We start from the raw sequence: 112963 nt of genomic DNA on the forward strand, positions 1-112963 counted from the left end.
CCTCGGCAAGATCGAACACGAAAGGCTTCTCGACCAGGAGCGGAACGCCGCTGCGGATCAGCTGGAGCGTCGGGGCGAAGTGGTGCTCGTTCGGCAGCGCGACAGTGACGAGGTCCGGCTGGGCGGCGTCCAGCATCGCAGCGATGTCGGTGTAGCCCGTGGTGCCCGCCTCTGCTGCCTGCCGTCGTAAGCGCTCGTCAGTCCTCCCGACGATCGCGACGACGGTCGTGTCGGACCGCTCGGTGAACACCCGGATGTGCTGCCGCCCCCACCCGCCGGGACCGACGACCGCGACGCGCAGGGGCGCGCCGCTTCCGGAGTCGGAGAGTGCCGCCCCCGCTCCTTCGTCGGCGACACTGTTGACGACACCCGGGCTCTCGGTCATGACCTTCCCCCGTCGTCGGGCAGCGCGTTCCTGCAGTGAAACGTCACGCGGCGTGCGAGTCAATCGTCTGCCGGTGGCACCTCGGCGCCACCGCGCGCCCACGGCAGCATCGACACCAGCAGGTTCTCGACGTCCTGGTTCCCTGAACGGCTTCGGGGACTCCTCCTGGCTCGGCCGGACGAGCCAGCCGGTCGAGCAGGCACCCGCCTGAGTCCAGCTTCGTGGTGGGCGAGGTCATCAACGTCAACGGCGGAGCACACGTGCCCTGACCGCTGCGCCCAGGTGGACCCGTTCACTGCGGGAGCCTCGCGTGACCACGTCAACAGAACCGCTCGAATCGGGTCGGGTCGATGGATGTGCGATCGCGGACGTGCAGATCAGGCGTTCGGGCTTGTCTGTCGGGACTCGCCGAATCGCCTTCGACTCCCGCCACCGCGGCCCGACCCGACGTGGCCTCCCAACTGAATCACTGCAGTTCAAAGACCATTTCGACACGTAGGTCGTCCGACGTACGCGACGGCTCAGCTGAGCGCTGCGCAGAGCGGCGCCAGGGCGGACTCATCGCCGAGGCGGAAGTACTCGTCGAACGGGTGATGCGCAGACAGCTTCACCGGCTCGTCGGTGGCGGAGTCGATGAGCGAGGTCCCGGCGTCGGTGAGGATCGTCCCTCCGCCGGGGAGCCAGGCCCGCGTGCCCAAGCCGCTGACCGCCGTGGTCCCCGACGCGACGTCCCCGGGGGTCCCGAGGTTGTGAACCACTGTGTCGTGCTGGCTCCACAAGGCGATGAGGCCGGTGTCTGGATTGGTGAACGTGCCGTCGAGGTACTCACGGAAGTGCCGTTGCAGCAAGTTGCCCTCGGCGTCGTAGAGCCGCTTCCCTACGACCGAGCGAGCCTGCGTCACCAGCAACTCGGTGCCGTCGCAGACGATGCCAGACGGCTCGTCGATGATGTCCGGGTCACTGAACGCGAGGCTGCAGGAGATGTGGCTCCCGGTGCGGAAGCAACTGGCATTGAAGGATTCTGGCGGCGGCGGGTTCAGTGTGCCCGGGTCAACAGATTCTTTGGCCGCGGCGGGTGCGGCGAGCGACAACGTGACGAGGAGAGCGCCGACAACCACCACGACGAGCCTCCGGAACCGACGGCCGGGATGGACGCGACGGACCGTTGCACCGTGGAAATCGGAACTAGAAACGTGATCGGCGCGCATGCGGGGACTCCGTCCGGGAGGGATCTGATGGATCCGCGCGCGATCTCAGCCTCGCGCGTCTGTGCGCCTGGGCGGTCGCTCAGCCGATGTGCCCCGGGGCGCTGCCACTTCCAGGTATAGCCCTGCCGGGCTTGGCTGTCACCGGCGATGCACCGAGTGGAGCTGTCGCGAATGCCCGACGCACGCCTGGGTTCCGACCTACGCAAAAGCCGCGCGGAACTCGACTGGGGTCCGCGTGGCTCGGGCCCGGGATATCCGGGCCCGAACCCACGCGTCAGGAGTGGAGAAGGACTCCAATTCGCAGGCGCCGGCTGGTTGCGGCGACAGCATCCCTCACGCCAGCACGCCACCGATTGCCATCACCCCGTCGGGGTCGTAGGCCCGGATCGCCCGACGCAGCCGCGCGATCGTCACCTCGTCGTACGCGTCCACGTACTCCTCGGGCGTGAAGGTGAAGTTGGGCAGCCGGTACCCGCCGGTCCACGGACGCATCGCCTCCAGGATCGCGGCCGCGTGGTCCTGCACTCCGGGGATCATGGCGATGCCGACGACCAGGAGCGAGTACGCCACGTCGCGCGAGGCGAAGGCGCTGGGGTGCTCGCCGCCCCGCGAGATCGCCCCGCCCAGCTGGCGCACCTCGACCAGCACCTGCGGTGACGGCGCCCCCGGTCCGGTCAGCGCGAGCAGCGCGTCGACCGCCGCCTGGGGGAAGTCCGTGAGCACGGCCGCCGCCTCGTGGGCCGGCACCGGGTCCAGCGGGTCCGTGTGCACGGAGTCGATCGCCGTGTAGGGCTTGTGGGACACGTCGTCGAGGAGCACGGGCGCTGCCGCGCGGATCGGGGCGAAGCGGCGCTCGCCCTCGTCGGCGTCGCCGGTCCACACGTAGCGCACCGAGAGCGTGAGCCGGCCGGCGAGCTGCGGGGGAACTCCCGGCATGTCGGGAAGCTGGAACAGCGCGAACGACGTGGTGCCGAGCTCGGGAAGGTCGTCGGACCAGGCCCGCCACTGGTCGATGACGGTCGCGGCGTCCGTGCCGTCGAACCACAGCGAGCCGCCGTAGAACATCGGCTGGTGCACCAGGTTGAACTCGATCGCCGTGACGATGCCGAGCATGCCCTTCCCGCCGCGCAGGGCGAAGAACAGGTCGGGGTGCTCGGTGGGGGTGGTCCGGCGCAGGACGCCGTCGCCGGTGACGACCTCGATGGCGCGCACCAGGTCGATCGCGAGCCCGTAGGTCCGCGCCATCGGCCCGAGGCCGCCGCCGGTGGTGTAGCCGACGATGCCGACGTCGGTGATCGATCCGGACAGCGGTGCCAGCCCGTAGGGGGCGGCAGCCTCGACGACGCGCAGCCACTTCACGCCGGCCCCGACCCGGGCCCAGCCCTCGGGGTGGACGACGACCTCGTCCAGGCGGGAGGTCGTGACGACCAGCTCCGTGAGGAGGTCGGCCATCGGGCCGTGGCCGGTGGCCTGGGGGGTCACGCGCAGGCCGTGCTCCGCGGCGAAGCGCACCGCCTCGACGACGTCCTGGTCCGTCTCCGCGGCGAGGACGGCTGCGGGCCGCACGGGGATCGCGACATTCCATGGCGTGACGAGTGCGTCGTACTCCTCGTCGTCGGGGGTGGCGACGGTGCCCTGCGTGCGTGCGCTCAGCTCGGTGAACGGCACGGGGGCGGTGAGTCTGGCGGCGTTGTGGGCGAAGTTCATGACAGCCTCCGGGGCTTCGTTGTTGGTGGTGTGGCACCACCGTGGACCCGGAGCCTTGAGCCGACCTTGCCGCCGACTTGAGCCCGAAACTCAAGCCGGGTGGGGCGACAGGAACAGCCCGTGGGGGTCGGCCGCCGCCCGGATGTCGACCAGTCGCTGCCACGAGCTAGCCGGCCAGCCGCGCTGCTCGTCCACGTCCGGGTCGGCCATGAGCAGGTACTCCGACCCGGTCGCCCACGGCTGGAGCGCCCGCGTGACGCGCAGGGCGTCGCGGCGCACGGCGGACCAGCCCGCGCCCTGGTCCATCCCCACGCAGAGGACCAGGAACGAGCCGTCCATGCGGTCCAGGGCCCCCGCGCGCGGGGCCGGGCGCGACAGCGCGCCGTCGAGCTGGCGCAGCTCGACGAAGAGCAGGCCCGAGCCCGACCCTTCGCCCGCGGTGGCGACCAGCGCCTCCACCGCGCCCTCGGGCAGACCGCCGACCAGCACGCTGTTCGCGTACACCGCCGTCGGCGCGACGGGGTCGATCTGGAGGTGCGCGACGGACGCCGCGGAGCGCTGCTCCACCGTGTCGATCTCCGGGCGCAGCGCCCGCAGCGGGCCGAGCATCCGCATCGCCGCCTCGCTGTCCGCCAGCACGACGGCGTCGATCATCACGAACCGGCGACCTCGGACGTCGGCCGGCAGCCACGGTTCGTCGGGCGCCTGCAGGAGCCGGGCGACGCTCGTCGCGGCCTCCGGCGCCTCCGCGGCCCACGCACCCCACTCCGTCAGCACACGCTGGGCGTGGGTCATGTCCCAGGCGAGCATCCCGGCGTACACGGTGCTCACCGGGAGCAGGTCGAACTCGAGCGCGGTGACCACGCCGAAGCCGCCGCCCCCGCCGCGCGCCGCCCACAGCAGGTCGCTGTCGACGTCGTCGGTCGCGCGCACGAACGTGCCGTCAGCGAGCACCAGCTCGACGGCGGTGAGCGCGCTGCACTGCAGTCCGTACCGCCGGGCGTACCAGCTCAGCCCGCCCCCGAGGGACGACCCGACCACGCCGACGCTCGGGCCGGAGGTGTGCAGGGCCGCGAGGTTCACGCGGCCGGCTCGCTCCACGACGTCTCCCCAGAGCACGCCGGCACCGACCCTCGCGGTGCGTCGCGCGGCGTCGATGCGCAGCTCGGTCATGGCCGAGGTCCGCAGCAGGACGGCGTCGTCGAGATGACCCGAGAGGGGAGGGGCGCCGTGACCGGTGCCCTGCGGCGCGACCTTGAGCCCCGCCGACGCGGCCGCGCGCAGCACCGTGGACACCTCCGGGGGGAAGGCCGGATACGCGACGGCGGCAGGGTAGGACTCAGCCTGGAGGTTCCACGGCAGGCGCGACTCGTCGTACGCGGGATCGCCGGGGAGGTGGACCGCGCCGCCGCACAGGCCGCGCAGCACCTCCGCCCGGGACGGGGCGAGTGGCGCTGGCTCGGGGACCATGGGGCTCCTCACGATCGGGGCTCTCCAGCGTGCCAAGAGTGACTTGAGATGGACTTGAGCCGGGTCATGGCGCGGACGCCTGGGTGGTCTCGAGGACGGCCCGCACCGTCCCGGGCGTCAGGAACAGCCGTTGGGCGACCCCATTGACGTCGAGCCCGGTCGCGGCCAGCTCCATCACCCGCCGCTGCCGGCTCGTGATCCGGGTGGGTGCGCCGTTGGCATCCGCGACGATCTCTCCCCACTGGGCGAGTGCCGACGCCGCCTCGCGAACGACGGTGCCGGCACCGCAGGCCAGGGCGGTGGTGTACGCGGCCCGCAGGAGGTCCACGGATTCCGCGCGGGCGATCCCCTCGGAGCGGCCGAGGGCGAGCTGGGCGCGGGCCTCCTCCAGGACGGCGGACGTCCCCGTCAGGACCTCGACGGCCTCGCGCAGGTCTGCCATCCCGTCGGCGCCACGGAGCTCACCGAGCAGCCGCAAGGACGGCCCGAGCGACGTGGGCGCGCCCCAGAGTCGCTGGAGGTCGACCTCCTCCTGCGCCAGCGCGACCGCCTCCTCCGTGCGCCCGAGCCCGGCGAGTGCCCGCGCCTGCAGTCCACGCCACGGAGCCCACGCGGGGTTGGCCACGGGGGACCAGGCGACCGGGCCGGTGAGCTCGGCCAGGGCGTCGGAGGGTCGACCCAGCTCCAAGAGCAGTCGCGCGGCCGAGTCCCGCAACAGCCTGCCGCCGTCGCCGACCCACGGCAGCGCGCGACTCTCGTCCAGGCTCGAGGCGGCCGCGTCGAGGTCGCCCAGGTCGGTGAGGACGCCGAGCGTGAAGGCGGCCGCGTACGTCGCGGTGGCCCCGGAGATGCCCCAGACGCGCTGCTGCTCGACGGCGTCGGCGAGCGACTGCAGCGCGTCGTCGAGCTGGCCGCGACGCCACTGGGTGAAGCCCCGCCAGATGTTCACGGAGAGGGCGGCGAACAGTCCGCCCGTCGCGTGCGCCCGCGCCAGAGCGCGGTCCCAGAAGTCGCCGAGCTCGTCGTCGGCAACCAGCCGGACGGTGGCGGCCACGATCCAGAGCAGACCGCTGTCGATCGCCTGGAGTCGATCTCCCTCCAGGGCGAAGCGAGCCAGTCGCACCGCACCTTCTCGATCCCGGCCGTCGCGCAGCAGCTCGTACGACAGCGTCGCGGCGAGCATGCGTGCCCCGTCGCCGTCCCCCGACACGACGGGCGTCGGACCCGCCCGGTAGGAGTCGGCCGGCAGTCCGTGCATGTAGCCGGCGATGCGCTGCAGCGCGATCAGGCCCTGCCGCTCGTCTTTGAGCTCGTCGGGGAGCGCGGCCGCCGCAGCGCTCGCGAACGTCGTGGCCACGCCCGGAGGGGAGACGAAGACGTGGGTCCGGGCGATGTCGATCGCCAGGCTGGCGCGCTCGCGGGGATCGTCCAGGGCGTCGTACGCGTCGCCGAGGTGGGCCACGCCGGACGGCCCGTCGACGTGGGTCTCGACGCGCCCGAGCTCGACGAGCACGCGAGGGCGATCGGGCCCGGACACCGGCTCCTCGAGGGCCCGCCGCAGGAGCCCCGCGGCCGCGTCCGAGGCGCCACGGGAGATCGCCGTGCCGGCCGCGGCGCGCAGCAGCTGCACCGTGGCGGCGCTGCCTCGGCGTGGCGCCCGCAGCAGGTGGACGGCGACCTGCTCCGGGGTGGCGCCCTGCGCCAGCAGCACCTGGGCGGCCCGGTCGTGGTGCAGCGCCCGCTCACCGACGGGGAGGTCGTCGTAGACCGCGTCGCGGACCAGCGGGTGGACGAACGTCAGGTGCCGATCGTCGGTGAGGATCTCGCTGCGGCTCAGGATGTCGAGAGCAGTGGCCATCTCGGCCTCGGGCTGCTGGGCGAGTGCTGCCACGGTGGGCAGGTCCGCGGCGTCGCCGAGCACCGCGACCGCGCGCGCGGCGGCCGTGACCGTGGACGGCATCCGGCGCAGGCGCAGCGTCACCAGCGACGAGACGGCGCGGGAACCGACCGCGCGCACGGTGTCGACGTGGGAGACGTCGGGCCGGACACCTTCGTCGGCCAGGGCGCGCAGCAACTGTCGTAGGAGCAGCGGGTTGCCCGAGGTCATGCGGTGGCAGGCGTCGACGAACGCGTCAGCACCTTCGCCGAGCCTCTCCTGGACAAGCTGCGCGGCCGCCCCCGCGGACAGGGGTGCGGGCCGGAGGACGGTGACCGACGGGTCCAGGGCGAGGTCGGCGAGGAGCGCGTCGTCGGGATGCTGCTCGCCGGTCCGCAGCGCGAGGACGACGAGGACCGGGAGGCCCTCGAGCCGCTTGACCAGGTACGCGAGGTAGCGCAGCGACGCGCTGTCGCACCACTGGATGTCGTCGACGCAGATCACCAGCGGCCCATTGGCGGCGAGGTTCACGGTGAGCCAGTAGAGGCCGTGCAGCACCGCAAAGCTGCCGCTGTCCGTGGCGTCGATGCCGGCCACGTCCTCGAAGACCGCCGTCGCGACGGAGGCGGCGCCGGCGAGGAGCGTGTCGCGGGCGGCGGGGTCGCTGGTGCACGGTTCGAACAGCTGACGCACGGCGCCGAAGCCGAACGAGCGCTCGAGCTGGCTGCCGCGGGCGGACAGGACGCGCACCTGCGCCGAGGTCGCCAGCCGCACGGCCTCGACGAGCAGTCGCGACTTGCCGATGCCGGCCTGACCCTCCACTAGGACGCAGCCGGCACCGCCGTCGACGAGCTCGCCGACCATCCGCCGCAGCGCCGTCACCTCTCGTTCGCGGTCGACGAGGTCGGTCGGTGCGACCGGCACGGCGGGGGCCTTCTCCACCGGCAGGTCCACGTGCACGTGCACCGGCCGGGCCGGTCCGTCGAGGGCGGGTGACTGGGCGAGCACCTCCGCCTCCAGCGCCCGGAGTACAGGCCCCGGGTCGACGCCGAGCTCCTCGGCGAGCGTGTCGCGTGCCCGTCGCAACGCCGCCAGAGCGCCCGCCTGCCGCTGGGCCCGGTAGAGGGCGAGCGCCAGCAGGCGCCAGCGCTCCTCGCGAAGCGGGTCCTCGGCGACGAGCGCCTCGAGCTCGCCGATGACTACGGCGGCGTCACCGAGCTGGAGCCGGGTCTCCAGGCGGCGCTCGCGGGCCACGGCGTGCAGCTCGGTGAGCCGCAGTGCCTCGGCCTCGGCCCACGGCTCGCCGAGGTAGTCGGCGTACGCGGGGCCGCGCCACAGCCGCAGGGCGTCGTCCAGGGTGCACACGGCCTCGGCCGGCGCGAGGCCCGCCGAGGAGTCCACCGCCTGCTCGAAGCACCACGCGTCGACCGCGTCGGGCTCGAGCCGCAGGACGTACCCGGCCGCCTCCCGGGCGAGAACGCCGTCGCGGGTGCGGGCCGCCGCCTCGGGCTGGAGGGCTCGCCGCAGGTGGCTGACGTAAGCCTGGAGGGCGCCGGCCGGGTTCGCCGGAGCGTTGTCCCCCCAGACGTAGCCGGCGAGACGGTCGTCCGGAACGACCTGGTCGCGGGCGATGACCAGAGCCGCGAGGACGGCGCGCTGACGTCGCCCGCCGAGGTCGACCACCGCGCCATCGCGCGTGGCCGACAGCTCGCCGAGCACCCGGAGTCGCACGGTCGTCCCGAGGTCCGCCACGCTGCCCACTCTGCTCCTGAGAACGGGACCCGATTGCCCGAAAGGGCTGGTCCGGCGCGTGACACAAGCCATCCGCAGGACCGGCTCAAGGGTCCCGCGGCACGGTCGGACTCGGCAACCCCGCCACCCGAACGAGGAGACCAGACGATGAACCGCACGATGAGGGCCGCCGCAGTGCTCGGAACCCTGCTCACGCTCGCCACAGCAAGCCCGGCCATGGCCGCTCCGCGGCCAGCCATCGACCTGCGCGGAGCCGACGTCGGCTCGTACGCGCTCGACGCCGACGGGACCGCCCACGTGAGTGGCACGGTCACCGGCAGGCCGTTCGGCGGGACCTACACCGCCGAGCTCGCCGGCGCGGACGGGAGCCTCCCGGCGCCCGGCGAGTGCGAGCCGGCGACCGCAGCCGTCCACGTGACCGGAACGAGGCACCGCACCCTGGACCTCGCGGCGACGGGCGAGGTCTGCGGCAGGTGGGTCGACGCGACCTACGTCGTGACGCACGACTTCGTCGGGCAGTACGTCGTGACCGACGCGTCCGCCCGGAGGCTCCGCGGGACCGACGGCTGGATCTCGGTGATCCTCGCCACCGAGGGCCGGGCGAACGTGGAGGCGATCGACACGTGAGGTGACCGGGCCGGCTGTCCGTGAATCTGGTGCTCAGTCTGGTCGCTCCTGGCACAGGCCTCGACGCGACCGAGGCTCAGGCTTGGGGCGACCGGTGGACGCCGTCTGGGCCCCGGTCGAGCCGGCCTTCTCTGACGGCGAACGCCAGCGCGGAGGCGAGGCGCGCCTTGATGGAATCGGTCCGACGCCGGCCTCCGAACATCTGGAGAGCCGCGAGCATGATGTCTTCGTCGTCCATCCCACCCGATTCCTCGGCGGAGATTCGCATGGCGTTCGCGATCTCGTTCATCGAGATCTCCTCGAGCGGCCGGATCTCCCCAGGTGTTGGCACGCGGGCGAACGGCCACTCGGTCGGGTTTACGCCGCTCGGCCAGTAGAAGCCGTCGCCGTGTGCTGGCCTGTGCTCTGACGGCACGACGTGAAGGATGGCGCGCTTGCGATCGTCGTTCACGCGGCTCAGCTGGAACGCCCCCGCGACCAGCTTGGCCAAGCGATCCGGCTGGATGGGGCCTTCCGCCTCGATCGCAGCCTGCGCGGCACGCGCCACTTGGCTCGTGGCACTCCGATAAGGAAGGTCGTCCAGCACCGAGCGGTCACCCAGTCTTCCGGGCGCCCATTCCGCATAGTCACGGACGAGAGGGTGGCGCGTGTGAAGGGGACGCAACGAGGTGGCCGACTGAGCTCGAACAAGCCCGGGCGTCTCGATGTGATCGCGGACGAACTGCGGCGGTGAGGCCTCTGCGCTCGGCGCTGCCGACGCCGCTAGGAGCGCACGCGCTCTTTCGTCCCGTGCGGCAACCATCGACTCCCTCAAGCGATTGAGCGTGCCTTCGCGGTCCTGCATCCACTCCGGGAGCCAGACGCGCTCGACGCCTGGCCAGCGCATCATCGCTTTCAGCACGTCGACGGGTAGTCCATCCCGGTCGGCGACGGTTCTCCGCGCACGCCAGTTGGGTCCGTCCAGGAGGATCGCGAGCAGCGGCTGGTCCGGGTGGTCGGCGTCCGCCACGGAGATGTCAACGCGGAAGTCGGAGAGGCCGACGTCAGTGCGCACGGCGAAGCCGGCGAGACGCAGCTCGTTCGCAATGTCGTCGCGGTGTCGGTCGATGACGGACTGACGGTGGCCGACATCCTGGACGGCGTCGACGCCACGGGCCGCGAGCTCGAGGTAGGCCTTCAGGTGCTTGGTGCCCACCTGCGTCGTCTCTTCGGCACGGAGCTGGCCGGGATCGAAACTGGAGTACAGGACGACCTGACGACGAGCCCGTGTCACCGCGACGTTGAGACGACGCTCACCGCCGGGCTTGGACAGCGGACCGAAGTTGAGCGGGACGACACCCTTGTCGTTGGCGCTGAACGCGACGGAGAACAGGACGCAGTCGCGCTCGTCGCCCTGGACGTTCTCAAGGTTCTTCACGAAGAGTCCGTCGGGCGCGTCGAGAGCGTGCGCGATCCGGTCGTCGCCGCTGTCGCGCAGCAGGTTCTCGATGAGGTCGCGCTGCTGGGCGTTGAAGGTGATGACGCCGACAGAGGGGACGAGGTCGGGGGACGCCCAGAACCGTTGCCGCACATCGTCGACGATTGCTTCGGCCTCGACCCGGTTGGTCCGCAGCGAACGACCGCGGCCGCCGCGCTCGAAGGCGCCGTTCACACGGACCAACGAGATTCCGTAGCCGTCGGGATGATCGCGGGTGTCGCGTGGCAACGGGGCGGGGAACGAGGACAAACGGTTCTCGTAGTAGCGCTGGTTGCTGAACGCGATGAGCGACTCGTCCTGGCTGCGGTAGTGCCACGAGAGCCACTTGCTGGGCACGCGCGCCTGGACGCACTCGGTGAGGATCGACTCTTCGTCGACGACGTTCTCCGGCAGGTAGTCCTCGTCATCGTCCGCGCTGGCGCTCGCCTCGGCGAACTGTGTCGGCGGCATCTGCTTGCTGTCGCCGACCACGACGACGGATCGTGCGCGTCCCATCGCGCCAACGGCGTCCGCCACCCGGATCTGCGACGCCTCGTCGAACACGACGATGTCGAACAGGTCAGCGCGTGCGGGAAAGAAGCGAGCGACGGACTCGGGGCTCATCAGGGTGCACGGCATGATCTGCGTGATCAGCTCGCCGAAGTTGTCGAGCAGTGCGCGCACGCTCATCCCACCTCGCTGTCGCTCGAGCTGGCGTCGCAGTCCACCCATCTGCCCGGTCGCGGCACCGGCGCTGAACCGGCGCGCTTCGAGGATGGCCTGGGGGAGCGCGCGCGGGAGCTCGTTCCGGACGGCCCGCGATGCGGTCGTGAATCGGTCGATCGTCCGGTTGTGGCTCGAGATGTCGAAGTCACCGAGTGCTGTCGCCTCGGTTCGCTCTTCGAGGGACGCGAGGGCAATGCCACGGTCGAACGCGATCACCGCATCATCGGGCGTCAGGGCTCCGTCGAGCAGCGCTTCTCGTGCAGAGTTGAGGCTGTGCGCGCGGAGCGGCTCGACGGCGCGGATCAGGTCGAGCCAACGCTGCAGCACCGTGGGCGTCTCCACGTGGCGCTCAGCTCGGGTCTGCCACCACGTCGGCAGGAAGCCCGACGCGTCCCCCCAGGCCGCGGCCAGACTCTCGTCGATGGCACCGGTGCGGGCAAGTGCTGACCATGCCGCGGCGACCGCACTGAGCTCGGCGTTCAGGGCGCCGGGCTGCGAAGGCGCATAGTACGCGCGAAGCGCGTCTCGCCACGGGGTGCCGTCTGCAGCCAGAACGTCGCCGGTCCACGTCAGCCAGCCGATCTCGTCGCGCACGCGCGCGGCCTGCTTGTGGACTGCGGGGTTCCAGGTGGCATCGACAAGTGGGATCGGAACCTGCCGGGCGGCGTCTCGGGCAGACGACACGCGGGCGAAGGTGTTCGCCATGTCGGCCGTGAGTGTCGAGAGCGTCTGCACGTCAATAGCGGCCGCCGGGACGAGGAGCAGGTCAGCGAACTGCGCGAGCACGGCCCGACGTCGCTTCTTGCGTCCGAAGAACCCGGAGGCATCGGCGGCGAGGGAGGCCTGGTGCAGCGCGGCAACATCGCGATCCATCACCTCCGCACTTACCGACTGTCGCCAGGCGCTCGCGTCTGCGGTCAAGGCGTCGAGCTCGTGGTGAAGAGCGGTGAGATGGCTGCGCCACGCCGGTGAGTGCAGGGCATCGATGGCATCGATCGGATGGCGCGGAGCGCTGGCGAGCCGTGCCCAGATCTCGGCGTCCTTCGGTGATCTGACGCTCTGCAGCAGGTCGACGACGGACGCGCCAGACGCCTCGATCCGCGCGAGTGCGACATCCAGCTGTCGTCCGGCAGTCGACACGGACTCGGTATCCACTGGCGTCGCGCGCTCGTCAAGGAAGCGCCACGGGTGCTGCGGTCGTGGGCGGGCGAGGTCGGCAAACTCCGGAACTCGACGGAGCGCGGAGCGGATCTCGTCCACCTGCTCGGCCGTTCCCGACGCGACGAGTGCCGGTGGCACGTACATCGGGGGCACCGTGTGGTCCGACGCGAGGTCGAAGGCTCGCGCCGAGTAGAGCGAGTGGCCGACTCCGTTGGTCTCGTGCAGGCGCTCCGCATAGATGCTGAGCCGGCGCCGGGACGCATCGACTGTCTCGATGCCGGACTTCATGGCGTCTGCGTCGGCGCGCACCTGCAGCTCGAGGGCTGCGCGGATCTGGCCTCGCACGGCCGCGGGCCGGGCGCCCTTGTCGTGCAGGTCGAGCGACAGCTCGGCCAGACCGACTTCGGACAGCCGCTTCTTCACGACGTCTAGTGCGGCGCGCTTCTCGGCCACGAACAGGACGCGACGCCCGGACGCGACTGAGCGAGCCAGCAGGTTGGTGATCGTCTGCGACTTGCCGGTACCGGGAGGTCCCTCGAGGACGAAGGTCTGGCCTTCTACTGCGTCATGCACGGCTTCGAGCTGGGAACTGTCGGCCGGTACCGGCACGAGCGTGCCGAGCTCGTCAAGGTCGACTGCCGTGCCGGACTCGACGGGGTCGGCGAACGGCTCGAGCGGCGAGTGGATCAGATGGTGCACGAGCGGGTTCGTCGACAGCGTCCGCCAGTGCTCGTCGAGATCCTTCCACAATGGGAACTTCGCGAACTGCAGGATGGCGAGATCCACCGTCTCGTCCACGCGGAACGGCAGACCTGCGCGGACGACCGCTTCGCGCAGTGCCCCGAACGCGGCAGCGAGGTCGACACCTGAAGCGTCTTCGGCCGGGTTCTCCAGAGCTGGAACTTCGAGCCCGAAACTCACTCGGAGCTTCTCGAGCAGGCAGTAGTTCGGCGTCGACGCCCCCGACTCGTCGATGGTCAATCGGTACGTCTCACCGCGGCTCGTCGTTGACAACGTCACCGGCACCAGGATGAGCGGAGAGCGCAGATCGCGTTCAGCGAACCGCCACCGGAGCATTCCGAAGGCCAGGTAGAGGTTGTTCGACCCCGTCTCCTCGACGATCGTCTTGGCCTTGTATGCGAGGTAGCGCAGCTTGGTCTTGTAGCTCGCCGAGGTGATGTCGACAAAAGCGGCCTTCTTGTCCGCGAGCATTACCTCGCGGTCACGTTCGGGCAGGTCGCGTCCGAAGCGGATCCCACGCGCGGCGTCGACGGAGCTGACCGCGTCCGACGCGACGAGGGTGATTGGCGTGCTGGCGTTGACCTGGTCCTCGAGGCGATGGATCGCCGTGCCGGGAACCTCGACGTGAAACCCGGAGCGGTCGGTGTAGTTGATGAGCTTGTTCCGCAAGCTCAGGTCGAGCAGTGCGTTCTTCCAACGGGCAACGCGTGGCGGCTCCGTGTCGCGCTCGCCTGCCGGGCGATCGGAGGAACCGCTGCCGTGATATGGCGCGATCACCGGCCCAGCGCCCGCCTCGTAGACAGAGACCACGACCTGCCCGTCCGGACCGGTCGAGCGGCTGGGCAGCGGGTAGATCTTGGCCAGCCGTGCCTGCCGAACGTCGGTCACGCCCAGGACGTTGGCTAGACCGTCCTCAAGGCGTCGCCGCGGAGCCCGGGTCGCATCATCGAACGGGGCGCCGTCGGCGCCGCCGGCAAGCATCGTCGTCTCCACCAGGGCGATGTGCCCGAGATCGACGAGATTGACGATCTCGTCGGCATCCACTGACGTCACCGCCGGCAGGCTCGAGTCCACCCGCCAGTAGCCGAGGAAGACGTGTCCTCTGAGCAGCCAGAGTGTCGAGTTGATGCCCGCCTGCTCCAGCGCAGCCGCGAGGGTCACAGTCGTGTCGAGGCAGGTGCCGAGACGCCCCACGAGCACCTCGTGCGGCGTCCGGACCTTCTGCCCCCTGACGCCCCAGCTCGCCGGTGGCTCCGCGTAGCGGATGTCCCGGGCCGACATGGCCTCGTACACCGACTGGACGATCGCGTCGACCCGCTCTGGGCTCTCGCTCTGGTATCCGTTCAACGAAGAGTCGCCGGTGAGTGCGCGCAGGCGATCAGACGTCTCAACGAGGAGCGGTGCGACGGCGGCGGAATTGGGCTGGACGTGCGCCGCGAGCATCTCCATCGCGAGCTGCACTGGCTCGGCCATCCACTGCGAAGCGGCGAGCACCTTCACGTCCGACGAGACCGTAGAGAGCGCCGCGCCGGCAGAGTCACGCAGCGTCGCGACGACGCGCCCGGGCTGCTGCTCCTCGACCGCGAGCATGCGCCCGGGGTCGAGCACGAGATCGATCGTGCGCAGCGTGGTCGTCTGACCGTCTGCGAGGTCCAGGAGCAGCACCTTCGGACCACCGAGAGAGCCACCCGCGCACACCACGTCGATCTCCAACGTGGCGCCGCGCACATCGGGTCCTGCGTGCGCAACAGCAACCTCGTCGATCACCAGGACTCGGCAGTGCGCCATCGCATAGCTCAGGACGGGGAGGGCGCCAACGGTGATCCGCGGGCCGGCCGCGCTGCCGGCCGCCGGAAGTTGGGGGGCGGCACCGACCGCTGCTGCCTCCGACTCGGGCTCGTCAACCGAGACATCGGCCTGCAGCGCCGGGGCCGGAGCCGGGAGGAGCCCGGACTTCAGCAGCGCGACTTCCCCTGCTTGCGAATCGGCGCCGACCTCCCGAAGGAGCAACTCGGCCGAGTCGAGCGCCCGGAACGCACTCGCAGCGCTGAAGTGCTGGTTGTGGGCCCACTGGTTGCGGATCTGGCGCAACTCGCTCGCGTAGTTCTGCGCTTGGCGGGACACCGACCTGCTGAACGGGTAGCCGAGATCCCCAAGGCGCTCCGTCATGGCGCGCAGCAGCAACGAGAGGTCCCGCTCGGAGTACACGCCACCACGTTTGCCGGCCAGCGCGTCCTTGCGCCGGAGCACTTCGGTCCACGGCAACTCGGCGGGCAACACGTCGGCGAAGGTGCGGTCGACGAACGGCGTGAGCCCATCGATCAGCAGCGCGAGTGCGTCGCCGACCTGGGAGTGGTGGTCGACGTCGTCCAACTCACGTACCTCGTCTCGTTCGGCGGCCGGATCCCATGATGATGCCTACCACTGACGGCACCACGAGGGGCCTTCATTCGTCATCGGTCCCGATCCCTGAAGACCTGAGAACGACGGCGCTGGTGCAGCGGCGATCGTGCATATCCCCTGACATCGTTCGTTGACCTCGGCCACGGAATGGCTCGGGATCTTCCCCGAGGAGGTTCGGCTCGTTCACAGTTAGCCTCGGTGCCGTGGATCCACCGGCCGGGCACAACGACACCGACGTCCTCGCCAACCTCCGCCGATACCCCGACCTCGAGGCCCCCAACCTGCACGCGGTCGACGCCAGCGACCGGCTGATCCTCGACGAGGCCGCGCCGGCGCTGGCGGAGGCCAAGGGCGAGGACGTCGTCGTCATCGGCGACCACCACGGCGCGCTGACCCTCGGCGCGATCGCGCGGCACGGGCTCACCGGCATCCGCACGCACCAGGACCGGCTGCTCGGCGAGCAGGCGCTGCACGCGAACGCCGAGCGGCTCGGCCTCGACGGGTTCGCTTCGGAAGGGCTGACCCCGGAGCTCGTCGCGGGGGCCAAGCTCGTGCTGCTCCAGCTCCCGCGGTCGCTCGACGCGCTCGACGAGATCGCGGCCCTGATCGCCGACCACGCCGACCCGAAAGTGAGCATCTATGCGGGCGGCCGGGTCAAGCACATGACGCCGGCGATGAACGACGTCCTCGGGCGCCACTTCGCCAGCGTGCAGGCGCACCTCGCGAGGCAGAAGTCGCGCGTGCTCATGGCGACAGAGCCGAAGGCCGAGCGGCCCGAGAATCGCTGGCCCGAGCGCCAGGTGCACCCGGACCTCGGCATCACCGTCTGCGCCCACGGCGGCGCGTTCGCCGGGACGGGGATCGACATCGGCACCCGCGCCTTGCTCCAACACCTCGACGCGATGCCGTCTGAAGCGAAGAACGCCGTCGACCTCGGCTGCGGCACCGGGGTTCTCGCTGTGCTCCTGGCTCAGGCGAACGAAGCTCTGACCGTCACGGCGACCGACGAGTCGGCGGCCGCGGTGGCCTCCGCCCGGGCGACGGTCGCGGCGAACGGTCTACAACAGAGAGTCGCCGTGGTGCGCGCGGACGGCGCAGGCCCAATGGACGACGCGAGCGTCGACCTCGTCCTGCTCAACCCGCCGTTCCACGTCGGCGCCGCGGTGCACGACGGGGTGGCGAGGACGCTGTTCGCCGAGGCCGCGCGTGTCCTCAAGCCCGGTGGCGAGCTGTGGGCCGTGTGGAACTCGCACCTGCGCTACCGGCCGGCGCTGGAGCGCATCGTCGGACCGACCCGGCAGGCCGGCCGCGACCCGAAGTTCACCGTCACGGTGTCCACACGCACAGGGGAGAAACCGGACGTACGCTCGACGGGATGATGCGTCCCACAGCGTCCACGGTCGGCGAGCTCCGCGCCTCCGGCCACGTCCACACCACCGTCCGCGAAGAGATCCGCGCCAACCTTCTCGCTGCCCTCCGGGACGGCCGGGATCCGTGGCCCGGCATCCACGGGTTCGACGACACCGTCATCCCGCAGCTCGAGCGGGCCCTGATCGCCGGCCACGACATCGTGCTGCTCGGCGAGCGCGGCCAGGGCAAGACCCGGATCCTCCGCACCCTCCAGGGCTTGCTCGACGAGTGGTCCCCGGCCATCGAGGGGTCCGAGCTCGGGGAGCACCCGTATGAGCCGATCACCGCCGCGAGCAAGCGCAAGGCAATCGCACACGGTGAGGACCTTCCCATCACGTGGCGCCACAAGAGCGAGCGGTACGTCGAGAAGCTCGCGACCCCGGACACGAGCGTCGCGGACCTCATCGGCGACGTGGACCCCATGAAGGTCGCCGAGGGCCGCGCGCTCGGGGACCCGGAGACGATCCACTTCGGCCTGGTCCCGCGCGGGCACCGGGGCATCGTCGCCATCAACGAGCTGCCCGACCTCGCCGAGCGCATCCAGGTCGCGATGCTCAACGTGATGGAGGAGCGGGACATCCAGATCCGCGGCTACGTGCTGCGCCTGCCGCTCGACGTGCTCGTCGTCGCCACCGCGAACCCCGAGGACTACACCAACCGCGGGCGGATCATCACGCCGCTGAAGGACCGGTTCGGCGCCGAGATCCGCACGCACTACCCGACCGAGCTCGCCGACGAGGTCGCGGTCATCCGCCAGGAGGCCGTCCTCCACGCGGACGTCCCCGACCACCTCATCGAGATCCTGGCCCGCTTCACCAAGACGCTGCGGGAGTCGAGCGCAGTCGACCAGCGCAGCGGGGTGAGCGCCCGGTTCGCCATCGCGGGCGCGGAGACCGTCGCCGCGTCGGCGCTGCACCGGGCCGCGCGGCAGGGCGAGGAGCACGCGGTCGCCCGGCCGGTCGACCTCGAGACCGCCGTCGACGTGCTCGCGGGGAAGATCGAGTTCGAGTCGGGGGAGGAGGGGCGCGAGGACGAGATCCTCGACCACCTGCTCCGCACCGCGACGGCGGAGACGGTCCGGGCGCACCTGCGGGGCGTCGACTTCGGCATCCTCGTGGACGCGATCCAGGGCGGGGCGATGGTGACCACGGGCGAGCAGGTCACGGCCCGCGACGTGCTGGCCGGCCTGCCGTCGCTGGGGGAGTCCGAGCTCTACGACGAGATCTGCACCCGCCTGGGCGCGACGAACGACGGCGAGCGGGCCGCCGCGATCGAGCTTGCGCTGGAGGGCCTGTACCTCGCGCGCCGGATCAGCAAGGAGTCCGGGGGCGGCGAGACGATCTATGGCTAGAGCCAATCGCCGGCTGACGCGACGAGCGCGGTACGTCCCATACGTCGACGGGCCGGACCCGCTGGCGCCGCCGGTCGACCTGGCCGAGGCCTTGGACGCGATCGGCGCGGACGTCATGGCGGGCTACTCGCCCGAGCGGGCGATGCGCGAGTTCCTGCGGCGCGGCGGTCGGGACCAGGCGGGCCTGGACGAGCTGGCGCGACGGGTCGCCGAGCGGCGCAGAGAGCTGACATCGGAGAACAACCTCGACGGCACGCTGCAGGAGGTCAAGGAGCTGCTCGACCGGGCGGTCCTGGCCGAGCGCAAGCAGCTGGCGCGCGACGTCGACATGGACGAGGGCGACCGCGCCCTGGCGCAGATGCAGCTCGACAACCTGCCGTCGTCGCCCGCGGCGGCCGTCAACGAGCTCAACGGCTACGACTGGCGCAGCGCCGAGGCGCGGCAGGAGTTCGAGAAGATCAAGGACCTGCTGGGTCGGGAGATCCTCGACCAGCGCTTCGCCGGCATGAAGCAGGCGCTGGAGAACGCGACGGACGAGGACCGGGCCGCGCTGAGCGAGATGCTGGCCGACCTCAACGGGCTGCTCGACGCGCGCAAGCAGCACCACGACACGCAGGAGCAGTTCGACGACTTCATGGCCAAGCACGGCGAGTACTTCCCGGAGAACCCGCAGAACCTCGACGAGCTCCTCGACGCCCTCGCGCAGCGGGCGGCCGCCGCCCAGCGGATGCGCAACTCGATGAGCAGAGAGCAGCGCGAGGAGCTCGATGCGCTCGCCCAGCAGGCGTTCGGCTCGTCGGAGCTCATGGACCAGCTCGGCCAGATGGACGACGCTCTCAGAGCGCTGCGACCTGGCGAGGACTGGGGCAGCTCGGAGCGACTGGACGGGGAGAACGGGCTCGGGCTCGGCGACGGCACCGGCGTCTTCCAGGACCTCGCCGACCTCGACGCGCTGGCCGACCAGCTCGCACAGTCCTACCAGGGCTCCCAGCTGGACGACCTCGACCTCGAGAAGCTCGCGCGCCAGCTCGGGTCCGACGCGGCCGTCGACGCCCGCACCCTGCAGCGGCTGGAGAGGGCGCTGAGCGAGTCCGGCACGATCCGGCGCGGCTCGGACGGCCAGCTCCGGCTGACGCCCAAGGCGATGCGCCAGCTGGGCAAGGCGGTCCTCAAGGCGGTCGCCGACACGATGTCCGGGCGCACGGGCGGGCACGACGTCCGCCGCTCCGGCGCCGCCGGCGAACCCTCGGGATCGACGCGCGAGTGGGCGTTCGGCGACACGGAGCCGTGGGACGTGAGCCGGACGATCACCAACGCGCTGGCCCGCGGGTCCCGCAGGATCGAGGTCGGCGACGTCGAGATCCAGGAGACCGAGGCGCGCACGCAGGCGTGCGTCGCGCTGCTGGTCGACACCTCGTTCTCGATGGCGATGGAGGGTCGCTGGGTGCCGATGAAGCGCACCGCGCTGGCCCTCCACACGCTGGTCACCACCCGGTTCCGGGGCGACGACCTGCAGCTGATCGGCTTCGGTCGCAGCGCCCAGGTCATGCAGATCGAGGAGCTGGTGGGGCTCGACGAGAAGTGGGAGAAGGGCACGAACCTGCACCACGCCCTGCTGCTGGCCAACCGGCACTTCCGCAAGCACCCGAACGCCCAGCCGGTGCTGCTCATCGTCACCGACGGCGAGCCGACGTCCCACCTGGAGTCCGACGGCGAGGTCTTCTTCGACTACCCGCCCCACCCGGTGACGATCGCCCTCGCGGTGCGCGAGCTCGACGGGTCGACGCGCCTGGGTGCGCGGACGACCTTCTTCCGCCTCGGCGACGACCCGGGGCTCGCGCGGTTCGTCGACGCCATGGCCAAGCGGGCGGGCGGGACGGTCGTCACGCCCGAGGCCGACGACGACCTGGGCGCCGCCGTCATCGGCTCGTACCTGAGCTCGCGCCGCAGCGGCGCCTTCGGTGGCTGGGGTCGCGACGACGAGTGGTGACCGGCTCTCAGATCGATATCGTTATCAAGCGATCGGCGCCGCTGCCGGCCGCGTGAGGGAGATGACGATGTCGCCGGACCAGCTCACGTTCGACAACCCGGTCGAGCGCCACTCGCACATCAAGCCGCACGCCTCGTGGCAGCCGCTGCCGGGCCTCGACGCGGAGCTCGACCCGAAGGCCGACCACGGCGAGACCAGCTATCGCGGTACGGGTCGCCTGCCCGGCCGCAAGGCGCTCATCACGGGCGGCGACTCGGGCATCGGCGCGGCGGTAGCGATCGCGTTCGCGCGCGAGGGTGCGGACGTGGCCCTCAGCTACCTGCCGGAGGAGCAGGTCGACGCCGAGGCCATCGCGGCGCTGGTGCGCGCGGAGGGCCGGACGGCGGTCCTGCTCCCCGGCGACATCCGGGACCGCGAGGTCTGCCGGTCCCTGGTCGCCGATGCGGTGGAGGGCCTGGGTGGGCTCGACATCCTGGTCAACAACGCGGCGCACCAGGTGTACCACCAGACGTTCGACGAGCTGGACGAGGCCGACCTGGACCGCACGATCCAGACGAACCTCTACGCGATGTTCTGGATCACGCGGGACGCCCTGCCGCACCTCGGCCCGGGGTCGACCATCATCAACAGCACCTCGGTGCAGGGGTACAACCCGTCGCCGATGATCATCAACTACGCGTCCACCAAGTTCGGCATCATCGGCTTCACCAAGGCGCTCGCCGCCGACCTGGCGCCCCGCGGCATCCGCGTGAACGCCGTCGCGCCCGGGCCGGTGTGGACGCCGCTGCAGGTCTCGGACGGGCAGCCCACCGAGAAGCTGAACGGCTTCGGGGACTCGTCCTGGCTCGGTCGGACGAGCCAGCCGGTCGAGCAGGCGCCGGCCTACGTGTTCCTCGCCTCGCCCGAGTCGAGCTTCGTGGTGGGCGAGGTCATCAACGTCAACGGCGGGGCGAACGTGCCCTGACGTGCAGGTGTGCGGCCCGCTCGCTCAGAAGAACGGCCAGGGGAACGCCGGCATGTCGCCGCGAGGACCGGGGAACGTGGCCCTGCGCAGCAGCCGGTCGCAGCGGGTGGCCAGGGCGTCGAGCTCCTCGTCGCTGAGGAGCTGGGCCAGGCGCTGACCGAGGTCGCCGTCCAGGTGCATCCGCACGCGTTCCACGCCGGACACCTCGTCGGGAGTCAGCGTCTCGCCCCGCCAGCCCCACAGGACCGTCCGGAGCTTGTGCTCGTCGTGGAAGCTGACGCCGTGGTCGACGCCATAGCGATGGCCGTGTGACGTCGGGAGGATGTGGCCGCCCTTGCGGTCGGCGTTGTTCACGACGACGTCGAAGACGGCCATCCGGCGCAGCGCGGGGGAGTCCTCGTGGATCAGGGTCAGCGGCTGGTCGTCGTCGTCGATGCCCTGGAAGACCGCCCGCCAGCCCTCCGGCGGCACGGCCTGCGCCGGCACGATGTCGACTGGGTCCTGCTCGGCGTCGGGCTCCTGCCAGACCTGCACCATGCCCGGCCCCATCGGTCCGTCGCGCAGGAAGGTCAGCGGCACGATGTCCCAGCCGAACGCCTCCGAGACCAGGTAGGCGGCCACCTCGCGGTTCGCCAGCGTGCCGTCGGGGAAGTCCCACAGCGGCCGCTCGCCGGCGACGGGCTTGTACACGACCTGGACGTCGCCGATCGTCGCCAGGAACGTCGCGTTCGACGCAACCGTGATGCGCCCGACGAGCTCGAGCTCACCGGCGCCGAGGTCGGTCATGACTCCTCAGGCGCGCCGCACACGTGGCTGTCGTCGTCCATCGGCCTGCCGCACCGCGGGCACAGGGGGCGGCCCGACCGGACGACCTGGCGGGTGCGCTGGACGAACGCCCGGGCGGTCCCGACGGGCATCCGGACCAGGAGCATCTCGCTCGCGTCCTCCGGCTCGGCCGGCTCCTCGTCCTCGGCGGTCTCCTCCAGCGGGAACGCCTCGACGATGACCTGCGCGGTCGAAGGATCCCAGCCCAGCCGCATGAGTCCGGCGCGGAACTGCTCCTCGACGGGCTGGTCGAGCGGGTCGTTGTCGACGAGCTCGGCGGGTGTGTCGGCCGGGACGCTGAACCGGTTCCCTTCGTCGGCCATCAGAGCGTCGAGGATCTCGTCGATCTTCTCCGCGAGCACCGCGGACTGCTCCTTCTCGAGCCCGACGCTCGTACTGCGGGCGCCATCGCGGACCTGCAGGTAGAAGCTCCGCGAACCGGGGCTTCCCACGGTGCCGACGACGACGCGGTCGGGCCAGTCGAACAGGTGAACAAGGGCCGGCATGTCGCTCACTTTACGAGTGCGCCGGTGCAGCCGCTCCGGGACCGGCCCCGCCCCCGACCGGTGCGTCGCCGACCGGAGCAGCGGCGCGCAGCCAGGACAGGTCGCCCGAGTCGGTGTTGGTCGCCACCACCTCGGGGCGGGTGGAGCCGTACCGGACGATCGAGACAGAGCCGGGGTTGACCGTGATGCGCTGGAAGAGGTCGAGCTCCATACCCAGCGCGTCGGCGAGGACGGACTTGATGATGTCGCCGTGCGTGACCGCGACCCACACCGCGCCGGCGCCGTGCTCGTGCTCGAGTGCCGCGTCGTGCCTGCGGATCGCCGCCACCGACCGCGCCTGCATGCCGGCCATCGACTCGCCTCCCGGGAACACCACCTCGGACGGCTTCGTCTGCACGACCGACCACAGCGGCTCCTGGGCGAGCTCCTTGAGCGGACGGCCCTGCCACTGCCCGTAGTCGCACTCGACGATGCCCGACTCGAGCTGCACCGTCGGGGAGCCGTCCTGCCGCTCCGCGATGATCCGCGCCGTCTGCCGGCACCGCGCCAGTGGGCTCGAGATCACCGCGTTCAACGGCACCGCTGCGAGCCGCTCCGCTGCGCGTTCGGCCTGGCTGCGCCCGACCTTGTCGAGATCGACCCCCGGGGCGCGTCCGGTCAGGATCCCCGCGACGTTCGCCGTGCTGCGGCCGTGCCGGACGAGGATGACTGTGGCCATGAGGGGAGCCTAGGCACCCGCAGGTGATTGGAGGCCGTCAGGATCACTTGCCGAGTCGTCGCCGATAGGACAACCCCGTACCGGGTACCCGGAGCGTCATGTTCGATCCGCCCTTGCTGCTCTGCACCCGCCACCCGCGGCCGCCCAGGCTGGCACCGAGACCGCGTCGCGACAGGGTGAGGCGGAACGGTCCGAGACCGAACGACTTCCGGATGAGCACGTGACGCCTTTCGCTGAGGAAGACAAACGGGGTACCGACAGCTCCGCTACATGCGGCTCAGGATGTCGGCCTTCTTGCTCGAGAACTCGTCGTCGGTCAGGATCCCCGCGTCGCGGAGGGCTGCCAGCTTGGTGATCTGCTCGAACAGGTCGTCGGGTCCTGGGCCGGACTCGATGGCGTCGACGGTGATCTCCGCGGCCACCTGTGCGGGGGCGCTGGCCACGGCGGGCCGAACCTGCTCGTAGCTGATCTCCCGGCGGATGGTGTTCGTCGCCTGGTGACGCAGGGCGTCGATGTGGATCGACCGGTGCTCGAGCGCGAGCCGTGCGTCGCGGGCGGTCGCGTTGATCACGCGCTGCGCCTCGTTGCCGTCGCGGATGTCGTCCATCGTCACCGCCCCGCGTGAGGCTCCGCTCTGGACGTGCACGGTGACCGTGTACACACCCCGGGCCTTCTGAGTCATCGACTGCCGGACGTCCACGTCGATCACGTCGGCGACGGGGACCTGCTGGGCGTCGGTCCGCAGGGTGCCCTTGGAGAGGTGGAGGTAGTAGATGTCGAGTCGGTACTGGCCGGTCGTCAAGCCACCGACGCCCTTGCCGACCGCGGACCAGAGCGTTCCGTCCGGAACGGCGAACTCGTTGGACGTGAGCCGTCCGGCGGCGCTCTTCAGCAGCGACGTCTTGGCCGGCGCCTGGATGTGCTCGGTCCAGGCGGAGCCGTCCCAGTAGCGGGAGTGGCCGCCGTCGACCGGGTACCAGCCCGCAGGGGCCTGTTGGGCGTTCGTGGTCATAGCTGGGTTCTCCGATTCCGAGAATTCCGCGCACGACGAGCGACGCGGAGTGGTCGGGGAGCCGCCGAGTGTGCAGGCCGGCTCTGGTGGCGAACGGCAGCTGGAGCCGCACTCGCCTTATGTCAGAAACGGTACCGATGTGGACGTTGCGCGACGAGGGACCTTCGTCCTCGATCGCGCCAGGAGAGAGGCACGCCGCATCCTCAGAGGCCCCTCACACAGGGGCGAGGAGCCAGTCGAGCACCTGGTCGGCGGACCAGCCGTCAGGGTGCAGCTCGACCAGGCGGCTCGCGCCGGTGAGGTCGGCGCCGAGGGTGACCAGGGGCTCTTCGGTCCGACCGTCCGGCCGGGTCTGGCCGAGGCCGACGTCGGCCGACAGCGCGTTGCACAGGCACGCTCGACCGGCGGTCTCGTCGGCAGACCCACCCTTGCGCACGTACATCTCGACCGGCTCGGCCGGGCACCGGAACCCCACCCGGGCGTCGTCCCGGAGATAGGGCGACCGCAGGAAGCCCAGGTCGCACAGGCGTGGCCGCGCGTCGCGCACAGACGGGTCCGAGAGCGATCCGTCGAGCTGGCCAACCTTGAACGGGAAGCCGGTCGGAGAGGCGTCCCCGTCGGTGAGGACCTCGAGCTCACCCGCCTTCAACAGGGTCAGGAGTCGGGCCCGCAGCTCGGGGGTGAGCCCCGAGTCGGTGCTCAGCGCGAAGACCGTCCCCACCTGGACGCCGGTCGCGCCGGCGGCCACCGCGGCCCGCACGGCCTCGGGCGAGCCGAGCGAGCCGGCGAGCCAGAAGGGCAGCCCCACGGCCGCGACCTTGACGATGTCCGCCTGGTCCCGGGCGCCGAACACCGGTTGACCGCGCTCGTCCCGCACCGGTCGGCCCCGCGGCGGCGCGTTGTGACCTCCGGCCCGCGGCCCCTCGATGACGAACCCGTCGGGTCGGATGGCGGGGTCGCGCGTGAGGTAGGCGGCGAGGACCTCGCTGGACACGATCGCCAGGAACAGCGGCCGTTCCAGCGGCGGCAGATCGGGTCCGAGCAGGTCCGGCGGGTCGATGTCGACCCCGTGGTCGCCGCCCGGGTCGCCGGCGACGTCGACGGGCAGCCGGGTCGGGCGGTGGGCCGCGAGGTCGTCGAGCAGGTGCGGGAGGTGGCGCGGGATCCCGGCGCCGACCAGCACGGCGTCGACGCCGGCGAGCATCGCCCCGTACGCCGCTGCGGGGAGAGCCAGCTGGATCTTCTCCAGGTAGTTGATGCCGACGAAGCCGTCGTGGCCGGACTTCGCCAGCCAGACCTCGACGAAGTTGCCGAGGACGGTCAGCTCCTGGACCGCCCGACCGGGGCGCAGGCTGAGCCGCGAGACCGGGGTGTACGGCACGCCCGGTGCCCGTCCGCCGGGCCGCAGGTACCGCGCGAGCACGCGCTCGACGATGGACCGCACCGGGAACGCCGCCATCGCACGACGCACCGAGCCGTCGAGGTCGCCGTCCTCGAGCCGGCGCGCCAGGACCAGGTCCAGGGCAGTCCCCGAGACGACGCCGAGCTGTCCGCGCCGGGCGACGGCGGACGCCAGGCGCCACGACGAGACGGCCACGCCCATCCCGCCCTGGATGATCGTCGGCAGCGCTCGTCGCGAGATCGTCACCGGCTACAGCCCCATGGCATGCACGCCGCCGTCGACGTGGACGATCTCGCCGGTGGTCGCGGGGAACCAGTCCGAGAGCAGAGCGACGACGGCGCGCGCGGTCGGGTCGGGGTCGCTGACGTCCCAGCCGAGCGGCGCCCGGTCGTTCCAGCCGCCCTCGATCGACTCGAAACCGGGGATCGACTTGGCCGCGGTCGACCGGACAGGACCCGCGGCGACGAGGTTGACCCGGATCCCCTCGGGCCCCAGGTCCCGCGCCAGGTACCGCGCGGTCGACTTCAGCGCCGCCTTGGCGACGCCCATCCAGTCGTAGACCGGCCAGGCGACGCTCGCGTCGAACGTCAGCCCGACCACCGAGGTGCCCCGGTGCATCAACGGCTGCGTCGCGACCGTGAGGGCCTTGAGCGAGTAGGCCGAGACCTCCAGCGCGGTCGCGACATCGGGCCACTGCCCGTCAAGGAAGTGCCCGCCGAGCACGGACTGCGGGGCGAAGCCGATCGAGTGCACCACCCCGTCCAGGCGGTCCGCGTGCTCGCCGACGAGCCCCGGCAGGGCCGCCAGGTCGGCGGCGGACGTGACGTCGAGACGGACCACCGGCGCCGGGGAGGGCAGCCGCCGTGCGACGACCTCGGTCAGCCGCTGCTGGCGACCGAACGAGGTGAGGACCACCTGCGCGCCCTGCTCCTGGGCCAGCCGGGCGACGTGGAAGGCGAGCGAGCCCTCCGTGAGAACCCCCGTCACCAGGATCGTCCTGCCGTCGAGCAGAGGCATCGGCGTCTCCCGCGTGTCGGTGCCGTGCTTCGACTAGCCGGCGCCGACGACGCTAGCTGGCGATGGACGACCCTCCTGGGCCGTTCGGCACCTTGACAAGAAGGAGCGGCTCGACGGTGCGGCCTGCCTCAGTGCTCGTCCTTGATCACGAAGAACGAGCCCCGGATCGTGCCGGCCAGCTTCGACTTCTGTCGCGCGAACTTGAAGCGCGACGCGAGCTCCTCGGGGACCTCCATGCCGTCGGACAGCTTGAACCCGACCGCGCGCTTCCCGCCGTCGGCAAGCGTGTACATGACGTTGATGGACAGACCCGACTCGTAGAACACGTACGCCATCCTGATCCCGTCGACCACAAACTCCGTGGCCTCGAGAGGGCTGGACGAGATCACGAGGTCGCGCTCGTCCTTGAGGATCCCGTGCACCCAGTCCACCGTCTCCGTCGCCTCGCTCGCGGGCTCGACGGTGAAGACGTGGTCGTACTTGTTCTTGAAGTAGCGCGCCTCGTTGGCCCGCAGGCCGGCCGCTGCATCCGCCACCGGCGAGGACTCCAGCCCGACGGTGGACACATCTGTGAAGTCGACGACGTACGACACGGGAACCCTCCAAGCGCGGAACCGACACGGGGAGACTATCGATGGACCTGCCCGGACTCCATGCGTCCGGGCGCAGCCGACCCACTCGCCGGTCTGGCCTTGACAGCAGTGACATCGGAGTGGAAGTCCTGGAGTCCGGCCTTCTGTCCATCACCGGTGGACGGGTCAGGTGACGGAAATGACGAGCACGGGCTGGGATGGGCCGCGTGGCCTGGTCCGTGGCGGGGGGATATCTCATGGCTGCCCTGATCATCCACACCCTTTCTGCGGCGCCGAACAGCGTCTCGCCCGACGGCGGCGCGGAGATCCGGCACATCCTCACCTCCCCGGGTGGGGACCTCACCCACGCCGTCTGCCTGGCGGGGAGCACATCGGGCACTCACCACCTGCCAGAGCTGGACGAAGGGTATTTCGTGCTCTCTGGCAGGGGCGAGATCTGGCGTGCCGTGAACGGACGGGATGCCGTGACGGCGCTCCGTCCTGGGCGGTGGGTCTCGATGCCCGCCGGCATGCGCTTCCAGTACCGGGCCAACGTCGGCAGCTCGCTGGTGTTCCTCGTCGTCGTGCTGCCGAGCTGGCACGAGGACCTGTTCCACGTCGTCGCGGGAGGGAGATGGAGTCCGGGCAACACCGTCGTCGAACCTCCGACGGAGCAGTCGGCGCTGGACGAGACCTGGCTGGCGAATGACCTGACCTACGCCCCGCAGTACCTCGCTCCGGACAGGTCGGAGATCCGGCTTCTCGGCTCGTTCGACCGAGGCGGCCTCGCTCACTGCACGCTGCACCCGGGTGGCGTCTCGTCCCCTGTGCGCCACCAGACGGTCCACGAGATCTGGTTTGTCACCTCGGGATACGGCGAGCTGTGGCGATCGAGTCCGGACGGCGAGGAATCCGTAGTTGAGCTCTGGCCCGGCGTCGGGATCGACATCACCAGGGGCACGGCGTTCCAGTTCAGGTCAACGGGAGCCGAACCCCTGGGCATCGCCATCCTGACGATCCCACGGTGGCCCGGTCCGTCGGAGGCGTCGCCCGTTCGGAACGGCCGATGGAAGGTCGCGGACGGCGCCTAGCGATCGCGGGGTTCGGGGTGGGATGTCCAGCATCGTCGCAGGATCCAGCCTCTGGGCAAAGGTCCTTGACGCCTCCCGGCGCGGCTTCTATCGTTTCGCCACCACCGCAGTTGGTCACGTGTTCAACTCGCGGCACCCACCCCCAGGAGCGCAACGATGCGTGCCTCACGAGACCTCGTCGAGCGGCCGGCCCGAGCATGACGGCGACTCCCGTTCTCGACGAGACCACCCCCACCGTCCGCGTCCGGGCGCGCTGGATCGTCGCGTTCTCGCTGGCGGTCGTGGGTGTGGCCGCCGGCTGGTTCGGTCCGATCCAGATCCTGCTGCCCGCCCAGGCGGCGCGGCTGGAGGACCTGGGCCTCGGCGGCAAGGAGGCGATCCTCGCGATCGTGACTGCGAGCGGTGCGGTCGCCTCGATGATCGCGAACCCGCTGTGGGGCGGGATCTCCGACCGCACGCGGTCCCGCTGGGGGCGTCGGCGCCCCACGATCGTCGCCGGCACGGCCGTCGGCGTCGCCGGGCTGGTGATCCTCGGCTCCGGCGACACGCTGCCCGTCATGATCGGCGGCTGGATCGTGCTGCAGATCGGGCTCAACGGACCGTTCGCCGCGCTGGCAGCGACGATCGCCGACCGGGTGCCGCCCGACCAGCGAGGGCTGGTGGGCGCGCTGTTCGGCATCGCGCAGACCGTCGGCGTCGTGCTGGGCACCGCGGTCGCTGTCGTCGCGGGGGAGGGCAAGCTCGGCTACTACGCGCTGGCGGTCGCGGTGCCGGCGCTGATCGTCTCGTTCCTGCTGGTGCACCACGAGCCGTCGACCCGCACGGAGCAGCAGGCGGCAGTCCGACCCGCCCGCGCGTTCTGGCGCGGGCTGCGTCCCACGCGGCTGTTCGTCCGGGCGTGGACGATCCGGTTCCTGCTCAACTTCGCGAACGCCCTCGTGCTGCTGTACGTGTACTTCTACATCTCGGACGACGTGGGCGAGGCTGACCCGGGCAGCTGGGTGCTCGTCGTCACGCTGGTGGTGGTGCTCGTGGCCGCGGGCACGGCGGGCTTCGGCGGCACGCTGTCGGACCGCTGGGGCCGCCGCGTCCCGTTCATCGTCGGCGCCACCGTGGTGCTCGCCGCCGGCTCGGTGCTGATGGCCTTCTTCCCGACCCTGCCCGTGGTGATCGGTGCCGCCGCGCTCGTCGGGGTCGGGTGGGGCCTGTACATCAGCGTCGACCTCGCGGTGCTGACCGCGGGCATGCCGAGCGGTGAGACGCACGGCGCCATGCTCGGGATCGGCAACATCGCGAGCGCGCTGCCTCAGGCGCTCGCCCCGGTCGTCGCCGCCCCCGTCGTGCTCTACCTCGGCGGCTACACCGGCCTGTACCTCGTCGCGGCCGTCGTGTGCGTCGCCGCGCTGCTCTGCGTGCCAGGACTCCGCGGCATCCGATGACCATCACCTCGACGAAGGCAGGACCCGCATGACCAGCCACCCGATCCTGCCCGCCGGCTTCCGCTTCGGGGTCGCCACCGCCGCGACCCAGGTCGAGGGCGCCGCCGACGAGGACGGCAAGGGCCCCAGCATCTGGGACACCTTCGCGGCACGGCCCGGGACGGTCGTCGACGGCGACACCCCGGCGGTCGCGATCGACCACTACCACCGCTACCTCGAGGACGTCGGGCACGTCGCCGACCTCGGGGTGCAGGACTACCGGTTCTCGATCGCGTGGCCGCGCATCGTCCCCACGGGGACGGGGGAGACCAACGCGAGGGGTCTCGACTTCTACGACCGGCTCGTCGACGCGCTGCTGGCCCGCGGTGTCCGTCCGGTGCCGACGCTCTTCCACTGGGACCTGCCCCAGCCGCTGCAGGACGAGGGCGGCTGGATGTCGCGCAGCACCGCGTACGCGTTCGCCGACTACGTCGACGTCGTCGTCGGCCGGCTGGGCGATCGCGTGGCGGACTGGTTCACGCTCAACGAGATGAGCGTCCACACCCTGTACGGGTACGGGCTCGCCGACCACGCGCCCGGTCTCGGGCTGGGCCTCGGCGCGCTGCCGGCGGCGCACCACCAGCTGCTCGGGCACGGGCTCGCGGTGCAGCGGCTCCGGGCCGCCGGGGCCACGCAGATCGGGGTGGTGAACCAGCACTTCCCCGTCATCCCGGCATCCGACGACCCCGCGGACCAGGCCGCCGCCGAGGCCTTCTCGGTCCTCACCAACTGGACGTTCGCGGACCCGATCCTGCGGGGCGAGTACCCGGCCGACGAGGTCGCCGGCGGGATCCTGCTGGGCACGGGCATGTCCGAGCAGCAGCTGGGCGAGGACCTGGCCGTGATCTCGGCGCCGCTGGACGTGTACGGCGTCAACTACTACGAGCCGACGATGATCGAGGCGCCGCGCGCGGGGCAGGACTACGCGGGGGTGCTCGAGGTCGACATCCCCGAGGGGCTGCCGTTCGCGCCCGTGCCGATCGAGGGCGTCGAGCGGACGGACTTCGGCTGGTCGATCGTGCCGTCGGCCCTCACCGACATCCTCGGCATCCTCGACGACCGCTACCCGAACCTGCCGCCGGTCATCGTCACCGAGTCGGGGGCGTCGTTCCACGACGTGCGGACCGAGGACGGCGCCGTGCACGACGACCGCCGGATCCGGTTCCTCGACGCCCACCTGCGGGCCGTCGGCGACGCCATCGCCCGAGGGGTCGACGTCCGCGGCTACTACGTGTGGTCGGCGCTGGACAACTTCGAGTGGGCCGCGGGGTACCGCGAGCGGTTCGGGCTCGTCCACGTCGACTTCGACACCCTCGAGCGCACCCGCAAGGACTCCTGGCACTGGTACCGCGAGGTGATCGCGGCGCAGGCGCGCTGACGTCGCCGGCGGTCAGTGCTGGCCGCGCGCCTTCATCCACGCGGGCCGCCCGTCGGGGTCCACGACGGCGTGGTATGGGGGAGTCGCGAGCAGCCGCTTCCAGAGCGGCAGCTCCTCGACCGAGTGCGCGCGCAGACGCCCGGGCGGGCGCGGTCCCGACCGCCCGCCGGCGTACCAGGCGTCGAGGGCGGCCGCGCCGGCTCGGACGGCCTCGACCGCCTCGCCGGGATCGATCAGCCCGTCGTCGTCGTCGCGGTCGAGGTGCTCGCGCCACAGCTCGAGCCGCAGCTCGCGGGCGAAGCCTCTCGCCCCGTCGCCCAGGCCCCCGGGGTCGCGTGGCTCCCGTCCGTCGAGGCGTCGGTCGAGGACGGCCGCCGTGAGCTCGGAGTCGTGCGTCCAGGACCGACGGTTGAGGTTGTCGCTGCCCACCGTGGCCCACACGTCGTCGATCACGCAGACCTTCGCGTGCACGTAGACGGGTCCGCCCTCGCGGTTCTCGACGTCGAGGACCTGGACACGGTCACCGCCGGCCGCGCGCACGATCTGCAGGGCCCGGGCGTGGCCCAGCCGCACGGGCGGCAGGGCCAGCCGGTCGTCCTGGTCCGGGTAGCGGGGAACGACCGCGACGAGGTGCAGCCCGGGCTCGCGACGCAGCGCGGCGGCGAACACCTGCGCGACGTCGGCCGACCACAGGTACTGGTCCTCGACGTAGACGAGGCGACGCGCGCGCCGCAGCGCCTTGGCGTACCCGCGGGCGGCGCTGCGCTCGCCGTCGGGGGCGAAGGGGTAACCCGGACGACGCTGGGGGTAGGTGCGCAGGAGCTGGACCGCGCAGGTTCCCGCCTCGGGCGGTGGTGGCTCTGCCGACGGGAGCACGCTGGGCTGCCGGTCCTCCCGGCGCACCAGGTCGGGCACCGCCTGCCACGGCAGCCTGGAGAGAGCTGCGGGGTCCTCCCACCGCTCGCGGAAGACGTCCTCGACGTCGCGGACGGCAGGGCCGCGGATCTCCACCTGGACGTCGTGCCACGGCGGCCGCGGTCCGTACTGGTGGGCGAACGGCTGGTTCTGGGCGTCGCCGCGGTGGTCGGCGTCGTCCCGCCGCCCGTGGGCCAGGTCGATCCCGCCGAGGAGGGCCACGTCGTCCGCCGCCCGCCCGGGGTGCCGGATGACCACGAACTTCTGGTGGTGGCTGCCGACGGAGCGCACGCGCTGGTCCAGCAGCACCTCGCCGCCGACGTCGTTGACCCGCTCGGAGAGGGTGCGGTTCTCCTCGTTCGAGAACCGCATCCGGTCCAGGTGCGAGCGCCAGATCAGTCCCTTGACCAGCGCGCCGCGGAGCACGGCGTCCGAGAGCGCCTCGGCGACGGTCGGCCCGTCGTCCGTCAGCCGCTCGTCGGGGTCCCCGCGCCAGTCGCTGAACAGCACCAGGTCGCCGTCGCCCGTCCGGGCCAGCTCCTCGGCGAGGACGGCGAAGTACGCGGAGCCGTGCACGAGCGGTCGCACCGCGTTGCCCTCGGTCCACGGCCGGATCCGCGTCGCGTCGTTGCCGCGCTGCTCGCCGGTGAGGAGCCACCCCAGCTCGGTCCGCCCGCCGGCGATGGCCGGCAGGCGGACCCCGGACCGCGCCCGACGCGCGCGTGACCTGGGACGGAGCGCGGGGAGCGCGAAGCGGTGCACGGGACCAAACTCGCACAGGTGGCCGGTCGCGGCCACGGGCGGGCTCGGGCCCGAGCGTCGCTACTTGATCGCGCCCTGCGTCACGCCGGCCATCACCCAGCGCTGGGTGAACAGGTACACGATGATCGCGGGCGTCATGGCCATGAGGTAGGACGCGAACGCGACGTTGTAGTTGCTGCTGAACTGCGTCTGGAAGATGTTCTGCAGCACCGGGAGGGTCTGCAGCGTGGAGTCGGCCGTGATGAGCGACGGCATCATGAAGTCGTTCCACGAGGCGAGGAACGCGAAGATCGCCACGGTCGCGCTCATCGGCGCCATCATCGGGAACACGATGTGCCGGAACACCATCCAGGTCGTGGCGCCGTCCAGCCGGGCGCTCTCCTCGAGCTCCTCGGGCAGCCCCCGGATGAAGGCCGTGAACAGCAGGACGCTGAACGACAGCTGGAACATCACGTGCAGCAGCGCGACGCCGACCGGGTTGGCCAGCCCCACCATCCCCGTGAGCTTGACCTGGGACAGGGCCAGGACGGGGAACGGCAGGAACATCGCGGCGAGCAGGTAGAAGAAGGACCAGCGGAAGAACTTGTGGTCCCAGTTGCGCGCGATGGCGTAGGCCGCGAACGCCGCGAGCATGACCGTGCCGACGACCGTGACCGCGGTGACGAACACCGAGATGGCGAACCCGCGGGGGAAGTTGGTGAGGTTCCACGCCTGGACGAACCCGTCGACGCTGAACGGGGCCGGCAGGGAGAACACCTTCCCGTCGACCGACTGCTCGGTGGTCTTGAAGGCCATGGAGAGCGTCGCGTAGAGGGGCACGAAGATCGCGAGCGTGCAGGCGACGAGCACGAGGGTGGTGCCCCAGCTCGGGCGGTCCTCGCCGCCGCGGCCGAGGAAGCGCCGTCGGGGACGGACCGGCACCTGTCCGGGGGTCGTGGTGACCAGCGTCTGGGCAGTCATCAGAATGCACTCCTTCCGCGGTTGAGGCGCAGCTGGATCACGGCGAGGACCACGGCGATGAGGAAGAAGATCGTCGCGTTGGCCATCTGGTACGCGTAGTCGCCGCCGGTGAAGCCGGTGAAGATCGTCATGGCGACGCTGCGGGTCGCCGTCCCCGGACCGCCGTTGGTCAGGCCGACGATGATGTCGTAGGCGTTCAGGAAGTTCTTGAAGCCGATGACCAGGTTGATGACCACGTACCCGGCGACGAGCGGCATGGTGATGGAGAACAGGCGCCTGGTCGAGGACGCGCCGTCCATCGACGCCGCCTCGTAGACCTCGCCGGGGATCGACAGGATCCCCGCGATATAGATGAGCAGGGCGCTGGGGGTCGCCTGCCACGCCGTGACGATCACGATCGTCACCCACGCCAGGCTCGGGTTGGCCAGCAGGCTCTGCTCGAGGGCCGAGATGCCGAGCGCCTGCCCGAGCTGCGGCACCGAGTTGGAGAACAGGAAGTTGAAGACGTAGGCGATGACGATGCCCGAGATGACCATGGGCAGCACGAAGACCGCACGGAGCGCGACCTTCGCCCGGATCTTGGCGGTCAGGCCGACCGCGAGCAGGAACGCGACGATGTTGACCAGCAGCACCGTGACCAGGGCGAACCCGATGGTGAACAGGTACGACGCGCGGATCGCCGGGTCCGAGAACAGCGCGACGTAGTTGGTCAGGCCGATGAACTGGAACTCACCGAAGCCGACCGAGTCGGTGAAGCTGAAGGTGATGCCCATGATCGCCGGCAGGGTGATGCACAGGGAGAAGAGGACGAGCGTCGGCAGCAGGAAGAGGTAGAACGTCGGAGCGATCCGTGGACGGCTCTCCCGGAGCGGCGGCGGTGCCGTGACGTCGAGGCGGTCCGGTCGGGTGGCGGCTGCTGTGGCCATGAGAAGTCTCCGTTCGTGGGTGTGAGTCGGAGGTCGTCAGGAACGGAAAGCCAGGCGCCGCCAGTCGGCGTCGAGGGTCTGCAGGACCGGCTCCGGGGCGGCCCCGGAGGCGAGGGACTGCGTGTAGTTCTGCAGCGGGATGGACTGCGGGACCAGCTGGGAGGCGCCGAGGTAGAAGGCGGCGCGCTCGTAGTACTCCTGCAGCTCCACCAGCGTCTCGTTGGTCACCGGCGCCGCGTCCTTGGTCACGCCGAAGCCCAGCGCGTGGGCGTTGTAGGCGTCGATGACGTCGGGCTGCATGAGGAAGGAGAGGAACTCCCGCGCCGCCTCCTTCTTCTTCGAGCCCTCGGGGATCCACAGGGCGAGGTCGATGTTGACCCGGACCTTGCGGTCCGCAGGGTCGTCCGTCATCGGCAGGGGGAAGGCGCCGACGTCGAGGTCCGGGTTGGACTTCGCGATCTCCCCGATGGCCCACGGCCCCTGCAGGTACATGGCGGCCTCGCCGTTCGCGAACGCGAGGTTCCCGTCCCCGTACCCCCTGCTCGCCGCGTTGTCCTGCGAGAACGGGACCAGCTTCTGCATCTGCTGGACCGGCGCGAGGAACTGCTTCTCGAACGACACCGGCGAGTCGGGTCCGACGTTGGTGCCCTGCCGCTTGATCTGGTTGAAGAACTTCGTGGTGTCGACCGTGCCGCCGACCGCGTAGTCGAAGTGGCCCTGCGCGATCGTCCACGGGTCCTTGAACGTGCTGTAGATCGGGGTGACGCCCGCGGCGCTGAGTGCGTCGCACACGGCCATGAGCTCGGTCCAGGTGGTCGGGACCGTCAGGCCGTTCTGCGCGAAGATCTCCCGGTTGTAGAGCACCGCGGCCGCCATCAGCGAGTACGGGATGACGCTGGTGCGGTCCGGGTAGGTGGCCGTGACGTCGATGAGCGGCTGGAGCTCGTCGAGGATGCGGCCGGCCTCGGGCATGTCGCCGAGGTCGCTGAGCGCCCCGCGCTCGACGTAGCGCGAGATCTCGAAGTTGTAGTTGAGGCAGCCGATGTCGGGTGGGGACTCCCGCACGAACGTGCCGGCCAGGTTCGACGCGGCGTCGTGGCGCACGCGCACTCGGTCCTGGGTCTGGTGGAACTGGTCGATGAGGTCGTCGAAGTAGCCGATGACCTCGGGCTTCGACTGGTAGAAGACGATCTCGGTGGGCCCGGAGCCGCCTGAGCCGGGGGCGCACGACGCGAGCGCGAGGCCGGCGCCCGCGACCCCGATGCCGCGGAGGAAGTCGCGCCGGTTCAGCTCTGCCGACATGAGGGGAGTCCTGGACGTCATGCCTTCGCCTCCATTGGTCGAAGTCATCGGGCGGCACGGTTGCCGCCGCCGTCGGGCAGGTGCGGGGGAGCGCCTGTCCGTACTCGTCAGTCGTCGTGCTCGGGGTCCTGCTGCAACCAGACGGTCGTCTCGGCGGGCACCTCTGGCCCGGCGAGCGGAGAGCTCGACACGATCACCGAGCCGGCCGGCATCGGCACCGGCGTGCTCCCGAAGTTGGTGAACGACGTCCAACCGCCGGGCCGCGTGAAGGCGACGACCGTCGGGGGCACGGGGGTGAGCCACTCCAGAATCTCCCCGGTCTGCAGTCGCCGCCGCTCGGCGAGCGCGCGCCGGTAGAAGGTGAGGGTCGAGCCCTCGTCGTCCTCCTGGGTCTCGACGGAGAAGCGGCCGAAGCCGGCGGGGACGGGCAGGTGCGCGAGCTGGTCGCCGAAGCCGAGCGTGGGACCGTGCGACTCCCACGGCAGCGGCACCCGGCAGCCGTCGCGGCCCTTCTGCACGCCGCCGGAGCGCACGAACGTCGGGTCCTGGAGGACGTCGGCGGGGAGGTCGGCCACCTCGGGGAGCCCCAGCTCCTCGCCCTGGTAGAGGTACGCGGAGCCGGGGAGGGCCAGGGTGAGCAGGGTCGCCGCACGTGCCCGGCGCCGACCGCGATCGAGGTCGGGGAGCGGCTCGGCGCCGTCGTGGGTGAGCCACGCGTGGAGGTCGGTGCCCTCGGGCAGGGCGTACCGGGTGGCGTGGCGCACGACGTCGTGGTTGGACAGGACCCAGGTGGAGGACGTCCCGGACTCGCGGGCCAGCGCGAGGTTCTTGTCGATGATGGAGGCGAACGTCGCCGCGTCCCACCCGGCCTCGAGCAGGTCGAAGTTGAACGCCTGGCCCAACCCGTCGGGGGAGGCGTAGCGGGAGCGCCGGTGTGCAGGGACCCACGCCTCGGCGACCGCCGTGCGGGGTGGGTCGTACTCGTTGAACAGCCTGCGCCACTCGCGGTAGATGTCGTGGACCTCGTCGCGGTCCTGGAGCGGGTGAGCGCCACCCCACGTGTCGGCGTCGAGGGCCGACTGGCTGGCCAGCGGTTCCGTCAGGTCCTTGGCCAGCGCGTGCGCGACGTCGATGCGGAAGCCGTCGACCCCCCGGTCGGCCCAGAACGTCAGTGTGGTGAGGAACTCCTGGCGGACCTCGTCGTCGGCCCAGTTGAGGTCGGGCTGCTCGGGGGCGAACAGGTGCAGGTACCAGTCGCCGTCGCCGACCGGCTCCCAGGCCGGGCCTCCGAAGATCGAGGTCCAGTCGCTGGGCGGAAGCTCGCGGTGCTCGCCGCGGCCCGGTCGGAAGATGTAGCGCTCGCGCAGCCGCGAACCCGGCGCGGACGCGAGCGCCTCCCGGAACCATGCGTGCCGGTTGGAGGTGTGGTTGGGGACGATGTCGACGATGAGCCGGATCCCGGCACCGTGCAGCGCGGCGCGGAGGGCGTCGAACTCGTCGAGCGTGCCGATCCGCGGGTCGACGTCCCGGTAGTCGTCGACGTCGTAGCCGCCGTCGGCCAGCGCCGAGGGGTAGAAGGGGCTCAGCCACACGGCGTCGACACCGAGCTCGCGCAGGTACTCGACCTTGCCCGTGATGCCGCGCAGGTCACCGATGCCGTCGCCGTTCGAGTCCGCGAAGCTGCGGGGGTAGATCTGGTAGACGACCGCCTGCCGCCACCACGCCGCGTCCTGCGCGGTCTCCCCGAGCTGTGGCATCGCGGTCACGCCATCCCCTTGATGTAGGACCTAAATTTAAGTCGCGGCATTAGAGTGACGCCGTCGGCGGAGGAGGTCAAGTGGTAGCCCGGATCCCGGTGTCGTCCAGGCACCTGCGTGACGTCAGCGCGCGACTGGTCCTCGACCACCTGTGGGACGTCGACGAGGTCACCGGGTCGGCGCTGATCGAGGCGACGGGGCTGTCGCGGGCGACCGTGCACAACGTGTGCGACGAGCTCATCGAGCAGGGCTGGGTCACCGAGCTGGAGAGCGTGCGCGCCGCGGGCGACCATCGCCAGGGACGCCCCGCGCGCCGCTACGCCTTCGACGCGGGCGCGGGCGTCGTGGTGGGTGTCGACGCAGGTCAGCACCGTGTGAGCGCGACCGTGACGGACCTGAGGGGACAGTCCCTGTCCCGCACGGTCCTCCCCGTCGCGCTCGCCGACAGCACGGCTGCCCGTCGGCTCGCCCTCATCGAGGAGGGGACGCTCACCGCCCTCGCGGACGCCGGTGCTGATCCCCGGTCCGTGCTGGCGGTCGCGGTCGGCGTGCCGGCCCCCGTGGACCGGGACGGCCGCACCTCGTTCCGGGACAACCCCTTCTGGGAGCTGATGAACCCGGACATCGCCGACCACCTGCGGGACCGGCACGGCTGGACGACCCTGGCCGACAACGACGCGAACCTCGCGGCCGTGGCCGAGCACTGGCGGGGGCACGGCCGCGGTGCACGGAGCCACGTCACGCTGCTCGCCGGTGAGAGGTTCGGCGCCGGCGTGGTCGACGACGGCCGCCTGCTGCGGGGTGCCCACGGCGGCGTGGGGGAGATGCGCTACCTCGACTTCGTCGAGGGCGTCGGCTCGGCGACCGGCGTCGCGGCGCTGGTCCGCGACGATGCCCGCGCCCAGCTCCACCGCCTCGACGGGCACGCGGGATCGTCCCTGCAGGACCTGGACCCGGCGACGCTCGACGCGGCGAAGGTCTTCGCGGCGGCCCTCGACGAGGACCCGCTCGCGGTCAGCGTCGTCGAGCACGTGGCAGCGCTCCTGGCGCGTGTCGTCGCGACGTTCGCCAGCATCTACGACCCGGAGCGCGTGATCATCGCGGGCGCCGTCGCGGAGTCCTGCGAGCCGCTGCTGGAGCTGGTGCGGCGCGACCTCGACCGGTACGTCGACCCACCCGGTATCGAGGTGCTCGCGTCCGCCCTCGGCCGCGAGATCGTCACGGTCGGAGCCGTCAAGCGGGCCCTGGACCACGTGCGCGAGCACGCGCTCGAGATCGTGCCGGCCGCGCTGCGCTGAGCCGACGTCTCACCGCGCGCGCAACCCGGGGGCTTCCGCCAGACTTGCTGGGCACCCGTGCGACGTGGGGGGAGCCGGTCGGATGAGCGTTCTGCGCACCAAGCCCGTCGAGCAGTCGATGGCGGACTCCGAGGAACCGGAGTTCAAGCTCAAGCGCTCGCTGAGCGCGCTCGACCTGGTGGTGTTCGGCGTCGGGGTCGTCATCGGCGCGGGCATCTTCACGCTGACCGGTCGGGCGGCGCACGAGGTCGCGGGGCCCGGGATCGTCCTGTCGTTCGTGATCGCGGCCTTCTGCTGCGCGCTCGCGGCGATGTGCTACGCCGAGTTCGCCTCGACGGTGCCCGTCTCGGGGTCGGCGTACACGTTCAGCTACTCGAGCCTGGGCGAGATCTTCGCGTGGATCATCGGGTGGGACCTCATCCTCGAGATGTTCCTGGGCGCCAGCGTCGTCGCGCAGGGGTGGAGCGCGTACCTCGGGGTGCTGGCCGAGAACCTCGGCTTCGCGATCCCCGAGTCGATCGGGTACGGCGGCGTCGTCGACGTCCCGTCGATCGTGCTGGTGCTCGCGCTGGGGGTGCTCATCACCCTCGGGATCAAGGAGTCGCTGCGGGTCAACCTGGTGCTCGTCGCGCTGAAGCTGTTCGTCGTGCTGTTCGTCATCATCGCCGGCATCCAGTTCATCTCCACGGAGAACTACAGCCCGTTCATCCCGCCCGCGCAGGCCACCGAGACCACGACCGGCCTGAGCCAGCCGCTGCTGCAGGCGATCGCCGGCCTGGAGCCGACCGCGTTCGGCTGGGGCGGCGTCGCCGCCGGCGCGGCGCTCGTGTTCTTCGCCTTCATCGGGTTCGACGTCGTCGCGACGACCGCCGAGGAGACCCGCAACCCGCAGCGCGACCTGCCCATCGGGATCCTCGGCTCGCTGATCATCTGCACGATCCTGTACTGCGCCGTCTCGATCGTCGTGACGGGGATGGTGAGCTACGACAAGCTCGACCCCGAGGCCGCCCTGGCCAACGCCTTCACGGCGCACGGCGAGGACTGGATGGCGACCGTCATCTCGGCCGGCGCGGTCGCCGGCCTGACCACCGTCGTGCTCACGCTGATGATCGGCGGAAGCCGCGTGATCTTCGCGATGAGCCGCGACCACCTGCTGCCCGTCGGCCTGGCCCGGGTGCACCCGACGTTCCGCACGCCGTGGGTCATCACCGCCGTCGTGACGGTCGTCGTGGCCCTCGTCGCCGGCCTGACCCCCGTCGGGGTGCTCGAGGAGATGGTCAACATCGGCACCCTGAGCGCGTTCGTGCTGGTCAGCATCGGTGTGCTCGTCCTGCGACGCAAGCGTCCCGACCTGCCGCGCTCGTTCAAGGTGCCGTGGATGCCGGTGCTGCCGCTGCTGTCCGCGGCCGTGTGCCTCTACCTGATGTTGAACCTGTCGGTGGAGACGTGGCTGCGGTTCGTCGTCTGGCTGGTGCTCGGGTTCGTCGTGTACTTCGGGTACTCGATGCGCCGGTCGAGGCTGGCGACACAGACGCCCACATCAGTCCACTGACCCCGGCGGCGCTCAGGCCCGCGGCTCGGTGCGCGCCTCCTCGACGGCCACGGGCTCGGGCCGCGTCTCCTCGACGGCCACGTCGGGGCCGGTGCGCGTCTCCTCGACGGTGACATCGGGGTCGATGCGGTCGGCCGTGCTCAGCCGCTCGTCCAGCTCGGACCGGGCGCCGCTCGCCTCCGTCGCGCGGGCACGCGCCTCGTTCTGCAGCGCCGCCGCGTCGGCCGCGCGGGCGTCGGCCTCGGCCTGCGCCAGTCGCGCCTGTGCATCCAACCGGGCGGCCTCCGCCTCACGTCGCTGGACCTCCACCTGGTCGGCGGCGGCCTGCTCTCGGATCTCCTGCGCGCGTGCGCGCTCGGCGTCGACCTTGCGCGCCCCGCTGCGCCGGCTGAGGCCGATCGCTGCGATGACGATCAGGACGACCACGACGATGGCGACGATGATCCAGACGGTCTGCGAGTCCATGGGTCTACCTCCTGGGAGATGGCAACCCCACGATTGGACTGCCGTCCGAGAAGGTCCGCAAGCCGGGGCGTCCGCCGACGGCGGTCCGCTCAGCTGAGGTCGCGCCGGAGCAGCAGCGCCTCGCCCTGGCCTCCACCGCCGCACAGCGCGACCGCGGCACGCCCGCCGCCACGGCGCGCGAGCTCCATCGCCGCGTGCCCGGCCAGCCGTGCGCCCGACGCACCGATCGGGTGCCCCAGCGCGATCGCCCCGCCGTGGACGTTCGTCTGCTCGAGCGGGTACCCGAGGTCGGCGAGCGACTGCACGACGACCGACCCGAAGGCCTCGTTGATCTCGACGAGGTCCACCGACGACAGGTCCCAGCCGCCACGCGCCAGCGCCGCCGAGATCGCCGACGACGGCTGCGAGTGCAGCGAGTTGTCAGGCCCCGCCACCTGCCCCGACGCCCCGACGGACGCGAGCCACGGCAGCCCGAGGTCCTCCGCGACCTCCCGCGAGGCCACGACGACGGCCGCCGCGCCGTCGGTCAGGGGCGACGCGTTCCCGGCGGTGATCGTCCCGTCGGCCGAGAACGCGGGCCGCAGGGCGGCCAGCGACTCCAGCGACGTCTCGGGGCGGATGCCCTCGTCGACGGAGACGACGACGGCCGCGCCGCGCCGCTGCGGAACCTCCACCGGCACGATCTCGGACGCGAACACGCCCGACGCGACGGCCTCGGCGGCCCGCCGGTGGCTCTCGACGGCGACCCGGTCCTGCGCCTCCCGGGAGATCGACAGCAGCTTGTTCCCCCGCTCGGTCGACGACCCCATCGACTCGCGGTCGAACGCGTCGGTCAGCCCGTCGAACGCCAGCGAGTCGACGGCCGTGATGTCCCCGTACGTCCAGCCCCTCCGCGATCCCGGCAGCAGGTGCGGCGCCTGGCTCATCGACTCCTGCCCACCGGCGACGACGATCGTGGCCTCGCCCAGCCGGATCATCCGCGCGGCGTCGATGATCGCCGCCAGCCCGCTGAGGCAGACCTTGTTGATCGTGGTCGCGGGGACGTTCCACGGGATCCCGGCCGCGACGGCCGCCTGGCGCGCGGGGTTCTGACCTGCACCGGCCTGGACCACCTGCCCCATCAGCACCTGGTCGACCGACGTCGCCGGCACCCCGGCCCTGGCCAGCGCCCCGCGGATCGCGACGGCCCCGAGCGAGGCGGCGGACAGCGACGACAGCCCGCCCCCGAGCCGCGCCATCGGCGTGCGCGCGAACGCCAGGATCACGACCTCGCGGTCGGCGGAAGAGCCCATAACCACACCATCCCTGTCCGTCGGACCACCCTGTCCGTAGGACGACATTGTGCGCCGTACGGTCGACACTCGCGCCAGCCCATGGGCACAAGGTCCCTTGCCGACATACTCTGGCGGGACATCAGGCAATGGGGCCTAGCTTCACAAGAGCGACGGCTCCGCCACCAGACGGAGCGAAACATGTTGCGTACAGATGTGTCCCCCAGTCGTGCCCTGCGCACGGCCCGGCCCCAGACCGACGATCTCGTGAGGCTCGTGACGCCCGACGGCGTGCGCCACGACGACCCCGTGCACGACCCCTGGATCGCGGACGTCGACGACGACCAGCTGCGAGCCCTCTACGAGGACATGGTCGTCGTCCGCCGCTTCGACACCGAGGCCACGGCGCTCCAGCGGCAGGGACAGCTCGGGCTGTGGCCGCCGCTCCTGGGGCAGGAGGCCGCGCAGATCGGCTCCGCCCGCGCGCTGCGCACGGACGACTTCGTCTTCTCCAGCTACCGCGAGAACGGCGTGGCGTACTGCCGCGGCGCGCAGCCGGTCGACCTCATGCGCGTGTGGCGGGGGACCGCCCTGGCCGGCTGGGACCCGCGGTCCATCGGCATGGCGACGCCGCAGGTGATGATCGGCGCGCAGACCCTGCACGCCACCGGGTACGCGCTCGGCTGCGTGAAGGACGGCGTCGACTCCGTGGCCGTCGCGTACTTCGGGGACGGCGCCACCAGCAAGGGGGACGTGCACGAGGCGATGGTCTTCGCCGCGAGCTTTGCCGCCCCCGTCATCTTCTTCTGCCAGAACAACCAGTGGGCGATCTCGGAGCCGGTGGGCCTGCAGGCGCAGCGCTCGATCGCCGACCGTGCCCCCGGGTACGGGATCCCGAGCATCCGGGTCGACGGCAACGACGTGCTCGCGGTCATGGCCGCCACACGGATCGCCCTCGACCGGGCTCGCGCCGGCGACGGCCCGACGTTCATCGAGGCTGTCACGTACCGGATGGGGCCGCACACCACGTCCGACGACCCCACCCGGTACGTCGACCCGGCGGAGAAGTCGGAGTGGGCGGCGCAGGACCCGATCGTGCGGATCGAGCGGCTGCTCAAGGCCAAGGGCGCGCTCTCCGACGAGCAGACGGCCGAGATCACGCGGAAGGCCGACCAGTTCGCGACGGAGATGCGCAAGGGCTGCCTCGGTCTGCCGAACCCCGAGCCGCTGGCCGTCTTCGACCACGTGTTCGTCGAACCCACGGCGGCCCTCGAACGCCAGCGCAGCCAGTACGCCGCGTACCTCGAGATGTTCGACGGGGGTGAGGGCTGATGCGTGAGCTGACCCTGGCCGCCGCGCTCACCTCGGGCCTGCGGCACGCGCTCGACGACGACCCGACCGTGGTGCTGCTCGGCGAGGACATCGGCAAGCTCGGCGGCGTCTTCCGGGTGACCGACGGGCTGCAGCGCGACTTCGGCGCCGACCGCGTCATGGACACCCCGCTCGCGGAGGCCGGGATCATGGGTGTCGCCGTCGGCCTCGCGTACCGGGGCTACCGGCCCGTGGTCGAGATCCAGTTCGACGGCTTCGTCCACCCGGCCTTCGACCAGATGGTCACGCAGGTGGCGCGGCTGCACTACCGGACCGGCGGGGCCGTGCGGATGCCGATCACCGTGCGCATCCCGTACGGCGGCGGCATCGGCGCGGTGGAGCACCACTCCGAGTCGCCCGAGGCCTACTTCGCCCACACGCCCGGGCTGCGCGTGGTCACCTGCGGCGGCCCGCAGGACGCGCACACGATGCTGCGCCAGGCCATCGCGAGCGACGACCCCGTGGTGTTCTTCGAGCCGAAGCGCCGCTACTGGGTCAAGGGGGCGGTGGACGAGTCGCTCGACGGCGCCCTGCCGATGGACCGCGCCCGCGTGGTCGTCGAGGGGACCGACGTGACGATCGCCGCGTACGGACCGCTCGTCATCACGGCCCGCGACGCCGCGCTCGCCGCCCAGGACGACGGGCTGTCGGTCGAGGTCGTCGACCTGCGCTCGCTGTCGCCGCTCGACCTCGACACGCTCGAGGCGTCGGTCCGCAAGACCCGCCGGCTCGTCGTCACCCACGAGGCGCAGCAGAACGGCGGGCTCGGCGCCGAGATCGTCGCCGGCATCACCGACCGGTGCTTCGACGCGCTCGCGGCGGCGCCGGTCCGCGTCACCGGGTTCGACACGCCGTACCCGCCGGCCAAGCTCGAGGAGCACTTCCTGCCGGACCTCGATCGGCTGCTCGATGCCGTCGACCGGGTCATGGGCCGCCAGCACTCCCTGACCGGATGGAGCGCGCGATGAGCACCATGAAGCCCGTGACGATGCCCGATCTCGGTGAGGGCCTGACCGAGTCCGACCTGGTCGAGTGGATGGTGGCCGTGGGGGACACCGTCGAGCTGAACCAGGTGGTCGCCGACGTCGAGACCGCCAAGGCGCTCGTGCAGCTGCCGTCCCCGTACGCCGGGGTGGTCGCGGAGCTGCTGGTGGAGCCCGGCGCGACCGTGCTGGTCGGGGCGCCGCTGCTGATGATCGCGGTCGACGAGCCGAGCGTCGCCGAGGCGGCGTCGGACGACCCGACGCCGCCCGCGGCGAAGGTCGACGCGGTCGCGGTCGCCAACGACGAGCCTGCGCCGGCCAAAGCCCCCGAACGGACCTCCGTCCTCGTCGGCTACGGCCCGCTGGTCGAGGCGTCCGCACGTCCGCGGCGCCGGTCGCGGTCGGCGGGCTGGGTGGCCGCGCACGCGGTCGAGGAGGCCGAGACGCTTGCGCTTGCCGGTCGTCGGATCGGACCGAAGGTGCTGCCGCCGGTCCGCAAGCTGGCGCACGACCTCGGCGTGGACCTGAACCGGGTGGAGGGCACCGGCAAGGACGGCATGATCACGCGCGAGGACGTGCTGCACGTGGTGTCGGGTGCGGCGACGAGCGCCCCCCGTCCCCCGACCAGGGCAGCGCTGACCAGCACACACACGCCCACGAGGGTGGCGCCCGCCCCGACGTCGTCGGCCCGGGAGGTCCGGATCCCCGTCGCGGGCGTCCGCAAGCAGACGGCGTCGGCCATGGTGGCCAGCGCGTTCACCGCTCCGCACGCGTCGACGTCGCTCACGGTCGACGTCACGCCGACCATGGAGCTGTTGGAGGAGTTCCGGGCCGACCGCGCGCTCGAGGGCCACCGGATCACGATCCTCACCCTCGTCGCCAAGGCGGTCGCGGTCGCGGTCGGTCGCAACCCGTCGGTCAACGCACGGTGGGACGAGGCCGCCGGCGAGATCGTCCAGCTGGGCTACGTGCACCTCGGGATCGCCGCCGCGACCCCGCGCGGGCTGCTTGTGCCGAGCATCAAGGACGCCGACGCGCTGCGGCTGCCAGAGCTGGCCGACGCGATCGGTGCCCTGACGGAGGCCGCGAGGGCCGGCACGACCACCCCCGCGGACCTCGCCGGGGGCACGATCACGATCACCAACATCGGCGTCTTCGGCGTCGACACCGGTACGCCGATCCTGGTGCCGGGGCAGGCCGCGATCCTGGCGATGGGCGCGATCCGTCGGCAGCCGTGGGAGTTCCGCGACGAGATCGCGCTCCGCCAGGTGATGACGCTCAGCCTGTCGTTCGACCACCGCGTGGTCGACGGCGCGGAGGCTGCTCGCTTCCTTGCCGATGTGGGCGCGATCCTCGCCCGGCCGGGAGCCGTGCTGGCCATGGTGTAACCGTGCGCGCGAGGGACCCCCGGTGCGCCGGGGGTCCGTCGTCGCTCACGCCAGAGCCTGGATGGCCTCCACCGGCTCGGTCGCGCGCGTGCGGCGACGACGCGCCGGGTACGGCACGGGATGCGCCACCGTCCACGCCGCGCCCGCGCAGATCAGCTCCTTGTACCGGGCGGCCAGGCGACCGCCCGGCGCCATGGACCGCGACCGGTCGTCGCCGGTGACCATCTGCACGAGACCGTCGCGCCGTCCCAGACTGATGCACTGGTGCACGTAGGCCAGCGGCACGTGGGGGAGCCGGCCGCCGGTGAGGCGGGCGACGACGGAGTCCGCGGCCTGCCACGCCATGGGGATCCCGGACGCGCACGACATGCGCAGCGGGTTGCCCACCCGGCCGTGCGCCAGCGCCGCGTCGCCGACCGCGTAGACGTCGGGGTGCGAGACGGACCGCATCGTGCCGTCGACGAGGATCTGCCCGCGGTCGGTGACCGCCAGCGACGACGAGGCCGCGATCGGGTGGGCCGCGAAGCCCGCCGCCCAGACGGTCACGTCCGCGGGAAGGGCGTCGCCGGCGTCGGTGACGACTCCCGTGGCGCCGACGCTCGCGACGTCCGCGTTCTCGTGGACCGTGACGCCGAGCCGGTCGAACGTGCCGCGCAGGTGGTGCTGACCCGCCGCCGACAGCCAGTCGCCGAGGTCGCCTCGCACGGCGATCGCGACGTCCAGGTGCGCGAATGACTCGGCGATCTCGCTGGTCGCCTCGATGCCGGTCAGGCCCCCGCCGACGACGACCACCCGCCCGCCCGGAGCGAGTCCGCGCAGCCGGTCCCGCAGCCGGAGCGCGCCCGGTCGGCTGGCGACCTCGTCCGCGTGCTCGAACACGCCCGGGACGCCGTGGTCGTCGCGCGCGCTGCCGAGCGCGTAGACGAGCGTGTCGTACGGCAGGTCGTCGCCCCCCGCCAGGGCGACGGTCTTGGTGTCGACGTCGAGGGAGACGACGCGCGAAACGCGCAGGGCGACTCCCGTTCCCGCGAGCAGCTCGCGCAGGGGGCGCGGGCGCAGGTCCTGCCCGGTGGCCAGCTGGTGCATCCGGATCCGCTCGACGAAGTCGGGCTCGGCGTTGACCAGGGTGATCTCGACGTCGTCGCCGTGCAGACGTCGCGCCAGCCGGCCGGCGGCGGAGGCCCCGGCGTAGCCGGCTCCGAGGATGACGATGCGGTGCTTCATGGCTCGCTCCTGTCGTGGATCGGTGGTGCCTCCTGAACTGGACGGCTCCGCGATCCCTGACAGCCCGGCGGTGTGACGCCGGTCACTCACCAGCCGCTGAGCAACGGCTCCCCGTGCTCCGAGGCCGCCCACTGCCGCTCGGCGCGGTCCAGCTTCTCGGGGTTGACCTGCGAGCGGATCGCGGCGATTCCCGCGTCCGTCACCTCCAGGCTCATCACGCCGACGAGGCGGTCGCCGACCATCGCGACCAGCGCCGGGCCGCCGTTGGCCGTCCAGGCGTAGAAGTCGGGGCTGCCACCGAGGAGCGCGCGCTTGGCGTCGGCGGGCCGGAACAGCCCACGCAGGAACTGCGCGACCGCCGGGGCGCCGAAGAACGGCTTCGCGCGCGCGGGGACGTACCCGCCACCGTCGCCGACACCCATGGCATCGGCGGTCAGCAGGCGCAGCAGCGGCTCGGTCCGGCCGCTGGTCGCCGCCGCCAGGAACTCCTCGACGACCTGCCGGGCCGCGTCCTGGTCGACCTCGATGCGGACCTTCTCCGCCGCCAGGTGCTGCTTGGCGCGGTGGAGGATCTGCTGGCTGCCCGCCTCCGTGATGTCGAGCATCTCGGCGATCTCCGCGTGCGAGTAGGAGAACGCCTCGCGGAGCACGTAGACCGCGCGCTCGTTCGGGGTCAGGCGCTCCATGAGCACCAGGACCGCCGTCGAGACCGACTCCCGCTGCTCGGCCGTGTCCGCCGGGCCGAGCATCGGGTCGCCGGCGAGCAGCGGCTCCGGCAGCCACTCGCCGACGTAGACCTCGCGCCGTGCTCGGGCGGACTGCAGCTGGGTCAGGCAGAGGTTGGTCAGCGCCCGGGTCAGCCACGCAGCAGGGACCCTGACCTGCTCGCGATCGGCGCCTTCCCACCGCAGGTACGTCTCTTGGACGACGTCCTCGGCCTCCGCCGCGGAGCCCAGCAGGCGGTAGGCGATGGCCTCGAGGCGGGGCCGGAGCGACTCGAAGACCTCGACGTCGGCTGCCCTGTCCGTGCCGTTAGCGCTCACGCCTCGACCCTACGACGTGAGCCTGACGCCGCTTCGTGAGCCTGACGCCCTATCCGCCCCCCGCCCCGAGAGCGGTTCCGGTCCTCAGTTCTGGTCGCGACGGCACCGGGCGGCCGCGCCAGAGCCCGACGGCCATGTCGGAGCCGGACGGCGGTGTCGAAGGTCGGACGACTGTGTCAGAAGGGTGGGTCGCCGAGGTCGATCGGGCGTGGGGGTGGTTGGTGGGTGTGGAGGTCGGGGGTGGTGTGGATGCGTGCGGGGTGGCGGGCGTAGGTCAGGCCGTGTCGGTCGGTCCAGGTGGAGACCCCGGTGGCGGGGTTGTAGGTGACGTTCCACCAGCCTTCGGTCTCGGCTTGGTGGTGGTGTTTGCACAGGGCGTGCAGGTTCGCCTCACAGGTCTGCGGCTCGTGTGCCTGACTGTGGCCCGGGTGCGGTTGGTCAGCCGTGCCGCGGTCGTGGTCATAGGGGGTGCGGTGGTCGATCTCGCAGCGGGTGGCGGGTTGGCGGCAGCCGGGGAAGGTGCAGGTCACGTCCCGGGCTTGCACGGTCCGGGTCAGATCCGCCCCCGGGCGGTACGACGTCGTGCCCACGGCGCAGACCTGCCCGGTGGTGTCGGTCAGGACGCGACGCCAGGTGCCCTCCTGGGCGAGCTCGCGGGCGACCTGCGCCGGCACCGGCCCGTACGACCCCAGGAACCCGGGCGCGTCATCCAGACCGAGCAGCGTGGTCGCGGCCACGGACAGCTGCACCGCGACCCTCTGCCCGTGCTTACGAGGCAACGGGGTGCCGTCGGGGGTGGCCTGCCGGTCCAGGATGGCGGTGAACACGTCACTGAACGCGTCCGCCCGCCGCTGGTCCACGGTGCGCTGGTCCCCGTCGAGGGCGGCGTGCCCGGCCAGGGCGTCGATCGCGGTGAACGCCGCCGTGGCCTCGGCGGCGGGTAGGTAGGCGACCAGTCGGGCCATCGCGTCGGGGGCCAGGATGAGGTCGATGCCGCGGCGGTCACGTTCGGCGAGGCGACGCTTCTCCACGTGGGTGGGGTTGCGGGCGATCAGGGTGGCGCGCACGTGCCGAGCCAGCTGCGGTGCCGTCAACTCGGAGGACCGGGCGATCGCGTCGTCGATCACGGCACGCACCGCGCCCGCCTCGAGCCCGGACGCGCTCTTGGTGACTTCGTCGAGGATGATGTCGATCTTGCGGGCCTCGATCGCCCCGGCCGCCCACGCGTCGCCCAGGGCGGGGTGCTGGGCGGTGCCCCAGGCGCGCAGGAACACCATCTCCGCCGACCGCCTCGTGCACACCAGCGCACACGCCAGCTCGTCCGGGACATGCCGCAACGCGTCCGTGGTGCGGGCTTCGATCTCGCGGACCACGACGGCTTGGGCGGCCTGCAGCATCGCGATCGCCTGCGCCATCCCCGTCACCGTGTTCACCAACGCCACGTCCGAGACGTCCGCCACCGGCACCGACGTCAACAACGCGACCAGGTCACCGACATCGACCCCGGGCAGCGGGAAGTCCTCAACCGCGCTCAGGTCGATCACGCGCGCACCCGGTGCGGGCACCGGAGCCACACCTGGCCGGGCGCCGTGACCCGAGTCCGCCCACACCAACCCTGCCGCCGCACGCGCGACCGACGAAGGCGGAGACCCCGGGGCAGCGGTGGTGGGAGACGACGCGGGCGGCGCAGGCACGGACCGGGTGGTGGCCGTCGGCGAAGGGGCGCTGCAGGCGGGTGGAGCGGCAGCTGGCGCAGCCGGGCCAGCGACCGCGGTCGTCTCCATCACCGCCGTCACCACGCCACCTCCACCCGCACGAACCGCCCGGTCCGGGCATAGAACAACTGTACGACCGACCACTGACATAGGCCTCTGACCAGGACAAACAGCGGGGCCGGACACGGGGAGCCGGCGGCGAGCGCGCCTGCGCCGGCTGCGTGGGCTTCGTGCGAGTCGAACGGACTACCGCCCCAACGCCGCCAGCGCCATCTCCTCGAGCAGGGCGCGCGTGCGGGCAGAGGTCACCGACCGCACGCTGTGCGGCGTGGAGTTCAGCAGCCCGAACGTCGCCTGGGCGCGCAACCGGAGCTCGGCGCGCTCGGTCGACGGGCTGAGCCGCGCGAGCACGTCGACCCACAGGTCGATGTAGCGACGCTGCAGGTCCCGGACCGAGTCGCGGTCCTGCGGGGTCAGGGCGGCGATGTCGCGGTCCTGCACGCGGATGACGTCGGGCTCGCGCAGCGCGAAGTCGGCGTGGAACCGGACGAGCGAGGTCAAGGCAGCGGAGTCGTCCGCGGCGCGCTCAACCACGGAACGGCCGCCGTCGAGAAGGCCCTGGCTGACGTCGACCAACAGCGCCGCGAGCACGGCCTGCTTGCTGGGGAAGTGGCGGTACACGGCCGGGCCGCTGATGCCGACCGCCGAGCCGAGGTCCTCGATGGAGACGCCGTCGAAGCCGCGGCTGGCGAAGAGCCGGGCGGCGGCCGACAGCAGCGCGTCGCGGCGCTCGGCCTTGGCCCGGCCGCGGGCGGTGGGCCGGGTGTCGACCTGCTCGGCCATGCGGTCTCCTCCCTGGACAACGGCGTGTCTCGTGGACAACGGCGTGACTCGTGGCCGACGGCACCACTCGTGGGCAACGGCGCCACTCGTGGACAACGGCGTGATCGCAGACTAGCCTCCTTTCAGTTAGCGATCCCTAACTGAGTCTGATTTCTCCAGCCACCCCTTGGAGACAGCGTCGATGGAGATGCTCCGCACCACCGCGGACCCGACCGGGCCCTCGTTCCAGGCGAACGAGCGCGCGCAGCGGGCCCTCGTCGACGAGTTGCGGGACCGGCTGCGCACCGCGGCGGACGGGGGGCCCCAGAGGTCCCGCGACCGCCACGTCGCCCGCGGCAAGCTGCTCCCGCGCGAGCGCATCGACGTCCTCCTCGACGACGGGAGCCCGTTCCTCGAGGTCGCGCCGCTGGCCGCCTACGGCCTGTACGACGACGAGGCGCCGGCCGCCGGGGTCATCGCGGGCATCGGGCTCGTGCACGGCCGGCACGTGATGGTCTTGTCCAACGACGCGACCGTGAAGGGCGGCACGTACTTCCCGCTGACGGTGAAGAAGCACCTGCGCGCGCAGGAGATCGCGCTCGAGAACCGGCTGCCGTGCATCTACCTGGTCGACTCCGGCGGCGCGTTCCTGCCCAAGCAGGACGAGGTCTTCCCCGACCGCGACCACTTCGGCCGGATCTTCTTCAACCAGGCGCGCATGTCCGCCGAGGGCATCCCGCAGATCGCCTGCGTCATGGGCTCGTGCACGGCCGGCGGCGCGTACGTCCCCGCGATGAGCGACGAGACGGTGATCGTCCGCGGCCAGGGGACGATCTTCCTGGGCGGCCCGCCTCTGGTGAAGGCGGCGACCGGCGAGGTGGTCACGGCCGAGGACCTGGGCGGCGGTGAGCTGCACTCGCGGACCTCGGGCGTCACGGACCACCTGGCGGAGAACGACGCGCACGCCCTGCAGATCGTCCGGGACATCGTGGCGACCCTGCCCGCGCCGCGGGAGACCGCGTGGTCCGTCGACGAGAGCCGGCCGCCCAAGGTCGACGAGAGCCAGCTGTACGGCGTCGTCCCCACCGACCTGCAGACGGCGTACGACGTGCGCGAGGTCATCGCGCGGCTGGTGGACGGCAGCGAGCTGCACGAGTTCAAGCGCGAGTTCGGGACCACGCTGGTCACGGGGTTCGCGCGGCTGCACGGGCACCCCGTCGGCATCGTCGCCAACAACGGGGTGCTGTTCAGCGAGTCGGCGCTCAAGGGCGCGCACTTCATCGAGCTGTGCGACCAGCGCGGCATCCCGCTGGTGTTCCTGCAGAACGTCAACGGCTTCATGGTCGGCCGGGACTACGAGGCCGGTGGCATCGCGAAGCACGGCGCCAAGATGGTCACCGCCGTCGCGACCACCCGCGTGCCCAAGCTGACCGTGGTGATCGGCGGCTCGTTCGGCGCCGGCAACTACTCGATGTGCGGGCGCGCGTACTCCCCGCGGTTCCTGTGGATGTGGCCCGCGAGCCGGATCTCGGTCATGGGCGGCCCGCAGGCGTCGTCGGTGCTGGCCACCGTGCGCCGCGAGCAGCTGGGTGACGACTGGAGCGCCGCCGACGAGGAGGCGTTCAAGGCGCCGATCCGCGAGCAGTACGAGACCCAGGGGAGCCCCTACTACGCCACCGCGCGGCTGTGGGACGACGGGATCATCGACCCCGCGGACACCCGGCGGGTGCTCGGCATGGCCCTCGACGTCTGCGCCACCGTCCCCCTGACCGAGCCGCGCCTCGGTCTGTTCCGGATGTGAGCGCCATGTTCCGCACCGTGCTGGTGGCCAACCGCGGCGAGATCGCGTGCAGGGTGGTCGCGACCCTGCGCCGGCTCTCGATCCGACCCGTCGCCGTCTACACCGACCCCGACCGGCTCGCGCTCCACGTCGCGCGCGCCGACGAGGCCGTGCGGATCGACAGCTACCTGTCCATCGACGCGATCGTCGCGGCGGCGCAGGCCACCGGGGCCGAGGCGATCCACCCGGGCTACGGCTTCCTGTCCGAGAACGCGGACCTGGCTCGGGCGTGCGAGGCGGCGGGCATCGCGTTCGTCGGACCCGGGGTCAAGGCCCTGGACGTCATGGGCGACAAGATCCGAGCCAAGGAGCACGTGTCCGCGGCCGGCGTCCCCGTGATCCCGGGGGTGGCGTTGACCGGCGTCGGCGACGACGAGGCCGCCGCGCGCGTCGGGTACCCGCTGCTGGTCAAGCCGTCGGCGGGCGGCGGTGGCAAGGGCATGGCGGTCGTCGAGAGCGCCGCGGGGCTGCACGAGGCGCTCGTCGGCGCGCGACGGGTGGCCGCCGCCGCGTTCGGCGACGACACGCTGCTGCTCGAGCGCCTGGTGCCCACGCCCCGGCACATCGAGGTCCAGCTGCTGGCCGACGAGCACGGGCACGTGATCCACCTGGGCGAACGTGAGTGCTCGCTGCAGCGTCGGCACCAGAAGGTGGTCGAGGAGGCGCCGTCGCCGCTGCTCACCGCGGCCGTCCGCGAGCGCATCGGCGCGGCGGCCTGCGACGTCGCCCGGACCGTCGGCTACGTCGGCGCCGGGACCGTCGAGTTCCTGGTGTCCGACGAGGCGCCCACGGAGTTCTTCTTCATGGAGATGAACACGCGGCTGCAGGTGGAGCACCCGGTCACGGAGCTGGTCACCGGGCTGGACCTGGTCGAGTGGCAGCTGCGGATCGCCGCGGGGGAGCCGCTCGGCCTCACGCAGGACGACGTGGTCCTCACCGGCCACGCGATCGAGGCCCGGGTGTACGCCGAGGACCCGTCGCGGGAGTTCCTGCCCACCGCCGGCACGGTGCGCGTGCTCGACGAGCCGACGGGCGAGGGCGTCCGGGTCGACAGCTCGCTGTTCGCGGGCCTGGAGATCGGCTCGACCTACGACCCGATGCTGTCCAAGGTGATCGCCTGGGCTCCGACCCGCGACGAGGCCGTCGCCCGCCTGGACGGGGCCCTGGCCGGCACGACGATCCTGGGCGTCCGCACCAACCTCGGCTACCTGCGCCAGATCCTCGCGGACCCGTCCGTGCGCGCCGGTCGGCTCGACACTGGGCTGCTCGGACGGCTGGTGCCCGCGGCGCGGGTCCCGAGCCCGGTGTCCGTCGCCGCGGCGGCGCTGTGGCTCCACGGCAACCCGGGCACCGGCCCGTGGCGGTCCGACGGGTGGCGCCTCGGGGACCCGCGACCGACCCGCTACGAGTTCCGGGACGTCGGCGAGGTCGCCGTGCTCGGCAGCACGATCCAGGTCGGCGACGCCCCGCCCGTCCGCGCGACCCTCGTGCGTCGGGGGCCCGACACGGCCGAGGTGGAGCTCGACGGCGTGGTGCACACCGTGCGGATCGCGGCCGAGGGCCCCGTCGTCTGGGTGGGGTCCGACGAGCTACGCGTCGTCAGCAGGGTCGAACGGCTGGGCCACGAGCTCGCCGCGCGCACCGGCGGCGAGCGACCCACCGACCCGGACGTCCGCTCTCCGATGCCCGGCATCGTCGTCTCGATCGACGTGGCGACTGGCGACAGCGTCGTCGCAGGTCAGAACCTCCTCACGATCGAGGCGATGAAGATGGAGCACCGGGTCGTCGCCCCCAGCGACGGCATCGTCACCCTCACGGTCCGACCGACCGACCGGGTGGCTCTCGACCACGTGGTGGCCACCATCACCGGCCACCCCCACGAAGGGATCCCGGCATGACCTACGACCTCACCCCCGAGCAGCAGAAGCTCGCCGACGAGGTGCGCGACTTCGCGGACACCGTCGTGGCGCCGGCCGCGTACGAGTACGACACCAAGCGCGAGCTGCCGTACGAGATCCTCGCCCAGATGGGGGAGATGGGGCTGTTCGGGCTGCCGTTCCCGACGGAGTTCGGCGGCCAGGGGCGTGACTACGTCGACCTCTGCCTGGCGGTCGAGCAGCTGGCCCGCGTCGACCAGTCCATCGCGGTGACGCTGGAGGCCGGCGTCGGGCTCGGGGCGATGCCCGTGTGGCGGAGCGGGACCGAGGCGCAGAAGCAGGAGTGGATCCCGATGCTCGCGCAGGGCAAGGCGCTCGCGGCCTTCGGGCTGACGGAGGCCGACGCCGGGTCCGACGCGTCCGGGACCAAGACCACCGCCCGGCTCGAGAACGGTGAGTGGGTCATCGACGGGACCAAGCAGTTCATCACCAACTCGGGCTCGAAGATCACGCGGCTGGTCACGATCACCGCGGTGACCGGTGAGAGCGTCCGCGACGACGGCTCGATCAAGAAGGAGCTGACCGCGATCCTGGTGCCCTCCGGCACGCCGGGCTTCACGGTCCTGCCCCCCTACGACAAGGTCGGCTGGCACACCTCCGACACCCACCCGCTGCGGTTCGAGGACGTCCGAGTGCCGGAGGCGAACCTGCTGGGCGCGCGCGGCCGCGGCTTCGCGCAGTTCATCCAGACGCTCGACGAGGGCCGGGTCGCGTTCGCCGCGCTGTGCGCCGGGGCGGCGCAGGGCTGCCTCGAGGAGTCCATGCGCTACGCGAAGAGCCGCAACGTGTTCGGCCACCCCATCGGCGAGAACCAGCACATCGCGTTCACCATCGCCCGCATGGAGGCCCGCGTGCACTCGGCTCGGCTGGCGTGGCTCGACGCCGCGCACCGGCTCGTCGCCGGCCAGCCGTTCAAGCTCGAGGCGAGCCTGGCCAAGCTCATCGCCAGCGAGGCCGCCATGGACAACGCCCGTGACGCGACCCAGATCTTCGGCGGCATGGGCGTGATGAACGAGAACCCGGTGGCCCGGCACTACCGCGACTCCAAGATCCTCGAGATCGGTGAGGGGACCACGCAGGTCCAGCTCATGGTGATCGCGCGGGAGCTGGGCTTCACGGGGGCGCCTCGATGACCCGCGACGTCGAGCAGCGCGGCCTCTGGTACGAGGAGCTCGAGCTGGACACCCGGTACGTGCACCGGCCGGGCCGGACCCTGACCGAGGCGGACAACGTCCTGTTCAGCACGCTGACCATGAACGGTCAGGCGCTGCACCTCGACGCGGCCTGGTCGGCGGAGCAGCCGTTCGGGCAGCGGCTGGTGAACTCGATGATGACCCTGGCCGTGCTGGTCGGCAGCTCCGTGGACCAGCTGACCCAGGGCACGATCGTGGCGAACCTCGGCTTCACCGACGTGCGGTTCCCGCACCCGCTGTTCCACGGCGACACGCTCTACGCGTCGACGATCGTGCGCGACAAGCGGCTCTCGGGGTCGCGGCCCGGGCAGGGGGTCGTGACGCTCGAGCACACCGGCCGGAACCAGGACGACGTCGTGGTCGCGGTCGCCACGCGGACCGTCCTGTTCTGGTGCCGCCCATGAGAGGCCCGGCGCTCCTGTTCTGCCCCGCCGACCGCCCCGACCGGTACGACAAGGCGGCGGCCCGGGCCGACAGCGTGGTCCTCGACCTCGAGGACGCGGTCGCGCCCGACGACAAGACCGCCGCCCGGCAGCACCTCGCCACGGCCTCGCTCGACCCGGCGCGCACGATCGTCCGCGTGAACCCGTCCGGGACGCGGGACCTCGCCGACGACCTCGCCGCGCTCGCGGGCATGCCGTACCGGACGGTCATGCTGGCCAAGGCGGCGCACGCCCGGCACCTGCGCGTCCTGGCGGACTTCGACGTGATCGCGCTGGTCGAGACCGCCGCGGGCGTGGTGAACGCCGCCTCGATCGCCGCCGAGCCGAACGTCGTCGCCCTGATGTGGGGCGCGGAGGACCTGGTCGCCTCCCTGGGCGGCACGTCGAGCCGGCGGCCCGACGGCACGTACCGGGACGTCGCGCTCCACGCCCGCTCGACGGTCCTGCTCGCCGCCGGCGCCCACGGCAAGGCCGCCATCGACGCGGTGCACCTCGACATCGCCGACCTGGACGGCCTCGCCCGGGAGGCCTCCGACGCGGTTGCCAGCGGGTTCGCCGCGACCGCGTGCATCCACCCGTCGCAGGTCGACGTCATCCGCGCGGCGTACCGGCCCGACGAGGCCCAGGTCGCGTGGGCGCGTGCCGTGCTCGAGGCCGCGGCGGGGCAGCACGGAGTCTTCCGCTGGGAGGGGCAGATGGTCGATGCGCCCGTCCTGCGCCACGCCGAGCAGGTGCTGCGCAGCACCCCCACCGCCTGACTGCCGTCCGCAGCCGGATCCGTCGCCGCGGACCGATGAGTTCGCCACGCCCCGCCGGTATGTACCTGTGAGGCCGGACCCGGCCTGTCAGGTACGACGCAGACAGGAGTGCATCATGACGACGATCGACACGCTCGACACCCGCGACACGAACGACACCGTGGCCGTCGCGGACCTGCTGGCACGGATGGGCGCCGCGTGGGCCGCCCACGACGCCACCGCGTTCGCGGACCTCTACGCCGACGACGCCACGGTGGTCACCGCAGGCACGTACATCCAGGGCAAGGAGCAGATCCGCGCCTTCATGGTGGCGGGCTTCGACGGCCCGCTGCGGGGCACCGAGTCGACGGAGCAGCCGCAGCGGATCCGGTTCCTCGCGCCGGACGTCGCCGTGGTGGACAGTCTCGGCGGCTACCGCCCTGCGGGGGAGGCCGTCGTGCCGCCCCACCTGCAGCGTCGCGCCACGTGGGTGCTCGCGCGGACCGGCGGCGACTGGCTGGTGGAGTCGTACCACAACTGCGCGGCGAACCCCGCGTGACGATCGTGGCAGGGGGGCTCGGCACGGCGGTGGTCCGCCGGCCGAGCCCCGCCCCGGCGTCGCGACCGGCAGAATCCGACCGGGAGAAGGGTGGGTCGCCGGTGACGGTCAGCGAGGACTTCGCACAGCAGACGCTGCCGTACCGGCGTGAGCTCCTGGCGCACTGCTACCAGATGCTCGGGTCGGTGCACGACGCCGAGGACCTGGTGCAGGAGACCCTCCTGCGCGCGTGGCGCTCGTTCGACCGGTACGACGACCAGCGCGCGTCGATCCGCACCTGGCTCCACCGGATCGCGACCAACGCCTGCCTCACCGCGCTCGAGGGGCGTCGACGTCGGCCGCTGCCGTCGGGGCTCGGGGCGCCAGGCGACGACCCGACGGCGCCTCTGGTGCCCTCGCTGGAGGTGCCGTGGCTCGAGCCGATGCCGGACGCCCTGGTGGACCCCGCGTCGGTGGTCGTGGCACGCGGGCAGCTGCGGCTCGCGCTGGTCGCGGCGATGCAGCACCTGCCGGCCCGGCAGCGCGCCATCCTCATCATGCGCGAGGTGCTCGAGTGGTCGGCGGCCGAGGCGGCCGACGCGCTGGGCACCACGCCGGCCGCGGTCAACAGCGGGCTGCAACGGGCCCGGGCGCGGCTGGAGGACCTGGGCATCGGCGCGGACCACGTGACGGAGCCCGTCAGCGCCGAGCAGCGCGGTGTCGTGGAGCGCTACGTCGCCGCGTTCGTCGACGGCAACCTGGCGGCGGTCGGCCGGCTGCTCGCCGAGGACGTCGTGCTGGAGATGCCGCCCGTCCTCGCCTGGTACCGCGGGCCCGAGGACGTCGTCGGGTTCCTGGCCGACGTGTTCCGGCGGCGAGGAGCGGACTGGCAGATGGTCCCGATCGGGTCCAACGGCCAGCCCGCCCTCGCGGCCTACGTGCGGGACGGGGCGACGTACCGGATCCACTCGATCCAGGTGTTCTCGGCGACCGAGCACGCGATCACCCGGTCCGTGGTGTTCACGGACCCGGCGGTCGTCGCGGCCTTCGCCGTCCCCGCACAGCTGGTCAGGAGCGGATGAACTCCAGGAGGTCCGCGTTGATCGTCGCGGCCTCGGTGGTCGGCATCCCGTGCGGGAACCCGGCGTAGGTCTTCAGCGTCCCGTTCTGCAGGAGCGCCGCGGACAGGGGGCCGGAGTCTGCGTACGGGACCACCTGGTCGTCGTCGCCGTGCATCACCAGCGTGGGGACGGTGATCTTCTTGAGGTCCTCGGTGAAGTCGGTCTGCGAGAAGGCGACGATGCCGTCGTAGTGGGCCTTCGCGCCGCCCATCATCCCCTGGCGCCACCAGTTCGCGATGATCGCCTCCGACGGCTCGCGGCCCGGGCGGTTGAAGCCGTAGAACGCGGTGGACGGCAGGTCGCGGTAGAAGTTCGACCGGTTGGTGGCCACCTGCTCCTGCAGGCCGTCGAAGACCTCCTTCGGCAGACCGCCGGGGTTGGAGTCGGTCTTCACCATGATCGGCGGCACGGCGGCGATCAGCACGGCCTTGGCCACGCGGCTCTCGCCGTGGCGGGCGATGTAGTGGACGACCTCACCGCCGCCGGTGGAGTGCCCGATGTGCACGGCGTCGTGCAGGTCGAGCGCGGTGGTGAGCGCCGCCAGGTCGTCGGCGTAGTGGTCCATGTCGTGGCCGCCGTCGGTCTGCGTCGAGCGGCCGTGGCCCCGGCGGTCGTGGGCGATCACCCGGTAGCCGTGGAGCCGGAAGAACATGAGCTGGGCGTCCCAGTCGTCGGACGACAGCGGCCAGCCGTGACTGAACACGAGCGGCTGTCCGGAGCCCCAGTCCTTGTAGAAGATCTCAACGCCGTCAGTGGTCGTGATCGTGCCCATTCGATTCCTCCCAGGGGTCGGTCTCTCGACCATAAGGTCCGAACAGCCCCGTGACGAGGGCGAACGCCTATCCTGGCCAGGATGCGCGACCGTGACGCCTCGGCGACCTCCCAACCGGTGCTGACACCTCTGACCAGCAGCGCGATCTTCCTGGTGCTCGCGATCGACGCCGGGGGAGAGCCGCAGGTCCGGGACCTGCTCACCGACGTGACCGGCCTGCAGCGCTCGGTCGGCTTCCGGGACCCGGCCGGTGGGCTGGCGGTCGTCGTCGGCATCGGCTCGTCGGCCTGGGACCGGCTGTTCCCGCAGCTTCCGCGACCGCTGGGCCTGCACGAGTTCCGCGAGGTCGCGGGGGAGACGCACACGGCCCCGGCGACACCCGGCGACCTGATGTTCCACGTCCGGGCGACCCGGCTCGACCTGTGCTTCGAGCTGGCGAGCCACCTGGTCGAGCGGCTCCGCGGCGCGGCGCGGGTGCTCGACGAGGTGCACGGGTTCAAGTTCTTCGACGAGCGCGACCTCATGGGCTTCGTCGACGGGACGGAGAACCCCACCGGCGGCGAGGCGCTCGAGGCGGTGACGGTCGGCGACGAGGACCCGTTCTACAGGGGGTCCAGCTATGTCGTCGTGCAGAAGTACCTGCACGACCTCGACACCTGGAACGCGCTGCCGGTCGAGGTCCAGGAGCACGTGATCGGCCGGACCAAGCTGGCGGACATCGAGCTTCCCGACGACGTCAAGCCGTCCAACTCGCACGTCGCGCTGACCGTCATCACCGACGACGACGGGACCGAGCGCAAGATCGTGCGGGACAACATGCCGTTCGGCCGGGTGGGCGAGGGCGAGTTCGGCACGTACTTCATCGGGTACGCCGACCACCCCGACCCGATCGAGCAGATGCTCAGCAACATGTTCGTCGGCAAGCCGCCGGGCAACCACGACCGCATCCTCGACTTCTCCACCGCGGTGACGGGGAACCTGTTCTTCGTGCCCACCGTCGATCTCCTCGACGACCCGCCGGACGAGCCCGTCGCGGACGCGCCCGACACACCCGAGACCTCCGACTCCTCGCTGGGGATCGGCAGCCTGAGAAGGAGCACCGCGCCATGAACAACCTGCACCGCGATCTCGCGCCGATCTCGTCCGCGGCGTGGAGCGACCTCGAGGAGGAGGCCCGGCGCACGTTCAAGCGGCACATCGCCGGGCGGCGCGTGGTGGACGTGGTCGGGCCGGGCGGCGAGAAGCTCGCGGCCGTCGGCACGGGCCACCTCATGGCGGTCGACCCGCCGGCCGAGGGCGTGCACGCCGGGCTCCGCCTGTCGCAGCCGCTGGTCGAGCTGCGGGTGCCGTTCACGGTCGACCGGCAGTCCGTCGACGACGTCGAGCGCGGGGCGAAGGACGCCGACTGGCAGCCCGTGAAGGACGCCGCCAAGCAGATCGCGTTCGCCGAGGACCGGGCCGTCTTCGAGGGGTTCGCCGCGGCGGCGATCGCCGGCGTGCGGGCCAGCACCTCCAACGCGCCCGTGCAGCTGCCGACGGAGGTGCGCGACTACCCGGACGCCATCGCGCACGCGCTGGGCGAGCTGCGGCTGGCCGGCGTCGACGGTCCGTACACGCTGCTGCTCTCGGCCGAGGAGTACACCGCCGTGGCCGAGACGTCGGACCACGGCTACCCGATCCGCGAGCACCTGGCCCGCGTCGTCGACGAGATCATCTGGGCGCCCGCCATCGACGGCGCCTTCCTGCTCTCGACCCGCGGCGGGGACTACGAGCTGCACCTCGGGCAGGACCTGTCGATCGGGTACCTGTCGCACGACGCGACGAGCGTGCAGCTGTACTTCCAGGAGTCGCTGACGTTCATCGTGCAGACGAGCGAGGCGGGCGTGGTGCTGGCCCGGTCCTAGGAGGCCAGGTGTCGCCGGACCAGCTCGACCAGGCGGCCGAGGTTCAGCGTCCACCCGACGCCGAACACGCGCGGGCCGATCACGTGCTCGGCCTCGGGGTCCCAGAACCGCTCCTGGATGCGTTCGGCGGTGGGCATCCGGAAGTCGTAGGGCACGAACCCGACGACGATCCCGTTCCACTCGCGCTCCTCCGCGGGGGTGCGCAGCTCCTTGACGAGCGCGACGACCGCCAGCCCGAGGGTGATCAGGCGGATGAGCCGCCGCAGGTCGCCCGGCCGGGCGCGTCGCATGTCGTGCGTCATGGTGTCTCCCCGCTCGGCAGTGGTCGGACCATCATGCACCCGACGGTCCTGGTGGGGGCATGGCCGTGGCCCGGGGTGCGAGGTCCCGGGCCACGGCGACAGGCGTCACGACGAGGCGATGCCCTCGCCGCCGACCGTGCCGGGGACGACGACGGACCCCACGGGTGCGAGGGTCCCGTCCGCCGCGACCCGGAACGTGTCGACCGTGCCCTGGGCTCCCGTCTGCACGTCGAGGAAGAGCCCGTCGGAGCTCACCGCCGCGTCGACCGTGCCGGGCAGCGTCCCCGTGACGCCGGTGGCCGTCAGGGTGCCGGCCGCGCCGACCCGGAAGCCCGAGACGGTCGCGGAGCCGGCGTTCGACGTCCAGACGTCGTTGCCGCGCGCCGCGATCCAGCAGGTCGCCGCCTGGCCCGTGGCCTGCTCCGCGATCTGCGTGAGCGCTCCGTCGGCGCCGAGCGTGAAGGTGGCGACGTTGTTGCTCGCCTCGGCCACGACCACGTGACCCGAGGCGTCGAGCACCAGGCCGAACGGCACCTTGCCGGGAAGCGACGTGATGGTCGGGGTGGCCGACGGGCGGCCGAGCCTGCCGAACGTGAAGACGTCGATCGCGTTGCTGGCGGCCTTCGTCGTGACCAGCAGCGAGCGCCCCTCGGGGCCGAACGCGACCTGGCCGGGCGTGTGCGTGAACTCCGGCGTCGCGGTCGGGTCGAGGCCGAGGTCGCGGTGCCAGGACGGCACGGGCACCAGGTGGGCACCGGCGCGCAGGAATCCCTGGACCGAGCCGCCGCCGCGCGCGTTCAGCACGTACACCCGGGCGTCGTGCACCGCGACGCTCACGGGAAAGTCGCCCTGGGTCGGCACGACGTCGCGCAGCTCGAGCCGGTCGTCCCGCGCGCTGAACACGCTGAGCGTGTCCGTGCCCGCGTTGACCACGTAGAGCAGGCCGGTCGGACGGTCGAGGACGACCGAGCCCTGGGACGCGAGACGGTCGACGACCGCGCCGGCCAGCGCGCCGCCGGTCCCTCCTGTCGGGTACGAGCCCGCGGCGTGCAGCGTGCCGTCGGCGGCACGGGTCAGCACGCGGACCACGTTGCCCGCGGGATCGTTGGTCGGCACGTACACGACGGCGCTGGCCGCCGGCCGGGGATGGGCGGGTGCACCGGCGAACGCGGGTGCGGCCGCCAGGACGGAGGCGGCGGCCACGGCGACGACGGCGCCGAGTCGGGTGATGCGCTTCATGGGATGCCTGCTTCTCTCGTCGGAAGGTCGGACATCCCATCTGCGTCGGCGGCGACGAGGTTCTTACTTCCGCCGGCCTACGAATCTGGCCTACGAATCTGCCTCGTCGGCGACGATCGCCCGCAGCAGCCCCGCGAGGTCCTCGGCGCAGGGCCCGCACTGCGAGAGGTGCACGGCGACCCCGGGGTAGCGCGCCCGGGCGGAGCCGGGGTCGGCGTGGGTGAGCTCCGCGTAGATCTCGAGGACCGCCATCGCCTCGTCGCACCCGACGTCCCGGGGGTCGGTGTGCAGGAAGTGCTCGACCTGCGACCAGTCGCTCATACCGACCTCCCCGCGTCCTCGAGGTATCCGTGCGCGACGAGCGCGACGCGCACCTTGCGCCGCGCGTCGAACAACGCCTTGTAGACGGTGTTCCGGCTGACGCCGAAGCCCTGGGCGACGGCCTCCAGCGGCGTGCCGTCGAGCAGGACCGCGACGAACACGGTCCGCTGGTACTCGGTGAGGTCCTCGTCGACCGCGCGGGTGACCTCCCGGACCAGGTCGCGCTGCACCGCGAGCTGCTCCGGCCCGATCCCCAGCCGGTCGGGGAGCCGGTCCCAGTCGGTCTCGACGGCGGAGGGTGCCTGGCGTTGCCACTGGTGCCGCCCGATCTTGGCGGACACCTCGAACATCACGAACTTGTAGACCCAGGTGGTGAAGCGGCTCTCGCCGCGGAACTGGTCGAGCTTGGCCAGCACCGCGAGCATCGCGTCGCCCGCCGACTGCAGCGCGAGGTCGTCCAGCTCGGGCCCGGAGACCGCGAGCTGGCCCGCGCGGCGCCCGACCTCGCGGCGGGCGACGCGGGTCAGCAGCGCGTGCAGGCGCGCCAGGCAGTCGTCGCGACCGGCCGCCGCCTCGTCGAGGCAGCCGAGCCAGCCCGCAGACGCGGGATCCAGCGTGGAGCGGTCCACCCCGGTGACGGGCACGTCTCGGATCGTACGCAAGGTGGCAATGCCCAGCGGCGGCCGTCAGCCCGCGTCGGGCGGGAGCAGGACCTGGACGCCGGCGGCCTCGAGCGCGTGCGCCAGCTCCGGCGGCGGCGCCGCGTCGGTCACGAGGTAGTCGGCGCGGCCCAGCTCGGCGATCTGCGCGAACAGACGGCGGCCGAACTTGGTGGAGTCCGCGAGGACGGCCACCCGCGCGGCGCGGTCCATCATCGCGCTCATCATCGTGGCCTCGCCGAGGTTGCTGGTGGAGTAGCCGGCGTCCGCGCTGACGGCGCCGACGCCGATGAGGGCCAGGTCGCAGCGGATGTCGCGGTCGGACCCGTTCTCGGTGGGGAACGCGACCGCGCCGATGGTGCCCTGGGCGCTGAGCCGCAGCACGCCACCGAAGACGTACAGGTCGCGGAACGCGAGCGGGTTGACCTCGGTGGGCAGACGCAGGGAGTTGGTCGCGATCGTCAGGTCGCGGTGCTCTGAGAGGTGGCGCGCCACGGCGAGCGTCGTCGTGCCCGCGTTGATCATGAGCGACTCGCCGTCCCGGACCAGCCCGGCGGCCAGCGCGCCGATCTGGTCCTTGGCGCTGGTCTGCAGCCGCAGCCGGACGTCGAGGCCGGTGTCGGGGCGGGGGACCGCCTGCAGGCTCACCGCCCCACCGTGCGTGCGGATGAGGACGCCGTCCGAGTCGAGCTGGTCGAGGTCGCGCCGGATCGTGTCCGGGGAGACGTCGAACCGCTCCGCGAGATCGGCGACGGTGACCTGACCGTGGTCGGCCACGAACGCCGCGAGGGCGGCCTTGCGGCCCGCGGGCAGTCGCCGCGGTGCGCCGTCGGTGGTCGCAGACATGGGAGTACCTAAGCACATCCGTGCGGTTTTGTGCGAGAACCCGCATCCCCAGTTTTCCGCGAGACGCAAACCCGCAGAAGTCGCCACGAGCACGACGATCCTGGTCGTTCGCCCAGTTCAGGGGCTCTGGGACCGATTCCACAGGTGGGAAGCGGGGCGCGGGGCCGAGTGAGGGCGGAGGTCACGGAGTGGTTGCGGATGCCAAGCACCGCTTGACGACGCACATCCCCGGGTCTACTTTGGCGGAAACACGCAGAAGTGCGCAGACAGTCGCACGAAGCGGCAGAACCTGAGGATGGGGACAGTCATGGGCAAGGGCGCTCGCGTTGGACGCTTCATCGCTGTGGCCGGTGTCGCAGCACTGGCACTCGCAGCATGTTCGAGTGGCGGTGGTTCGGGCTCGGACAGCGCGTCGGGCGGCGGTGACGTCACCCTCGAGTTCTCGCAGTGGTGGGAGCCCGAGCTCCCCGACGGGGCCTTCCGCGGGCTGATGGACAAGTTCGAGTCGGAGAACCCCGGCATCAAGGTCAAGCTCCTGTCGGGGCCGTACGCCTCGACCAAGGAGCAGGTCGTGGCGGGCGCCGCGTCCGGCACCATGTCGGACGTCGTCGGCCTCGACGGCGCCTGGGTGAGCGACTTCGCCAAGCAGGGCGCCATCACGGACCTCACGGCGGTCATGAAGGACGCCGGCTACGACGACTCGCAGCTGGCCAGCCAGGTCCAGGTCGACGGCGCCACGTACATGATCCCGGTGGTCAACTTCGTCTACCCGATGTTCACCAACGACGCGCTGCTCAGCCAGGCCGGCGTCACGGCGCCGCCCACCAACCGGACCGAGTTCGCGGACGCCGCCACCAAGATCACCGCGCTGGGTGACAACGTCCACGGCTGGGTGCTCCCGCTCTCGCTCGAGGCGCCCAACGGCATCCAGAACGACGTCATGTCGTGGGTGTGGGCGTCGGGCGGCTCGATGCTCAAGGACGGCAAGCCCGCCCTGACCGACAACGAGGCCGTGACCAGCGCGACCGACTACATCCAGAGCCTGTGGGACGCCGGCGTCATCGCGCCGGGATCGTTCACCATGAAGGAGCAGGACAAGGTCGAGGAGTTCACCAACGGCCGGGTCGGCATGATGATCGACTCGCTCGCCCACGTGACCGACCTGCGCGAGTCCAACCCGGACCTGAAGTTCAGCATCTCGGCCATCCCGGCCGAGGACGGGTACGACGGCAAGCGCGGCATCCCGTACGCCTCGTGGGGCATCGGCATCGCCGACAACTCCGAGCACAAGGCCGAGGCGTTCAAGCTGGTCCAGTTCCTCATGAGCGAGGACGTCAACTCCGAGCTCTCCACGATGGCCAACGCCTTCCCCGGCAACACGGCGTCCGTCCCCGACTTCGTCAAGGACGACGAGCTGTTCCAGACGGCGTTCGACATCTACAAGTCGGGCTACCCGGCCAACGAGTTCACCGGTCTGCCGGTGGCCGAGCAGCTGATGCGCGACTTCGGTGAGCAGTTCCAGAAGGCGCTCGACGGTCAGCAGTCCATGGAGGACGCGCTCGCCGCGACCCAGAAGACGTGGGAGGGGGAGTTCTAGGTCTCCAGCCCTGAACCCCCTCGGGCCGCGCCGGGACCACCTGGCACCCSGCGCGGCCCGACCCCGAGGAGAGAGCCGTTCCCATGTCCCAGACCACCAGTCCGACACAGGACGCACCGACCGCGCAGGCGACGCCGCCGGCGCCGGCGGGAGCCTCCCGGTCGCGGACGCTCAACCGGTTGCGGCGCACGCTGACGCCGTACGGATTCCTCACCCCCACGGGGGTGCTGCTGATCATCCTGATGATCACGCCGATCATCATGGTCGTCAGCTACTCGCTGCTCGACGGGGTGATCACCAACAAGAACCCCGCGTTCGTCGGCTTCGACAACTACCTGGCGGTCCTCACCGACCCCGTGTTCGTCACCGCCGTGCGGAACACCCTCGTCTTCACCATCAGCTCGGTGATCGTGCACTTCGTCATCGGGCTGGCCTTCGCCCTGATGCTCAACTCGCCGTTGCTGGGCAACCGCACCAAGGGCCTCTTCCGGGTGCTCTACATCCTCCCGTGGCTGTTCACGGTGGCGATCGTCGCGGTCCTCTGGCGGCTGCTGCTCAGCCCGAACGGCGTCATCAACTACCTGCTCGGGACGGCCGGCCTCACGGACGGTCAGACGGAGTGGCTGGCCAACCCGTCGACCGCACTCGCGGCGGTGACGTTCATCAACATCTGGTCCGGCTACCCGTTCTTCATGATCTCGCTGCTGGCGGGTCTGCAGGGGATCCCGAAGGACCTCTACGAGGCCGCACGCGTCGACGGCGCCGGTGTGGTCGCGCAGTTCCGCAACGTGACCCTCCCGATGCTCCGGCCGATCATCATCTCGATGGCGCTCCTGGACTTCATCTGGACCACGCAGCAGTTCGCGCTCATCTGGATGACCACCGGCGGCGGGCCCATCACGGCCACCGAGGTGCTGTCCACCTTCACCTACAAGCTCGCGTTCACCCAGTACGAGTTCTCCGTGGCCTCCGCGGCCGCCGTCCTCGTGCTGCTCATGTCGATGGTGCTCGCGTTCTTCTACGTCCGGCACCAGAAGGCGAGGGACTGAGATGACCACGCTGGCCACCCCTGTCGTCACGACGGACGGGCCCGTGCTGCGCACGCCGCCCAAGCAGACCGGCAAGAAGACCCTGCTCGTCGTCGCCCTGATCCTGGGCGCCTGCTTCTCGGCGCTGCCCGTGGTCTGGATGCTCTCGAGCTCGTTCAAGACGAACCCCGAGATCTTCGAGTTCCCGCCGCGGCTCATCACCCCCGGCTTCTCGTTCGACGCCTACACGACGATCCTCACGGACCCCGTGAAGCTGCGGTTCTTCCTCAACAGCTACGTCATCGCGCTGTCGGTCACCGCGCTCTCGCTCGTGGTCGCCCTGCACGCCGCGTACGCGTTCAGCCGGTACGAGTTCTGGGGCAAGAAGACGATCAACGTGGTCGTCGTCTCGGTCCAGGCCGTGCCCCCGATCACGCTGCTCATCCCGTACTTCGGGCTGGTCGTGGCGCTCAAGCTCTACAACACCTACCAGGGCCTCATTCTCACCTACATGGTGTTCACGCTGCCGTACGCGATCATCATGCTCACCGGGTATTTCAATACCCTTCCCAAAGAGCTCGACGAGGCCGTCAAGGTGGACGGCGCCGGCCCGATGACCGCATTGTGGCGCATTCTCGTCCCCATCTCTGTCCCCGGCCTCGTGTCGGTCGGCGTCTACACGTTCATGATCTGCTGGAACGAGTTCCTGTTCGCGCTGACGCTGACCCGCACGGAAGACATGCGCACGGTGCCCATCGGCATCCAGCTCCTCATGGGACAGCATTCGTATGAATGGAACGAGATGATGGCGATGAGCATTCTCGGATGCATTCCCGTCCTCGTTCTCTTCCTCTTCTTCCAGCGCTACTTCATCGGGGGGATGACCGCCGGCGCTGTGAAGATCTAGACCCCCCTCCTCCGTCACACCCACACAGGAAAGTTGATACACACCATGTTGATGAATGGCCGAGACCTGCTCGCGGTGGCGAACGAGAACTACTTCGCCATCCCCGCCTTCAACATCAGCGACTACGCGATGGGCAAGGGGATCTTCGAGATCTCCGAGAAGCTGAACTCGCCGCTGATCGTGGCGATCCACCCCGACGAGGTGTCCCACATCGGCGGGGACGCCCTGGCGGCCCTCATCCAGCGCGCGCACCGCTCGTCCGTGCCCGTGGCCATCCACTGGGACCACGGCGGCAGCTACGAGCAGGTGCTCGAGGCCATCCAGCTCGGGTTCACGTCGGCGATGATCGACGCGTCGATGCAGCCGTTCGAGGACAACGTCGCGATCACCAAGAAGGTCGTCGACACCGCGCACGCCGTCGGCCTCTCGGTCGAGGGCGAGCTGGGCACCATCGGCAAGCTCGACGAGCAGGCCGAGGACGGTGTCCTCGTCTCCGACATCGCGTTCACCGACCCGGCCGAGGCCGTCGAGTACGTCCAGCGCACCGGCGTGGACAGCCTCGCGATCGCCATCGGCACGGCGCACGGCCTCTACCCGAAGCACGTGACCCCGCAGCTCAAGCTGGACCTGCTGCAGGAGATCAAGGCGCTCCTGCCGATCCCGCTGGTGCTGCACGGCGGCTCGGGCAACCCGGACGACGAGATCGGTCAGTCGGTGAAGCTCGGGGTCAACAAGATCAACATCTCGAGCGACATCAAGGTGGCGTACCACGACAAGATGCGTGAGGTCCTCGCGGACACCTCGCTGCGGGAGCCCAACAGCATCCAGCCGCCGTGCATCGCCGCGATGCAGGAGGTCGCCGCGCAGAAGATCCACCTGTTCGACGCGGCCGGCAAGGCCGACCTGTACTGACCGTCCGACACCTGCACGAGGAGCACCGATCGATGAGCACGAAGTTCGTGCTGGGCATGGGCGGAACGGTCGACTACGAGATCCGCTGGGACCCGGCGGTGCTCGGCCAGCTGGCCGCGGAGCACCGCGTGGGGGCCGACGACCTGGACCTCGCGGCGCCGGTCGACTCGGTGCGGGACCTCGTGCGCAGCGTGCTGGCATTCGTCCGCGACGGTGTCGGGGGAGAGCGGTTCGTCGCCTCCTCCGACATCGTCGAGGCCGTCGCCGGACGCTTCGCCAAGCGGGTGACGCTGGGCGGGACGTGCGTGCGGGCGGCCATCGCGATGGATGTCCTGGGCGTCCCGAGCACGATGCACCTGGTCTCGATCGACGACCACGTGCGCCGCCTGCTCCCGGCGTCCGTCGACTACGTGTCGAGCGCGTCGCAGGACTCCCTCGACCCGCACCTGATCGTGCAGTACCCGGCGGGGACGCGCGTCCGGCTGGGCGACGGCACCGAGATCGTCGCGCCGCACCCCAACCGGATCATCTACGCCAACGACCCCCCGCACCGGGAGCTGCTCGTCGCCGCGGACCTGCCCGACGCGCTGCGGACGGCCGACGTCTTCCTGCTGTCGTCGTTCAACGTCATCCAGGACCCGGAGATCCTCGAGGCCCGGCTGGCGGAGGTGCGCTCGGCCATGCGAGCGCTGCCGGCGGACGCGCTCGTCGTGTTCGAGGACGCCGGCTACCACGTCCCGGCGCTCAGCCGGCGGGTGCGCGACGAGATGGTCTGGTCCGTCGACGTCTACAGCCTCAACGAGGACGAGATGCAGGCCTACCTCGGGCGGCCGGTCGACCTGCTGGACGCGTCCGCGGTCGCCAAGGCGGTCGGCGAGCTCCACACGCTCGTCCCCGCGCCGACCCTCGTCGTGCACACCAAGTACTGGGCGCTGGCGGTGGGCGCCCGGGCCGGTGCGCTGGAGCCCGCCCTCGTCGGCGGGATCACGATGGCGAGCACCCGGTACCGGCTGGGCGACGGATTCACCGCCGACGACTACGCGGTTACCGGCGAGATGGCCCAGCACGAGGCGGGCGCGCGTGTCGCCGACGAGGTCGCGCAGCTGCTGGGATCCGACGCGCGCGTCGTCCCCGCGCTCGACCTCACCGCCGTGCCGGCGCCGACGACGATCGGGCTCGGCGACTCGTTCGTCGGCGGGTTCCTGGCCGCCCTGGTCCAGCGATGAGCGCCTGGACCGACCTCACCGACGACGGCCGCATCTCCCAGCCGTCGGCCCTCGCGAGCGTCGAGGCGCTCGGCGACCGCCTGGTGGTCCGGCTGGCCGGGGGGCTCGCGTTCGACGTGCTCCCGGACCGCGGGCTCGACCTCGGCGCCGCGTGGTGGGGCTCGACGCCCGTCGCGTGGCGGTCCCCGAACCCCGTCGACCCCGGACCCGGGCGGGGCTGGGAGGAGCGGTTCCTCGGGGGACTGCTGGCCACCTGCGGTCCGGACAACATCGGCGAGCCGCGCGGCACCTCCGGCCAGCACGGCACGCACCACCTCACGCCCGCGGTCGACGTGCACTGGTCGCGCGAGCGTGTGGGGGACGCCTGGCAGGTGTGCGTGACGGGCACGGTCGCGCACACCTCGCTGGGTGGTCCGCGGATCCTGGTCGAGCGGTCGATCGTCGCGTCCACGGGGACGCCGGCCGTCGAGGTCAGCGACGTCGTGCGCAACGTCGGCGCCGTGCCGGCCGGCGTGCCGCTGCTCTACCACGTCAACCTCGGTGCCCCTCTGCTCAGACCCGGCGCCCGGCTGGCGGTGGACGCCGCCGAGGCCGCCGTCGTGCGCGAGCCGCTGCCGCCGGGGCGCGACCCGCTGGTCACACCCGCCCCTGCGCTCGGGCTCGCCCCGGTCGTCGCCGAGCACCGCGGGGTTCGTGGCGCGCGGGCGGTCCTCGAGGGCGACGACGCGCACCCGTCCGTCGTCGTGACCTGGACCGGCTCGACCCTGCCGCGCCTGTGCACCTGGAGCTGGCCCGAGCGCGGCGCCTACGTGCTCGGCGTCGAGCCCACCAACGCCCCGCTGTTCGGGCCCGAGCGGGACCTGCCGCACGCCGGCGCGCCTGTGCTGGAGCCCGGCGAGACCTGGCACACGGGGGTCCGCATCGAGATCGTCGAAGGAGCCGCATGAGGCCGCTGTCCCTGCCCGCCAACCAGCCGGCCGCCCGGTTCTACGCGGGCGGTCGCCAGATCGCCGACTTCCGCGGGACCGGACCCGCCGCGAGCCACGAGCCCGAGGACTGGGTGGCGTCGACGACGGCCGTGTTCGGGCAGGCACCCGTCGGCCTGACCGTGCTGCCCGACGGCCTGCCGCTGCGCGAGGCCATCGCGGCCGACCCGGTCGCGTGGCTCGGTGAGGCGCACGTCGCGCGCTTCGGGTCCGACCCGAACCTGCTGGTCAAGCTGCTCGACGCCGGCCAGAGGCTGCCGGTGCACGCACACCCCGACGTGCCGTTCGCGGCCGCGCACCTGGGCCTCGGGCACGGCAAGACCGAGGCGTGGGTGGTCCTCGAGCCCGCGCGGGTGCACGTCGGGTTCAGGCGGGACGTGGGCGCCGACGAGCTCGCCGGCTGGGTGGCGACGCAGGACACCGACGCGATGCTGGGCGCGATGCACGTGCTCGACCTCGAGGCCGGCGACGCCGTGCTCGTGCCGGCGGGGCTGCCGCACGCGATCGGCGAGGGGGCGTTCGTCGTCGAGCTCCAGGAGCCGACCGACCTGTCGATCCTGCTCGAGTGGTCGGGGTTCGAGATCGACGGCACGGTCGGTGGGCACCTGGGCCTCGGGTTCGACGTCGCGCTCGGCGCCGTCGACCGCAGGGGCTGGACGTCCGACGAGATCGGCGCCCTGCGCGGCGCCACCTCGGGCGACCTGCTGCCGGACGCCGCAGAGTTCTTCCGCGCCGAGCGCTGGACGGGGCCGCGCGTGCTCGACCCCGGGCTCGCCGTCGTCGTGGTGACCGCGGGGACCGGGACGCTCGGGGGCGTGCCCGTCCGTCGCGGCGAGACCGTCCTGCTGGCCGCCGCAGCCGGCCCGATCACCGTCGAGGGCGACGACCTCGACGTGATCGTCTGCCGGCCGCCACGCGCCTAAAGCACCTCGCGCAGCCGCGCCGCGAACGCCTCCGGCTCACCGGCGTGGCCGAACTCCGGCCCCGAGAACCCGCCGTGGTGGCTGGGGAAGACCGTGAGCTCCTGGCCCAGCGCCTGCGCGACGGCCTCCGAGCTGCGCCAGGTGAGCAGCCCCGTGCTCTCGATGCCGGCGGCGATGACGACGCGCGTCGACGTGCTCCGCAGCGCCGCGACATCGGGCCGGTACGCGGTCACCGCGTTCGAGACACCCGAGAGCAGCGGGTCGTCGCGTGACCCGTCGTCCTGCGTCGGCATGCCGAACACGGCCGGGTCGGGCAGCTGCGCGGCGAACGCGTCGGTGAACTCGCCCGGCCAGCTGGTCAGCGCGATGAACGCCGCCATCCCGGCGCCCCAGCCGCGCTGCTGGTACGCGTCCTGGACGGCGCGCTCGGCGGCGGCCGCCTGGTCCGCGTCGGGCAGCACCGACAGGATCGGCGGCTCGTGCGCGACGAGCGTGCGGACGTCGTCGGGGTAGCGCGAGACCCACTCCAGGGCCGTGACCGCGCCGCCGCTGCTGGCGAACAGGTCCACCTGGCCCAGCACGCCGACCAGGGCGTGCAGGTCCTGCGCCTGCTGCTGCGGGCTGTTCTGAGCGCTCCCGTCGCTGCGCGTGCTCCGGCCGAGCCCGCGAGGGTCGTACGTGACGACGGTGCGGTCGGGGAGGAAGCCCGCCAGGGTGGCGAATCCCTCGGCCGTCATCGGCTGGCCGATGAGGAGCAGCGGGAGGGTCCCGTCCTGGGTGGGCAGCGGGCCGCGGACGTCGTAGGCGATCGTGGCGCCGGGGACGTCGAGGGTGTGGGTGGTCATGGTCGTCACGGCGGTTCCCTCTCGAGGTCGAGGCCTCCGGGCTGCCCGGCGCCATCGTCGGAACTCATCGCACCATGCCGTGCCCCCGTACCGCACGCGGTGCCACGGTGTGCGGGGGCAGTCGTTGGTACTGGGGCGGGCGCGACGGCCGGTGCGATGATGACCAGACCGGCGCGACCGGTGTCGAGCCGATGTGCTGGTGCCAAGGGGGCGGCAATGGGCGAACTGCGCTACCTCGACCTGGACGTCCTTGTCGAGCGCACGGACGATGACCGTTATCGCGCACGGGTGCTGAGCTCCCCAGCCGGGTCAGTGGGGTGGGTGCCGTTCGACCTACCGGGAACTCCGGCCGACCGGGAGCGGTTCCTGGTCATGATGGGCCGCAGGCGCAATCCTGCACGGCGCATCGACACGCCCGAGACCGCTCTGCTCAAGGAGTTCGGTTCCGGTCTGTACGACGCCTTGTTCCACGGCGAGATGGGGCTGACCCTCTTGCGCGGGCAGTCCGAGGCTGCCGCGCAGGGCGCGGGGCTCCGCGTCCGGCTGCGGCTCTCGGACGTCCCGGAGCTGTCCGACCTGCCCTGGGAGTACCTGTACGACCGGCAGCGCAACCGATTCCTGGCGCTGTCCGAGCGCACGCCGGTGGTGCGTTTCCTGCAGCTGCGCGATCCACCCCGGCCGCTACCGGTGCGCCCGCCTTTGCGGGTGCTGGTGATGATCGCGAGCCCGATCGACTACCGCCGGCTCGACGTCGAACGGGAGTGGAGCGCGATCCAGGAAGCGCTCGCGGAGCTGGTCCGGGCCGGGAGCGTCGTCCTCGAACGACTGCCTGTCGGCAGCCTCGGCGCGCTGCAGCAGCGGCTGCGGCGCGGCGACGTCCACGTCCTGCACTTCATCGGGCACGGGGGTTTCGACCTCGCGTCCGAAGAAGGCGTGCTCGTCATGGAGGACGACCAGCACCGTGCGCGACTGGTGCCGGCGCACCATCTCGCGATGATGGTGCACGACCACGACCCGCTGCGTCTGGTGGTGCTCAACGCGTGCGAGGGAGCCCGTAGCGACGCGACCGACCCCTTCGCGGGGACCGCGCAGTCACTCATCCAGCAGGGCACGCCCGCGGTGGTGGCGATGCAGTTCGAGGTCACCGACCAGGCAGCGATCTTGATTGCCCGCGAGCTCTATGCGGCGGTCACGGACGGTTACCCGCTCGACGCGGCGCTGACCGCCGCGCGCAAGGCCCTCTTCGCCGAGGGGCACCTCCTCGAGTGGGGAACCCCGGTGCTGTACCTGAGCGCGCCGGACGGGCGCGTGTTCGACCTCGCGGCCTCGGGCCGACCGCCTGCTGGGGGGCCGGCCCCGGCAGCCGACCCTCGGGCCGATCCGGGGTACAGCGCCGCCGTCACGGCATTCTTCGAGAGTCGTTGGGCGGACGCCCTTCCGCTCTTCGAGCGTCTGCACGCCCGTTATCCCGACCACAGCCTCACGGCCGAGCGTCTCGCCGAGGCACGCAGGCAGATCGACGTGGGAGCCGAGCTCGGTGCGCAGTACGCCATCGCCCTGCGTGTGCTCGACGAGGGCGACCTGGCCGCGGCGGAGGCTCGGCTCGCGTCGATCGAGCAGCAGCAACCGGGGTTCCTGGACGTGGCGGGCCTGCTTGCCGCGGTCCGGGCGCGCATCGGACCCCTCGCCGCGCCGTCGGTCGATGCCGGGAAGTCACGCGCGCCCCGGCGACGTGGCGACTGGCGCGTCGCCTCGGTGGTCGATGGCGAGGTGCAGGCGCTCGTCGACAGGTACGAGATCGGTGACCTCATCGGGCGCGGCAGCATGGTCGTCGTCCATCTCGGAAGAGACACGCGGCTCGGACGACGGGTCGCGCTCAGGGTGCTGATTCCTGATCTGGCGGGTGACCTAGCAATGCGCACGGGGTTCGTCCGCGAGGCGCACGTGTCGGCGTCGCTGTACCACCCGGCGATCGTCGCGGTGTATGACGCCGACGAGGACGATGTCGTCTTCTCTGACGGATCCCAGCACCGGGTGCCGTTCGTCGTGACGGAGTACGTCGAGGGGCACACCCTTCGCGACATCCTGCGCGACGGTCAAGCACTCCCGATCGCCGAGGCCGTGGCGATCGCTGACTCCGTCTTGGCTGCCCTGCAGTATGCCCACGACCTCGGCGTCGTCCATCGGGACATCAAGCCGTCCAACGTGATGCTGACTCCGGCCGGCGCGGTCAAGGTGAAGAACTTCGGACTTGCCGGCGCGTTCGACGACTCGCCGAACGCGATCATCGGCACCGCGCAGTACCTGTCCCCGGAGCTGGCGCGCGGCGAGCCCCTAGATGCGCGGTCGGACGTGTACTCGACGGGCTGCGTGCTGTTCGAGATGTTGACGGGCCGTGCCCCGTTCGTCGGTGACTCCCCGGTCCAGGTGGCTTACGACCACGTCCGCGCACCGGTGCCGACGCCGAGCGCGATCGCGTCGGACGTGCCAGACACGCTCGATCGGATCACGGTGAAGGCACTCGCGAAGGATCCCGCAGACCGGTTCGCGGACGCGGCGGAGTTCCGTGCGGCTCTGGCTCAGAGCCTGCGCTGAGGGCGTGGCACCCCGGACACAGCACCGCCCCCGAGGCTCGTCGTCCTCGGGGGCGGTCCCGTGTCGGCATCCTGTCGGGTGCCTGGTCCTCGCGCTGTCACGAGAGCCGGGCGGTGACGGGCAGTCGGGTGGGCAGTGCCCACCGGCTGCGGCGGCGCGGCGTCGGCACGATCGGCTCGGCCGGGCGGCGGTGCCGGGCGAGCGCGCGCGTGAGCTCCTCGCCTCGGTCTCGGTGCAGGACCAGCGCGGCGTGCGGGTTGTCGAACGACATGGCTGGGTCCTCCTCTCTGGATGTGACGGACGGATCTCGTCCGCTCCGGGAGAGAGGGGCGCGGCGCGGGCCCGCAGATACCTACGCGTCGGGCTCGACGTCCGGCAGGAGGGGCACCGCGATCCCCTCGCCGCGCCGCAGCAGGCTCGCGCGCATGACGGCCTGCGTCCCGAACCTGACCGCGACGGCGTCCATCGCGGCGTCGATCCCGCCGCGGTCGGGCCCGTCGAGGAGCAGCGTGGGCTGCACGAACGCGCTGGACTCCAGGCTGCCCAGCGCCACCCCGACCAGGGTCAGCCCGCGCTCGCGGATCAGCGGTCCGGCGGCGTCGAGCAGCGCGACCGCGGCGGCGGCGATCTCCTGGCCGGACCCGGTCGCGAACGTGAACGACCGGGACCGGGTCGCCTTGGTGTAGTCCTCGAACCGCAGCCGGAGCACGACCGTCCTGGCGAGCCGGTTGGCCTTCCGCAGTCGTCGGCACACGCGGTCGACCAGCCCGAGCAGGGCCGCGCGGACGAACTCGGACCCGTGCGGACCGTGCCCGAGGGCTCGCTGCGCGCCGATCGACCCGCGGGACCTGCCGACCACCACGCGCGCGGGTGTCTGGCCGTGCACCACGGCGTACAGGTGCCGGCCGGCCGCGGGGCCGAGGGTGCCGACGAGGACCGACTGGGGGAGCATCGCCACGTCGCCGGCCGTGACCAGGCCGTACGAGTGCAGCTTGGTCGCCGTGACGTCCCCGACGCCCCAGAGCTGTTCCAGGGGCAGCGGGTATAAGAACGCGTCCTCGCCGTCGGGGGAAACCAGCAGCAGGCCGTCCGGCTTGGCCACGCGCGACGCCACCTTCGCGAGGAACGGCGTGCGGGCCACGCCGACCGTGATGGGCAGGCCGACCTCCGCGCGTACCCGGGCCCGGAGCCGCGCGCCGATCTCCAGCGGGGGCACGTCGATGCGGTGCAGGCCGGCGACGTCCAGGAACGCCTCGTCGATCGACACGCCCTGCACCATCGGGGTGGTCTGGTGGAACAGCTCGAACACCGCCTTGCTGGCCTCGACGTAGGCGTCGAACCGCGGCCGGACGACGATCAGGTCCGGGCAGAGCGCGCGGGCCTGCCGACCGCCCATCGCCGTCTTCACGCCCCTGCGCTTGGCCTCGTACGAGCAGGCCAGGATCACCCCGCCGCCGACGGCGATCGGGCGGTTGCGGAGGCGGGGGTCGTCGCGCTGCTCGACGGACGCGTAGAAGGCGTCGAGGTCGGCATGCAGGATGGTGGAGCGCACGAACACATGTTCGAACCTACGTCTGACACTAGGGTCGATCAATGCACCGGATCATGCTGCGTGAGGTCATCATCGACGTGCCTGCGCGGGACTTCGACGCGGTCACCAGCTTCTGGTCGGGGGCGCTCGCGGCGACGCCGCACCCGATCCCGGACGAGCCGTTCGTCGGCCTGAGGGGCGCCGCCGCCCTGCCGCACGTCGCGACCCAGGACATCGGCGACGACCCGTTTCCGCGCTTCCACCTGGACATCGAGACCGACGACCTGGACGCGGAGATCGCACGACTCGAGGGGCTCGGGGCGACCGTGCGGACCCGGCACGACGACTACGCGGTGATGGCGGACCCGGTCGGGCTGCTGTTCTGCCTGCTGCCGCCGGTGTCGGAGGAGTTCGCGTCGCGCTCCCGGCTCGTCTGACGGCGTTCACCCGAAAGGCGTAGCGGTCCGTCGTGCTCCCGGCCGGCTCACCGGGCGTGCGACAGCCCGGCGCGGTCCCTTTGGTCTGGCGCGTGCTCGTCGAGGAGCACGAGCTGCTCGACGTCGACCCCACCGTGCCGGGCGTGGCGGCGACGCCGGTGCCGCGGCTGGTCTACGCGGACGAGGTGTCGCTCTAGTCCCAGAACGGGGGGAGCAGGTCCGGCACGTCGGCCGACCCGCCTCGGGACTCGACCTCCGCCGTCGTCTGCTCGTGCTCGGTCAACCGCCACCAGGGTGCGTTCATGTGATCGATCGTCCACCCGTCCGACGGCGGTGGGCCGGGACCTACGTCCGTGGCCCCGACCGGCCGTGCTCCGTAGCGTCGGTGACGAGTGCGGACAGCGTCGACGACGGCGCCCGGGCCGCCGGGGTCGTCAGCGATCCGCGGCCTGCCGACGACGCGCCGTGGGGGAGCAGCACATGGGCACGCGCAGGCCAGGACCTCTGAGGAAGCGCGCCCTGCGCCGGGCGTACGGCGCGCGTGCGAGCTGGTCCGGTGCGCGGCACCCCATCGTCGCGCGCGTGGCCCCCGGGCCGACCGCCGCCCGCGGCGTCGTGCCGCAGCAGCGCACCCGGCTCGCCGAGTGGCGCACCCTCGAGCACGGGTAGCGGGGTCGGTGTCGGTGGTCAGGCCTAGCGTCGGGTGGGAGATCCGATCCAGGAGGTGGGCTCATGGCTGCAGCACCGTTGGACGTCGCCCTCGCGTACTTCGACGCCTGGTCGCGACGTGACCTCGACGCCGCGATGGCGTACATCGACCCCGACATCGTCTGCGATTCGCCGCCGGGCCGCTTGGTGGGCGCCGACGCCTATCGCACGTTCCTCGCGGCGTACGTGGGCATGCTCGTCAGCGCGAGCGTGATCGCCGCGTTCGGCGACGAGGAGAAGGCGCTCGTCATGTACGACAGCGCGACGCGGCCGGTCGCGGACGCGCCGGGGGCCGAGTGCCTGACGGTGGTCGACGGGCGGATCACCCACAGCCGCTTCATCTTCGACCGCGCGCCGTTCGACGCCGCGCGCGCGGCCGCCGCGGCCGCCGGCTGAACAGGGTCAGCAGGAGGCGGGGCTAGATCACCGAGCGACCCGACAGCACCCGGAACGACACGAGACCCGGCACGATCGGCAGCCAGAACGTGGCCAGCCGGTAGAGGAGCACGGCCGCCAGGGCCGGTCCCGACGGCACGCCGATCCCGGTCAGTGAGGCGAGCAGCACGGCCTCGACCACGCCCACGCCGCCCGGCGTGGGCGCCGCCGTGGCGACGGCGCCGGCCGTGAGCGAGACGAGCGCGACGGCGACGAAGCTCGCGTTGTCCACGCCGACCGCGAGGACCGAGAAGTACAGGGCGGTCGCGTACCCCATCGGCAGCAGCGCGACGCCGGCGAGCAGCGTGATCAGCTTGGCCGGGCTGGACACGACGACGCGCATCGCGTCGACCGACGACCGGACGGCCGGCACCAGGCGGGTGCGCAGCACGGACCGCACCTTCGGGACGGCGAGCGCGAGCCCCCCGAGCAGGAGCACCCCGGCGACGATGGCGATCACGACCTCGACGGGCGGCAGCTTGTCGACCTCGGACGACAGCGCACCTGTCGAGCCCGCGAGCACGGCGAACGTGGCCAGGATCAGCAGGTGGACGACGAACACCGCCGTCTCCTTGGCGGCGCTGGCCGACACGGCGACGGGCGTCACGAACCCGCGTTTTTGCAGGTAACGGATGTTCAGGCCGACCTGTCCGACGCCGGGCGGGGAGAAGGTCGCGACGAACGAGGACGCGAGGGCGACGCTGGTCGCCTCGCCGACCGGGACGCGCCCCGGGGTGCCGCCCGCGAGCCCGAGCGCGGCCCCGACGTAGGTGGCGGCCGACGCGAGCACGACGGCGATGACCCACCGGGGGTCGGCGCCGCCGATCGCCTGGATGGAGCGAGGGATGTCCGCGAACTGCGGGGCCAGGAAGTAGACGGCGACGGCCAGGAACGCGGCGATCACGAGCGTCCTCGGCTTGAACCGCGCGACCGTCTCGAAGTCGGGCTCGCCGGCGCCGGTCACGCGCCGGACCTCGTCGACGAGCGTGCCGATCCCACCCGCCGACTTCACCGCCGCGCGCGTGCGGGGCGACAGGCTTGCGGGGACCAGCCGGGGCAGCGCGACCGTGAGGGCGTCGTGGCCCAGGGCCCGGTCCGCCGCCGCGACCGCGCGCTCGGGGCCGACCACCGGCGACGTGGCCGCCAGGAGCGCGGCGACGTCCCAGGCGAGCACGGCGTCGGTGGCCGCGGGCTGGCCGTGGGCCAGGTCGGTGAACCAGACGTGGTCGTCGTCGTCGAGGCTCAGCCGGGTCAGGTCCAGCTCGCGGTGCGCGATCCGCGTCGACCGCAGCAGCCGTACCTGCACCCACGCGCGGTCCAGGACGTCGTCCGTGAGCTCGTCGGGGTCGAGGGTGGCCAGCACGCGGCCGGGGACCTCGTCGATCGCGAGCACCGACTCGCCGCGGGGCGCGCGGGCGACCGCCCGGACCGCCGGCACGCGCACGTCGCGCGAGACGGCGAGCAGAGCGGTCATCGCCTCGGTCGTGACGGCGTGCGCCGGCTGCGGGTCGATGTCGTCGTCGCTGACGTCCCGCCAGCGCAGGCGGCGGTACGCCTGGTCCAGCCGCGCGGCGCTCCAGTCGTGCTCGCCGACCACCCGGACGGCGACGACGCCGTCGGCCGTGCGGCCTCGGAACGTCCACGGCCCGCCGTCGACCGGCTCGGGATCGTCCTCCAGCTCGAGCCCGGCCTCGGCGAGCGTGCGCCGCGCACCGGCCGGCGTCAGCTCGCCCAGCGTCCGGCCGAACGCGAGCATGAGGCCCGAGCCGACGACGCCGCCGACGCCGATCGCCAGCACCACGTCCAGCGGTGCCGAGGACGACGTGACCAGGCGCAGCAGCACCAGCACCCAGAGCAGCACCCAGACGGCCCGCCGCCACGGCCGCCGCAGCGTCGGGCTGGTCACCACCGCCAGCGCCGTGCAGCCCGCGAGCACCCCGGTCGGCGGCCAGGACACCGAGGTGATGTCGAGCGCGTCCTCGATGTGCAGACGCGAGGTGGGCACCTGCGGGATCAGCTCGACCACGCGGAAGAAGATCGGGCCGAGCGCCAGGGCGAGCGCGCCGCGCCCGAGCAGGGCGAAGCGCCGGGTAGCGACGAGGACCAGCGGGGTCAGCGTCAGCAGCAGGATGTAGGTGACCTGCACGAGGACGAGGAAGACCTCGAACACCGTGCGGGGCAGCCTGCCGATGCCGTGGTGCAGGTCCTCCGCGATGCCGTGCATCGTCTCGGCCGCGATCGTCGCGAACAGCAGGCCGACCACCAGCACGACCAGCCAGGCCATCGCGGAGCGCGCATCGGCGACGCTGCGCCGGTGCCGGACGTCGACGTAGGTCGGCGGTGGCCCCAGGGCGGCGTCGGGCGCACGCACGGTGGGGGCCCTCACCGTGCCGAGGCTAGCCGCCCGGCGTCACCCCCACACGTAGGCGGGGCGCAGCTCGGCAGGGCTGCCCGGACCCGCGAACTGCGCCGCGATCTCCTCGGCCCGCTCGCGCGAGGCCACGTTGATGAGGAAGAAGCCGGCCAGCTGCTCCTGGAGCTCCGCGAAAGGTCCCTCGCTGGCCAGCGACGCTCCGCTGCGCCAGTGGTAGACGGTCGAGTCCGTGGGGGCGGCGAGCGCCTCGCCCATGACGAGCTCGCCCGACGCCGACAGGTCCGTGAGCAGGGCGTCGAACGACTTGTCCATCACGGCCATCTCGTCGGCGGGGACGGCGCGGCCCTCGTCGGTGAACAGCGAGGTGGGGTGGCCCCAGGGCTGGGGGTTGGCGTGGATGAGGATCACGTACTTCACGGCGGTTCTCCTTGATCGTCGAGAGCTGACGTCCCCATGACGAAGTCGACCACGTGAACTCGACACGCGACATCCCGGCAACCTCGTCGTCATCTGCACCGTGAACGATGCCGCCATGCGACTCCTCGTGCACGACGCCCTGCTGATCCCCGTCGCCCCCGGCGGACCCGACTGGTACCTGGGGTGGTTCCTGGTGGGCGACGACGGGCGGATCGCGTCGATGGGGCAGGGAGCTCCGGACGCGTCCCTGCTGGTCAGCGGCGTGCCGACGCTCGACGCCGGGGGCGCGATGGTCGCGCCCGGGTTCGTCTCCGCGCACTCGCACCTGTTCACGTCGGGCATGCGCGGGATCTCGCCGGGCTCGACGCTCTACCCCTGGGTGCTGTCGATGGTCGAAGTCATGGACAAGTGCTCGCCCGACGACGTCTACTGGTCGACCCTGCACGGCGCCCTCGACTTCCTGGCCAACGGCGTGACCAGCGCGTACAACTTCACGCACTCGCGGGTGACCTGGCGCTACGACCCCGTGTCGGCCTCGCCCGCGCTCGGCCGCGTGGCGCCCGTGGAGTTCGTGACCCGGCAGCTCGACGCGGTCGCCGACGCCGGGCTGCGGGTGGTCAACGCGATCCGGCTCGACGACGAGGCCGGCCCGGAGGCCGAGATGCTCGGGGTGTTCGGGGACATGGTGCGCGAGTCGTCGTTGCGGACCCCGGCCGACCAGCACCTCGGGGCGTCCGTGATGGGGGCCGTGCAGTGGGCGTCGACCCCGCGGTCGGCCGAGCTGGAGGTCGCGGTCATGCGCGAGCACGGCATCACCAACCAGGCGCACTTCGTCGAGACGGCGCAGGGCATCGAGACGCAGCGGGAGAAGTTCGACTGGTACCGGTCCGCCGGGGCGCTCGGGCCCGACTTCCTGTTCGGGCACTTCGTGCACCCGACGGACGTCATGGTGGACGTCGCCGCCGCCACCGGGTGCGGGGTGGTGTGGCAGGCGACGTCGAACGGGCGGCTGGGGTCCGGGTTCGCGGACGTGGTGCGGCTGCGCGAGGCCGGGATCCGTGTGGGCCTCGGGCTGGACGACCAGTCGTGCACGGACATCTCCGACCCGTGGGGCAACATGCGGATCGGGCTCTACACGACGCGGGCCCTGCACACGGACGCCTCCGTGCTGATGCCGGCGGACGTGCTGCGCATGCACACCCTCGGCGCGGCGGAGGTGCTCGGGGTCGAGGACCGGATCGGCTCGCTCGAGGTGGGCAAGCTCGCCGACTTCCTGCTGGTCGACCACCGGGCGCCCGACACCGGTCCCGTCTGGGACGTGCTCGCCACGTACGTCATGGCGTGCGGGCTGCGGAACCTCTCGCAGGTCTACGTCGGCGGGGTGCTCGTGTCGGAGGGCGGTCGCTCGACGTCCGCGCTCGCGGCGGCCGCGCCCGGGGAGCTGCGGACGCGGATCACCGCTGCGGCCGCGCGGTGGGGAGTGGCGCTGCCGCTGGCGGAGCTCGAGTGACCCGCTCAGGTGTCCCGGTCGAGGCCGTCGTGCAGGTCGCCGCACTCGACCTCGGTCACGCCGTGCGCGGCGAGGTACGGGCGGGCGCCCCGGTCGCCGTGGAGGGCGCTGCCCAGGGGCTGCCAGTGTTCCTTCGCGACGAGCACCGGGTGGCCCGGGCGGCCGTCGTAGACCGCCTGCCTCAGGGGTCCGTCCGCGTCGAGCAGGCGGTGGACCACGCTGACGGGCGTGCCCGGCAGGTCGACCAGCGTGATCAGGGCGGCGTCGCCCGTCGCGTGGGCGAGGCCCGTGCGCAGGGACTCGCCGATGCCGTCGGCCCACCGCTCAGCGACGACCGGGACGACTCGCGGGCCGTCGGGCAGCAGGGCGCGGGCCTCGTCGGCAGCCGCGCCCAGGACCACGACCACGCGCGCGCAGCCTGCGGCCAGGAGCAGGTCGACGGCCTCGGTGAGCCAGCCGGGCACCAGCGCCTTCGGCCCGCCGCGACGGCGTCCGGCGCCGGCGGCGAGGACGATCCCGGTGGTGGGGTGCACGCCTGTACCGTGCCACAAGCCCTCGTGGGCTCCGGCGCTCCGACGACGAAGGTGGCGTGATGATCTCCGACGACGCCGAGACGCGCTCGCGGCTCGCGACGGCCCTGCACGTGGCCCGCTGGGTCGACGAGGTCGCGGCCGGCTGCCCCTACCCGTCCGTCGACTCGCTGATCGGGGTCGCGGACCTCGCGGCCCGGTCGCTGACGGCCGCGGAGGTCGACGAGGCACTCTCCGCCCACCCGCGGATCGGCGAGAAGGCCGGCGGCCTGAGCCGGTCCGAGCAGGCGGCGTCGACCACCGACGACCCGGCCCTGGTCGAGGCCATGGCGGCGGGGAACCGGGCCTACGAGGATCGCTTCGGCCGCATCTTCCTCATCCGCGCCGCCGGCCGCACCCGGCCCGAGATCCTGGAGTCGCTCCAGCGCCGGCTCTCGGCGTCCGACGACGCCGAGCTCGCCGAGGTGGCCGACCAGCTCCGCCAGATCGCGCTGCTGCGCCTGCGCACCCTGTTCGCTCCCGAGGAGTCCGCATGAGCCAGCTGACCACGCACGTGCTCGACACCGCCCTCGGGCGGCCCGCCGCCGGGGTGCCGGTCGAGCTGGCCGCGCTCGTCGACGGTGCGTGGGTCCCCGTCGACTCGGGGGTGACCGACGCCGACGGTCGCGCCAGGACCCTCGGGCCGGAGGCCGTCCAGCCCGGGCGCTACCGGTTCACCTTCGACACCGCCGCGTACTTCGCGTCGACCGGGCAGGTCGCGTTCCACCCCGAGGTCGTCGTGGTGTTCGAGGTCGTGGACGCGAGCCACTACCACGTGCCGCTGCTGCTGAGCCCGTTCGCGTACTCGACGTACCGGGGGAGCTAGGGCGGTCAGTACTCCACCTTGGCCGGGCGGGCGAGCCACGCGTCCATGGGGGCCGAGGCCATCGGGACGCGGTGGGCGAGGACCGGCATCGGCCAGGTGTCGCGGTCGGCGGCGAAGAGCTCGTAGAAGGCTCGGTCGTCGAAGCCCGCGCGGGCGGCGTCGTGCCGGTCGGCGGCGAAGACCACGCGGTCGGCCCTCGACCAGAGGCAGGCGGCGAGGCACAGCGGGCACGGCTCGCAGGAGCTGTAGACCGTGGCCCCCTCGAGCGAGAAGCTCTCGATGGCGCGGCACGCCGCGCGGATCGCCTGGACCTCCGCGTGGGCCGTGGGGTCGTTGTCGCGGGTGACCCGGTTCTGGCCGACCCCGATCACGGCGCCGTCCCGGACCACGACGGCGCCGAACGGCCCACCGCCGTCGGCCACGTTGGCGGTGGCGAGCGCCACCGCCTGGGACAGCCAGCTCTCGTCGTCAGGCGTCATGGGTCGTCTCCGGGGCGGCAGGGGTCAGGAGCGGGGTCACGGTGTGCCCACCGACCGGGTCCACGCGGCGTCCGCGAGGGGCGCCCCGTCGCGGACGATCACAGCCTCGATCAGGCCGTAGGGGCGGTCGGCCGCGAAGAAGACCTCGCCGGGGTTCTCCAGGCCGAAGGGGCGCAGGTCCGCCAGGAAGTGGTGCTTGTTGGGGGCGGCGAACCGGATCTCGACGACCTCGGGTACCGCGTCGAGGACGGCGACGCCCATGTGCCAGAGCGTCTGCTGCAGGGCGAGCGAGTGCAGGGTGGCGAACGTCGACAGCATCGCCGCGCGGACCGCCGCGTAGGTCCGGTCGTAGTCGAGCTCGGCGCCGGGGGCGTAGCGCCACTGGGCGACGAGCGAGGTCGCCAGGACGCGGTCGGTGGCCTCCGCCAGGGTCGTGTACTCGTTCGTGAAGAAGCCGCGGAACTCCGAGCCGGTCGACTTCAGGACGGTGAGGTCCCTGAGTCCGGCGATGACCGTCGTGCCCGACTCGTCGGCGGTCACGGACGCGGTCCGGACCTCCTGGCCGCTGCGGACCCAGGTGTGGTCGTGCTCGACGCCGTCGACCACGGCACGGACCCACGCGTACTCATGCACGTCCACCCGGGCGCCGGCCACCGGGGGGACGTCGTCGACGAAGTGCCTGGCCAGGAGCGTGGCGAACGCCTCGGGCGACGCGACGCCGTGCTCCTTGGCATAGGCGAACGCCATGTTCTTCTGGGTGTCGGTCGGCAGCACCGCGGACTGGTCGCCGTCGAGGTAGGCCGCCTCGAAGTCGCCGCGCAGCGCGGTCGAGACGTTGAGGTCCCGGATCTCGTGGCGGGGCGAGTCCCGCACGATGCGGACCACGCGCGTCTCGGCCTTGCCGTACTGGTGGGCGTGCAGCCGGGCCGTCATGCGCGACGTGCCCCTCGGTGGTGTGCCATGCGCGTTCCTCTCATCCGGGCAGCTCGCTGACGGACCATTCGCCGTCGGTGAGCCGGTACTCGCGGCGGTGGCTGACGGACGTGGGGTCGCCCGTCCAGAAAGTGAGGGTGGTCGGCCGGACCAGGAAGCCGACCCACGACGCGGGAGGCTCGAGCACGGGGTGCTCCGCGGCGAACGACTCCCACGTGTCCCGGCGCTCGGACGGCGACTGGTCGGCGACCTCCTGCGTGTTCACCCACGCGAGCTGCTGGAGGTAGCGGGACCGTCGGGCGTACGCGCGGTCGGTCTCCGTGCGGTCGGCCGGTTCGGCGACCCCGCGGACCACCAGCTGCCGCAGCGGGTCGTCCCAGCGGGCGACGAGCGCGACGGTCGGGTGCGAGGTCAGCTGGGCGACCTTGCGGGACGCGGCATCGGTGTGGACGTAGACGCCGTCGCGGTCGAACTCGCTGAGCAGAACGGTGCGGGCGTCGGGGAAGCCGTCGGCGTCGACGGTCGCGAGGGTGACCGGCGGGCGGTCGGGGTCGTCGTTCGCAGGCAGCCAGCCGGTGAGCAGCGCGACGAGCTCGTCCGGCAGCGCCGCCGGGCCGAGGTCGTCGAGCGGGACGGCGGGCGGGATCGGGTCCCAGACCGGCGTCTCCGGGTCCCAGAGCGCGGGGTCGGGCTCGATCTCGGTCGACGGTGCCTGCGGGGGTGTCTGCTGCGTCGCGGACGGGAACTCGGGCGTGGTCGTCATCGGGTCATCATGCGCCGGGAGCGGCGTGCGTGAAGGCTGCGATCTCGCCGAGCACGTCGACGGCGCGGCGGACGGAGGCGTCGAAGAGCTGGGCGCCCGCGGCGGCGCTGGCCCCGGTCGGGTCCCCGATCACCCCGTCCGGACCGAAGTCGTTGCTGAGCCAGCCGAACTGCGCGGTCGTGCCGTTGAAGCCGAGGTGGGTCATCGCGCCGATGTGCTCGGGCACGCTGCGCCGGGCCTGCGCCATGTCGACCAGGTCGGGGCGCAGGTGCAGCACGAGGGACGTCTCGCCGTACCCGGCGTGGATGCCCAGGCCGTGCTCGTCGGGCTCGTGCTCGCCGCCGGCGCCCGCGACCTGCACGCCGGCCGGCATGGAGAAGGTCAGCAGGCCGTGCAGGCGGCGGATCTCGCGCAGCGCGACACCCAGCAGCGCCGTGTTGCCGCCGTGGCCGTTGAGGAACACGAGGCGCCGGGCGGGGGTCGCGGCGACCGAGCGGCCGATGTCGACCAGCGTGGACATGAGCGTGTCCCACGAGACCCAGACGGTGCCGGACGCCCAGGAGTGCTCGTCGGACTTCGTGTACGTCAGCGTGGGCAGCTGCCAGACGTCGAGCCCGTCGGCGGCCGCCTGCTCGACCGCGGCGGTGGCGACGCTCTCCGCGATGAGGGCGTCGGTGATCAGCGGCAGGTGCGGGCCGTGGTGCTCCATGGCGCCGGTGGGCACGACGAGGACCGAGTCGGGTCGCAGGACGCGCGCGGTGGCCGGGCCGGACAGCTCGGCGAGGAGGCGGCTCATCGGATGGCTCCCTTGCGCGGACCGGCGTAGCCGGGGTTGAGCTTGCCGGGGTTGAGCAGGCCGTCGGGGTCGGTGGTCCGCGCCAGCTCCAGGGTGCGCTCGACCTCGAAGTCGACGTTCCACTGGTGCGGGTTGTGCACGCCGACCCCCAGGAGCCCGAGCGCGGCGATGACCTCGTCGAGGCGCTCGGGTCCTTCGTAGACGCCCGCGAGCATCCCGATCGGGACGGTGTGCCCGGCCTCGAGGTGCAGGAGCCCGCCCGGGATCGTCGCCTGGACCTCGTCGAGCCGGTCGACCAGCGCGTCGCCGCCGACCTCGAGGTGGATGTACGTGCCGGGGTCCGACTTCTGCAGCCACTCGATGGGGTGGTTGTACGACAGGACGGAGAGCTTGAGGGAGGCCTGCGGCCCGTCGCGGAGGTCCTCCACGGTGCCGCCCGCGGCGGTGACCAGGGCGGTCGCCGCGTCGATCGCGGCCGGGTCGAGGATGGCGCGCAGGCTGGCCCGGCCCTCGGGGATCGCCGGGTCGGGCGGGAGGGCGGCGGCCACGACGGGGTGGTCGGCGGAGACGAGGCGCGGGCGCGGGGTCAGCAGACCGATCTCCCGCAGCACCCGGAAGGCGTCGTGCTGGGAGTCGAAGCTCGCGTAGAACCCGCGCCAGTCCTGCAGGGGCTCGAGGCGCACGGTGACGCGGGCGAGGATCCCGGCGGTGCCGTAGTTGTGCACGTAGGCCTGGGCGTCGTCGCCCTCGACGTGCACGAGCGCCGCGTCGGTGGAGGCGTGCACGACGTCGAGCCCGACGACGAACCCCTGGTGGTTGGCGCCGTGCACGATGGTCCCGGTCCCGCCCGAGCCGCCGGACAGGAACCCACCGACGGTCGACTGCGCGGTCGACGGGTACATCCACAGCTCCTGGCCGGTCTCGCGGACGGCCCCCTCGATCGCGACCATCGTCGCGCCCGCCTCCGCGGTGACCCAGCCGTCGCCGATCTCGACGATCGCGCGGGCACGGGTCAGGTCGAGCACGAGTCCGCCGGGCATGGGGATGGCCTGCCCGTAGTTGCCGGTGCCCTTGCCGCGCGGGGTGACGGGCACCCGGTGCCGGACCGCGGCGGCGACGCACGCCGCGACCTGCGACGCGCTGGTCGGGAAGGCCACGACGTCCGCCAGCCCGAGCGGCAGCAGCTCGAGGATCAGCGGCGACATCGTCGCGCCGTCCACGCTGACCCGCTCGCGCACCCGGTGGTCGGTGCTCACGCCGTCGTCGCCGAGCAGGGCGCGCAGCTCGTCGGCCAGCGCCTCGACGGCCGTCGTCGTCTCCATGGAACGTCCCTTCACGTGCGCGCGAGCGGCGGGCGGGGCCGGAGGACCCCGCCCGCCGCCCTGGGGTCAGAAGCCGATCGACTGGTCGAGGAACTCGTTGGTGAAGAGGTCCTTGGCCACCAGGCCGGCCTTCGGCGGGGCGCCCGCGTCGGTGTAGATCGGGCCGGCGATGTCGATGATCTTCTGGATGCGCGCCTCGTCCATGTCGCCGACGTAGGCGTTGTCACCGTTCGACGCGATGTCGAGCTTCTTCATCTGCTCGACCGCGAAGTCCGCGACGCCCTCGGAGTAGACCCAGCCGTTGTTGTACTGGTCGACCAGGTCGAGGATCAGCGCGTTCGTCGTGCTCGGGTCGTTGATGTAGTCGACGTCCGCCTGCTGCATCACGGGCACGAGCTTCTCGAGGCACGGCGTGAGGTCCTCGAGGTCGCCGGTGCGCACCGACATGGCCTCGGGGTAGAAGGGGAAGCCGGCGTCGTAGATCGTCTCCAGCTTGACGGGCTTGCCCCAGGCCGTGACCTCGTTCTCGTAGATGTACGGCTCGGCGGTGGCGAACCCCTGCTGCGCGTCCTTGCCCTGCGCGGCGACGAAGTTGGCCGGGGTGCCGTCGTAGCTGCCGTCCGTCACCGACGGGTCGAGCACGCCCGAGCCGGTGAGGTAGCTCATGTACGCGGCGCCGTTGAAGTAGCGGATGACGCCGCCCGAGTCCTTGAGCGCGGAGCCGAGGCCCTTGATGTCCGTGACGTCGGGGTACGTCGCCGGGTCCCACATGACCATCATCGGAGACTTGTCGTTCTCGGCGAAGACGGCCGTCGTCGGGAACTTGTCCGAGAGCTGCACGGCCTCGTCGGTGGAGACGTAGCCCAGGGTGATCGACGTGTCCTGGTACATCTGCGCGGACGCCTGCGTGAAGCCGATCGCCGGGCCGCCGGCGCGGACCTCGATCTTGACGCCGGTGGGCTTGCCGCCCGCGACGAGGTCGCCGGTGACGGACTTCTGGTTGGCGTCGACCGTGTACCCGGGGCCGACCAGCTCGTACAGGTGGCCGTGGTCGGCCTCCGGGTTCCAGTCGGTCTGCACGACGACCGTCGAGGGGCAGACGTCGGACAGGTCGACGCCGCCGGCGGCGGCCGTGGCAGCGGTCGTCGCGGAGTCACCGGCGTTGCCGGCACAGGAGGCCAGGGCGGCGGTGGTGAGCAGGATGCCGACGGCCGCGGCAGCCGAGCGGGGAGCAGTGCGCATGGGGGCTCATTTCCGGTGGGGAGGGTGGGGCGGGAGGGTGCAGCGACGGCAGCGGGAAGGGGTGGGGCCGCGGCCGGGGACGGGGGATCAGGTGAAGTCGTACCAACGGCCGACGACGACGCGGCCGAGCCAGCCGAATATGACGAAGACGGCGACGCCGAGCAGCGAGGCGACGAGGATCGCGGCGTAGAGCTGGGGCCCCTGCAGGCGGGACGCGTAGACCTGGATCAGGACGCCGAGGCCGGGGTTGCCGCGCTGGAAGAACTGGTCGCCGACGACGGCGCCGACCACCGCGAGCCCGGCCGACGTGCGCAGGCCGACGAAGATCGACGGCAGCGCGGCGGGGAACTGGAGCTTGCGGAGCATCGTGGTGCGGCTGACGCCCTGCAGCTGGAACAGCTCGCGCTGCTGCTTGGCCACGGACTGCAGGCCGAACAGGGTCATCGACACCATGGGGAACAGCGCGATCAGGATGGTGACGATGACGCGGGCCTGGAAGTTGTAGCCGAACAGGATCCCGATGAGCGGGACCAGCGCCAGGATCGGGATGCACTGGAGCACCACGGCGTACGGGAACAGCGACCGCTCGATCCACGTGGCCTGCGCCATGATCACCGCCCACGCCATGCCGATCACGATCGCGAACGCGAGGCCCGTCATGGCGACCTCGGTGCTGTGCAGCAGCGCGGTGGCCAGGGTCTGAAGCTCCTCGGGGTCGGTGAGGACCTGGAGCACCTGGTGCGGGTACGGGACGAAGTACGGCAGGCCGCGCGAGGCGTAGTAGGCGGCGAGGGCGTACCAGAGGCCGATGAAGCCGATGAAGACGACGACCGGGCCGAGCCAGGTGATGACCGGGCGCTTGCGGCGCGGGGGCGCCTGCGTGGCCTTGCGGGTGGGGGCGGTGACGCCCTCGAGCGTGGTGGTGGCCATCAGCTGTGCGCCTCCTTGAGGGCGTGCGAGACCTCGCCGACGACCGCGGCGAACTCGGGGGAGAACCGGATGTCGGGGTCCCGGGGCATCGGGAACGGGACGTCGAAGGTGCCGACGAGCCGGCCGGGGCGGCCCGACATGACGACGACCTTGGTCGACAGGTAGACGGCCTCCGCCACCGAGTGGGTGATGAACAGGCCGGCGAAGTGCTGCTCGCTGAACAGCTTGAGCAGCTCGTCGTTCAGGCGGCTGCGCGTGATCTCGTCGAGCGCGCCGAACGGCTCGTCGAACAGGAACAGCTCCGGGTCGAGCGTGAACGACCTGGCCAGCGACGCGCGCATCTTCATGCCGCCGGACAGCTGCTTGGGCAGGTGCTTCTCGAACCCGGCCAGCCCGACGAGCTTGATCGCCGTGGCGGCGGCCTCGCGTCGAGCCTTGACGCCGCGGCCCTTGAGCTCGGCCAGCAGCTCGACGTTCCCCTGCACGTCGCGCCAGGGGAGCAGGGTCGCGTCCTGAAACACGTACCCGATGTGGTCGGTGGCCAGCTCGACGACGCCGGCGCTCGCGGTCTCCAGGCCCGACGCGATGCGCAGCAGCGTCGACTTCCCGCAGCCGGAGGGGCCGACGACCGAGACGAACTCTCCCCGGCCGACGGTCAGGTCGACGCCGGACAGCGCCGTGGTCCCGTCGGGGAACGTCATCGCGACGTCGTGGAACCCCAGCAGGGGTCCGGCCGTGTGCGCCGGCGGCGGCGTGCTGGTGGGTGTCGTGAGGGACACGGTCACCTCGCTTCGGGGTAGGAGGTCGTCAGGGAGGCCGGGGCGGCCACCTGCGTGTGGGTCTCGCTCTGCGCGACGAGGCGTCCTTCGTGCAGCACGTAGCGGTCGGCCGTCGCGGTGGCGACGACGCCGACCAGGTCCGAGCCGCGCACCGCGAGCAGCTCGGCGCGGTCGCCCACCTCGACGCCGGCGACCGGCAGGCCCATCACGTCGCGTGCGCCGGTGCTGACGGCGGCGTAGGCCTCGTCGACGGACAGGTGGCCCGCGACGACCAGCAGCATCGCGGTCTCCAGCGCGTCGGACCGGCCCAGCGGGTTGAACGGGTCGCGGACGTTGTCGGCGCCGGCGGCGAACCGCACCCCGGCGTCGACCAGCGCCCGCACGGCGGTGAGCCCGCGGGGCGTCGCGACGTCGGACGCCCAGCCCTGCAGGTACAGGTTGGTGATCGGGTTCGCGATGATCCCGAGGTTCGAGGCCAGCACGTCGGCGATCACCTGGTCGCGGCGCGGCCCGTCCAGGGTGCCCAGCCGGACGCAGTGCCCCGCGCTGACCGGCACGTCCCAGCCCCGGACCGCGCGGGCCAGCACATCGAGCGTGACCTCGCAGTCGAGGCTCTCGTCGGTGTGCATGTCGACGCCCACGCCGTGTGCGCGGGCCACGTCGAGCAGGCGGTGCAGCTCCGCGACCGGGTCGGGCGCGAGGTGCGGCGCGCCGCCCACCAGGTCCACGCCGGCGGCCAGCGCGGCGTCCATGTCCGGCACGGGCGTCAGGTAGCCGCCCAGGGTGACCAGCTCGAGGTCGAGCAGCCCGCGCAGCTCGTCGCGCACCTGGACCAGGGCCCGCACGCCGCGCAGCGGGTCGTCGCCGTGGAGCAGGTCGACGTGGCTGCGGATCGCGGTCGTGCCGTTGGCCAGCATGGTCAGGGCCTGGGCGCGGGCGCGGGTGGCGATGTCCTCGACCGTCATCTGCGCGGAGTGCGCGTGCCAGGAGTCGATCGCCAGCCGCAGGTCGCCCATCGGCGGCCGGATCGCGTCCCACGACAGCGCCTTGTCCAGGTGCGCGTGGGGCTCGGCCGGCGCCGGCAGGAGCAGGAAGCCGTCGAGCTCGAGGGTGGCGTCCGGGTCCCCGCCCGTGAAGGTTCCGCCCGGCACGACCTCGGCGACCCGGGGGCCCTCGAGCCGCACGTCCACCACGCGACCGTCGGCCAGCCGCGCGTGCGTCAGCCGCTCGATGGTGCGGGGCAGAGCCGACATCGCGTCCCTCCGGGCCGAGCGCGCGACTCACCCGGGCGGGTGCGCCGTCGCGGGTGGTGAAGCCATGGCTTCCTCCTCTGCGCACGCTAAGCAGGCTGAGTTACCGACGTGTAACCACAGCGGTCCACCTAGGTCACGTCCTGCCGATCTCTGTTAACACGAGCCTCGTACCCTGACGCTTCGCCCGACTCGGCCGCATACGAGGAGTTGTCCGTGAGCGTCTTCAGCGACATCCAGCGGCCCGTCGTCGTGCGTGCCCGCGCTGAGGTCGCGGACGGGGTCGTCGCCCTCGACCTCGAGCCCGTCAACGGTCGCCCGCTGCCGCCGTGGACCCCGGGCTCGCACATCGACCTGCTGCTGGGCGACGGTGTCGAGCGCCAGTACTCGCTGTGCGGCGACCCGGCCGACCGCGGCACGTACCGCGTCGCGGTGCTGCGGGAGCCCGACGGCCGCGGCGGCTCGGTCGCCGCGCACGCGCTCGCGGTCGGCGACACCCTGCGGCTGCGCGGGCCGCGCAACCACTTCGCGTTCTCCCCGCACGGCCCGACGGTGTTCGTCGCGGGCGGCATCGGGATCACGCCCGTGCTGTCCATGCTGGCCGCGGCCTCGTCGGCCGGCGTCGACTGGACGTTGCACTACGCCGGGCGGTCGCGGACGACCATGGCGTTCGTCGATCAGCTGGTGGCGGACCACCCCGGCCAGGTGCAGGTGTACGCGGCCGACGAGGGACGGCGCCTCGACGTCTCCGCGGTCACCGCCGGACCGGCCGGTCAGGTGTTCTGCTGCGGACCCCGCCGGCTGCTGGAGGCCGTCGAGGCGTCCGCGGAGCCGGGGTGGGCCGTGCACACCGAGCGGTTCGAGGCCCGCGAGTTCGGGCCGCCGGTGTGGAGCCAGCCGTTCGACGTCGAGCTCGCGCTCTCGGGCACCACGCTGACCGTCCCGCCCGGCCGCAGCATCCTCGAGGTCGTCGAGGACAGCGGCGCGGTGGTCGTCTCCTCGTGCCGCGCCGGCACCTGCGGCAGCTGCGAGACCCCCGTGCTCGAGGGGGTGGTCGAGCACCGCGACTCCGTGATCGGACCAGGCGGCAGCGGCACCACGATGATGATCTGCGTCTCGCGTGCCGCCTGCCCGACGCTGGTGCTCGAGCTGTGAGGGCTCAGCGGCCCACGCGGCGCTGCAGCGCGTCCACGACCTCACGCTCGTCGGCGGTCTGCAGCACGAAGTCCCGGACGACCACCCGGCCGCCGACGACGACGTGCCGCGGCCGGCGCCCGGGGGACGCCCACAGCAGCCCGGCCACCTGGTCGGCGACGCCCGCGTCGGCCACCCCGGAGACGTCCCACACGCACAGGTCCGCCGCCGCGCCGGGGCGCAGGTGACCGAGCTCGGGCCGGCCCAGGCCCGCCGCCGAGCCGGCCGTCGCCATGCCCAGCACCTCGCGCGCGGCCAGCGGGCGGCCGACCAGCGGCGCCACCTGCATCGCCAGCCGAGCGTCGGCCAGCAGGTGCCCGGCGTCGTTGCTCCCGCCCCCGCTGGTGCCCAGCCCGACGGGAACGCCGGCGTCGAGCAGCGCCGCCACGGGGGCGATGCCCCAGCCCATCGGGAGGTCGCAGCCGGGCGCGTGGGTGGCGGTCGCGCCGCTCGCGGACACGCGCGCCAGCTCGTCGTCGGTGATCCCGCACAGGTGGGCGAGCGTCACGTCCGGCGCCAGCCAGCCCCACTCGTCGAGCAGGTCGAGCGGGCGACGGCCGTACCGCTGCTCCGCCGCGACGACGTCGACCTGCTCGTTCGCCTGCGTGCGGCGGCGCAGGCCGTGCCGGGCCGCCACCTCGCCCAGCAGGCGGAACGTCTCCGGCCCGTCGCTGTGCACCCCGGCCGGCCCGACGGCCAGCTGGAGCAGGGGGCTCTGCCGCAGGGCGCCGACGATCGCCTCCGCCGACAGGGCCGCGCGCTCGGGGTCGTCGCGGGCGCTCCCACGGACCAGCACCAGCCGGGCGCCGAGACGTTCCGCCGCGTCCACCGTCCCGCGGGCGACCTCGACCGAGGCGGCGACGTCGTCGGGCCAGGTGAGGTGGTGGTCGGCGACCGTCGTGACGCCGCTCAGCAGCGCCTCGGCCAGCCCCGCCGCGGCGGCCGTCCCGGCGAGCTCGCCGTCCACGCCGGCCTCCGCGTACGCGGCGGCCATCGTCGGCAGCCACTGCGCCATGGGCACGCCCCGGGTGCCGGGGAGCGTGCGGAAGGCGGTCTGCAGCAGGTGGTGGTGGGCGTTGACGAGGCCCGGCGTCACCACGCAGCCGTCGACGTCGAGCCGCTGCGCGCCGGGGGCGGGCCGGTCCGTGATCAGGCCGTCGGTGACGTGCACGTCCCCGTCGCGCTCGGTCTGTGCGTCGACGACGACGGCGCGGGCGCCCGTGAGTGTCAGCATGGGGACTTGGTAGCACCGCTACATGTCGGGGAGGTGACCTGATGCTCGATATCGCCGATCGCCTGCTCGCGCGCCTGACCGCGGGCCACCGGGTCGCGGTCGCCACCGTGGTGTCGATGAGCGGCAGCGGACCGACGGTCGTCGGCACGTCCATGGCGGTCGACGACGCCGGCGAGGTCATCGGGAGCGTCGCCGGCGGCTGCGTCGAGGGCGCCCTCCACGAGCTGTGCACCTCGGTGCTGCGCGGCGCGGCCCCGGGCGTCCAGGAGTACGGCGTCACCGACGAGGACGCGTTCGCCGTGGGCCTGACCTGCGGCGGCGTGCTGCGCGTGCACGCCCGCGAGCTCGGACCCGCCGACGTCCCGCCGCTGTCCGCCGCGGCCCGTGGCGCCGACGCCGTCGTGGTGACGCCGCTCGACGGACCCCTGCCTGCCCGACTGCCCCCGCTTCCCGACCGCTCCGGCCTCCTGCGGGTCATGGGTCCCGAGGGCGGCGTCGAGGTGTTCGTGGAGGTCGCGGCGGCACCCCCGCGGATGCTCGTCTACGGCGCGCTCGAGTTCTCCGCCGCGCTCGCGGCCGCCGCCCGCGCCGTCGGGTACCGGGTGACCGTGTGCGACGCCCGCGCGGTGCTGGCCACGCCCCGTCGGCACCCGGGGGCCGACGAAGTGGTCGTCGACTGGCCGGTCCGCCACCTCGGCCTGCAGGTGCTCGGTGCGCGGGACGTCGTCTGCGTCATGGCGCACGACGACCGGTTCGACGCCGACCTCGTGCTGGCCGCGCTCCGCTCCGGCGCCGGGTACGTGGGCGCCATGGGCTCGCGCCGGACCCAGGACCGGCGGGCCGAGGCGCTGCTCGAGCGCGGGGCCCAGCCCGACGAGCTCGCCCGGCTGCACGCGCCGATCGGCCTGGACATCGGCGCCTCGACCCCGGCCGAGACCGCGATCTCGGTCCTGGCAGAGGTCCTCGCGACCCGCGCCACCGCCACGGGCCTCCCGCTGACCACCCTGGCCGGCCCGATCCACCGCCCGCCCCCGCCCCCGTCCGCCTGACGGGCCTCCGGACGGTCCTTCCGCAACGTCCGAGCAAGTAGGGGATGGAACCCGTACTTGCGCGGACGTCCCGGTGGGGATCTCCGGACGTACCCCGGGGTCAGGGGTTGGCTAGGCGCCAGAGGCGGTCGGCGGACATCGGGAGCTCGTGCGGGCGGACGCCCAGGGCGTCGCGGACGGCGTTGGCCAGGGCCGGGGCGACCGGGTTGTACGGGGCCTCGCTCATCGACTTGGCGCCCAGCGGTCCCAGGTCGTCGACGGTCTGCGCGAAGAGGACCTCGGTGCGGGGCAGGTCGACGATCTGCGGCACGTGGTAGCTGCGGAACGAGGCGGTGGTGACGCGGCCCTCGTCGTCGAGCCGCATCTCCTCGTACAGCGCGGACCCGACGGCCTGCCCGGTGCCCCCCTCGACCTGTCCGCGCAGCTGCTCGGGGTGCAGGACGGTGCCGGCGTCGACGGCCTGGATCGAGCGCAGGAGGGTGACCTCGCCGGTCGCGGGGTCGACGGCCACGCGGAAGGCGTGCACGTTGAACGCGACGGACCGCGGGGAGCCGTCGTGGGTGCCGTGGCCGGTCAGCCCGGGTGCGGCGGCGGCGATCTCGGTGAGCGCGACCCCGCCCGCGAAGTCGGCGGTCATGGCAGGCCCGTGCTCGTGGGGCGCGTCGCTCGGGTGCTCGCGCAGCGCGGCGGCCGCGGCGAGGATCTTGCCGCGCAGCTGCAGCGCGGCCCGGTGCAGCGCGAGCCCCGCGACGACCACGCCCGCGGACCCGAAGGCCCCGGTGTCGTACCCGGCGACGTCGGTGTCCGACTGCGCGATCACGATGCGGTCGACGGAGGTCCCCAGCGCCTGGGCGACCAGCTGGCCGTGCACCGTCGTCGTCCCGTTGCCGAACTCGGTGGTGCCGACGCCGACCTCGTAGCGGCCGTCGTCGAGGAGCCGGACCGAGGCCTCGGCGTAGTGCCCGCGCGGGGCGATGGTCGCGATCATCGCCACGGCCATCCCCGAGCCGACGACGGACCCGGCCGGGACGGGGACGGTGTCGAGGGACCGGTCCTCGAGCGCCTGCTGCGCGAGGTCGAGGCACTGGTCCATGCCGTAGGAGTTGATGCCGAGGTCGCTCTCCTCGTGCGGGTCGGTGACCAGCAGGCGGTCGCCGGGGACGACGACGTTGCGGCGCCGCAGGTCGAAGGGGTCGATCCCCACGGACCGCGCGAGGTCGTCCATCGCGGACTCGATCGCGAAGATGATCTGCCCGAGCCCGTACCCCCGGAAGGCCCCCGACGGCAGGGTGTGCGTGTAGACGGACTCGGCGTCCACCCGCTTGTTCGGGCAGCGGTACACGGCCATCGACTCGCTGACGCCGTGGAACATGACGCCCGGCCCGTGGTTCCCATAGGCGCCGGTGTTGTTGAGGACGTCGATGCGCATCGCGGTGAGGACGCCGCCGCCGTCGGCACCCAGCTCGACCTCGACCCGCACGGGGTGCCGGCTGGGCACGACGGTGAACTCGTCGGCCCGCGTCATCTCGTACTGCACGGCGCGGCCGGTGCGCAGGACGGCGAGGGTCACGATGTCCTCGGTGAGCAGCTCCTGCTTGCCGCCGAACCCGCCGCCCACGCGGCCGGTCAGCACGCGCACGCGGTCCTCCGAGAGGCCGAAGACGTGCGCGATCTCCTTGCGCACCAGGTAGGGGACCTGGGTGCTGGTGCGCAGGACGAGGCGGCCGTCCTCGTCGATCCAGCCGCGGGTCGCGTGGGTCTCCAGGGCGGCGTGCGAGACACGGCTGGTCCGGTAGGTGCCCTGCAGGCGGTGGGCCGATGCCGCCAGCGCCCCGGCCACGTCGCCCATCTCGTCGTGCAGCTGCGCGACGACGTTGCGGCCCGGCTCCGAGATCCGCGCCTCCGGCCCCTTGTCGCCGTGCACCAGGGGCGCGCCCGGCCGGCGTGCCTCGGCGGGGTCGACGACGGCCGGCAGCACCTCGTACTCGACCCGCAGCAGGGCCCGCGCCCGCTCGGCCTCGCGCAGCGACTCGGCCACGACGACCGCGACCCGCTGCCCGTGGAACCGCAGCACGGGGTCGAGCACCAGGGTGTCGTCGGGGTCGTCCAGGCGGGACTCGTGCCGGGCGGTCGAGAAGTGGGTCGCGGGGGAGTCCTCGTGCGTCAGGACGGCGAGGACGCCCGGCGCCGCGAGGGCGTCGGCGGCGTCGATCGACACGATCCGGGCATGGGCGTGGGGGCTGCCGAGCACGGCCAGGTGCGCGAGGTCGGTGGCGGGGACGTCGAGCGTGAACGGCTCCCGACCGGCGACGATCCGGCGCGCGGCGGGGGCCCGGACCGACCGGCCCGCGTCCTGGCCGGCGAGCGGGTCGACGGTGTTGCGGCGCCGGGAGATCGCGTCGCAGACGGACCGGTAGCCGGTGCAGCGGCACAGGTTGCCCTTGAGCAGCCGGGCCGTCTCCTCGTCGTCGCCGTCCGTCAGGTCGAGGCCGGCCACGGTGGTGACCAGGCCCGCCGTGCAGAACCCGCACTGGAACGCCGCGGCGTCGACGAACGCCTGCTGGACGGGGTGCGGCTCCTCGACGGTGCCGAGCCCCGCCACCGTGGTGACGGACCGGCCCTCCGCCCGGAACGCGGGGACCAGGCACGAGTGCGTCGGCCGCCCGTCCAGCAGGATCGTGCACGCGCCGCAGTCGCCGGAGTCGCAGCCCTTCTTCACCTCGACGTGCCCGTGCTCGCGCAGCAGCGTCCGCAGCACCTGCCCGGGGGCGGGGTCGGCCTCCACCGGCGCACCGTTGACCTCGAACCTCATGCCAGCTCCTCCCGGACCTGCTCGGCCAGCCGCAGCGTCATGGCCCGGCGCCAGTCCGGTGCGCCGTGCGGGTCGTCGTACCAGTCGTCGACCTGCTCGACCGCGGCGCGCAGCTCGTCGGCCCCCGGGACCTGCGGGAACGCGAGCCGGTACGGGCGTGGGACGCCCGCGGTGAGGGTCACGACGAGCCCGTCGCCCGAGGTGCGGCGGCCGACGACGATCGCGCCCGACCGGCCTTGCCGCGTCAGCGCCGCCCGCCGGAACGCCGCCGGTTCGGCGAGGACCCCGCGGGACACGCTCACCGCGCGCAGCACCTCGCCGGGCGCCAGGGCCGTCGTCCGGACGCCCGTCACGAGGTCGGCCACCGGGAGGCGTCGCTCCCCGCCGTCGGGCGTCCACACCACGGCGGTGGCGTCCAGGGCGACGGCGAGCGTGGTCAGCGCACCCGCGGGCAGCGCGAGGCAGATGTTGCCGCCGACCGTCGCCCAGTCCCAGAGCTTCTCCGACGCCACCAGCGACCGCGCGCACCGCACGACGAGGTGCTGCGACGCCCAGCCGGGCACCGGGGGCTGGTCGACCAGCGCGCGGATGGTGCAGGTCGCGGCGATGGTCAGGCCGTCGTCGGTGACCTCGACCGCGGGCCAGCCCAGCGTCGTGAGGTCGACCAGCTCGGTGGTGTCCGGCTGGGGCTCGGAGAACAGCCACGTGCCCCCGGCCAGGGGCGCGACACCGGGACCGATCGCGAGGTCGGCCCGGTGGTGTGCCGCGCGGATGCGGTCCAGCGAGGTCAGGTCCATGGTCTGCCGAGTGAACCGTACCCACGTGACTGGCGCGTTACGGGAAGCGGCTCCCGGGACCGCGTCCTACCGTCGGACGATGACCCGACACCTGCGCCAGCCGACCCTGGACTGCGCGGAGCCCCGCGAGCTGGCCGAGTTCTACCGGCGGCTGCTCGGCTGGGACTACGTGCCCGGACACGAGGACGTCGACCCGGACGGCGACGACTTCCTGAAGCTGGTCGATCCCGACCGGCCCATCTGCCTCGCCTTCCAGCGCTCCGACGCCGCCGTGCCGCCGTGGCGGAAGGGCGCCCGCGTGCACCTCGACCTGGACGTCGACGACCTGGACGTGGCGCACGAGGACGCCGTTCGGCTGGGCGCGAGACCCCTGACGGGCACGCCCGAGGAGGAGGGGCACGCCGACGACCCGTTCCGCGTCTACGCGGACCCGTCCGGGCACCCGTTCTGCCTCTGCCTCGCGGACGGGTGACGCGTGACGGCTCAGACCGGCGCGAACTCGTGCAGCTCCTCCTCGCCGTCCTCCACGACCAGGCAGCTGCTCTCCGGCACCTCGAGCCAGGCGCCCTTGAGGTCGCCCAGCGGTTCGGACACGACGATCCGCGTGCTGTCCGCGAGCCCGTGCAGGAGCGGGTTCTCGGGGTACTGCTCGCGCAGCACGGCGACGTCAGCGTTGCGGAACAGCGAGCGGGACTGTCCCTCGGTCGAGTAGCGGAACGCCCAGAGCCGCGTCCCGTCCGTGGTCGCGACGGTCATCTGCACCGGGAACGCCACACCGTGCCGGCCCGCGACCTCCTCGACGAAGCCGACCGCCCGGGCGACGGCCGTCGGCGGGTCGTCCTCCAGGCCGAACGTCAGGGCCAGGTAGAACAGCAGCTCGGAGTCGGTCGAGCCCTCGATCAGCGGGAACAGCGAGGGGTCGACAGCCATGGCCATGTCGCGCTTGTAGCCGGAGAACCCGGCGAGCAGCCCGTTGTGCATCCACAGCCACCGGCCGTGGCGGAACGGGTGGCAGTTGGTCTGCTGCACCGCGGACCCGCTCGTGGCGCGGATGTGCGCCAGGACCAGGCCGGAGCGGACGTGGGCGGACAGCTCCTGCAGGTTGCGGTCGCTCCACGCCGGCTCGATGCTGCGGAACACCCCGGGCGTGGGGGAGTGCTCGTCGTACCAGCCGAGGCCGAACCCGTCCCCGTTGGTCGCCTCGGCCCCCAGCCTGCTGTGGAGGCTCTGCACGATCAGCGAGTTGGTCGGCTTGTAGAGCAGGTCCTCGATGAGGACGGGCGATCCGGTGTACGCGAGCCAGCGACACATGTCGGCCTCCTTGCCGTGCGGCTGCTGCACCAGCACACCAGGTACGGGCCCGGATGTCTGCACCTCGGGCGGGCGGGTGTCACCAGGGCGGCGTCGGCAGCCCCTCGTCGTACGCCCCGCCCGGACCGCAGCCGCCGACGTAGCCGTCGGGCATCCGCGGGTACACCTGGGTCCAGTAGGTGCGCGCGAGGCTCGCGGCCTCGAACGGCGACGCCCCGAGCGCCTCGGCCATCGCGGCGTCGCGCTGGACGGCGGCGCACTCGGCGTGGGCCTCGTCGGTGATGCCGACCATGTGCATGGTCTCGTGGGTGAGCACGTGCACCGCGACGACCTGGTCGAGCGTCGGGCGGGACTTGGTCGACCACAGCCACGCCCGCAGGTGGGCGCAGGGTGCCTGCTTGATCAGGGTCGAGCGCTCGGGGACGCCACCCGGACCCCACCGGACGAACCCGAGCTCGGGGCCGAGGTCGAGGAACGCCTGCCCGAGCCCCTGGCAGTGCACCTGCACGGGGCCGCCGGCGATCTCGACGGCGGCGCGCTGCAGCCGGTGCTCGACGACGGACTGGACGACGAGCGGGACCGCGCAGCACAGGGCCAGGGCGAGCGACAGCCCGACGCTGATCTTCGGGAACGGGGCCACCCGGCCCAGCGAGTCGACGCGGTTCAGCACCCACCGCACGGCGAGGGCCGCCGCGAGGGTGAGGAAGCCGATCAGCGTGAGGGTGAGCAGCACACCTCAGTCATCGGTCGGTGCGAGCTCCACCATGACGTGCGCGGGGTCGAGGACCTCGAGGATGCGGCTCATGACCCGGTCCAGGTCGGCGACGTCGGCCGCGGTGAGCGGGTCGATGACGGTGGCCAGGACGGTGGCGGCGTGGCCCGGTGCGGCGGCGACGACCGCGGTCCAGCCGTCGGCCGTGAGGATCGCGTTCGTCGCGCGGCGATCTTCGGCGCAGGGCTCGCGCCGGACCAGTCCGCGCTTCTCCAGCCGGCTGACCACGTGCGACAGGCGCGCGAGCGTCGAGTTCGTGTGCGCCGCGAGCGCCGTCATGCGTAGCGTGCGGTCCGGTGCCTCGGAGAGCATGGCGAGCGTGAAGTACTCGAAGTGGCTCAGGCCGGAGTCGCGCTGCAGCTGGGACTCGAGCGTGCCGGGGAGCAGCTCGACCACCGCGATGAGCTTCTTCCAGGCGCGCAGCTGCGCGTCGTCGAGCCATCGCACGTCGTCCATGTCGCCGACCCTATCAAATGCTTGACGCTACAACTATTAGCGCTAAGATGGTTGAAGCAACAACCAATCGAGGAGGAGACGCTGTGAGCACAGTGACGGTCATCGGGGCCGGGACGATGGGGGCGGCCATCGCGTGGCGGGTCGTCGCGGGCGGCAACGACGCCCAGGTGCTCACGCGGAACCCGGTCAAGGTCGCCATCCCCGGGGTCAAGCACGGGTCGGTCGGTGACCCGATCACGGGCGACATCGTCGTCCTCGCCCTGCCCTACGGCGCGTTCGCCGAGGTGCTCGGGCAGTACGAGGGCCAGCTGGACGGCAAGGTGCTGGTCGACGTGTCCAACCCGATCGACCCCACGACCTTCGACGGGCTCGTCGTGCCGGCCGGGAGCTCCGCCGCCGCCGTCCTCGCCGAGCAGGTGCCGGGCGCGACCGTGCTCAAGGCCTTCAACACGACCTTCGGCGCCACCCTCACCAGCGGCGAGGTGGGCGAGGAGCGGACGACCGTGCTCATCGCAGGCGACGACGCGGACGCCAAGGCGCAGCTGAGCGGGATCGTCGAGGCCGGCGGCCTGCGGGCGGTCGACGCCGGGTCGCTCAAGCGGGCGCACGAGCTCGAGGCGTTCGGCTTCCTGCAGATCGCGCTGGCCGCGACCGAGCAGACGTCGTGGACCGGCGGATTCGGGCTGACCCGATGAGCGAGGTCCTGGACGGCCGCACCGACGTCGGCGCCGTCACCCTCAAGGTCGGCGACCTCGACGGCATGACCGACTACTACGCCCGGGGCATCGGCCTGGCGGTGCTGAGCCAGGAGGGCGACCGCGTGACCCTCGGTCGGCAGGGCGTGCCCTCGGTCGTGCTCGAGCACACGCCGCTGCTCAAGCACGCGCCGTCGTCCGCCGCCGGCCTGTTCCACACGGCGATCCTGTTCGACCAGCAGGCCGACCTCGCCTCGTCGGTCTTCTCGGTCGCGCGGCACTTCCCGTCCTCGTTCACGGGCAGCTCGGACCACCTCGTGTCCAAGGCGCTGTACTTCGACGACCCCGAGGGCAACGGCGTCGAGCTGTACTGGGACCGGCCGCGCGAGCAGTGGGGCTGGGAGAACGGGCGCGTGGCGATGGCGACCGAGTACCTCGACCCGAACGGCTTCCTGCGCGAGAACCTGGCCGACCCCGACGCGCTCGACGGCGCCGCCGCGGTGGGCCACGTGCACCTCAAGGTCGGCGACATCACCACGGCCCACCAGTTCTACGTCGACACGGTCGGCTTCGAGGTCACCGCCGAGTACGGCACGCAGGCGCTGTTCGTCTCCGCCGGCGGGTACCACCACCACCTCGCCATGAATACGTGGCAGAGCCGTGGTGCGCAGGGCCGGTGGCCCGCGCTCGGGCTGGGCGAGGTCACCATCGAGCTGCCGACGGCAGACGAGCGCGGCGCCCTCGGGGCCCGGCTGGCGAGCCGCGGCATCGCGGTCCGCGACGACGGCCGGGTGCTGGCGTTCGAGGACCCGTGGAACAACGAGATCCGGGTCGTGGTGGCGGACTGACTCAGGGGACCGGAGGGGCGGTCTCGACCGCCTCCTCGTTCCAGTTCTCCGCCGTCTGCAGCACCCAGAAGACGACGAAGAGCACGAGCAGGATCGCCTCCACGACCAGGATCGTCGCGAACCAGAGCGTGAACCCGGACAGCGCGGCGATCGCGTACAGGGCGGCGGCGACCACGATGGTCACGACCATGAGCAGGCTGATCACCTTGTAGGTGCCGGCGTACCCGTGCGGCGTCATGCCCCGCACGTTCCCGCGCTCCGGTGCCCGGCGGCCGTTGATCCACGCGACGGCGGCGATCAGGGCGAAGAACGTGATCGCCGACGCGTAGTGGGCCCCGGTCAGGAACGTGTTCCGCGAGAGGACGAACCAGAGCCCGAACGCCAGCCAGACCCCGGTGGCCACGAGCAGCGCGATCGTCATCGCACGGCCCCGCGGGCGGGCGCTCCACCACGCGAACACCAGCCCGACGCCGCCGACCACCAGCAGCGCGCTGATGTTGTTCTCGACCCCCGGCACCAGCTCGGGCGGCAGGCAGGTCTCGACGCCGGCCTCGCAGCCGCGCCGGAGAGGGGTCGGCACGAAGGCCACGACCGGGATCACCATGCCCGCGAGGTCGAGCAGCGCGTCCTCCCACCCGGGCCGGCCCTTGATCGCGATCAGCGCGGGGCCGATGGCGACCAGCGAGCCGATGAACACGGCTTTCACGGCGGTGTAGTAGTACGCGCTGATCGAGCCGAGGCGCGGGCTGTCGCCCCAGAGCATCTCGATCACGAGCGACGTCCCCAGCAGGAGCGCCATCCCGACGACGGACACGCGCAGGTACCGGTACGTCTTGCGGGTGGTCAGGTCCAGGGCCACGACCTCACCGGGTTCGTCTGCCGCCATCGTCGGCCACCTCCCGTCCTCGCACCGTACTCGGGTGACCCCTCAGTCCGGGAGCGCCTCGGCCAGCTCGCTGCGGGACCGGACCCCGAGCTTCAGGTACACGTTCCGCAGGTGGTAGTCGATGGTCTTCGGGCTGAGGAACAGCGCCGCCGCGGCCTCCCGGGTGGTCCGGCCGCCGGCGAGCATGCGGGCGACCTGCAGCTCCTGCGGCGTGAGGTGGTCGAGGCCGGTGGCGCTGCGGCGCTGCGCGGTCTCCCCGGTGGCCCGCAGCTCGGCGGCCGCCTGGTCCGCCCACGGGACGGCGCCGAGGCGGTCGAACGTGGCCAGGGCCGCGCGCAGGTGCGGGCGGGCGTCGGTCCGGCGCTTGAGCCGGCGCAGCCGGGAGCCGTGCGCCAGCTCGGTGCGCGCCGTCTCGAAGTCGTCGAGCGTGTGCCCGTGGTACGCCAGCGCGACCCCGAAGCAGACGTCGACGTCGTCGTCCGGGCAGGTCAGGCCGGCCGACCGTGCGGCGCGGGCGAGCGACCACGGCTGACCCTTGACCTCGGCCCGCTCGGTCAGCGACGCGGCGAGGGCGGTGGCCTCGTCGTGCAGGCCGAGGTGCACCATCGCCTCGACCATCTCGGCGGCGGGCGACAGGTCGACGTCCACCAGCCCGAGCTCCGTGAGCAGGGCGTCCAGCTCCCGGTACCCGGCCAGCGCGCTCTCGGCGCGGCCGAACCCCAGCTCGAGCTCGGCCACCGCGTGCATCGCCCACGCCTGGAAGAATCCGAGGTGGTGCGCACGGGTGATCGCCAGGGCCTCGGCGGCGTGCGAGCGGCAGGGGTCGGTGGCGCCGCGGCGGGCCTCGAGCCACGCCAGGCCCGCCAGGCACGCGGCGACGTCCGTGGACTGCCCGGCCTCGCGCGCCAGGTGCACGGCCTCGGTGTAGCCGGCGACGGCGTCGTCCCAGCGGTCCGTCGTCGCCTGGTCGCGGGCCACGTAGAACAGGAGGGACGGCAGCCCGCCGATGTCGCTGCGGCGGCGGGTGTGAGCGACCACCGTCGGGATCACGTCCCGGCCGACCGCGCTCTCCCGCAGGTACAGGGGGCCGACGACGAGCCACGGGGCCAGCACCGGGTCCTCGAGGAACTGCTCCGCCTGCGCCATGGCCGTCCGCAGCAGGTCGGGCCCGCCGTTCCCCGCGAGGACCCCGGCGACGGCCGTGGCCATCAGCCCGACCCACGCGGCCGCCGGGGTGCGCGCCTCGATGTCCCCGATGCGGGCGGCGGCGGAGGCCGCGGTCGCGATGTCCCCGGCGAACTGGCTGGCCAGCACGCCGTCCGCCAGCAGCCGGATCGCGGCGTCCGGGTCCGCGTCGGCCGCCTCGATCCCCGCCGCGACGAGCACGTCCCGGGCGCGCTCGACCGATCCCGTGCGGGCGGCGACCGCGCCGTCGAGGGACGCCGCGCGGATCCGCAGGTCCGGGGTCTGCGGCAGCCGGGACGCGCGGGCCAGCAGGTCGACGGCCGTGTCCGGCAGCCCCGCCCGCCAGGCGCTCTCCGCGGCCGAGATCAGCCGCCGCACGCGGTCGGCGGGGTCCGGGGTGAGCCGGGCCGCGCGCTCGAACCCGGCGGCGGCGACGGCGTGCGCACCGCGGGCCCGGGCGCGGGTCGCTGCGTCGTCCAGGACCGACGCCACGCCGGCGTCGGGGGAGGCGGTGGCCTCGCCGAGGTGCCACGCGCGGCGGTCGACGTCGTCCGCCGGGACGGACGCAGCGAGGGCGGCGTGGACGGCGCGCAGCGTGCCGGGGGCCGCCTCGGCGTAGATGCCGGAGCGCACCAGGTCGTGCCGGAACGTGACGCGGGCTGCGCCGACCGTCAGCAGCTGTGCCTCCGCGGCCTCGTCGAGGTCCGTCACCGAGACGTCGAGCAGTGCGCACGCCCCGCCGATCGCCGCGAGGTCGCCGCCCGCTGCGGCGGCGACGAGCAGCGCGGTTCTGGCCTGCGGGGACAGCTGGTCCGCCCGGCGCGCGAACGCCCGGGCCAGCGACGCCGGGACGGGCACGGGCGCGCCCGGCGGCAGGGCGTCGAACCCCTCGTCCGTGAGCTCGAGCAGCGCGAGGGGGTTGCCGCCGGTGGACGCGAGCAGCCGGGCGCGGTCCTCGTCGGAGAGCCGCACGCCGAGCGAGCCGGCCAGGGATGCGGCGTCGTCGGCGGCGAGACCGGTCAGCTCCAGCGTCGGCAGCCCGGCCGACCCGACGACCGACGGCGCCTCGTCCCGCACGGCGAGCAGGACGACGACCGGGTCGGCGGTGAGGCGTCGCGCCGCGAAGCACAGTGCCTGCGCCGACGGCGGGTCGAGCAGGTGGGCGTCGTCGACCAGCACCGCCAGCGGGCCGTCCTCGGCGACCCGGCTCAGCAGGCTCAGCACGGCGGCGCCCACGGCGAACCGTTCCCCGCCGGAGCCCGGCAGCAGGGCCAGGGCCGACCCCAGCGCCTCGGCCTGCGGCACGGGGAGGGCGTCCAGGTGGCCGAGCACCGGCCGCAGCAGCTGGAGCAGGCCGCCGAACGGCACCTCCTGCTCGGCGACGATCCCGGCCGCGCGCAGCACCCGCATCCCGGCGCCCGTCACCGCGCTGGCGGCGTCCTCGAGCAGCGCGCTCTTGCCGATCCCCGCCTCGCCCGTCAGCACCAGGGTGCCGCTCTCGCCCACGCGCGCGGCGGCCACCAGCGTCGCGATGACCTGGCGCTCGCGCTCGCGGCCGACCAGCACCACTCGAGTCTAGGGAGCAGCCCAGGGGGGTCCCCTGATCCGACGGGCGCCCAGCTCGGCCAGTGTCGAACGGGACAGACCCGCACCTTTCGGAGGAGACGCACCACCATGACCGAGACTGTTGCCCAAGACCTGCACCAGCGCACCATCGACCCCGACAAGCTCATGGCCTTCGTGTTCCGCGCCGTCGACGAGGTCGGCGCGACCCTGAACACGGCGCTCGTCGTGATGGGCGACAAGCTGGGCTACTACCGCGCGATGGCCGACGGCCGCCCGATCACCCCGGCCGAGCTGGCCGAGCAGACCGGGACGAGCGAGCCGTACGCCCGCGAGTGGCTGAACAACCAGGCCGCCGGCGGGTACGTCGAGTACGACGCCGACGAGCGCCGCTACACGCTGCCGGCCGAGCACGCCAACGCCCTCACCGACGAGAGCAGCCCGGCGTACCTGCCCGGCTTCTTCCAGCTGGCGTACGGCACCGTCCGGGACTCCGAGGAGATCTTCTCGATCGCCAAGGACGGCGACGGCCTCGGCTGGCACGCGCACAACGGCGACGTGCACCACGGCTGCGAACGCTTCTTCCGCACGATGTACAACGGCCACCTGCTCACCGAGTGGATCCCGGCGCTCGAGGGCGTCCAGGCCAAGCTCGAGACGGGCGCCCGGGTGGCCGACGTCGGCTGCGGGCACGGCGCCTCGACGATCCTGCTGGCGAAGGCGTTCCCGAGGTCGACCTTCGTCGGCTCGGACTACCACGCCGAGTCGATCGCGGTCGCGCGCGAGCGTGCCGCCGCCGCCGGCGTGGCGGACCGGGTCACGTTCGAGGTCGCGTCGGCCACCGAGTTCACGGGTACCGGCTACGACCTGATCGCGGTCTTCGACGCCCTGCATGACATGGGCGACCCGGTCGGCGCCGCCCGGCACGTGCGCCGCGCGATCGCCGAGGACGGCACGTGGATGGTGGTCGAGCCGATGGCGGGTGACCGCGTCGAGGACAACCTCAACACCGTCGGCCGGACGTACTACGGCTTCTCGACGCTGCTGTGCACCCCGGCGTCGCTCAGCCAGGACGTCGGGCTCGCTCTCGGCACCCAGGCGGGGCCGGCCAAGATCCGCGACGTCTCGACGACGGCCGGCTTCACCAGCTTCCGGACCGCCGCGACCACCCCGTTCAACAACGTGTTCGAGGTCCGGCCGTGACGTCAGCCCCCCGTGAGGCGGACACTGCTCGGGTGCAGACGGTGCACCCGAGCAGGTCCGCGGATCCCGACGACGCCGGCGTCGTCGTGCGGGACGGGGTCGAGCTCGCGTTCGAGGTCTACAGCCAGGACCGGACGCCGACGGTCGTGCTCGTCCCCACCTGGTCGATCGTCCCCTCGCGGTTCTGGAAGGCGCAGATCGGCTTCCTCGCGCGGCACTACCGGGTGATCACGTTCGACGGCCGGGGCAGCGGCCGCTCGGGTCGGCCCGTGGGTGCGTCGGCGTACACGGACGGCGAGTACGCCGCGGACATCGTCGCCGTGCTCGACGCGACGTCGACGAGTGCGGCCGTGCTGGTCACCGAGTCGTGCGGGGCGTCGTGGGCAGTGCACGTCGCCGCCAAGCACCCGGAGCGCGTGACCGGGCTCATGGCGATCGCCCCGTCGTGCGGACTGGACGTGCCGACGCCGGGCCGCGACCACGTGCCGTGGGACGAGCCGCTGGACGACACCCACGGTTGGGCCAAGTACAACAAGCACTACTGGCTCGGCGGCGGGTACGACGACTTCACGTCGTTCTTCTTCCACAAGATGTTCTCCGAGCCGCACTCGACCAAGCAGATCGAGGACTGCGTCGACTGGGCGCACGAGATCACGCCGGAGGTGCTCGCGGACACGACCGCCGGCCGCATGGGCTGCGACGGCGCGATCTGCGAGCCCATCGCCCCGCTGGCCCAGCAGGTCACGTGCCCGGTGGTCGTGGTGCACGGCACCGACGACCGCATCCGGCCACAGGCGTTCGGCGAGAAGCTCGCCGAGCTGACCCGCGGTGACCTGGTCCTGCTCGAGCACGCGGGTCACGGCCCGTCGGCGCGCGACCCGGTGAAGGTCAACCACCTGATCGCGCAGTTCGTCGACCGGCTGCACCCGACGCCGCCGCGTCCCGTGTGGAAGCGGGCCGCGAGCCGGACCCCGCGCGCGCTCTACCTCTCGTCGCCCATCGGTCTCGGGCACGCCCAGCGCGACGTCGCCATCGCCGCCGAGCTGCGGACCCGCCGGCCCGACCTGCAGATCGACTGGCTCGCGCAGAACCCCGTCACCCGGGTGCTGGCGCAGCACGGTGAGCGGGTCCACCCCGCCTCCGCGTGGCTGCGCAACGAGTCCGGGCACATCGAGCACGAGGCCGGTGAGCACGACCTGCACGCGTTCCAGGCCATCCGCCGGATGGACGAGATCCTCGTGCACAACTTCATGGTGTTCGACGAGGTCGTGGCCGACGGCGACTACGACGTGGTGATCGGCGACGAGGCGTGGGACGTCGACTACTTCCTGCACGAGAACCCCGAGCTCAAGCGGTTCGCGTTCGCCTGGATGACCGACTTCGTCGGGTGGTTGCCGATGGCCGACGGAGGCGCCCGCGAGGCCGCGCTGACCGCCGACTACAACGCCGAGATGATCGAGCAGCGCGCCCGGTTCGCGCGCGTGCGGGACCGGTCGGTGTTCGTGGGCGATCCCGACGACGTGGTCGAGGACGACTTCGGTCCCGGCCTGCCCAGCATCCGCACGTGGACGGAGGAGAACTTCGACTTCGCCGGGTATGTCACGGGGTTCGACCCGGCCCAGCTCGAGGGCACGGAGCGGCTGCGCGCCGAGCTGGGCGTCGGGCCGGGGGAGAAGCTCTGCCTGGTGACCGTCGGTGGGTCCGGCGTCGGCACGTCCCTGCTGCGGCGCGTCATGGACTGCGTGCCCCTGGTGCGCGAGGCGGCGCCGGAGCTCCGGTTCGCGTTCGTCACGGGTCCGCGCATCGACCCGTCCTCGCTCCCGGCCTCCGAGGGGTCCAGCGTGCTCGGCTACGTGCCGGACCTCTTCCGGCACCTCGCGGCCTGCGACGTCGCGGTGGTGCAGGGCGGGCTGACGACGACCATGGAGCTCACCGCGCTGAACAAGCCGTTCGTCTACGTGCCCCTGCGCCACCACTTCGAGCAGAACGTGCACGTGCGCAAGCGGCTCGACCGTTACGAGGCCGGCCGGCACCTGGCCTACGAGGACGCGCTGGACCCCGACGCCCTGGCGGAGGCGATCCTCAAGGAGGCCAGCCGCGACGTCCGCTACCGCCCCGTGCAGACCGACGGCGCGGCGAGGGCGGCGGCGATGCTGGTGGACCTCGTCTAGACCCAGGCGGTGGCGAGCCAGGCGGTGACGCCGGCGAGGACGAGCAGCGTCCCGTTGAACCCGACGGCCGACCTGACCTCGCCGCGCCTGACGTGGACCGCGATCGCGCCGATCTGCAGGAGCACGAAGCCGATCGCCGCGGCGAGGGCCAGGCCGGGCGCGACGCCGACGAGCGGGGGCACGATCAGCCCGATGGCGCCGAGCACCTCGAGCACGCCGATGGTGCGCACGAGCGGGAACGGCAGGTCGTCGACCCACGCCATCATCGGCCGCAGCTGGTCCCGCGACTGCAGCACCTTCTTGCCGCCCGAGTAGAGGTAGAGCGCGGCGAGCAGCGAGGCGAGGACCCAGTAGGCGACGGTCATGCGGGCTCCAAAAGATCGGGTGGGCAGCCACATCATCCGTGATCATGGGGGCGCGGTCACACCCACTCACGGCGGGCCGCCTACGGCGGGAGGCGCTGACGTGGGACGGCGGAACTACCTGATCGAGGGCCTGTCCGGCACCGGCAAGACGTCGGTGGCCGACGAGCTGCACCGGCGCGGGTACCAGGTGGTCCACGGCGACCGGGAGCTCGCGTACCAGGGCGACCCGCAGACCGGTGAGCCGACCACGGTCGGCGCGCACGAGAACCACCTCTGGGACGTCGACAAGGTCAGGGCGCTGGCGGCAGACCGGGGGGAGGCGGCGACGTTCTTCTGCGGAGGCTCGCGCAACTTCTCCGGCTTCCTCGACCTGTTCGACAGGGTGTTCGTCCTGCACGTCGACCTCGCCACGTTGCACCGCCGGCTCGACGCGCGACCGGACGAGGAGTGGGGCGGCGGGGTGCCGACCGACCGCGAGCTCATCGTGCGGTGGCACCGGACGGGAGCGGACGTGCCGCAGGACGGCGAGGTCATCGACGCGACCGCTCCGATCGAGGCCGTCGTCGACGAGATCCTGCGCCGCTGCGGGTCCGACGCGACCTAGAAGTCCACCAGGGTCAGCTCCACGCGGACGGGGTCGCCGACCTCGAGCGACTCGGCCCGGCGCACGGCCTTCTTCACCGGCAGCACGTAGGTGTCCGACGACGGGAAGATCGACGTCCGCCACACCGTGGCGCCGACGGTAACCTCGACCCGCACCGACCCGAACCCGCGCGTCCGGTCACCCACCAGGTCGAGCACCTCGTCGGCCACCTCGGTCGGGAGGCTGACGAACGTCCACGCATCGGTGCGCCGGGCCTCCCACAGCCAGAGAGGTGCCTCGAACTCGTAGCTCATGGGGCCGTCACGTCGGCACGCATGCACTCATGGTCGATCCCTCCGCGTCGAGAACCGCCATCCTTCCCCATCGCGCGCGCGTGGGTGCATCGACGTAGCGTCCTGCTCGTGGACATCTCCGAGCTGCTGACCGAGTCCTTCTCGCGCGTGGGGGAGGTGCTGCGCCGGGCGGTCGGCGGGCTGTCCGTGGACCAGCTGACGTACCGGCCCGACCCCGCCGCGAACACGATCGCCTGGCTCGCCTGGCATGCGGGGCGTGGCGAGGACGCGCAGATCGCCGTCGTCGCGGGCGTCGAGCAGGTCTGGACCGCGCAGGGCTGGGCGGACCGCTTCGACCTGCCGTTCGCCCGCTCCGCCAGCGGCTACGGGCAG

101 protein-coding genes (1 of these 101 cut by a window edge) are annotated in these 112963 nt (G+C 72.3%); 45 read left to right on the plus strand and 56 right to left on the minus strand.

The genetic code is table 11. From position 1 onward, the window contains the following. The 5 genes from AC1DWH_RS08035 to AC1DWH_RS08055 form a co-directional block, all read right to left on the minus strand. Positions 1–385: Gfo/Idh/MocA family protein (locus AC1DWH_RS08035; RefSeq protein WP_477093233.1), on the minus strand; the 385-nt coding region annotated here is incomplete at its 3' end. A gap of 521 nt (positions 386–906) precedes the next feature. After that, on the minus strand, positions 907–1593 hold the full coding sequence (locus AC1DWH_RS08040) for a hypothetical protein (protein ID WP_477093234.1): 687 nt from the start codon (positions 1591–1593) through the stop codon (positions 907–909). Between the two features lie 333 nt (positions 1594–1926). Continuing rightward, the gene (locus tag AC1DWH_RS08045) at positions 1927–3300 is read right to left on the minus strand and encodes an FAD-binding oxidoreductase (protein WP_477093235.1); all 1374 of its coding nucleotides are present in this window, start codon (positions 3298–3300) and stop codon (positions 1927–1929) included. A gap of 90 nt (positions 3301–3390) precedes the next feature. Continuing rightward, entirely contained in the window at positions 3391–4770 is a 1380-nt protein-coding gene (locus tag AC1DWH_RS08050; RefSeq protein ID WP_477093236.1) for an FAD-binding oxidoreductase, read from the minus strand. A gap of 64 nt (positions 4771–4834) precedes the next feature. Beyond that, the gene (locus tag AC1DWH_RS08055) at positions 4835–8398 is read right to left on the minus strand and encodes a BTAD domain-containing putative transcriptional regulator (RefSeq protein WP_477093237.1); all 3564 of its coding nucleotides are present in this window, start codon (positions 8396–8398) and stop codon (positions 4835–4837) included. A 147-nt stretch (positions 8399–8545) separates the two neighbouring features. On the opposite strand from AC1DWH_RS08055, the gene AC1DWH_RS08060 reads away from it, so the two are divergent. Continuing rightward, positions 8546–9025 carry a hypothetical protein gene (locus tag AC1DWH_RS08060; protein WP_477093238.1) on the plus strand — a complete coding sequence of 160 codons (480 nt, stop codon included), beginning with the start codon at positions 8546–8548 and terminating at the stop codon, positions 9023–9025. Between the two features lie 76 nt (positions 9026–9101). Here the strand turns inward: AC1DWH_RS08060 and AC1DWH_RS08065 are convergent, their stop codons facing one another. Then, positions 9102–15482, minus strand: a complete 6381-nt coding sequence (locus AC1DWH_RS08065) for a DUF3320 domain-containing protein (RefSeq protein ID WP_477093239.1) — start codon at positions 15480–15482, stop codon at positions 9102–9104. Positions 15483–15715: 233 nt separating this feature from the next. Here AC1DWH_RS08065 and AC1DWH_RS08070 point away from each other — a divergent pair, with 233 nt between their 5' ends. The 4 genes from AC1DWH_RS08070 to AC1DWH_RS08085 all read left to right on the plus strand — a co-directional run bounded on the left by AC1DWH_RS08070 (position 15716) and on the right by AC1DWH_RS08085 (position 21227). Continuing rightward, positions 15716–16891, plus strand: a complete 1176-nt coding sequence (locus tag AC1DWH_RS08070; protein ID WP_477093240.1) for a class I SAM-dependent methyltransferase — start codon at positions 15716–15718, stop codon at positions 16889–16891. Further along, on the plus strand, positions 16888–18273 hold the full coding sequence (locus tag AC1DWH_RS08075) for a MoxR family ATPase (protein ID WP_477093241.1): 1386 nt from the start codon (positions 16888–16890) through the stop codon (positions 18271–18273). Before AC1DWH_RS08070 ends, AC1DWH_RS08075 begins: the two co-directional genes overlap by 4 nt. Then, positions 18266–20263 (plus strand): vWA domain-containing protein, encoded by a 1998-nt coding sequence (locus tag AC1DWH_RS08080; RefSeq protein WP_477093242.1) that lies wholly within the window; start codon positions 18266–18268, stop codon positions 20261–20263. The genes AC1DWH_RS08075 and AC1DWH_RS08080 overlap by 8 nt, the downstream gene beginning before the upstream one ends. A 67-nt stretch (positions 20264–20330) precedes the next feature. Further along, positions 20331–21227: an SDR family oxidoreductase gene (locus tag AC1DWH_RS08085; RefSeq protein WP_477093243.1), complete on the plus strand. Its 897-nt coding sequence runs from the start codon at positions 20331–20333 to the stop codon at positions 21225–21227. A gap of 24 nt (positions 21228–21251) precedes the next feature. On the opposite strand, the gene AC1DWH_RS08090 is transcribed toward AC1DWH_RS08085, so the two are convergent. From AC1DWH_RS08090 to AC1DWH_RS08125, 8 genes are all read right to left on the minus strand, one after another. After that, positions 21252–22013 (minus strand): SCO1664 family protein, encoded by a 762-nt coding sequence (locus AC1DWH_RS08090; protein ID WP_477093244.1) that lies wholly within the window; start codon positions 22011–22013, stop codon positions 21252–21254. Further along, on the minus strand, positions 22010–22558 hold the full coding sequence (locus AC1DWH_RS08095; protein ID WP_477093245.1) for a DUF3090 domain-containing protein: 549 nt from the start codon (positions 22556–22558) through the stop codon (positions 22010–22012). Before AC1DWH_RS08095 ends, AC1DWH_RS08090 begins: the two co-directional genes overlap by 4 nt. A gap of 10 nt (positions 22559–22568) precedes the next feature. Next, the gene (locus tag AC1DWH_RS08100; RefSeq protein ID WP_477093246.1) at positions 22569–23276 is read right to left on the minus strand and encodes a histidine phosphatase family protein; all 708 of its coding nucleotides are present in this window, start codon (positions 23274–23276) and stop codon (positions 22569–22571) included. A 43-nt stretch (positions 23277–23319) separates the two neighbouring features. Beyond that, positions 23320–23496, minus strand: a complete 177-nt coding sequence (locus AC1DWH_RS08105; protein WP_456846065.1) for a DUF4236 domain-containing protein — start codon at positions 23494–23496, stop codon at positions 23320–23322. Positions 23497–23542: 46 nt separating this feature from the next. Continuing rightward, complete coding sequence (locus tag AC1DWH_RS08110; protein WP_477093247.1) at positions 23543–24289, minus strand: DUF2510 domain-containing protein; 747 nt, start codon at positions 24287–24289, stop codon at positions 23543–23545. Between the two features lie 214 nt (positions 24290–24503). Next, the gene (locus AC1DWH_RS08115) at positions 24504–25493 is read right to left on the minus strand and encodes a nitronate monooxygenase (protein WP_477093618.1); all 990 of its coding nucleotides are present in this window, start codon (positions 25491–25493) and stop codon (positions 24504–24506) included. A gap of 447 nt (positions 25494–25940) precedes the next feature. After that, positions 25941–26708 carry an enoyl-ACP reductase FabI gene (gene fabI / locus AC1DWH_RS08120; protein ID WP_477093248.1) on the minus strand — a complete coding sequence of 256 codons (768 nt, stop codon included), beginning with the start codon at positions 26706–26708 and terminating at the stop codon, positions 25941–25943. 128 nt (positions 26709–26836) lie between these two features. After that, positions 26837–27301, minus strand: coding sequence for a phage tail protein (locus AC1DWH_RS08125; RefSeq protein WP_477093249.1), 465 nt, complete (start codon positions 27299–27301; stop codon positions 26837–26839). Positions 27302–27498: 197 nt separating this feature from the next. Here AC1DWH_RS08125 and AC1DWH_RS08130 point away from each other — a divergent pair, with 197 nt between their 5' ends. From AC1DWH_RS08130 to AC1DWH_RS08140, 3 genes are all read left to right on the plus strand, one after another. Further along, positions 27499–28371 carry a cupin domain-containing protein gene (locus tag AC1DWH_RS08130; protein ID WP_477093250.1) on the plus strand — a complete coding sequence of 291 codons (873 nt, stop codon included), beginning with the start codon at positions 27499–27501 and terminating at the stop codon, positions 28369–28371. A 197-nt stretch (positions 28372–28568) separates the two neighbouring features. Continuing rightward, positions 28569–29810 (plus strand): MFS transporter, encoded by a 1242-nt coding sequence (locus AC1DWH_RS08135; RefSeq protein WP_477093251.1) that lies wholly within the window; start codon positions 28569–28571, stop codon positions 29808–29810. 28 nt (positions 29811–29838) lie between these two features. Further along, complete coding sequence (locus AC1DWH_RS08140; RefSeq protein WP_477093252.1) at positions 29839–31227, plus strand: GH1 family beta-glucosidase; 1389 nt, start codon at positions 29839–29841, stop codon at positions 31225–31227. Between the two features lie 12 nt (positions 31228–31239). On the opposite strand, the gene AC1DWH_RS08145 is transcribed toward AC1DWH_RS08140, so the two are convergent. The 5 genes from AC1DWH_RS08145 to AC1DWH_RS08165 form a co-directional block, all read right to left on the minus strand. Next, positions 31240–32904, minus strand: coding sequence for a phospholipase D family protein (locus AC1DWH_RS08145; protein ID WP_477093253.1), 1665 nt, complete (start codon positions 32902–32904; stop codon positions 31240–31242). A gap of 60 nt (positions 32905–32964) precedes the next feature. Continuing rightward, positions 32965–33864 (minus strand): carbohydrate ABC transporter permease, encoded by a 900-nt coding sequence (locus tag AC1DWH_RS08150; protein WP_477093254.1) that lies wholly within the window; start codon positions 33862–33864, stop codon positions 32965–32967. Next, the gene (locus AC1DWH_RS08155) at positions 33864–34790 is read right to left on the minus strand and encodes a carbohydrate ABC transporter permease (RefSeq protein WP_477093255.1); all 927 of its coding nucleotides are present in this window, start codon (positions 34788–34790) and stop codon (positions 33864–33866) included. The genes AC1DWH_RS08150 and AC1DWH_RS08155 overlap by 1 nt, the downstream gene beginning before the upstream one ends. Before the next feature lie 36 nt (positions 34791–34826). After that, complete coding sequence (locus AC1DWH_RS08160; RefSeq protein ID WP_477093256.1) at positions 34827–36092, minus strand: ABC transporter substrate-binding protein; 1266 nt, start codon at positions 36090–36092, stop codon at positions 34827–34829. Positions 36093–36199: 107 nt separating this feature from the next. After that, a complete protein-coding gene (locus AC1DWH_RS08165) occupies positions 36200–37849 on the minus strand; it encodes a glycoside hydrolase family 13 protein (RefSeq protein ID WP_477093619.1) in 1650 nt (549 codons plus the stop codon). A gap of 80 nt (positions 37850–37929) precedes the next feature. Between AC1DWH_RS08165 and AC1DWH_RS08170 the strand changes: the two genes are divergently transcribed. Further along, positions 37930–39147 (plus strand): ROK family transcriptional regulator, encoded by a 1218-nt coding sequence (locus tag AC1DWH_RS08170; protein WP_477093257.1) that lies wholly within the window; start codon positions 37930–37932, stop codon positions 39145–39147. Positions 39148–39229: 82 nt separating this feature from the next. Then, the gene (locus AC1DWH_RS08175; RefSeq protein ID WP_456846162.1) at positions 39230–40699 is read left to right on the plus strand and encodes an amino acid permease; all 1470 of its coding nucleotides are present in this window, start codon (positions 39230–39232) and stop codon (positions 40697–40699) included. Between the two features lie 12 nt (positions 40700–40711). Here AC1DWH_RS08175 and AC1DWH_RS08180 read toward each other — a convergent pair whose 3' ends face one another. Then, positions 40712–41164 (minus strand): hypothetical protein, encoded by a 453-nt coding sequence (locus AC1DWH_RS08180; RefSeq protein ID WP_477093258.1) that lies wholly within the window; start codon positions 41162–41164, stop codon positions 40712–40714. An 89-nt stretch (positions 41165–41253) separates the two neighbouring features. Then, positions 41254–42456 carry an acetyl-CoA C-acetyltransferase gene (locus AC1DWH_RS08185; RefSeq protein ID WP_477093259.1) on the minus strand — a complete coding sequence of 401 codons (1203 nt, stop codon included), beginning with the start codon at positions 42454–42456 and terminating at the stop codon, positions 41254–41256. A 180-nt stretch (positions 42457–42636) separates the two neighbouring features. Between AC1DWH_RS08185 and pdhA the strand changes: the two genes are divergently transcribed. The 3 genes from pdhA to AC1DWH_RS08200 are packed head-to-tail and all read left to right on the plus strand — an operon-like array spanning position 42637 to position 46177. Next, positions 42637–43767, plus strand: a complete 1131-nt coding sequence (gene pdhA, locus AC1DWH_RS08190; protein ID WP_477093260.1) for a pyruvate dehydrogenase (acetyl-transferring) E1 component subunit alpha — start codon at positions 42637–42639, stop codon at positions 43765–43767. Then, entirely contained in the window at positions 43767–44774 is a 1008-nt protein-coding gene (locus AC1DWH_RS08195) for an alpha-ketoacid dehydrogenase subunit beta (RefSeq protein WP_477093261.1), read from the plus strand. Before pdhA ends, AC1DWH_RS08195 begins: the two co-directional genes overlap by 1 nt. Next, positions 44771–46177, plus strand: coding sequence for a dihydrolipoamide acetyltransferase family protein (locus tag AC1DWH_RS08200; protein ID WP_477093262.1), 1407 nt, complete (start codon positions 44771–44773; stop codon positions 46175–46177). The genes AC1DWH_RS08195 and AC1DWH_RS08200 overlap by 4 nt, the downstream gene beginning before the upstream one ends. A 45-nt stretch (positions 46178–46222) precedes the next feature. Here AC1DWH_RS08200 and AC1DWH_RS08205 read toward each other — a convergent pair whose 3' ends face one another. The 4 genes from AC1DWH_RS08205 to AC1DWH_RS08220 all read right to left on the minus strand — a co-directional run bounded on the left by AC1DWH_RS08205 (position 46223) and on the right by AC1DWH_RS08220 (position 51002). Next, complete coding sequence (locus AC1DWH_RS08205) at positions 46223–47401, minus strand: NAD(P)/FAD-dependent oxidoreductase (RefSeq protein WP_477093263.1); 1179 nt, start codon at positions 47399–47401, stop codon at positions 46223–46225. An 86-nt stretch (positions 47402–47487) separates the two neighbouring features. Next, complete coding sequence (gene sigJ, locus AC1DWH_RS08210; RefSeq protein WP_477093264.1) at positions 47488–48444, minus strand: RNA polymerase sigma factor SigJ; 957 nt, start codon at positions 48442–48444, stop codon at positions 47488–47490. Between the two features lie 176 nt (positions 48445–48620). After that, complete coding sequence (locus AC1DWH_RS08215; protein ID WP_477093265.1) at positions 48621–49988, minus strand: HNH endonuclease signature motif containing protein; 1368 nt, start codon at positions 49986–49988, stop codon at positions 48621–48623. A gap of 417 nt (positions 49989–50405) precedes the next feature. Continuing rightward, positions 50406–51002, minus strand: coding sequence for an SACE_7040 family transcriptional regulator (locus AC1DWH_RS08220; RefSeq protein WP_477093266.1), 597 nt, complete (start codon positions 51000–51002; stop codon positions 50406–50408). 181 nt (positions 51003–51183) lie between these two features. Between AC1DWH_RS08220 and AC1DWH_RS08225 the strand changes: the two genes are divergently transcribed. The 7 genes from AC1DWH_RS08225 (at position 51184) to AC1DWH_RS08255 (ending at position 58751) form a co-directional block, all read left to right on the plus strand. After that, on the plus strand, positions 51184–52782 hold the full coding sequence (locus tag AC1DWH_RS08225) for a carboxyl transferase domain-containing protein (RefSeq protein WP_477093267.1): 1599 nt from the start codon (positions 51184–51186) through the stop codon (positions 52780–52782). Between the two features lie 5 nt (positions 52783–52787). Then, positions 52788–54719, plus strand: coding sequence for an acetyl/propionyl/methylcrotonyl-CoA carboxylase subunit alpha (locus AC1DWH_RS08230; protein ID WP_477093268.1), 1932 nt, complete (start codon positions 52788–52790; stop codon positions 54717–54719). After that, positions 54716–55891 carry an acyl-CoA dehydrogenase family protein gene (locus tag AC1DWH_RS08235; protein WP_477093269.1) on the plus strand — a complete coding sequence of 392 codons (1176 nt, stop codon included), beginning with the start codon at positions 54716–54718 and terminating at the stop codon, positions 55889–55891. Before AC1DWH_RS08230 ends, AC1DWH_RS08235 begins: the two co-directional genes overlap by 4 nt. Continuing rightward, the gene (locus AC1DWH_RS08240; protein WP_477093270.1) at positions 55888–56355 is read left to right on the plus strand and encodes a MaoC family dehydratase; all 468 of its coding nucleotides are present in this window, start codon (positions 55888–55890) and stop codon (positions 56353–56355) included. The genes AC1DWH_RS08235 and AC1DWH_RS08240 overlap by 4 nt, the downstream gene beginning before the upstream one ends. After that, a complete protein-coding gene (locus tag AC1DWH_RS08245; RefSeq protein WP_477093271.1) occupies positions 56352–57152 on the plus strand; it encodes an HpcH/HpaI aldolase/citrate lyase family protein in 801 nt (266 codons plus the stop codon). The genes AC1DWH_RS08240 and AC1DWH_RS08245 overlap by 4 nt, the downstream gene beginning before the upstream one ends. 115 nt (positions 57153–57267) lie before the next feature. Continuing rightward, positions 57268–57690 (plus strand): SgcJ/EcaC family oxidoreductase, encoded by a 423-nt coding sequence (locus AC1DWH_RS08250; RefSeq protein WP_477093272.1) that lies wholly within the window; start codon positions 57268–57270, stop codon positions 57688–57690. After that, positions 57687–58751, plus strand: a complete 1065-nt coding sequence (locus tag AC1DWH_RS08255; RefSeq protein WP_477093273.1) for a sigma-70 family RNA polymerase sigma factor — start codon at positions 57687–57689, stop codon at positions 58749–58751. The genes AC1DWH_RS08250 and AC1DWH_RS08255 overlap by 4 nt, the downstream gene beginning before the upstream one ends. Here the strand turns inward: AC1DWH_RS08255 and AC1DWH_RS08260 are convergent. Next, entirely contained in the window at positions 58738–59562 is an 825-nt protein-coding gene (locus tag AC1DWH_RS08260; RefSeq protein ID WP_477093274.1) for an alpha/beta fold hydrolase, read from the minus strand. The genes AC1DWH_RS08255 and AC1DWH_RS08260 overlap by 14 nt on opposite strands. A gap of 81 nt (positions 59563–59643) precedes the next feature. Between AC1DWH_RS08260 and AC1DWH_RS08265 the strand changes: the two genes are divergently transcribed. Continuing rightward, positions 59644–60672, plus strand: coding sequence for a Dyp-type peroxidase (locus tag AC1DWH_RS08265; protein WP_477093275.1), 1029 nt, complete (start codon positions 59644–59646; stop codon positions 60670–60672). Further along, the gene (locus AC1DWH_RS08270; RefSeq protein WP_477093276.1) at positions 60669–61466 is read left to right on the plus strand and encodes a family 1 encapsulin nanocompartment shell protein; all 798 of its coding nucleotides are present in this window, start codon (positions 60669–60671) and stop codon (positions 61464–61466) included. Before AC1DWH_RS08265 ends, AC1DWH_RS08270 begins: the two co-directional genes overlap by 4 nt. On the opposite strand, the gene AC1DWH_RS08275 is transcribed toward AC1DWH_RS08270, so the two are convergent. The 5 genes from AC1DWH_RS08275 to AC1DWH_RS08295 form a co-directional block, all read right to left on the minus strand. After that, a complete protein-coding gene (locus AC1DWH_RS08275; protein WP_477093277.1) occupies positions 61463–61768 on the minus strand; it encodes a DUF5808 domain-containing protein in 306 nt (101 codons plus the stop codon). The two genes, AC1DWH_RS08270 and AC1DWH_RS08275, sit on opposite strands and share 4 nt — an antisense overlap. A gap of 105 nt (positions 61769–61873) precedes the next feature. Beyond that, positions 61874–63007, minus strand: coding sequence for a lactonase family protein (locus AC1DWH_RS08280; protein ID WP_477093278.1), 1134 nt, complete (start codon positions 63005–63007; stop codon positions 61874–61876). A 90-nt stretch (positions 63008–63097) separates the two neighbouring features. Next, positions 63098–63328, minus strand: coding sequence for a hypothetical protein (locus AC1DWH_RS08285; RefSeq protein ID WP_477093279.1), 231 nt, complete (start codon positions 63326–63328; stop codon positions 63098–63100). Then, on the minus strand, positions 63325–63972 hold the full coding sequence (locus AC1DWH_RS08290) for an RNA polymerase sigma factor (protein WP_477093280.1): 648 nt from the start codon (positions 63970–63972) through the stop codon (positions 63325–63327). Before AC1DWH_RS08290 ends, AC1DWH_RS08285 begins: the two co-directional genes overlap by 4 nt. 42 nt (positions 63973–64014) lie before the next feature. Then, positions 64015–64833 (minus strand): DeoR/GlpR family DNA-binding transcription regulator, encoded by an 819-nt coding sequence (locus AC1DWH_RS08295; protein ID WP_477093281.1) that lies wholly within the window; start codon positions 64831–64833, stop codon positions 64015–64017. 343 nt (positions 64834–65176) lie between these two features. Here AC1DWH_RS08295 and AC1DWH_RS08300 point away from each other — a divergent pair, with 343 nt between their 5' ends. The 7 genes from AC1DWH_RS08300 to AC1DWH_RS08330 all read left to right on the plus strand — a co-directional run bounded on the left by AC1DWH_RS08300 (position 65177) and on the right by AC1DWH_RS08330 (position 72412). Beyond that, on the plus strand, positions 65177–66430 hold the full coding sequence (locus AC1DWH_RS08300; protein ID WP_456847065.1) for an ABC transporter substrate-binding protein: 1254 nt from the start codon (positions 65177–65179) through the stop codon (positions 66428–66430). 83 nt (positions 66431–66513) lie between these two features. After that, the gene (locus tag AC1DWH_RS08305) at positions 66514–67479 is read left to right on the plus strand and encodes a carbohydrate ABC transporter permease (protein WP_477093282.1); all 966 of its coding nucleotides are present in this window, start codon (positions 66514–66516) and stop codon (positions 67477–67479) included. A gap of 1 nt (position 67480) precedes the next feature. After that, on the plus strand, positions 67481–68365 hold the full coding sequence (locus tag AC1DWH_RS08310; protein ID WP_477093283.1) for a carbohydrate ABC transporter permease: 885 nt from the start codon (positions 67481–67483) through the stop codon (positions 68363–68365). A gap of 51 nt (positions 68366–68416) precedes the next feature. Next, positions 68417–69277 (plus strand): ketose-bisphosphate aldolase, encoded by an 861-nt coding sequence (locus AC1DWH_RS08315; RefSeq protein WP_477093284.1) that lies wholly within the window; start codon positions 68417–68419, stop codon positions 69275–69277. Between the two features lie 32 nt (positions 69278–69309). Further along, positions 69310–70503, plus strand: a complete 1194-nt coding sequence (locus AC1DWH_RS08320) for an ADP-dependent glucokinase/phosphofructokinase (RefSeq protein ID WP_477093285.1) — start codon at positions 69310–69312, stop codon at positions 70501–70503. Further along, positions 70500–71450, plus strand: a complete 951-nt coding sequence (locus AC1DWH_RS08325) for a DUF4432 family protein (protein WP_477093286.1) — start codon at positions 70500–70502, stop codon at positions 71448–71450. The genes AC1DWH_RS08320 and AC1DWH_RS08325 overlap by 4 nt, the downstream gene beginning before the upstream one ends. After that, positions 71447–72412: a class I mannose-6-phosphate isomerase gene (locus AC1DWH_RS08330; RefSeq protein ID WP_477093287.1), complete on the plus strand. Its 966-nt coding sequence runs from the start codon at positions 71447–71449 to the stop codon at positions 72410–72412. The genes AC1DWH_RS08325 and AC1DWH_RS08330 overlap by 4 nt, the downstream gene beginning before the upstream one ends. Here AC1DWH_RS08330 and AC1DWH_RS08335 read toward each other — a convergent pair. Then, complete coding sequence (locus AC1DWH_RS08335) at positions 72409–73257, minus strand: alpha/beta fold hydrolase (protein ID WP_477093620.1); 849 nt, start codon at positions 73255–73257, stop codon at positions 72409–72411. The genes AC1DWH_RS08330 and AC1DWH_RS08335 overlap by 4 nt on opposite strands. A gap of 216 nt (positions 73258–73473) precedes the next feature. Between AC1DWH_RS08335 and AC1DWH_RS08340 the strand changes: the two genes are divergently transcribed. After that, entirely contained in the window at positions 73474–75852 is a 2379-nt protein-coding gene (locus AC1DWH_RS08340; protein WP_477093288.1) for a protein kinase domain-containing protein, read from the plus strand. Positions 75853–75949: 97 nt separating this feature from the next. Here AC1DWH_RS08340 and AC1DWH_RS08345 read toward each other — a convergent pair whose 3' ends face one another. Beyond that, positions 75950–76123, minus strand: a complete 174-nt coding sequence (locus AC1DWH_RS08345; RefSeq protein WP_456844244.1) for a hypothetical protein — start codon at positions 76121–76123, stop codon at positions 75950–75952. 81 nt (positions 76124–76204) lie between these two features. Beyond that, the gene (dinB, locus tag AC1DWH_RS08350; RefSeq protein WP_477093289.1) at positions 76205–77404 is read right to left on the minus strand and encodes a DNA polymerase IV; all 1200 of its coding nucleotides are present in this window, start codon (positions 77402–77404) and stop codon (positions 76205–76207) included. A 41-nt stretch (positions 77405–77445) separates the two neighbouring features. On the opposite strand from dinB, the gene AC1DWH_RS08355 reads away from it, so the two are divergent. The 3 genes from AC1DWH_RS08355 (at position 77446) to AC1DWH_RS08365 (ending at position 78924) form a co-directional block, all read left to right on the plus strand. Next, a complete protein-coding gene (locus AC1DWH_RS08355; RefSeq protein WP_477093290.1) occupies positions 77446–77820 on the plus strand; it encodes a VOC family protein in 375 nt (124 codons plus the stop codon). Positions 77821–78300: 480 nt separating this feature from the next. Continuing rightward, positions 78301–78489, plus strand: a complete 189-nt coding sequence (locus tag AC1DWH_RS08360) for a hypothetical protein (protein WP_477093291.1) — start codon at positions 78301–78303, stop codon at positions 78487–78489. A gap of 63 nt (positions 78490–78552) precedes the next feature. Then, on the plus strand, positions 78553–78924 hold the full coding sequence (locus AC1DWH_RS08365) for a nuclear transport factor 2 family protein (RefSeq protein ID WP_477093292.1): 372 nt from the start codon (positions 78553–78555) through the stop codon (positions 78922–78924). Between the two features lie 22 nt (positions 78925–78946). On the opposite strand, the gene AC1DWH_RS08370 is transcribed toward AC1DWH_RS08365, so the two are convergent. Next, positions 78947–81349 (minus strand): lysylphosphatidylglycerol synthase domain-containing protein, encoded by a 2403-nt coding sequence (locus AC1DWH_RS08370; RefSeq protein ID WP_477093293.1) that lies wholly within the window; start codon positions 81347–81349, stop codon positions 78947–78949. A gap of 24 nt (positions 81350–81373) precedes the next feature. Beyond that, on the minus strand, positions 81374–81754 hold the full coding sequence (locus AC1DWH_RS08375) for a YciI family protein (RefSeq protein ID WP_477093294.1): 381 nt from the start codon (positions 81752–81754) through the stop codon (positions 81374–81376). Positions 81755–81869: 115 nt separating this feature from the next. Between AC1DWH_RS08375 and AC1DWH_RS08380 the strand changes: the two genes are divergently transcribed. After that, positions 81870–83264, plus strand: coding sequence for an amidohydrolase family protein (locus AC1DWH_RS08380; protein WP_477093295.1), 1395 nt, complete (start codon positions 81870–81872; stop codon positions 83262–83264). A gap of 5 nt (positions 83265–83269) precedes the next feature. On the opposite strand, the gene AC1DWH_RS08385 is transcribed toward AC1DWH_RS08380, so the two are convergent. Then, complete coding sequence (locus AC1DWH_RS08385) at positions 83270–83797, minus strand: nucleotidyltransferase family protein (RefSeq protein ID WP_477093296.1); 528 nt, start codon at positions 83795–83797, stop codon at positions 83270–83272. Between the two features lie 59 nt (positions 83798–83856). On the opposite strand from AC1DWH_RS08385, the gene uraD reads away from it, so the two are divergent. Both uraD and uraH read left to right on the plus strand, forming a co-directional pair. After that, positions 83857–84330 (plus strand): 2-oxo-4-hydroxy-4-carboxy-5-ureidoimidazoline decarboxylase, encoded by a 474-nt coding sequence (gene uraD, locus AC1DWH_RS08390; protein WP_477093297.1) that lies wholly within the window; start codon positions 83857–83859, stop codon positions 84328–84330. Further along, a complete protein-coding gene (gene uraH / locus AC1DWH_RS08395) occupies positions 84327–84659 on the plus strand; it encodes a hydroxyisourate hydrolase (RefSeq protein WP_477093298.1) in 333 nt (110 codons plus the stop codon). Before uraD ends, uraH begins: the two co-directional genes overlap by 4 nt. Before the next feature lie 5 nt (positions 84660–84664). Here the strand turns inward: uraH and AC1DWH_RS08400 are convergent, their stop codons facing one another. The 9 genes from AC1DWH_RS08400 to AC1DWH_RS08440 form a co-directional block, all read right to left on the minus strand. Continuing rightward, on the minus strand, positions 84665–85138 hold the full coding sequence (locus AC1DWH_RS08400; protein ID WP_477093299.1) for a nucleoside deaminase: 474 nt from the start codon (positions 85136–85138) through the stop codon (positions 84665–84667). A gap of 36 nt (positions 85139–85174) precedes the next feature. Continuing rightward, positions 85175–86071 (minus strand): factor-independent urate hydroxylase, encoded by an 897-nt coding sequence (gene pucL / locus AC1DWH_RS08405; RefSeq protein ID WP_477093300.1) that lies wholly within the window; start codon positions 86069–86071, stop codon positions 85175–85177. Positions 86072–86111: 40 nt separating this feature from the next. Further along, positions 86112–86834: a pyridoxine/pyridoxamine 5'-phosphate oxidase gene (locus AC1DWH_RS08410; protein WP_477093301.1), complete on the minus strand. Its 723-nt coding sequence runs from the start codon at positions 86832–86834 to the stop codon at positions 86112–86114. Positions 86835–86841: 7 nt separating this feature from the next. Next, entirely contained in the window at positions 86842–87630 is a 789-nt protein-coding gene (locus AC1DWH_RS08415) for a creatininase family protein (RefSeq protein WP_477093302.1), read from the minus strand. Further along, entirely contained in the window at positions 87627–88952 is a 1326-nt protein-coding gene (locus tag AC1DWH_RS08420) for an FAD-binding oxidoreductase (protein ID WP_477093303.1), read from the minus strand. The genes AC1DWH_RS08415 and AC1DWH_RS08420 overlap by 4 nt, the downstream gene beginning before the upstream one ends. Before the next feature lie 66 nt (positions 88953–89018). Further along, a complete protein-coding gene (locus AC1DWH_RS08425) occupies positions 89019–90194 on the minus strand; it encodes an ABC transporter substrate-binding protein (RefSeq protein ID WP_456844262.1) in 1176 nt (391 codons plus the stop codon). A gap of 87 nt (positions 90195–90281) precedes the next feature. Continuing rightward, the gene (locus tag AC1DWH_RS08430) at positions 90282–91124 is read right to left on the minus strand and encodes an ABC transporter permease (RefSeq protein WP_456844263.1); all 843 of its coding nucleotides are present in this window, start codon (positions 91122–91124) and stop codon (positions 90282–90284) included. Beyond that, on the minus strand, positions 91124–91903 hold the full coding sequence (locus AC1DWH_RS08435) for an ABC transporter ATP-binding protein (protein WP_456844264.1): 780 nt from the start codon (positions 91901–91903) through the stop codon (positions 91124–91126). The genes AC1DWH_RS08430 and AC1DWH_RS08435 overlap by 1 nt, the downstream gene beginning before the upstream one ends. A 2-nt stretch (positions 91904–91905) precedes the next feature. After that, positions 91906–93156, minus strand: a complete 1251-nt coding sequence (locus AC1DWH_RS08440; RefSeq protein ID WP_477093304.1) for an amidohydrolase family protein — start codon at positions 93154–93156, stop codon at positions 91906–91908. Positions 93157–93369: 213 nt separating this feature from the next. On the opposite strand from AC1DWH_RS08440, the gene AC1DWH_RS08445 reads away from it, so the two are divergent. Then, on the plus strand, positions 93370–94308 hold the full coding sequence (locus tag AC1DWH_RS08445) for a PDR/VanB family oxidoreductase (protein WP_477093305.1): 939 nt from the start codon (positions 93370–93372) through the stop codon (positions 94306–94308). Positions 94309–94312: 4 nt separating this feature from the next. Here AC1DWH_RS08445 and AC1DWH_RS08450 read toward each other — a convergent pair whose 3' ends face one another. Next, a complete protein-coding gene (locus AC1DWH_RS08450; RefSeq protein WP_477093306.1) occupies positions 94313–95581 on the minus strand; it encodes an amidohydrolase family protein in 1269 nt (422 codons plus the stop codon). Positions 95582–95622: 41 nt separating this feature from the next. On the opposite strand from AC1DWH_RS08450, the gene AC1DWH_RS08455 reads away from it, so the two are divergent. Further along, positions 95623–96630: an XdhC family protein gene (locus tag AC1DWH_RS08455; protein WP_477093307.1), complete on the plus strand. Its 1008-nt coding sequence runs from the start codon at positions 95623–95625 to the stop codon at positions 96628–96630. A 100-nt stretch (positions 96631–96730) separates the two neighbouring features. Here AC1DWH_RS08455 and AC1DWH_RS08460 read toward each other — a convergent pair whose 3' ends face one another. Beyond that, entirely contained in the window at positions 96731–99442 is a 2712-nt protein-coding gene (locus AC1DWH_RS08460) for a molybdopterin-dependent oxidoreductase (RefSeq protein ID WP_477093308.1), read from the minus strand. Then, positions 99439–100239 carry an FAD binding domain-containing protein gene (locus AC1DWH_RS08465; protein ID WP_477093309.1) on the minus strand — a complete coding sequence of 267 codons (801 nt, stop codon included), beginning with the start codon at positions 100237–100239 and terminating at the stop codon, positions 99439–99441. The genes AC1DWH_RS08460 and AC1DWH_RS08465 overlap by 4 nt, the downstream gene beginning before the upstream one ends. Before the next feature lie 79 nt (positions 100240–100318). Here AC1DWH_RS08465 and AC1DWH_RS08470 point away from each other — a divergent pair, with 79 nt between their 5' ends. Then, positions 100319–100711 carry a VOC family protein gene (locus AC1DWH_RS08470; RefSeq protein WP_477093310.1) on the plus strand — a complete coding sequence of 131 codons (393 nt, stop codon included), beginning with the start codon at positions 100319–100321 and terminating at the stop codon, positions 100709–100711. 11 nt (positions 100712–100722) lie between these two features. Here the strand turns inward: AC1DWH_RS08470 and AC1DWH_RS08475 are convergent, their stop codons facing one another. From AC1DWH_RS08475 to AC1DWH_RS08485, 3 genes are all read right to left on the minus strand, one after another. Beyond that, complete coding sequence (locus tag AC1DWH_RS08475) at positions 100723–101550, minus strand: class II glutamine amidotransferase (protein WP_477093311.1); 828 nt, start codon at positions 101548–101550, stop codon at positions 100723–100725. A gap of 79 nt (positions 101551–101629) precedes the next feature. Next, positions 101630–102283, minus strand: coding sequence for a hypothetical protein (locus tag AC1DWH_RS08480; RefSeq protein ID WP_477093312.1), 654 nt, complete (start codon positions 102281–102283; stop codon positions 101630–101632). 3 nt (positions 102284–102286) lie between these two features. Further along, a complete protein-coding gene (locus AC1DWH_RS08485; RefSeq protein WP_456847342.1) occupies positions 102287–102778 on the minus strand; it encodes a MarR family winged helix-turn-helix transcriptional regulator in 492 nt (163 codons plus the stop codon). Positions 102779–102861: 83 nt separating this feature from the next. Between AC1DWH_RS08485 and AC1DWH_RS08490 the strand changes: the two genes are divergently transcribed. Both AC1DWH_RS08490 and AC1DWH_RS08495 read left to right on the plus strand, forming a co-directional pair. Next, positions 102862–103473: an NADPH-dependent F420 reductase gene (locus AC1DWH_RS08490; RefSeq protein ID WP_477093313.1), complete on the plus strand. Its 612-nt coding sequence runs from the start codon at positions 102862–102864 to the stop codon at positions 103471–103473. Then, positions 103470–104321, plus strand: coding sequence for a VOC family protein (locus tag AC1DWH_RS08495; RefSeq protein WP_456847344.1), 852 nt, complete (start codon positions 103470–103472; stop codon positions 104319–104321). The genes AC1DWH_RS08490 and AC1DWH_RS08495 overlap by 4 nt, the downstream gene beginning before the upstream one ends. A 1-nt stretch (position 104322) precedes the next feature. Here the strand turns inward: AC1DWH_RS08495 and AC1DWH_RS08500 are convergent, their stop codons facing one another. Continuing rightward, positions 104323–105207, minus strand: coding sequence for a hypothetical protein (locus AC1DWH_RS08500; protein ID WP_456847345.1), 885 nt, complete (start codon positions 105205–105207; stop codon positions 104323–104325). Between the two features lie 42 nt (positions 105208–105249). Continuing rightward, positions 105250–107958 (minus strand): helix-turn-helix transcriptional regulator, encoded by a 2709-nt coding sequence (locus AC1DWH_RS08505; RefSeq protein WP_477093314.1) that lies wholly within the window; start codon positions 107956–107958, stop codon positions 105250–105252. Positions 107959–108066: 108 nt separating this feature from the next. On the opposite strand from AC1DWH_RS08505, the gene AC1DWH_RS08510 reads away from it, so the two are divergent. Further along, positions 108067–109158, plus strand: a complete 1092-nt coding sequence (locus AC1DWH_RS08510) for a class I SAM-dependent methyltransferase (RefSeq protein WP_477093315.1) — start codon at positions 108067–108069, stop codon at positions 109156–109158. Positions 109159–109190: 32 nt separating this feature from the next. Then, positions 109191–111329 (plus strand): alpha/beta fold hydrolase, encoded by a 2139-nt coding sequence (locus tag AC1DWH_RS08515; protein ID WP_477093316.1) that lies wholly within the window; start codon positions 109191–109193, stop codon positions 111327–111329. Here AC1DWH_RS08515 and AC1DWH_RS08520 read toward each other — a convergent pair. Then, entirely contained in the window at positions 111326–111694 is a 369-nt protein-coding gene (locus tag AC1DWH_RS08520) for a DoxX family protein (RefSeq protein ID WP_477093317.1), read from the minus strand. The genes AC1DWH_RS08515 and AC1DWH_RS08520 overlap by 4 nt on opposite strands. 100 nt (positions 111695–111794) lie before the next feature. Between AC1DWH_RS08520 and AC1DWH_RS08525 the strand changes: the two genes are divergently transcribed. After that, a complete protein-coding gene (locus tag AC1DWH_RS08525) occupies positions 111795–112298 on the plus strand; it encodes an AAA family ATPase (protein WP_477093318.1) in 504 nt (167 codons plus the stop codon). On the opposite strand, the gene AC1DWH_RS08530 is transcribed toward AC1DWH_RS08525, so the two are convergent. After that, the gene (locus AC1DWH_RS08530) at positions 112295–112591 is read right to left on the minus strand and encodes a DUF1905 domain-containing protein (RefSeq protein WP_456845887.1); all 297 of its coding nucleotides are present in this window, start codon (positions 112589–112591) and stop codon (positions 112295–112297) included. The genes AC1DWH_RS08525 and AC1DWH_RS08530 overlap by 4 nt on opposite strands. A gap of 108 nt (positions 112592–112699) precedes the next feature. On the opposite strand from AC1DWH_RS08530, the gene AC1DWH_RS08535 reads away from it, so the two are divergent. Further along, on the plus strand, positions 112700–112963 hold the 5' portion of the coding sequence (locus AC1DWH_RS08535; RefSeq protein WP_477093319.1) for a mycothiol transferase. 249 nt of this gene lie beyond the right edge of the window; 264 of the gene's 513 nt are visible here — the first part of the coding sequence; its start codon is at positions 112700–112702; its stop codon lies off the right edge, out of view.

It is taken from the genome of Cellulomonas sp. P2_F12 (genome assembly GCF_056403775.1).

Coding starts and splice junctions, on each gene's coding strand:
- AC1DWH_RS08275 (WP_477093277.1), bottom strand. CDS start 61,768: ATGACGCACGACATGCGACGCGCCCGGCCGGGCGACCTGCGGCGGCTC.
- AC1DWH_RS08450 (WP_477093306.1), bottom strand. CDS start 95,581: ATGCTGACACTCACGGGCGCCCGCGCCGTCGTCGTCGACGCACAGACC.
- AC1DWH_RS08095 (WP_477093245.1), bottom strand. CDS start 22,558: ATGCCGGCCCTTGTTCACCTGTTCGACTGGCCCGACCGCGTCGTCGTC.
- pdhA (WP_477093260.1), top strand. CDS start 42,637: ATGTTGCGTACAGATGTGTCCCCCAGTCGTGCCCTGCGCACGGCCCGG.
- AC1DWH_RS08045 (WP_477093235.1), bottom strand. CDS start 3,300: ATGAACTTCGCCCACAACGCCGCCAGACTCACCGCCCCCGTGCCGTTC.
- AC1DWH_RS08430 (WP_456844263.1), bottom strand. CDS start 91,124: ATGGCCACCACCACGCTCGAGGGCGTCACCGCCCCCACCCGCAAGGCC.
- AC1DWH_RS08325 (WP_477093286.1), top strand. CDS start 70,500: ATGAGCGCCTGGACCGACCTCACCGACGACGGCCGCATCTCCCAGCCG.
- AC1DWH_RS08175 (WP_456846162.1), top strand. CDS start 39,230: ATGAGCGTTCTGCGCACCAAGCCCGTCGAGCAGTCGATGGCGGACTCC.
- uraH (WP_477093298.1), top strand. CDS start 84,327: ATGAGCCAGCTGACCACGCACGTGCTCGACACCGCCCTCGGGCGGCCC.
- AC1DWH_RS08360 (WP_477093291.1), top strand. CDS start 78,301: ATGGGCACGCGCAGGCCAGGACCTCTGAGGAAGCGCGCCCTGCGCCGG.
- AC1DWH_RS08110 (WP_477093247.1), bottom strand. CDS start 24,289: ATGACCACGAACGCCCAACAGGCCCCTGCGGGCTGGTACCCGGTCGAC.
- AC1DWH_RS08530 (WP_456845887.1), bottom strand. CDS start 112,591: ATGAGCTACGAGTTCGAGGCACCTCTCTGGCTGTGGGAGGCCCGGCGC.
- AC1DWH_RS08140 (WP_477093252.1), top strand. CDS start 29,839: ATGACCAGCCACCCGATCCTGCCCGCCGGCTTCCGCTTCGGGGTCGCC.
- AC1DWH_RS08345 (WP_456844244.1), bottom strand. CDS start 76,123: ATGTCGTTCGACAACCCGCACGCCGCGCTGGTCCTGCACCGAGACCGA.
- AC1DWH_RS08415 (WP_477093302.1), bottom strand. CDS start 87,630: ATGAGCCGCCTCCTCGCCGAGCTGTCCGGCCCGGCCACCGCGCGCGTC.
- AC1DWH_RS08335 (WP_477093620.1), bottom strand. CDS start 73,257: ATGACCACCCACACCCTCGACGTCCCCGGCGCCACGATCGCCTACGAC.
- AC1DWH_RS08150 (WP_477093254.1), bottom strand. CDS start 33,864: ATGACTGCCCAGACGCTGGTCACCACGACCCCCGGACAGGTGCCGGTC.
- AC1DWH_RS08115 (WP_477093618.1), bottom strand. CDS start 25,493: ATGCTCGCCGGCGTCGACGCCGTGCTGGTCGGCGCCGGGATCCCGCGC.
- AC1DWH_RS08485 (WP_456847342.1), bottom strand. CDS start 102,778: ATGGACGACGTGCGATGGCTCGACGACGCGCAGCTGCGCGCCTGGAAG.
- pucL (WP_477093300.1), bottom strand. CDS start 86,071: ATGACGGCCCGGCTGCACGCCCACCAGTACGGCAAGGCCGAGACGCGC.
- AC1DWH_RS08160 (WP_477093256.1), bottom strand. CDS start 36,092: ATGTCGGCAGAGCTGAACCGGCGCGACTTCCTCCGCGGCATCGGGGTC.
- fabI (WP_477093248.1), bottom strand. CDS start 26,708: ATGCCTCTGCTCGACGGCAGGACGATCCTGGTGACGGGGGTTCTCACG.
- AC1DWH_RS08265 (WP_477093275.1), top strand. CDS start 59,644: ATGCGCGACCGTGACGCCTCGGCGACCTCCCAACCGGTGCTGACACCT.
- AC1DWH_RS08195 (WP_477093261.1), top strand. CDS start 43,767: ATGCGTGAGCTGACCCTGGCCGCCGCGCTCACCTCGGGCCTGCGGCAC.
- AC1DWH_RS08340 (WP_477093288.1), top strand. CDS start 73,474: ATGGGCGAACTGCGCTACCTCGACCTGGACGTCCTTGTCGAGCGCACG.
- AC1DWH_RS08400 (WP_477093299.1), bottom strand. CDS start 85,138: ATGACGCCTGACGACGAGAGCTGGCTGTCCCAGGCGGTGGCGCTCGCC.
- AC1DWH_RS08280 (WP_477093278.1), bottom strand. CDS start 63,007: ATGAAGCGCATCACCCGACTCGGCGCCGTCGTCGCCGTGGCCGCCGCC.
- AC1DWH_RS08310 (WP_477093283.1), top strand. CDS start 67,481: ATGACCACGCTGGCCACCCCTGTCGTCACGACGGACGGGCCCGTGCTG.
- AC1DWH_RS08155 (WP_477093255.1), bottom strand. CDS start 34,790: ATGGCCACAGCAGCCGCCACCCGACCGGACCGCCTCGACGTCACGGCA.
- AC1DWH_RS08260 (WP_477093274.1), bottom strand. CDS start 59,562: ATGGGCACGATCACGACCACTGACGGCGTTGAGATCTTCTACAAGGAC.
- AC1DWH_RS08460 (WP_477093308.1), bottom strand. CDS start 99,442: ATGAGGTTCGAGGTCAACGGTGCGCCGGTGGAGGCCGACCCCGCCCCC.
- AC1DWH_RS08420 (WP_477093303.1), bottom strand. CDS start 88,952: ATGGAGACGACGACGGCCGTCGAGGCGCTGGCCGACGAGCTGCGCGCC.
- AC1DWH_RS08355 (WP_477093290.1), top strand. CDS start 77,446: ATGCACCGGATCATGCTGCGTGAGGTCATCATCGACGTGCCTGCGCGG.
- AC1DWH_RS08085 (WP_477093243.1), top strand. CDS start 20,331: ATGTCGCCGGACCAGCTCACGTTCGACAACCCGGTCGAGCGCCACTCG.
- AC1DWH_RS08380 (WP_477093295.1), top strand. CDS start 81,870: ATGCGACTCCTCGTGCACGACGCCCTGCTGATCCCCGTCGCCCCCGGC.
- AC1DWH_RS08080 (WP_477093242.1), top strand. CDS start 18,266: ATGGCTAGAGCCAATCGCCGGCTGACGCGACGAGCGCGGTACGTCCCA.
- AC1DWH_RS08165 (WP_477093619.1), bottom strand. CDS start 37,849: ATGCCACAGCTCGGGGAGACCGCGCAGGACGCGGCGTGGTGGCGGCAG.
- AC1DWH_RS08130 (WP_477093250.1), top strand. CDS start 27,499: ATGGGCCGCGTGGCCTGGTCCGTGGCGGGGGGATATCTCATGGCTGCC.
- AC1DWH_RS08090 (WP_477093244.1), bottom strand. CDS start 22,013: ATGACCGACCTCGGCGCCGGTGAGCTCGAGCTCGTCGGGCGCATCACG.
- AC1DWH_RS08410 (WP_477093301.1), bottom strand. CDS start 86,834: ATGACGACCACGCCCGAGTTCCCGTCCGCGACGCAGCAGACACCCCCG.
- AC1DWH_RS08465 (WP_477093309.1), bottom strand. CDS start 100,239: ATGGACCTGACCTCGCTGGACCGCATCCGCGCGGCACACCACCGGGCC.
- AC1DWH_RS08200 (WP_477093262.1), top strand. CDS start 44,771: ATGAGCACCATGAAGCCCGTGACGATGCCCGATCTCGGTGAGGGCCTG.
- AC1DWH_RS08245 (WP_477093271.1), top strand. CDS start 56,352: ATGAGAGGCCCGGCGCTCCTGTTCTGCCCCGCCGACCGCCCCGACCGG.
- AC1DWH_RS08425 (WP_456844262.1), bottom strand. CDS start 90,194: ATGCGCACTGCTCCCCGCTCGGCTGCCGCGGCCGTCGGCATCCTGCTC.
- AC1DWH_RS08305 (WP_477093282.1), top strand. CDS start 66,514: ATGTCCCAGACCACCAGTCCGACACAGGACGCACCGACCGCGCAGGCG.
- AC1DWH_RS08225 (WP_477093267.1), top strand. CDS start 51,184: ATGGAGATGCTCCGCACCACCGCGGACCCGACCGGGCCCTCGTTCCAG.
- AC1DWH_RS08235 (WP_477093269.1), top strand. CDS start 54,716: ATGACCTACGACCTCACCCCCGAGCAGCAGAAGCTCGCCGACGAGGTG.
- AC1DWH_RS08075 (WP_477093241.1), top strand. CDS start 16,888: ATGATGCGTCCCACAGCGTCCACGGTCGGCGAGCTCCGCGCCTCCGGC.
- AC1DWH_RS08135 (WP_477093251.1), top strand. CDS start 28,569: ATGACGGCGACTCCCGTTCTCGACGAGACCACCCCCACCGTCCGCGTC.
- AC1DWH_RS08180 (WP_477093258.1), bottom strand. CDS start 41,164: ATGGACTCGCAGACCGTCTGGATCATCGTCGCCATCGTCGTGGTCGTC.
- AC1DWH_RS08475 (WP_477093311.1), bottom strand. CDS start 101,550: ATGTGTCGCTGGCTCGCGTACACCGGATCGCCCGTCCTCATCGAGGAC.
- AC1DWH_RS08330 (WP_477093287.1), top strand. CDS start 71,447: ATGAGGCCGCTGTCCCTGCCCGCCAACCAGCCGGCCGCCCGGTTCTAC.
- AC1DWH_RS08050 (WP_477093236.1), bottom strand. CDS start 4,770: ATGGTCCCCGAGCCAGCGCCACTCGCCCCGTCCCGGGCGGAGGTGCTG.
- AC1DWH_RS08295 (WP_477093281.1), bottom strand. CDS start 64,833: ATGTCTGCGACCACCGACGGCGCACCGCGGCGACTGCCCGCGGGCCGC.
- AC1DWH_RS08455 (WP_477093307.1), top strand. CDS start 95,623: ATGCTCGATATCGCCGATCGCCTGCTCGCGCGCCTGACCGCGGGCCAC.
- AC1DWH_RS08060 (WP_477093238.1), top strand. CDS start 8,546: ATGAACCGCACGATGAGGGCCGCCGCAGTGCTCGGAACCCTGCTCACG.
- AC1DWH_RS08315 (WP_477093284.1), top strand. CDS start 68,417: ATGAATGGCCGAGACCTGCTCGCGGTGGCGAACGAGAACTACTTCGCC.
- AC1DWH_RS08205 (WP_477093263.1), bottom strand. CDS start 47,401: ATGAAGCACCGCATCGTCATCCTCGGAGCCGGCTACGCCGGGGCCTCC.
- AC1DWH_RS08320 (WP_477093285.1), top strand. CDS start 69,310: ATGAGCACGAAGTTCGTGCTGGGCATGGGCGGAACGGTCGACTACGAG.
- uraD (WP_477093297.1), top strand. CDS start 83,857: ATGATCTCCGACGACGCCGAGACGCGCTCGCGGCTCGCGACGGCCCTG.
- AC1DWH_RS08100 (WP_477093246.1), bottom strand. CDS start 23,276: ATGGCCACAGTCATCCTCGTCCGGCACGGCCGCAGCACGGCGAACGTC.
- AC1DWH_RS08470 (WP_477093310.1), top strand. CDS start 100,319: ATGACCCGACACCTGCGCCAGCCGACCCTGGACTGCGCGGAGCCCCGC.
- AC1DWH_RS08250 (WP_477093272.1), top strand. CDS start 57,268: ATGACGACGATCGACACGCTCGACACCCGCGACACGAACGACACCGTG.
- AC1DWH_RS08040 (WP_477093234.1), bottom strand. CDS start 1,593: ATGCGCGCCGATCACGTTTCTAGTTCCGATTTCCACGGTGCAACGGTC.
- AC1DWH_RS08230 (WP_477093268.1), top strand. CDS start 52,788: ATGTTCCGCACCGTGCTGGTGGCCAACCGCGGCGAGATCGCGTGCAGG.
- AC1DWH_RS08365 (WP_477093292.1), top strand. CDS start 78,553: ATGGCTGCAGCACCGTTGGACGTCGCCCTCGCGTACTTCGACGCCTGG.
- AC1DWH_RS08440 (WP_477093304.1), bottom strand. CDS start 93,156: ATGTCGGCTCTGCCCCGCACCATCGAGCGGCTGACGCACGCGCGGCTG.
- AC1DWH_RS08185 (WP_477093259.1), bottom strand. CDS start 42,456: ATGGGCTCTTCCGCCGACCGCGAGGTCGTGATCCTGGCGTTCGCGCGC.
- AC1DWH_RS08220 (WP_477093266.1), bottom strand. CDS start 51,002: ATGGCCGAGCAGGTCGACACCCGGCCCACCGCCCGCGGCCGGGCCAAG.
- AC1DWH_RS08520 (WP_477093317.1), bottom strand. CDS start 111,694: ATGACCGTCGCCTACTGGGTCCTCGCCTCGCTGCTCGCCGCGCTCTAC.
- AC1DWH_RS08240 (WP_477093270.1), top strand. CDS start 55,888: ATGACCCGCGACGTCGAGCAGCGCGGCCTCTGGTACGAGGAGCTCGAG.
- AC1DWH_RS08270 (WP_477093276.1), top strand. CDS start 60,669: ATGAACAACCTGCACCGCGATCTCGCGCCGATCTCGTCCGCGGCGTGG.
- AC1DWH_RS08285 (WP_477093279.1), bottom strand. CDS start 63,328: ATGAGCGACTGGTCGCAGGTCGAGCACTTCCTGCACACCGACCCCCGG.
- AC1DWH_RS08500 (WP_456847345.1), bottom strand. CDS start 105,207: ATGGCGGCAGACGAACCCGGTGAGGTCGTGGCCCTGGACCTGACCACC.
- AC1DWH_RS08495 (WP_456847344.1), top strand. CDS start 103,470: ATGAGCGAGGTCCTGGACGGCCGCACCGACGTCGGCGCCGTCACCCTC.
- AC1DWH_RS08510 (WP_477093315.1), top strand. CDS start 108,067: ATGACCGAGACTGTTGCCCAAGACCTGCACCAGCGCACCATCGACCCC.